We start from the raw sequence: 113,879 nt of genomic DNA on the forward strand, positions 1-113,879 counted from the left end.
CCGCGCACAGATTTCCACATCGGAGTGTAGACTTTGTAGAAACCGCCTGTCTTTGTTTCCACCGTCCAAGGCTCAAACAGCACATGGCCTTTGAAGCTGTCGGCAACGACACCATCCTCTTTCAAAGCAGCCTTGACGGCCATATCCCGTTCTTTACCCGCAGGATCGTACTGACGCGACCAATAGACGGCCCCTCCCCCGGTTTCCTTTATCAGATCACGCAGCACAGTCAGCGCATCGCCACGGCGCAGTATCAGCTTGCTGCCCTTTTCCTCCAGCGACTTTGCCAAATCCTCGACCGAAAGACCCAACCGCATCTTGGGTGCCGCCCCAAGGCTTTCGGTCAGCTCATCGTGTATGAAAACCGGGATCACAGGGCGATACGCACCGCAAGCAGCGGTCAGCGCCTCGTGATCACCCAAGCGCAGATCGCGCCGGAACCACATCAGAATGGGGGATTTGCTCATCAGACCTCCGCGCAGGGCTACTTCGCCTGCTTATAAAACCTGATCTAGCGCCCCCATCAGCGCGTCAACCTCATCCTTGGTGGTGTAATGCACGAAACTGACGCGCAGGACGCCTTTGGACAGGTCCACACCGACCGCAGACAACGGACGCTGCGCATAGAAATCACCGCCGCCTGCCATGATACCATGAGGTGCAAGTTTGGCCGCCGCTTCCTCTGCATCGGTTTCCAACGCCATTGCAACGGTGGGCGCACGGCGATGAGCGTCCGCAGGACCGATGAGCCGGACCGAGTTCTTGGCCGACACATAATCCAGCAATGGCTGCAAGACTGCGACCTCGTGATCGCGCATCAGATCATGGGATTTGCGTGCAGCAGCAGCGCCCCTGCCACCGCCATGATGCGCAGACATCGCCTCAAAATAATCTGCCATACCGGCACTGGCTGCCACTTGGGCATGATCAGGCCCGGCAGGCGTGAACCGATAATATAGCGTATCACCGTTGAAATGGTGCCCTTGGTTCGGCAGTTCCATACCCCACTCCTCGCGGATCGCCATGATACCTTGGTGGGGGCCGTAGGTCTTGTAGGCGCTGAATAGATAGACATCACAGCCAAGCGCATCGACATCGGGAAAGCCATGCGGCGCATAAGAGACCCCATCCACAACGGTCCGGGCCCCTGCCGCCTGTGCCAGCTTGCAGATGCCCGCGACATCATTGATCGCGCCCACAACATTCGAACAATGCGGAAAGACAACAAGCGCCACGTTCTGTTCCAGCAGCGTCGCCAAGTCCTCAAGGTTTAGCTCACCTGTCTCGGGATCAATCTTCCATTCAACGACGGACACGCCCTCCTCCGCCAACCGGCGCCAAGGTCCACTGTTGGCTTCATGGTCCTGATTGGTCACCACAATGCTCTGCCCCGGCTTGATCCATTTGCGGACGGCCTGCGCCAATACATAGGTATTCTGCGTGGTTGAAGGACCAAAAGACAGCTCATGCGTTTTGACACCCAGCATTTCAGCCAACCTGCGGCGCGCCTCATCCATCTCTTCGCCACCCAACCGTGAGGCGTCGTAAGGTGCATAAGGCTGCACCTTCCGTTCGGTATAAAACCGGTGCAAACGGTCAATCACCGGACGGCAGGTGTAGGACCCGCCTGCGTTTTCAAAAAAGGCCTGACCTTGCAGGTCAGGAACGTCAAAGGCGGTGAATTGGGCGCGCACCCATGCGATATCTAGGTTCATGCAGACATGGATACGAAAAAGGCCCCGATGCGCAAGCACCGGGGCCAATCATTTGTCGGGGCGGTACCGTTATTCGGCTGGAACGCCCTCTTCCGGCACGGTTGATGCGACACCCTCGGCTTCGCGACGGCTGTCGCGCCAGATGCCCTTGATCAGCGAAATGCCCATCAAAACCATCACAACGCTGAACGGCAGTGCACCGATTACCATCGCTGTCTGGATCGCACCCAGACCGCCCGCGATGATCAGACCACCCACAACCAGCGCAAGTGCCGCACCCCAGAACAGGATATGTGGACGCGCCTTTGGACCTTCGTCACCGGCGGCATTGATTGTGTTGATGATCAACACTGCAGAGTCTGCGGAAGTGACCAGATAGGTCAGCAGCAAGATCACGACGATGACCGACATGATCCACGCCAGGGTTGGTTGCAGTATCACGGCCAGCATCGCAAAAAGCTGATCCGACTGACCGGCCCCTGTGATCGCACCGTTCGCGTCACCGTTCAGTTCCAGATCAATGGCCGTGCCACCGACCAGCGCGAACCAGACAAAGCACATGACCGCAGGAATGATCAAAGCGCCCAGCACGTATTCACGCACCGTCCGCCCACGCGAGATACGCGCAAGGAACACACCCACAAACGGTGCAAACGCGATCCACCAAGCCCAGTAGAAAATGGTCCAACCACCCTGCCAGGCGGCTAGCGCATCACCCTGTTCGGTGCCGTCGGCTGCCCATACAGTGAAGATATTGCCGGGAATAGACACAAGGTAGTCCCATATGCCGACAAACAGCGCCGTCAGACCAAAGAGGGTCGATCCGAAGATGATGAAGAACGCGAGGATGAAAAAGCTCAGCCCCATGTTGATGTTCGACAACCACTTGATGCCCTTGCCCACGCCGGACAACGCCGAAAGCGTCGAGGCACCCATGATCACGATCAATGCTACGATGATCGCCATCGTGGATGAGCTCTGCTCACCAGCGGCGTTGGTGCTGTAAAGCCATTCGCCAAAGCCAATGCGATACAGGCCGGAAATGAATTGCTCGACACCAAAGCCAAGCGTTTGCGACACGCCAAGGACGGTCGCCACAACGGCCACAACATCAATCGTATGGCCCAAAGGACCTGACAGCGCCTTACCAAAAAGCGGCGTCAGACCGGACCGGATCGTCAATGGCAGACCACGGCGATATGAGAAATAGCCCAAGGCCAAACCAACGACGGCATATGATGCCCACGCAGCCAGACCCCAGTGCGTAAAGGACCAGATATATGCATCACGGACGTTGCCTGCGGTGCTGCCTGTGGTTTCGCCCATGATCGTCGCTGGGTTCGATGCCCAGTGATACATCGGTTCAGCGGTCGCGAATGTCAGCATGCCGATACCAATACCGGCACCGAACATCATGGAAAACCAAGAGAAATTTGAAAACTCCGGTTTGTCGTCGGGCATACCCAGTTTCAGCCGCCCGGAAGCAGGCCAAAGCGCCAGCCCAAGGCAGAGAATGACAAAGAACGCCATTGCAAAGACGTACCAATAGTTGAACGACGCTAGGATAAACCCGTTGATGCTGCCCAAAACAGAGGCCGCCTGATCGGGAAACGCGACTGCCCAGATGATCAGGGCTCCGACCAATATTTTGGCTGTGATTGTCACATCTTTGGTGAACCCGCGGTAAAACCCGCTTGCCGCTGTTTTGATCGGCAGATCCATAAGTGGTGGCTTAAGTGCCATTGTATAGTCCCCTGTTGGCTATTTTTTATTCATTCAGCGTACACCGAATCATTGCGTTACCAAACCGATAAACGGCGGGAATAGCCCAAAAACGACACCCTCGCCTTTGCCGCAACGCAGCATCTTAGCCCTATTTTAAAGATAAATGCCGCCAGTTCCAATGGAACTAGCGGTACGAATCGCTCGTTTGCGACAAGGCGAATCAGGCGTTCACATCAACGACAACGCGGCCTTTGACCTGACCTTGCAGGATGCCTGCACCCAGCTCCGGCAGGTCCGACAGTGTCGCAGGCTGGATCATCGCCTCCAGCTTATCCATCGGCAGATCCTTGGCAATGCGCGCCCAAGCCCTAACCCGGTTGTCATAGGGTTGCATCACGCTGTCGATGCCGAGCAGATTCACACCGCGCAACAGGAAGGGAATGACTGAAGCAGGCAATCCCGCCCCACCCGCAAGCCCAACCGCAGAGACTGATGCACCATATTTCATCTGGCCCAGCACGCGCGCCAACATCTCGCCACCGACGGCATCAACGCAGCCGCCCCACATTTCCGCCTCAAGCGGGCGGCGCGTGATCTCTTTAAGCTCCTCACGCGGTACGATTTGCGTGGCCCCCAATGACGTCAGATAGTCCGCCGTCTCAGGCCGCCCGGTGACGGCAGCAACCTGATGGCCCAGATTGGCAAGGATCGCGGTTGCAACCGAACCAACGCCACCAGCGGCACCGGTTACCAAAACAGGCCCGTCCTTGATCCCATGATCCTCAAGCGCCATGACAGCCAGCATTGCTGTGAAACCAGCGGTCCCAACAGCCATCGCCTGCCGCGTATCCAACCCATCGGGAAGTGGGACCAACCAATCGGCCTTCACGCGGGCCTTTTGAGAATACCCACCCCAATAGGCCTCGCCCACGCGCCATCCTGTCAGAACGACCTTATCACCGGGCTTGTAGCGTGCATCATCTGATGCCTCGACTGTGCCCGCAAAATCAATGCCCGGTACATGCGGATAGTTACGGACCAAACCGCCACCGGGACCAATGCAAAGCCCGTCTTTGTAGTTCACGGTTGAATAATCAACAGCGACCGTCACATCGCCCGCAGGCAGTTGGTCGAGCGATAGTTCCTGCACCGCAGCACTTGTCTTGCCCTCATCATTCTTCTCAACCACCAAAGCGTTAAACATCGTCTATCCTCTCATTCGGGGCGCCATGCCCCTGCTTTCTTCGTCCAATCAAACTTCCGCCGGAGGCTCCGACGCAACCTCAAGCGCTAAATCCAGAACTCTTCATGCACGGTTGCCTGACGCGGCCCATCCTGCGTCACGACCTCCAGGGTCGTATCCTGATCCCAATGGGTCATCCGCACCATACCGATCGCCACATTGGTTTTGTAGTCCGGCGATTTCGCAGCAGAGGTCACCTGCCCCACGCGCTTGCCCTTGGCCATCAGCGGCCAAACCTGATCGCAGGTTGGAATGTCACCCTCAATCGCGATGGGGCGCACCTGTTGGGTGGGTCCCTCTTTCGCGACACGCAGCAACGCATCGCGTCCCACGCAACCAATGGCTGTCTGGGTTGAGCAAAACCGCCCCAACCCACATTCATGCGGCGTGTTCTCACGGGTCATGTCATTGCCATAAGAAAGCAATCCACCTTCGATCCGTTCAATCAGGTTTGGACATCCGGCATAGACGTCCAGGTCCTTGCCCGCCTCAAACAGCGCATTCCAAAGCGGCATCCCATTCTTGGTACCATCAACGTAGATCTCATAGCCGCCCTGTTTCGAGTATCCCGACCGCGCGACGGCCATGCTGACGCCTTGGAAGTCAAACCAGCCAAAGCGAAAGAATTTAATGCTGCGCACAGCATCACCAAAGACCCGCGCCATCAGGTCTTCGGCCAAGGGGCCTTGCACCGCCAGAGGCGAAACATCAGGCTCATCCACCAGTACGTCCAAACGATACCCGTAGGCCAAGGCTTTGACCCAAAACAACAAATCACTGTCAGCTATGGAAATCCACCAGCGATCCTCCGTCAGCTTCAAAGCAACCGGATCATTCAGCATACCGCCCGTTTCATCAACGATGGGCACATAATAACACTGTCCCGGCAGCATGCCTCGCAGATCGCGCGGTGTCAGCATTTGCATCAGCCGTGCCGCATCAGGTCCACGTAGTTCAACCTGCCGCTCTACCGAGACGTCCCAGACCTGCACGGCAGTTTTCAGATGGTGATAGTCTTCCTCAATGCTGCGAAACACAGTCGGCAACAGCATATGGTTGTAGACTGTATAACCCTTTACGCCCGCCGCCTCGACGCCGTCAGTGAAAGGGGTCCGCCGGATCCGGCGCGAAGGAACAATGACAGCCATCACATATCCTCTGGCATGAAGGGAATGTCGGTATCATTGGGCTTTTGGCCTGCCGCCGTTAGCATGGCGTGGACTTGCCCGCGATGATGGGTCTGGTGGTTGAAGAAATGCACAACGCATTGCCCCAACGGCTTAGAGAACTCACGGCCGTCGATCGCCGCTTGCCACTTCAAATCACCGACCAGATCAATGGCGCTCAGGCTTTCGGCCCATAATGTGATCCGTGCGTCCATGCGAAACCGCTCTGCTGCCCAAACGGCGGGCGTTGGCGTCATTTCCTTGTGATCTTTGGCAGGCACATCGGGTCCGGCACCGCCATCAAAGCGGCTCATCCACAGTGTATCGCCCCACAAAAGATGGTTCAGCGTCGCCCTGATCGACCCAAAGAAAGCGCCACGATCCTTATCCAGTTCCGCAAGCGCCATTGCCGGTACCATGTCGCGCAGGCCTTTGTTCTGCCACGCATTGTACCGCGCCATCGTCCGGCAGTACTCTGGCGTGATCATGGCTTTGGGCCTTTCCAGTCTATCGGGCAAATCTCGGCCGATTTGCCGCCAAAGTCCCAGACACGGCCATAGTCGCGGACCTTCGACTTGGTACCAGCGGCCGCAATGATATCGGGGCCCATCCAATATTTGGAATTGCTGACCATGACGGGATGATCGGCATCTTTGCCAGCCATCATTTCAATCTCGCCTTGGATCTTGCGCCCGATATAGATGCCGCGCTTGGTGCCTTCGCGGACAATCTCGACCTTTTCGCGTTCGGCCCCGATGATCTCGGATACCAGCATGGTGAACAGACCCGTGGTCCCGCCCGCCGCACCGCTAAAGATTTTCAGGATACCGTTATAGGCTTTCTGTGTTGAACGTTCGTCAACATAAGCCGCCACTTTCCAATTCCCTTCGGCCATGCGGCCCGGAATATCGACCAGCAGACCAACGTTCAGACCCGACAGGTCTTCGCCTTCAAAGTGTCCTTCATCAATGGCAATCGCCATCCATGCATGACAATGCCCTTCCGTGGGTGGATGCGCGCCAAGGCTGACGACACAGGGACAAAACACCGTGCACGAGCAATTCAGGAACAACTCGCCTTTGATCGCCCATTCGGTCGGTTTCATCTTGCGGCGCAGCGGATTGCTTTCCATCCGCTGATCAATCCGCTGCGAGATCGGCAACCGATCTGCGGGTGCGCGTTTTTTCTCAGCCATATCTCGTCCCTTTCGTTAGAAAATTGCCAAACCCAAACCGGCAGCGATAAGAACCACGCCCGTTGGCTTGATTACACGATGCCCGATATCGGGCAGTTTTTCGAAGACCATCAACAAAGTCGCCAACCCCATCCAAGCCAGGCTCATCACGCCGCCGACAAAGCCAAGGGCCATAAAGCCCCAACAGCACACGACACAGAAGGCACCAAGTCCTAGCCCCATCCGCAAACCACCGGTAAATCCGGTCTTCCAATGGCCAAGGAAATAGGTCATCGGCGCATGGCACACGCCATGGCAGACTTCTTTCACGCGGCTGAATTGGAAAGCCCCGACAACGATCAGCAAAATAGCTGATAACCACATCGGCGCTATCCCAAGCATATCAATGACACCGCCAAAAAGCAACGCCAGCTGTACGGTCGCGATCACGGCAGCAAAACCCACCCAGACGATGAAATAACCCAGCAAAACGCCTAACCATCCTGCACGCGTCCCATCCGCACTGACCATCAACCGTTCGTAAGTTGTCAGCGTCGGCACCAATGTCGGCAGCATCATCGCCGCCATCATAATGGCCCACATCGCAAACAGCGGACCAAAGCGTGCCATCGGCATATCCATCGGCATGCGCGGGTTCATAGCGGCCATCGCCTGCCCCATCGGCCCGGGACGCCCCAACAGATCAAGGTCCATGTCGATCGCCATCATGTACAAGATCCACCATGACGCCAAGATCACGCCAAAAAAGGCCAGCCAAAGCGATGATCGGATCAAGTGCGACAAGCGGTCCTCCCAAACGGCAAAGTGCGACTCAAGACTTGCGCAATCATATGTCAGACGTTTAATTGTCTGACAAATGAAAATTGATCCCAAAAACCGCGCAGACCTCTCTGCCCAAATCGCCAAGGCGATACGTGATGCCATTATTTCGGGTGCACTGCCTGTGGATGAGCGTCTGCCATCAGAGGCCGAGCTTGCCGATCAGTTCGAGGTGTCCCGCCCAACGGTGCGCGAGGCGCTAAAACGCCTTGCCGCGCAATCCCTGATCCGCACCCAACGCGGCGCGACCGGTGGTGCCTTCGTCAATCGGCTGAAATTCGAGGACGCCTACGGGCAACAGATCACCACCTCAACCCTGCTTTTGTCGATGAATGAGATCAGTTTCGCCACCGCATGTGAGGCACGCTATGCGTTGGAACGTGCCTGCGCACCCCTTTCTGCGGAACGCCGCACGGCTGATCACCTTGCCACCATGCGCGCCGAAACGCACCGCCAGCAGCAGCCCGGTCTGACAGATGAAGCATTCTGCGCCTCTGACGTGGCCTTTCACCGCGCGCTGGTGGACGCGGCTGGAAACCCGGTGTTGTCCTATCAATTGGCTGGTGCTGTCGAGGCGATGCAGCCATTAATGAACATGATTACCTTCAGCGCCCGGTCCCGCGAAAAGATTGTCGCCCTGCACACCAGTATCGCTGACGCGATTGAGGCACAGGACGCCCATGCCGCCGATGCGCATTTGGCGGCTCTTGCGGCCTATACGCAAGAGCTTGCACAGGACGTCATCGCCAAGCGACAGGCCAAGCGCGGATAATCTGCCGACGTCGTGATCTACATCAAAATCCAACAGGGTGAATCAGATAGATTAGGTGCGACAGAAAGGAACACCCTATGCCAGCCGCGACTAACAAATCTGACCTTCGCATCGTAACCGAGAAAGAATTCAATAAGTTATCAGGCATTCTTGAGAATGTGACCGCAGCCCAAGCTGCCGCACCATATGATGAAACCTGCATCAAGGACGTCATCGGACATCGTGCCCACTGGACGCAGCTTTTCTTTGGCTGGTATGCGGATGGACAAGCGGGAAAGCAGGTGTTCTTTCCCGCTGAAGGGTATAAATGGAACGACCTCAAACGCTATAACGCTGACCTGCGTCAATCGCAGGCAAATCTGAATTGGGATGACGTACAGAAGATGCTGCAGGACAGCTATCACGAGTTGATCGCCTTTATCGACGCGCATAGCGACGCCGACCTCTACGGCGGCCCGATGAAAGGTGCGAATAACAAATGGACCCCCGGCCGCTGGGCCGAAGCGGCAGGACCAAGCCATTACCGGTCGGCCGCAAAATATGTACGCGCCACGTTGCGGGCTGCGGCATGATCCACCGGGCGGTCATATCGCTTTGCGTCCTGATCGCGCTGACGCTGTCCAGCTTTGGGCACCGTATCCTTTCGCCACAGGATCAGGCACAAGCGCAGGCCTATGTGCTGGCTGGCGGTGATTGGGCTGACTTATGTGCTGACGGTGGCGCACCGCTGACATCCGCTGCGACATGCATGGCCTGCGTTATTGCACTTGGCTGCGCAGTGCCGCCACCTGCTTTCACTGCTACCACGATACAGGTTGAAGGCGGCATCTATTGGCCTGTTCAAGAAGCCCAGCAACAGACCGCAATACGCTCCTACGCCCACGCTGCGCGCGCACCCCCTTTTCGGCTGATCTGACCACTTTTTCACCCTCTCAGATCACCGCAGACATGCATCTGCGACACCGAAAGCAAACATAATGAAACGTATATCTTTGGCCGTACTGGCCTTTCTCACCTTGTCCGCAACCACAGCCGTCGCTGAAAGCGTGATCACGATCACAGACGCCAAGGCTTTTGAAACCGCACCCTCTGCGATGGCCGGCGGCGGCTTTATGCAGATTACCAACACAGGTACCACGGACGACCGCTTGGTCGGCGTCGAGGCCGATTTCCCGCGCGTTGAAATCCACACAACAGAGTTTACGGATGGGGTCGCCAAAATGATGCATATCGACGGCATCGACGTGCCTGCTGGCGAAACTGTCGTGTTGGAGCCCGGTGCTTTGCATGTGATGTTCATGGGACTTCAGGGCGACCCACTGGAGGAAGGTGAAACCGTGCCCGCCACACTGATTTTTGAACAAGCTGGCGAGGTTGAAGTGCTGTTCAACGTCGTGAAACGCGATATGGCTGCGCACAGCAACTGATACAGAAACGCCCATTTGAAAGGAGACACTTATGAAAGCTGTCATCTTCGGGACCACGACCCTCGCAGCCGCTGCTGCCATCGGCACCTATACGTGGCAGTCCCAGAACGCGATGCCAAATCCTTGTGGCGATACCGCCGTAGCCGGAAGCGCCATCGGTGGTCCGTTTGAGCTGGTGTCAGAGACGGGTGAAACGGTCACAGACACCGACGTAATCACGAAACCCACACTGGTCTACTTTGGCTATACGTTCTGCCCCGACGTCTGTCCGCTGGACAGCGCACGCAATGCGCAGGCCGCTTATATGCTGGAAGAACAAGGGCTTGACCTTGGTACGATTTTTATCTCGGTCGATCCGCAGCGCGATACCGTCGAAGTCGTGCGCGACTTTACGGATAACTTCCACGAAGACATGATCGGGCTGACAGGCACGCCTGAGCAGGTGAAAGCAGCCAGTCAAGCCTACAAGACCTACTATCGCGCACAGGACGACGACCCAGAGTTCTACCTCGTTGATCACTCTACCCAGACCTATTTGATGTTCCCGGAAACAGGTTTCAAAACATTCTTCCGGCGCGACAATACGCCCGAGCAGGTCGCTGAAATCTCGGCCTGTTTTATCAATCAGCTCAGTTGATACACACAAAGAATTCTTGCGCCATTTGATCTGGCGCAAGAAACCCCATGCGGCATTCTGTCAAAACAGATGCATGGAACACCTCGCAAACCTTCGTCGCACGGGCCTTTTTGACGCCCGCGTCCCCCGCTACACCAGTTACCCGCCGGCGACTGCGTTCTCCCCGCAGACAGGTGCGAGTTTTCAGGTCAGTTGCCTCAAAGCACTTGATCCAGCTACGCCTGTGTCGGTCTATATCCATATTCCGTTTTGCGAGCGTCTTTGCTGGTTTTGCGCATGCCGGACGCAAGGGACAACAACGCTCAAGCCGGTCGCGAACTATCTGCGGGTTGTGAAGAACGAACTTGAGCTATTGCGCGCCACGCTACCGACAGGCGTCACGATGGGGCAGATGCATTGGGGCGGTGGCACGCCTACGATCCTGCCACCTGATATGATCCGCGCGTTGGCGCAGGCCGTCAAAGACGTGATCCCGCCTGCCCCCGATTTCAGTTTCTCGGTCGAGATTGATCCAACGTTGGTGGATGACGCCAAAATCGCAGCATTGGCCGAAATGGGGATGACCCGCGCCAGCATCGGCATTCAGGACTTCGCAGTTGATGTGCAAGAGGCCATCGGGCGCAAACAAAGCTTTGCTGAAACGCGTGCCTGCGTCGACAGCCTGCGCGCCGCTGGCATCACTTCCCTGAATGCGGATCTGGTCTATGGCCTACCGCATCAAACGCCTGCCAAGCTGGCCAATACGATCGCGAAAGTACGCGCGCTGGATCCCGACCGCATCGCCCTGTTCGGCTATGCCCATGTGCCCACATTCTCAAAACGGCAGAGACTTATCCGCAATGACGCTTTGCCGGGCGAAGAAGAGCGCTATCACTTGGCCCGTCAGGCCGCCCAGGCCTTTACCGGCAGCGGCTATCACGCCATTGGGATCGACCATTTCGGCAAGCCAGACGACAGCCTGACCATTGCTGCCAAAAACGGCCATCTGCGTCGCAACTTTCAAGGGTACACCGATGACACCTGCCCAACGCTGATCGGCATCGGCGCGTCATCCATTTCGCAATTCGCGCAAGGCTATGTTCAGAATGCATCGGCCACTGCCGCATACATCGAACGGGTTGAGGCCGGGGTTTTGTCAGGCCATCGCGGTTATGAAATGAACGCCGATGACAGGTTACGCGCTGCGGCAATCAACATGCTGATGTGCGACTTTAAGATTGATCTCAAGACGCTGGACACCCATCCCAACGCGCGCTCTTTGGGGCCGATCCACACGGCGATCCTGGAAGACTTTGCAGGCTATGTCGTGGCCACGGGTACGGGGTTGCGGATCACGCATGCTGGGCGCGCCCTGACGCGGATCATTGCGCAACGCTACGACGGGTTCAGCGATATCGCCGCACAGTATTCACAGGCCTCATAAACAGGTCCATTGATCTTCTGCAAGCCCGCGCCATCTAGAGGCAGGCAACCAGAAAGGCCGCCCAATGGACATCATCAACATCATCTTCGCAATCCTCAGCATCGGGCTGGGCTGTTTTGGCTGGCTGGCGCCACGCTATACACTTGGCGCGCTTGATCTACAGATGGGCGACACCACCATGGGCATGTCAGAGGTGCGCGCGTCTGCAGGATGTCTGTTTGTCGGAATGGGAATTGGCGCTCTGATCTTGGGCACGCCGGAGGCCTATGTCATGCTGGGGTTCTGCTGGTCGGGGGCTGCTGCGGGACGATTGACATCAATCATGGTGGATGGGGCCAGCCGCAAGAAGTGGATCTATTTCGTGGTCGAAGCAGCCGTGGGCATTCCGGCAATTCTGCTCAACCTCTAAATCAGGAACGTGAATCGGTAACGAAAAAGGGGCAGCCTGCGCCGCCCCTTTAGCTTATTCAGTGTAAAGGTGTCTACCGCACCCAAACCTCAACCCGGCGGTTCCGTGACCGACCAAAGTCGTTGTCATTGCAGCTCACAGGTGCGGCTTCGCCAAATCCAACCGTTTTCATGTCCAAGCCGCGCAGTGCGCCAGCATCAGGATGGGTCCGCACACGTTGCAGAACCTCGGCCGCACGATTGCGTGAGAGCTGCACGTTGTAGGCATAGTCACCAACAATATCAGCAAATCCGACGAAAATGAACTCACGGTCGGCATTTTCAGGCCGCGCCATATAATCCACCAGACGGTCGATATCGCGGAGTGCTTTGCTATCAAGCGCAAACTCACCCGTGTCAAAACGAATAGTCAAAGACAATCGGTCCGCGCTCACCAGTTCATTTATAATATCGTTGCGGGCGGCTTGACCAATGCGTGCAGGTTGCCCGATCAAAGCCGCATCCATCAGGCGGGCCAGCGCACGATCGTCCTCAACAAGCCCGAGGCTGAAGTACCCCGACTCAGCCACATATTCGTCCGCAGCTGGTGAAATCATGAAATTCACCAACTGGCGCACCTCAGGCTTTGGGTTCTGGTTGTCGATGTAAAGCCGGATGCGACGGCCAAGCAGATACTCTTCTGCCTTGCTTTTGAATGGTGTTGCTTCTGTCACAACGCCACAATCTAGAACAAGGTCAATCGGCTTGGTGTCACCGACGTTATCGCTGATGGAATACCCAATTGCACCAGGGTTGTCCTGAACGAATTCCCGCATATCGCGGCCACGGTCCAGTTCAGCTGTCCCGGGTGATAGGTCACGTTCCGCGCCAAAAGCCCAGTTTTCAAAGTTTCTACGGGCGGAACCCCCGTCGCGCGCGCCGGGCATGATTGCGAGGTTTGGGCCGCCGACTTGCGACCAGTTGGTGATCTGATCCGTGTAGATCCCAACGAGTTCTTGGCGCGAAAGCTCGTCAACGGGGTTGCTTGTATGCACCGTCATCAGAACTGAGTCGACGCCAACAATATACTCTTGCGCCGGATCAAACAGGTCGCCTCGCCCCTGTGCGGCGAGTGCTGCAACCTGGTTTGCGTCAGGCGGCCCAGAGGCCATGGCGATGTCAGCAGTGCCTTCGATCAGCCGGTCAAATCCGATTTCGGAATCGTTCGACTCGACTTCCATGACGAACGGATCGCCACCACCGATGGGCGTGAAAACATACTGTGCAATGTCATCAGGAAACTCAATCGGCTCTGATACGGTTGCGTTCAGAAGCTCTGCAAAGGGCTCCATCACCAGTGGCATCAGATCTTCGCCAACGTTGTCGGATCCGACCATGACCAGGTCGGCAGGAAGACGCGTCGGTGCGGCCTCCGGGCATCCGGGGCCATCGCATGTGACGGTCGATCTGGTGATACGCAATTGACCCATATCAGGGACATTGACGATATAAGCATCATCGCCAGCCGAAATCAGATCACCCGTTATCTCAATGTTGCCATCAGTTGAACGAAGCGTGACTTCTTCTGCCATTGCAGGTGTTGCAAGCATCAGTGCCGCAGCTGATACATTTGTCAGGACACGTCGTGCGGCGCATTTGGTGATTGGAAACATCTGACCCTCATTACTATTTACTTCTGGCAGAACTAACATTGCTCACACGCCCACCGAAACGCAAGCAAATTACGCTGCCGCCACGTAACCGGGTGCTGAGAGATGCCATTTTACAATAATTTTGCTGAGTCAGGTTTTGTTCACCGCAGCAATTTATGGATAATCCCACAAGGATTTTGCCATTGTTTCATTAAGATAACCGATCTTGAATCTGAGTCGCGCTTTACGCGAACTGATCATCCCCTTGCAGGAGTCGAAGATGTTGCTTATGTCTCATTTGTCCTTCGGGACTATGGACATAAACGCGCTCGTAATAAGCGGATCGGACCCGGGGGCGGTACCCGGCGTCTCCACCAAACACCCTTCATTTGGGGGCTATGGGGACGAAATAGGATCGACGAACGTCTAAAGGGGTAAGCTTTGTCTCGGTGAGTTACCACCGTTATCGGTACAAATTGTATAGTTGCAAATGACAACAATGCACCGATGGCAGTCGCAGCGTAAGCTGTGCCTAATATCGAACCTTAACTCCTTGGGTTTTGCGACCTAAGGCGGGGTCCGCAGGTACCTGGCAACAGAAACCTGCACTTTCCCTCATATAAAATGCACATTTGTTAGGCGACCACACGGTTGTGTCTTGCAATGGCAAACCGCTCTGCGCACCATAAGCTGATGATAAGATTTGTGTTTGCTTTCATGGTGTCATTCGCCCCGGTAGCCGCAAGGGCCTGCGATACCGCGTTGATCCTGACAATTGATGTTTCCAACTCCATTGATGTCGCCGAGTATCGCCTGCAAACAGACGGGCTGGCAGATGCGCTGGGCGATCCTGAAATTGTTGAAACGATGGTCGCTGGCGAAAACTACCTGACTGTCGTGCAATGGTCTGGCGTGGACAAGCAAACTGTCTCAATCCCATGGACGCAGATGCGCACGGCGCTGGATGTTCAAGGTTTTGCGCAGAAAGCCCGCCTGATGGAACGTGCCTTTGTTCTATCAGATACCGCCCCGGCCGAGGCGATCTGGTTCTCGCTGGGTTTGTTTGATCAGGTGCCTGACTGCAACCGTCAGGTGATTGATGTTTCGGGCGATGGCACACCGAATGGCGGCACAGACGTACGCGCTGCACGCAATGCCGCTGAACGCGCAGGTGTGACCATCAACGGTATCGCGATTGAATCGATGGGTCTGGCCATAACGAACTTTTATCGTGGTGCGGTCATTACCCGTAACGGGTTTGTTATGACAGCGCGCACCCACCGCGAGTACCCGCAAACCATCCGTGCCAAGATCCTACGCGAGATCAGCCGCATCTTTGGCTAGGCTTGACCCTTGGCCCATAATTTCGCATCAAGACGCATGGGGTCCCGCGAACACCCCGTGAGGCCCCGGCCAAAGCATCGCATCCCCTGACACCTTCAGAAAGGATGCATCATGGCTGCCTTCAACGAAATTTCCCCCGCCATCCTCATGCGATTGATCGGAACGTCGCAATGCCCCGTGATTGTTGATGTTTGTATTGACGATGACTTTGCAGAAGATCCGCATCTCGTTCCAACTGCGTTTCGGCATCCGCACACCGATATGGACAGTCTTATTGCGCGTCTTGACGAAAGAGACGTCGTGATCACCTGTCATCAAGGCCTGAAACTGTCACAAGGTGTGGCAGCACACCTGCGCGCGCGCGGCTTCAACGCGCAAATCGTGACGGGAGGTAATGAGGCATGGAAAGACGCAAAGCTGCCCCGCGTGCCTGCCGAAAAGATCCCTGGCAAGCTTTGGATGACTAGGCATCGCCCCAAGATTGACCGGATCGCCTGCCCATGGCTGATCCGACGATTTATTGATCCTACGGCAGAATTTCTTTTCGTGCCCCCGTCTTCCGTCGTAGGCGTTGCCGACCGTTTCAATGCCACCGCTTTTGACATCGCGGGTGGAACATGGAGCCACGAGGGTGACCTCTGCACCTTTGACAAGATGATAGCGGTCTTCGGGCTTACCCATCCCGCCCTTGATATGCTTGCCACGGTGGTTCGCGCAGCTGACACCAACAGGCATGACCTTGCCCCGCAAGCGGCGGGTCTTTTGGCGGTCTCGGTCGGCCTGTCCCGGATGTTTCGCGATGACACAGAACAGCTAGAGGCGGGCATGCTGATCTATGATGCACTTTATCGTTGGGCGCGCGATGGACAGGACGAAGGCCACGACTGGCCAGCGGGGCGCAAGGAATGACCCGCGAACTGATCCGCGTCTTTGGCCGCATCGGGCTTTTGTCCTTTGGTGGACCTGCGGCCCAGATTGCCCTGATGCATAAGGAACTGGTCGAAAATCGGGACTGGCTGAGTGAAGAACAGTTTTTGCGTGCACTGTCCTTTTGCATGCTGCTGCCCGGCCCCGAGGCCATGCAACTGGCCACATATGCCGGATGGAAACGACAAGGGATCGTCGGTGGACTGATCGGCGGCGGGCTTTTCGTGCTGCCGGGTGCGCTTGTGATCATGGTGCTGGCCTTGGCATATGGTGCTTATGGCAATCTGCCGGTCGTGCAGGCCATGTTTCTGGGCGTCAAAGCAACAGTCGTGATCATCGTCATCGAGGCGTTACTGAAAATCGCCCGACGCGCCCTGATCAAGACACAACACCTTGTCCTTGCGGCGGCGGCGTTCATCGCACTGTTCTTATTCGCACTCCCCTTCCCGCTTGTCATCGCAATCGCCGCCATCATCGGCGCGCTTGGGACACCCGGAGAAGCGAGCACGCCAACCAACCCAACCGGCAGCCTGCGGGGTAGCCTGAGGATCATCGCTGTCGGAGCCTTGATCTGGGCCGCCCCCTTTGGCCTGATCTCACTGACAGGCAATACGTTCCTTCAAGACGTCGGCATCTTCTTTTCGACTCTTGCGGTTGTCACCTTTGGCGGCGCCTATGCGGTGCTGGCCTATATGACGCAAGAGGTCGTCGTATCCTATGAATGGCTGACCACACCCCAAATGATGGACGCACTGGGGCTGGCCGAAACGACGCCGGGGCCGCTGATCCTTGTCACGCAGTTTGTCGCGATGATCGCAGGGCTTGCCGAAGGCGGGGCGCATCTGGCACTGATTGCGGGCGCGCTGACACTATGGGTGACCTTTGTGCCCTGCTTTATATGGATATTTGCCGGCGCCCCTTTGATAGACTGGCTTGACGGTCGCCCCCGTTTACGAGGGGCTTTGGCCGCGATCACTGCCGCTGTCGTGGGGGTCATTGCAAACCTGTCCCTTTGGTTTGCATACCATGTGTTTTTCCAGCAGGTGAACAGTGTTACGCTTGGCCCAATACAGACAATTTGGCCAAACCTTGCGACATTCCAACCACTTGCGATTGGTCTGGCGGTAATCACCGGCATCTTGCTGCTATGGCGACACTGGCCCCTGCCCCTTGTTCTGCTCATTTCGGCAGCACTCAGCCTGTGCGCAGGCCTAGCAACCGGCGCGATCTGACGCGCCCCCTTTTAACCGGCATCGAATCCCTTATGGTGGTTACATGACTTGAGGGGACCTGCACCGTGACCAGCACCATCGACTACGGAAACCTGATGCACCGGGCCATGCGAGGGCTGATCCAAGAGGTTCTGACAGATATCCAGAAAGACGGGCTGCCGGGGCAACACCACTTCTTCATCACATTCGATACGATGCACCCGGATGTCGAAATCGCCGATTGGCTGTCGGACCGTTATCCCGGTGAAATGACTGTCGTCATCCAGCACTGGTTCGATAATCTGGATGTCACAGGCGAAGGGTTCACGATTACCCTGAACTTTGGCGACAATCCCGAGACGCTTTATATCCCTTATGACGCGATCAAGACATTTGTTGATCCATCCGTCGAATTTGGCCTGCGTTTTGAAACGCAGGACGAGGATGAAGAAACAGACGACGATGTCGAAGAAGCGCCGATGGATGAAATGGTCGAACCCGAAGAAGACAAAGACGACGCACCAAAAGAGGCCGAGGTCGTCAGCCTAGACCAGTTCCGCAAGTAGATAGAGTCGCCGCCGGATCCTTTGCGATATTGCGGATCATCCCCCCGCTGCCTATAGGTCAAGGTAACACAGCCGAAGGGGATCATCATGACCGACACACGCACAGAAACTGACAGCTTTGGCCCCCTTGAGGTGCCAAGCGACCGGTATTGGGGCGCACAAACGCAGCGTTCGATCATGAATTTCCCGATCGGTTGGGAAAAGCAACCGGTCGCGATTGTGCGTGGTCTGGGTGTGATCAAACAGGCCTGCGCGATCGCCAACAAAGAGCGCGGCAAGCTGGATGCTGAAAAAGCCGATGCAATCATTGCGGCCGCCGCCGAAGTCGTTGCTGGCAAGCTGGATGATCACTTTCCGCTGGTCGTTTGGCAGACCGGGTCTGGCACCCAATCGAACATGAATGCCAACGAGGTGATATCAAACCGCGCGATTGAAATGCTTGGTGGCACCATTGGGTCAAAGGACCCCGTGCACCCAAATGACCATTGTAATATGGGACAATCCTCAAACGATACATTTCCGACAGCTATGCATATCGCGGTCGCAATGACGGCCCATGATGTACTGTTGCCCGGGCTGGCCAAGCTGCACGCTGTGCTCGAACAAAAGCAGATCGAGTTTGGCGATATCATCAAGATCGGGCGCACTCATACAATGGACGCAACACCGCTGACATTGGGACAGGAGTTTTCCGGCTACACCCATCAGGTCGCGATGGGCATCCGCAGGATCAAAGCCGCCCTGCCGGCAGTTTACGAACTGGCGCAAGGCGGCACGGCGGTCGGGACTGGTTTGAACACACCAAAAGGCTGGGGCGAAACAGTCGCGGCACATATGGCGGAAATCACCGGCCTACCCTTCGTGACAGCACCTAACAAGTTTGAGGCGCTGGCCGCCCATGACGCATTGGTCGAAATGTCCGGTGCGCTGAAAACGGTTGCCGCCAGCCTTTATAAAATCGCCGCTGACGTGCGCATGTTGGGCTCTGGCCCGCGTTGCGGTCTGGGCGAGCTGATGTTGCCCGAAAATGAACCCGGTTCCTCCATCATGCCCGGCAAAGTTAACCCCACGCAGGTTGAAGCACTGACGCAGGTTTGCGCGCATGTCATGGGCAATGACGCCGCCGTCGGTTTTGCAGGGTCACAGGGGCATTTTGAGCTGAACGTTATGAAACCAATGATGGCCTATAACGTGCTGCAATCTATGCAACTTTTGGGTGATGCCTCTGTCACCTTCACCGACAACTGCGTTGTCGGCATCCAAGCCGATCGTACCCGGATCGAAAAGCTGATGCGGGAATCGCTTATGCTCGTGACGGCACTCGCGCCCACAATCGGCTATGACAACGCAACGACCGTTGCCAAGACAGCGCATAAGAACGGCACGACGCTGAAGGAAGAAGCGATCAAGCTGGGCTTTGTGGATGAGGCAACATTCGACAAGGTCGTGCGGCCAGAGGACATGATCGGTCCCAAATGAAGCCGACTAACCTGAACCAAGCGCGAAAGGCCCGCACACGCGCCGAAGCGAAAGCCAAAGCGGATGAAAATGCCATCCGCTTTGGTCGCACAAAGGCCGAAAAGGTGCTTGATGCCGCCCGCAACGCCCAAGCCAGCGACCGGCTGTCACAACTGAAATTCGAAGACGACTGATGGCACACCGCCGCCCTGTCAAACGATCGCTAACCCTGCGCGGTCACCGCACCAGCGTGTCTCTTGAAGATGTTTTTTGGGATGCGTTTCGCAATATCGCAGAAGCGGAGGGGCAAACCATCAACGGGCTTGCCGCCAAAATAGATGAAGCCCGAGGTGATCTCGGGCTTGCGTCAGCGATTAGGATTTATGTGCTAGAGCATACGCTCGCGCAAAATCAGTCGTCAGCGTAAAGAGCGCCGCGCAAGTTCGACAGTTGCGCGCTCGCGTTCTTTTCGGTTTCGCTTAGCTTTGCTGGCCGAATTGGTTTCGTAGTTCGTGCCTTTTTATCAAAAAGCTTCGCGACCTGTGTGCCGTCCAATTGCTTTTTCGCAGTTGGCCTTGCCGACGTCGTGGACTTTTTACGCTTAAAGAGACCTGTAAGGCCTTTTCCTGATGAACCTGGAAGCGAAATGGTCATTTGAACTTAGGCCTCCCCTATCGAGCCGATCAACTTGTTAATGTTGGTATGGCACAATGTGGGCGCCCCCGCAATTGTGCCTTTTTTAAAAAACAATACAAAACCTGCCTTAAGCCTATATTTTTCAATAACTTGCAAGAATCCGCTCACAAAATTGGCATCAAATACGTCGCGGCAACCCGTTTCAACTTGTCCAAAAATAAGTCCGAATCGCCCAGTCTGTGAGCAGATTGGAAACAAATCAGCCCTTTCGGGGGCCGATTCGCAGCCAGATCCCTGCCTTTGCGCGCACCGTGAGATGCGCCACAGGCACCGGTTCGCGCCCTGCAACCACCTTGAATTCGTAGGCGCGCAGCAATCGCGCCAGTACAACCACCCCTTCGATCAAGGCAAACCCCGCGCCAGAGCAGATGCGCGGCCCCGCAGAAAACGGCAGATACGCATCACGCGCACAGGCTTTGCCATTTTCGGTGTCCCACCGCCCCGGATCAAAGCCGTCTGGATTGTCCCACAGTCGCGTGTGGCGATGCAGATGCCAGGGTGAGACAACCACCTGAGCGCCGGGTTTGAGGTGACGCCCTCGAAACACCTCTGGTTTCACCGTTTCGCGCACCATCATCGGCACGGCAGGATAAAGCCTGAGCGTTTCGCGAAATACATCCCGGGTCTGCTTGAGCTGGGACAGATCGGCGAAGTCCCCACTGAAAGTCGCGGCTTCTTTTGCCAACTTGTCTTGCCAGTCTGGGTAAAGCGCCAGCAGATAAAGCGCCCATGATAGCGCAGCCGCACTAGTTTCATGCCCTGCCAGAAAGAAGATCGCGACCTGATCAACCATCTCCTCCACAGTGAAGGTCTCGCCTGTGTCAGGGTCCTTTGTTGTCATGATTTTCGTGGCCAGATCATCGGGCGCATCACCTGCTGCAATCAGCGCCAAACGCTCTTCTGTCAGCTTGGTGATCAATGCACGGATCTTTTTTGCTGTGGCCCGCGTCTCGGACCGGAAAAAGCGTGGCATCCACGCAGGACCACGCACAAAAGCGGCAAGGTTCAGGATCGGCTGTGTGCGCTGATAGGCCCGAAATGCCTCAAACACCTCCTGTGCGGTTTCATCCTCAATCGGGATCGAAAATAACGTGCGAAATATCACGTCAGCCGCGATATGGCTGGTGATCGCCTCGATCTCTTGCGGCACGCCACCGGTGCCTGAGCTAAGCCTCGCCACACCTGCATCAGCGGCATCGCGGATACCGGGATAGGTATCGCGCAGGCGCCCGCCTTCAAACGCAGGATCAATGATGCGCCGCTGACGCTTCCATGTCTCGCCATTGGTCAGGAACACGCTGTCACCCAGCAAGGGCCGCAACCCAGCGCCGATCCGGTCGGACTTTGGAAAGGCGTCAGGGTTCGTTATCAGCACTTGTTTGATCAGATCAGGGTCATTGATCAGGTAGCTTTGAAAGAAAGGCGTGCGAAACTCAGCCATCCACGCACGGTAGAGTTTGGCTGGCTGCGCAGAGAGGATATCGGCGCGAAACAGGTGCATATAGCGCCAAAGCGATACTTTTTCGGGCCGCGATGCTGGCTTAGGCGGCAGCGGCGTCATGGCATGAGCGACGTGTAGTTGGATACAGGAATGTCGATCCGCGACCCTGATGGCTTACGCCCCGCATAACGATCCGCAAGCAAAACCGGCCCGGCGGTGATCTGAAAGTAATCATAGTCCTTTGGCTGATCGAATGCGCAAAGATACTGAAAATGCAGCCGGAAAAACCGCCAACGCAGTGCCTTCCAGCGCGCTGGTGACAGGCTTTGGGTAAAGGCCGCCGAAATCACCAGTGGCCACTGTTTTCCAGGCGGCGTCACGCCGGTCACCGCGACTGGATCGCAAAGCGCAAAGCAACACCCATCGCCGGGGGCTGACACGTCCACCCATGTCAGCCGCCTCTGCGTGGCCAGAAACGCCAGATCGCTGCGCAGACGCCTTGCACGCGGCAGGAAAGACACCATCGGAACAACCTGCCCCAACGACAAAAACGCCAGCTGCGGACCATCGGCGCGCATGTGCCCTGCGCGGATCACGTCAGCAATGATCGACACCGCAAGATGTGCGCCAGATGAATGGCCAACGACAAGTACCTCATCCACATCCTCTGCCAGAGCGCCTGCAATAATGTCCGCGAAGACCGCCATCCGTTGCTCAAGCTCTGGCGGGTTTTCTCCACGCAGTTGGGCCGAATAGGCGTAGTCATGCATCAGGTAGTAGGCAAAAAGCTTGTTGTCGCGCGCCTTGAACCAGCGCAGCAAGAAAATGGTGATGCCAATCAATAAGGCCCATTTGATACCCCAAGCGATCCATGCAATCGCTTGAAAAACAGCGCCCTCTGTTACGCCGACCAAGCCTACCGCGCCCAATAGCAGGCGCTCAACAAGACCACCCAAGAATGCGCCAAGCAGGATCGCCCCGATCAACTGGGCCAGCAGCATCACAACCGGATACAGGGCCGCGATGACCGGGCCTTTGCGCATCCACATCAGACGCCGCAGTGTCCCGGTCCTGATATAGAGCCACGATGTCTGCAAAAGCTGCCAATAGGTCGCGGGGATCGACTGTGCCATGCTGCTGCGCACGATGTCGGACCAGACAAGAACGTCGACTTGGCTAAGCACCGGTTGGCCATCAATCCGGGCGCCCACAGACCACCGAAAGGAATCGTCCGAGGTTTCCGCCTTCAACGCAATTTCATACCCGCTGATCTGCGCTTGTGCCGCAGCTTCCGTGCGGTAGAGTTCCCGATACCGGCGGGGGTGCATTGGGTCATAGCCGGGAATATGAAAAACCCGCCGTCTGCTGACCTGCCTTGATTGCGCGTTCATCGCCGTCCCTTGCTGATGCCTCGGGCGCAGATTAGCCGATTAATGCCAGCGCTGGGAACCTTTCAAGCAGCCAATAGCTGAATGCCGCAAATTGGCCAGTCATCATCATCAAACCCACGGTCCACAAAAGCAGACCCGAGACTTTTTCAATCCGGTCCATGTGCCGTTTCATCCAATTCATGACACCTTTCAAACGCGGAAAGAAGGCAGCGACAAGCAGAAACGGAATGCCCAAACCCAGCGCATAGACCGCCAACAGAATGGTGCCGCGCGACACATCCGCCTCGGATGCGGCGAGGCTGAGGATCGCACCAAGGATTGGGCCCAGGCAGGGCGTCCATCCGAAAGCGAAAGCAAGACCCAGAAGGTAGGCACCGAAGGCCGATCCGCCTTTATCGCCGGCGTCCACCCGCAATTCTCGGTCCAGAAATCCGATCCGAAAGACGCCCACGAAATGCGCGCCAAGGACCATGATCAGCGCGCCGGCAACGACCACGAACCAGTCCTGCACCTGCAACAGCATCCGGCCCATCGTCGAAAACGCGAGGCCGAGCAAAAGGAAAATCGTTGACAGCCCGAGAACAAAGAAAACAGCCGAAACAAACACACGGCGGCGCGCGGTCTTGGTTTCTTCCATCTCGCTGACGGACACGCCGCCCATGTAAGCAAGGTATGGCGGAACAACAGGCAAAACACAGGGGCTCAGGAACGACAGAATCCCCGCCAACATCGCAATCAGCATTGCGGGCAGCAAAGCGGCATCAAAAATCAGGGCGGTGTCGAGCATAAGGGTCTTCCTTCGCACCCTACCTATGTCAGCACGCGCAATAGGTCACGGTCCAAGATGTCACAACTTGGTGGACAAAATGAAACATCGCCCCTACCTCGGTGTTATGACTTATGACGCTGATCTTGATGCAAAAGGGCTGCTTTGTCCCCTGCCCGTTCTGAAGGCACGCAAACGCTTGCAGGCGCTGACCTCTGGTCAGGTTTTGCGGGTCTTGGCGGATGATCCGGCTGCAATTGTCGATGTCCCACACTTCTGCGCGGAATCGGGGCATGAACTGATCGGAACTGATGAAGTGGCCAGCGGCCAACTTTATTTCATCAAAAAAGCCTGATCGAGGATCTCGTCAAAGCTGGCATCCCCTACAAACCCAAGTGATTGTGCAAGGCGCGTATCGAACAACGTCGGCCACGTCCCAACGATATCAATGATCCGCTGATCCGGCGTCATCTCGATGAGATCTGCCGTGCCGTCACCGGCGCGCGCACGTAATGCTGCGATCATGCTCAGAACCTGCACACGCAGGCCGGGAACGTTTACCGCCCCAAAACTGGGCCAATCAGCCTGCTGGACAGATGGCGCATGCAAAAGAGCGGCAACAGCGGCATCCGGTGAAGCCACCCAAAGCGCCATTTCAGGATCAACCGGGCAAATCGCAGGTACACCGGCAAGCGGTTCGCGGATAATGGAGGATGCAAACGACGATGCCGCCGCATTGGGTTTACCGGGGCGCACGGTTACTGTGGGCAAGCGCAGCGTGCGGGCATCAGCCCAGCCGCGCCTGCGGTAATCTGCCATCACCAGTTCGGCCATCGCCTTGGTCACGCCATAGGTATTTTGTGGCTGGATTTGTGTGGCTTCTGTCAGGGGCTCGACCGGGTTGCAGCCATAGACAGCCAACGACGACGTACCGATCACAAGAACACCCGGCTGCTTTGCACGCGCCGCCTCTAGCACCGCGTTGGTGCCGCCCAAGTTGACGCGCATCCCCAGATCATAGTCCGCCTCGGCCTGCCCGCTGACGACGGCAGCGAGATGATAGATCAAAGCCACATCCTCTGGCATGGCTTCAAGGACCGCGTCATTATCTGCAATGTTGATCGCATTGAACGTCGTGCCGGGCAGAACCGGTACGCGCGCATTCGGCTGATCCCAAAGATGTATTTGCGGATCGGTCAGACGCTGCCCACCCAGCAGCGTCACGCCATTTTCAGATATCCGTTTGGCCAGCGCCGCGCCAAGAAAACCGCAGCCCCCGGTAATAACAACGCTGCCGGACATTAGCGGCCCAGCGACCACCATCCCTTGCGCTTGGGCTTGTCCGCAACTGGTTCAGCCTGAGCAACGGGTTCGGGTGCAGGGGCTGGTTCGGCCACAGGCGCAGGTTCTGGTGTCACCGGAGTCTCAACCACAGGCTCGGCTGCCGCCTCAACAAGCGCAGTTTCGGCCTTTGGCTTAGCACGGCTGCGCCGCTTGGGCTTTGGTTTTTCCTCAGCTGCAGCAGCGTCCTTGTCAGCTTCTACCGCCGTTGCTTCAGCCACTGGTGCCTCTGCAACCGGCTCTGCTTTCTTACGACGGGTACGCTTTTTTGGCGCAGGCTTTTCGTCCGCAACCTCGTCGGCGGGCTTCTCTTCCGCAACAACAGTCTCAGCGGCGTCTTCGGCCACAGGCTCCGCCTTTTTACGACGGGTACGCGTCCGCTTGGGTTTTTCTTCAGGTGCCGGAGCGTTCTCGGTTACTTCAGCAACTGGTGCATCTGCCGCAGCCTCCTGTGGCACAGCTTCGGCTTCACCATCCGCAGCATCTGACTGTTGGTTCTGGTTTTCACCGTTATTGTTCGCACCACCCCGACGACGCCGACGACGACGGCGCTTGCGCTTGGGACGGTCTTCGTCCTCTGCCGCTTCGACGGGTGCGTCTTCGCTCACATCCTCGTCTACGATGACGCCGGCGTTGTCATCTTCGTCGTCATCCATGCCGATGGCTGAACTGACGAATGGCGCTGCATCTGGCACAATGCGGGTCGCTGTCTTGAATTTCTCAATCGCAAAGTCAGGTGAAACCAACGTCGGATCGCATTCGATCCGCACAGACATGCCGTAGCGCGCTTCGATATCCGCGATATGTTCGCGCTTGCCGTTCATCAGGAAGTTGGCAATCGAAATCGGCGCTTTGACCAGCACTTCTTTGGACCGACCGCGCACACCCTCTTCTTCCAAGGCGCGCAGGATCGAAAGTGCGACGTTATCATCAGAGCGCAACAGACCGGTCCCGTGACAGTGCGAACACATCTGGGTTGTGGCCTCCAACATACCAGGACGCAGACGCTGACGCGACATTTCCATCAGGCCAAAACCCGAAATACGGCCCACCTGGATTCGGGCGCGATCTGTCTTGAGCTTGTCTTTAAAACGCTTCTCAACGGCGGCATTATTGCGACGCTCGTCCATATCAATGAAGTCGATGACAATCAGACCTGCAAGGTCACGCAAGCGCAGCTGACGGGCCACCTCATCGGCGGCTTCAAGGTTGGTTTTCGTCGCCGTTTGCTCAATCGACCCTTCCTTGGTCGCCCGGCCAGAGTTCACGTCGATGGCGACCAATGCCTCGGTGATCCCAATGACGATGTAGCCGCCAGAGGGCAGTTGCACGGTCGGATTGAACATGCCGTTCAGATAGCCTTCAACCTGAAAACGGGCATAAAGCGGCAGCTGTTCGGTATAGAACTTCACGTTTTTGGCGTGGGACGGCATGATCATCTTCATGAAGTCTTTCGCGGTGCGATAACCCGCCTCGCCTGCCACGATCACCTCGTCGATCTCTTTGGAATAAAGATCGCGGATCGACCGTTTGATCAGGTCACCCTCTTCGTAGATTTTCGCAGGTGCGGTCGATTTCAACGTCAACTCGCGAATCTGTTCCCACATACGTTGCAAGTATTCGTAGTCGCGCTTGATCTCGGCCTTTGTGCGCTGCGATCCGGCGGTGCGAATGATCAGACCTGCACCTTCTGGCACGGTCATGGAATTGGCGATTTCTTTCAGCTTCTTGCGGTCAGCAGCGTTCGTGATCTTGCGGCTGATCCCGCCACCGCGTGCGGTGTTGGGCATCAAAACACAGTAGCGACCAGCAAGCGAAAGGTAAGTCGTCAGCGCAGCACCTTTGTTGCCGCGCTCTTCCTTCACAACTTGGATCAAGAGAATCTGGCGAACCTTGACGACTTCCTGAATCTTATAGCGTTTCGGGCGCGGCTTGCGCACGGGGCGCACGTCATCGGTGTCGTCTTCTTCAGCGACACTTTCGATGGTTTCGTCCTTGGACTTCGGATCAGCTTTTGGCTGTTCCTCATCGTCGTCATCATCATCATCTTCTTCACCGGCGGCAGGCGTTTCCACGGGCGTCTCAGCAACCAGCTCCATGGGCGAGCTGCCCTCTTCGCTGTCGTCAAGATCAATGGTTTCCATACCCGCGATGTCGCCAGAGGTTTCTTCCTCAGGCGTCTCAACCTCGCCTGTGATGACAGCATCATCGGTCGCGACATCAGCGGCTTTCGCGCGGCGGCGACGGCGTTTTGGTTTGGGCTTTTCTTCCTCGGCGTCGGCCTCAGCCTTCAGGCTTTCGGCATAGGCCTTTTCCTCAGCGATCAGCGCTTCGCGGTCAGCAACCGGGATCTGATAGTAGTCAGGGTGGATTTCCGAGAAGGCAAGGAAGCCATGACGATTGCCGCCATAGTCCACAAACGCTGCCTGCAGCGATGGTTCAACCCGTGTTACCTTGGCGAGGTAGATGTTGCCGGCAAGCTGGCGCTTGAACTGGCTTTCAAAATCAAATTCTTCGACTTTGTTTCCGTCGACCACAACAACGCGGGTTTCTTCCGCATGTGTGGCATCTATTAGCATTTTCTTTGGCATTTTGTCCGTTCGCACATAACCGCGAGGGCGCCCCGGGAGGCGCTGTTGTCCGTGTTACATGTCTGATGTTGGCGATTTGCGCGCGGGCTGTGCCAGCACCCCTTGGGGCGGCTGCATCGTGCCTCATGTTTTGCGCGCTTTGCATCGCGTTTCTCTCCGGCCCCCGCTATGGCGACCCATTCATGGCCCGGTCGGCGTTTTCCGCGCGACCAAGGGCGTTCTTCTGACCCATAAGGATCAAATCAGCTGCGACGCTTTGATAGATGACCAAATACATCGCAGAGAATCTCATCGGATGGCACCGCGCAACCAACGCGCGGACATCCGTGTCTCATACATAGTAGAGGAAGGGTCGGTTTTACAATGGCAATTGTGCAAACTATCCACACACGGCAAAGTTGTGGGTCTCTAGAACACCTCACCGATAGCCCTGTTGCGGAACCGACCACCGTCAATCGCGAAGAGCATGACCCCTGCGGATAAGCCAATCGCAGCACCCAGCCATGCCGTACCTTGGTAATCGGTGAACCCCGCGGCGGCGGCGAATACGCCCGCCGCAAAAATCGAACCGCCAAAATGCGACACAGACACCAGCGATGATCCAGCACCCGGCCGTTCTGCAACCAAGTCTTGCACATAACCCACCGTGACCGACAACAAGATACCGGCACCGATCCCGGCGGGAATGATCATCCACCACGCCGCACCCATGTCGGGCAATGCCGCAAACCCCGCCAGAAAGCCGCAGTACACAACGCAGCCAACCAGAATTGCGGCACTTCGCGTCACGTGGCGCAGTGCCATGGCGGCCAGCAGCATCACTGGCACCTCAGTCAAGGCGACACCGCCTGCGAACCAACCCACATCGGCCGCTGCACCGCCAAGGTTGTTAAGGACCAGCAGGCCAAGCAGGATGTTATAAAGCCCATTCACCCCAACGATAACTGCGATCAGCAGAAGGCGGATCAGCACACCTGGGCTGGATAGTTCTTTCAGCGCCACAAAGAATCCAATACCAGAAGTCTGGTTGAGCGATGTCGTCTCAACCGGCCATGTCCGTATGATCAAGGTGAGTACGACTGCATTCATAAATGCCGAAAAGCCGTAGACGGCGGTCAACTCCATCCCACCGGCAACAGCGATTGCAATCAAAGGCGGTGTCAGCCCAAAGGCCCCCGCAAAGGCCGCGCGCACCATCGACAGGCTGACGTCCTTGTCCAGCTTTGCATTATTGCTCGCCGCCAGACTTGCCATCGCGAAATACTGGGTGAATGTTGTTGCCGCGATAGGAAACAGAAAGACATGGGCCAAGACAAATGTGGCCTTGGACGGCAGGACAAACACGCAAGCTGCAGCGACCAGACCAACGACATTGCAAACGATCAGCACGCTCCGGTATCGGCCCGATTGGTCGGTGTAGATCCCCACCATGACAGAGGCGGTAACGCTGAACAGCGCACCAACTGTCGTGATCAATGCATAGGCACCACGCGAAAACCCAAGCTGTTCAATCCCAATGACGGATTGGAACGGCGTGATGGCCGCCACCGCGACACCCATCAGGGTGATCGACAGAAACGCCAACCGTAAAAGACGGTCATTCCAGGAAGCAGCGATTGCTTGCAGCATGAGCCGGGCCTTTAGCAAATGGAGAGGTCATCCACACCAATGCAAAGGCGGGATAGGCCCCGCGCGGTCCGGGGCCGTCCCTGCTTTATCTAAAGGTAGTCAGACCGTTGCAAGCCATACTTCGCCATCTTCTCGTTCAGGGTCCGGCGCGGCAGGCAGAGTTCTTCCATTACGGACACGATCGAGCCCTTGTGGCGGCGCATGGTGTTGTCGATCAGCATACGCTCAAACGCTTCAACGAATTCCTTGAGCGGTTTGCCTTCAGTCGTCATTGCAGGCTTCATTTCTTCAGTGTCGGCCATCAAGAGCGACGCAATAGAGCCTGTGCCACGACGGTTCTGCAACACGGCCCGCTCAGCCACATTGATCAACTGCCGCACGTTACCCGGCCACGGCGCTTGCAGCAGTTGTGCCGCCTCTTGCGCGCTGACCTCTGGTGCATCGCAGCCGTATTCTTCGGCAAACTGCTCACCCAGTCGCGTGAAGAGCGTCAGGATATCTTCGCCACGTTGACGCAGGGGCGGGACCGTGATCCGCAGTGCTGCAAGGCGGTAAAACAGATCAGGGCGCAGCACGCTTTCGCAGGTTTGATCCTGTTCTTGGAGATTACAGATGGCCACGATCCGGGTTTCAGCAGGTGTGCCCTGGTCATTGATCGCCGTCAGCAAACGCGCCTGCAACGAGTGGCTCAGCGCTTCGATATCTTCCAACACCAGCGTGCCGCCACGCGCCTCTTCAATCGCGGGGATCGGCTCATCATCATTGGCGGGGCCAAAGATAATGCGGCCCAGCGTTTCCTCGTCATAGGCAGAACAGCTCAGCAACACGAATTTCTTATTGGAACGCGCACCCACGGCATGCAGGGCGTGGGCCACAAGTGTCTTGCCGGTGCCGGTTTCACCCTCGACGAGCACATGACCATCGGCCTGCCCAAGATCAAGAATGTCTTCTTTCAACCGTTCCATCGGCGGCGACTGACCGATCAGTTTCTTGATCAGAGCAGAGCCATCGGACAGTTCCTTGCGCAACGCGCGATTGTCCAACGTCAAACGGCGCGCAGACGTGGCCTTTTTGGCCAATTCTGTCATGCGATCCGGGTTAAATGGCTTTTCAAGGAAATCGAACGCACCAACGCGCATCGCCTCTACTGCCATAGGAACATCGCCGTGACCGGTGATCATAATGACCGGCAATGAGCTATCAACGCCCTTCAGCTTTTTAAGAAACTGCATCCCGTCCATGCCGGGCATCTTGATGTCGCTGACCACGATACCGGGATAGTCATTGCCCAGCCCTTTCAGCGCATCCTCGGCGGATGCAAAGGTTTCCGTGTCGAAACCCGAAAGGGCCAACCATTGTGAAATTGACTGACGCATATCTTTTTCGTCATCGACAATCGCAATCTTCATGACCTTGTTCATGCTCTTTTCCTTATTCTGCCGCGGCAACATCCTGCCTTATTGTTGGCAGTTGCACCTCGAATATAGCCCCGCCATCAACTGCATTACGTGCAGTGAGACGCCCACCTAAATCGTTCACGATGCCCGAAGAGATAGCAAGCCCAAGACCAACCCCATCACCAGGTTGTTTGGTCGTGTAAAACGGTTCGAACAATTCATCGAGGTTTTCGATCCCCTCGCCGTTGTCCCTTATCTGAATGCTGACAGTATCGCCAGCGGCCAGCAAAATCTCAACCGTTGGGTTGGCGGCCGATTTGGTCGCGTCCAATGCGTTGCGCAGCAGGTTGATGATCACCTGCTCCAAACGCAACCTGTCCCCCATGATCATCACAGGTTCATCGGGCAGTGTACGGATGATATTGACGGCCCGCGTCTTTAACTGCGGTTCCATCAATGCAAGTGCCGTCGACACCGCAGCCCTTGTATCTACGGGCTCAAACGCCTCTGTCCCTTTGCGTGCATATGATTTCAGCTGCCGCGTAATCGCGCCCATGCGCTCCAGCAAATCATCAATGCGCTGAAAGGACGACAGCGCCTCGTCGGGGCGTTCGCGTTGCAGCAAAAGCCGTGCACCCGCGAGGTAGGTTTTCATCGCGGCAAGCGGTTGGTTCAGCTCATGACTGACAGCCGCTGACATCTCGCCCAAGGCGGCCAGTTTCGATGACTGGGCGATGGTCTGTTCGGCCACTTCAAGGGTCTTTTCGACCTTCTCACGTTCGGCAATTTCCCGCTGGAGCCTTCGGTTCAATGCGCGAAGCTCTGCTGACTCGCGTTGAAAGAACACCAGCCGTGACGCCGTGCGCCGCGAGGTCGACCAAAAGAGCAGCGCCAACAGGATTGCGAATCCCATGACTTCAAGAGCAAGGATGCCATTCACCCGTTCACGCACAGACGTGTAGGTCGTAAAACTGACCATGCGCCAGCCTTGGTGCGGTACCCGCATTTCGCGGCGCAACACCGCCTCGCCCCGCAAATACGCGTCAGCAGGCAAAGCCGCCCAACCTTGGGTGGCGCGAATGGCACGCTCAATCGCGGATGGTGCGGATTGTCGCGCCAACGCGTCCTCTTCCAGCAGGCCACGCCAGCGCGGCTCTGTGGCCATAATGATCGTACCTTCGCTATCCATCACAAGAACAGCATCTGAAACGCCTGCCCAACCGGTCTCTAGCCGTTGACCGTCCACCTCAACCATGATGACGCCCAGCAACTCACCGGCAGCTTCGATCTGGCGCGAATAAATATAAGCGTAGGCGCCTTCGGTATTCAAATAAGTTGTATAGACGGTTTGGTTGTTGCGCAGCGCGTCAACGAAATAGGGGGTATTGCGATGATCAACACCGATCTGATTGCGATTTGTGGCCGCAACGGCGCGCCCGTCACGATCCAGCAAGGTCAGTGATGCAGCACCAATTTCATCCACAAAGGACAAAAGCCGCGCAGTAGACCGTGAATAGTTCTTATTTTCCAGAGCGTTGATTAATTCCGGGTCGCGCGACAACAGCTGCGGAACGACCGAATTTCGCTGGAGCTCATTCATCAAGTTGGTGACATAAAGCGCCAAACGCACCTCAGACCGATTGCTGATCGTCTCGGTAAAGCGCTGCGTCAGCAGTTGATTGGATACATAGATGACAATGACGGCGAACAGGCTAAGCACAAGCACAGCAAGCCGCAGATACCATCTGCCGCGCCCTTTTACGCCCGCCGTCTTATTGAACCCCAACATGGACCGCAGTCTAGGGTGCCGCCGCAGCCGCAGCAAGCCAGCAGATTACGCCTGCGCAAATTGCCCCAAAAGCCCGCGGAAAAGCGCCTGCCCGTCTGTGCCGCCATGCCCGGTATCCACGGCGCGCTCAGGATGGGGCATCATACCAAGAACACGACGGTTTTCAGACAACACGCCAGCGATATCAGCGACCGACCCGTTTGGATTGTCAACATAGCTGAAGGCAATCCGGTCTTCGGATCGCAGCGCTGCAAGTGTCTCATCATCAACGGTGTAGTTGCCATCGTGGTGCGCGACGGGATAACCCACCGTGTCGCCCGCATTATAGCCTTCTGTGAACGCAGATGCAGATGTTTCCACTTTCAAATCAACGGTTTTGCAGATGAACTTCAGGTTCGCATTGCGCATCAAGGCGCCCGGCAACAACCCCGTTTCGGTCAGAACCTGAAAACCATTGCAGACACCCAAGACGTAGCCACCACGATCGGCGTGATTAACAACGGCCTTGCAAATCGGGGATCGCGCAGCAATCGCGCCGCAGCGCAGGTAATCGCCAAAGGAAAACCCACCTGGAACGGCCACCAGATCAATGCCATCTGGCAGGTTCGCATCCTTGTGCCAGACCATGCTGACGTCAGCACCTGCCGCCTTTAGGGCGACAGCCATGTCCCGATCACAGTTGGAACCGGGGAAAACGATGACAGCGGCGCGCATCACAGTACCTCGACACTGTAGCTTTCGATCACCGTGTTCGCGAGCAGTTTTTCACACATCTCGCCAATCGTCGCCTCAGAGGTTCCGTCGGCCAGATCAAGCTCGATCACCTTGCCCTGACGCACGCCCTCGACACCATCAAAGCCAAGGCTGCCAAGTGCGTGGCGCACGGCCTCACCCTGTGGGTCCAGCACACCATTCTTCAACATCACATGTACGCGGGCTTTCATGGGTTTGTCGTCCTCTTAGTTGATCAAGGTTGGCTTGGTCGGGGCGTGGGTGACATTGGTAGGCATAACCCCAAGACGTCTGGCCACTTCGGTATAGGCGTCAGTGAGATTGCCCAGATCGCGGCGAAACACGTCCTTGTCGAGCTTCTGACCCGTCTCGATATCCCACAAACGGCAGCTATCCGGGCTGATCTCATCGGCGAGGATCAGACGGGGGAATTCGTTGTCCCAGACGCGGCCAATCTCAATCTTGAAATCCACCAGCTTGATGCCCACACCAAACATCACGCCCGACATCCAGTCGTTCACGCGCAAGGCAAGACTGACGATATCGTCCATTTCCTGCTGCGATGCCCAGCCAAAGGCGATGATATATTCCTCTGGCACGAGTGGGTCACCAAGACTGTCATCTTTGTAAGAGAATTCAACAATCGGGCGCGGCAGTGCTGTACCCTCTTCCATACCCATGCGCTTTGCCATCGTACCGGCTGCAAAGTTGCGTACGATCACTTCAAGCGGAATAATCTCGGCTTGGCGTATCAGCTGCTCGCGCATGTTCAGGCGTTTGATGAAATGCGTCGGGATTCCAATTTGGCCAAGGCCGGTCATGAAATACTCGCTCAGGCGATTGTTTAGCACGCCTTTGCCTTCGATCACTTCCTTCTTTTCGGCATTGAAGGCTGTCGCATCATCCTTAAAATACTGGACGAACGTGCCGGGCTCCGGGCCTTCATATAGAATTTTTGCCTTGCCTTCGTATACCTTTTTCCGGCGCGCCATGCTAACCCCTTACCCCGTGCACGGCCCGCCTTGGGCCATGTCTTATTGGCGTCATAGTGCAAGCCCCCCTTGCGGGCAAGCATCCGTCGCGCCATATCTGAGACAACTTTGTTCCAATCAAGAGGCCAAACCGATGACCACCTTTGACGACCGCGAAAATGCATTCGAAAACAAATTCGCCCACGACGCTGAAATGCAGTTCAAGGCCGAAGCCCGCCGCAACAAATTGCTGGGTCTATGGGCCGCAGGTTTGATGGGCAAAACCGGCGAAGCTGCAGATGAATACGCCAAAGAAGTTATCAAGTCGGACTTTGAAGAAGCGGGGCACGAAGATGTCTATCGCAAGGTATCAGGCGATCTGGGTGATAAGGCCGATGAGGCCACGATCCGCGCCAAAATGGCAGCATTGATGGCCGAAGCCAAAGCGCAACTGATGGACGAAGTCTAAGCGGCGATTGACGCGTTCAGACCTATCCCAAACCGCTGCGCGGTTTTCCCATTTGCTGCATAATAAAGATGCAAGCTATGCATTTGCACTTGCGGTCCGGACGTGTCACCGAACGCTCTAGATATTAGCGGAGCCCGTATTGCCATGACCAACGCACTTTCCAAACTGCTGCAATCGCGCGACTGGTTGATGGCCGATGGGGCCACGGGCACCAACCTGTTTAACATGGGGCTGATGTCCGGCGATGCGCCTGAGATGTGGAATATCGAAGAAAGCGCAAAGATCACGGCGCTTTACAAAGGGGCCGCCGACGCAGGCAGCGATATCTTCCTGACCAACAGCTTTGGCGCAAACGCATCGCGGCTGAAACTGCACGGGGCTGAAGGACGTGTGCATGAGTTGAATAAAGTGGCCGCCGAACTGGGCCGTGAGGTGGCCGATGCCTCTGGTCGCACAATCGTGGTCGCAGGCTCAGTCGGACCTACGGGCGAGATCATGGCCCCAATGGGCAGCCTTACCCATGAAACAGCGGTTGAGATGTTCCACGAACAAGCCGAAGGTCTGAAGGCGGGGGGCGCAGATGTGCTTTGGGTCGAAACGATTAGTGCGCCCGAGGAATTCGCCGCCGCGTCCCAGGCCTTTGCACTGGCCGATATGCCATGGTGCGGCACGATGAGTTTTGACACCGCAGGCCGCACGATGATGGGTCTGACATCCGCCGATATGGTCAAGAAGGTGGGCAAGCTGGCGCATCAACCGCTTGGGTTTGGCGCCAATTGCGGTGTTGGTGCGTCGGATCTGCTGCGCACAGTTCTTGGGTTCTCCGCCGCAGGTCCCACACTTCCCATCATTGCCAAAGGCAACGCGGGTATCCCCAAGTATCACGATGGTCACATTCACTACGACGGCACGCCTGACCTGATGGCAGATTATGCTGTGCTGGCCCGCGATTGTGGTGCCACTATTATTGGCGGCTGCTGCGGCACAACGCCAGACCATTTACGGGCGATGCGCGAGGCCCTGGAAGCACGACCCAAAGGGGCGGCGCCGACTTTGGATGCGATTACACAAGCACTTGGTGGATTTTCTTCAGCGTCAGACGGCACTGACGGCGCAGGACCTGCCGCATCACCGCGTCGTGGACGGCGTCGGCGCCCATAAAACGCGCAGAAGGGGCGCTGCCCCCGCCTTCGGCTCCCCCGAGGTATTTTCAAACATGAGAAGATGTGTTCAGCAATTCTTAACCATGCTCCGGCAATTTGGTATTGCGGTACAGGCTGAGGAGCCGATGACCGCAACGTGAGAAGCCCCGCTTGATCTTAGGATTGATGCGGGGTTTCCTTTGCACGCCGCTTGAACTTCTCATGTTCGAAAATACCTCCGCCGGAGGCTCCAACAGTTTCAGCCTGCGCGGTGCTCAGAAAAGTGAGAGCTGATCCCCCGTTTGAGCTGGCCGCACAAACAAGTCTGTGCGCAGAGGCGGCAAACTCCGATCCAGCCCCAGCTTGCGGGTCATCAGTTTAACCCTTTGCCGCATCATCGCAGCCCACTCCCCCTGCCCGGTCATCCGCTTACCAAACGCGGGATCATAGTCTTTGCCGCCATGCAATTCACGCACACGGCCCATCACGCGTGTTGCACGATCGGGATAGTGTTCGGCCAGCCAGTCGCGAAACAGCGTGGCAACCTCGCGCGGCAGACGCAGCATGATAGAGGACGCGGCAACCGCACCTGCATCCTTGGCGGCTTGCAAAATCGCCTCGACCTCATGATCGGTCAGCGCTGGAATGACCGGTGATACCATGACGCGCACGGGAACCCCCGCATCTGTCAGTTTGCGTATGGTGCGCAGGCGCGCCGCGGGCATCGGCACACGCGGCTCCATCGCGCGGGATGTTTTGGGATCAAGCGTTGTGATTGAAATACCAACACGAGCCAGACCTTTTGCGGCCATCGGGGCCAGAATGTCAGCATCTCTTTCGATCAACGTCCCTTTCGTGACGATGCCAACCGGATGATTGAAATCGCTGAGAACCTGCAGCACATCGCGCATAATGCGCCGTTTCTTTTCAATCGGCTGGTATGGATCGGTGTTCGTCCCAATCGCAAGCATCTTGGGCACGTAGCGCAGGTTGGACAGTTCTTTGCGTAACTGATCGGCGGCGTTAGGCCGCGCGATCAGTTTGGTTTCGAAATCAAGCCCCGGAGACAACCCCAGAAACGCATGGCTGGGGCGGGCAAAACAATAGATGCACCCATGTTCGCATCCGCGATACGGGTTGATTGACCGATCAAATGACAGATCAGGCGAGGTATTGCGCGATATCACGGAACGCGCGATCTCATCAGTGACTTCGGTCCGTAGAACGGGCAACGTGTCTTCCGCGCTCCAACCATCATCAACCGCTTCGGACCGCAAACGGTCAAACCGTACATCGGGGTTTGATCCCGCCGCACGCCCCGGTGTGCGATGTCGTTTCTGAAGCGGCAAATCATCCATAATGTTTATTAGAACAATTCATGAACACAAGCAACGACAGGTCGGTCATGTTCATGGACAGGTCGGAAATCAGCAGGTAGTTTCGCACGATCAAGCGCACAAACGTGTAGAGACACATTTATAAGGGCCAACCCATGTCCGACCAAGAAGACGACATCATCCTGTCCGAACTGACTGACGAAGACCTCGTCGCACAGATGTTCGATGACCTTTATGACGGCATGAAGGAAGAGATCGAGGAAGGGGTGAACATCCTTCTTGAGCGCGGGTGGGCGCCTTACCGCATTCTGACCGAAGCACTGGTGGGTGGAATGACCATTGTTGGTCACGACTTCCGCGATGGTATTCTCTTTGTGCCCGAGGTTCTGTTGGCGGCGAATGCCATGAAAGGCGGCATGTTTATCCTCAAACCGCTGCTGGCCGAAACTGGTGCACCGCGTGTTGGCAAGATGGTGATTGGGACGGTGAAGGGCGACATCCACGACATCGGCAAAAACCTTGTGTCGATGATGATGGAGGGTGCGGGCTTTGAGGTCGTTGATCTGGGTATCAACAACGCGGTTGAATCTTATCTTGAGGCGCTGGAAACCGAGAAGCCTGATATCCTTGGCATGTCTGCCTTGCTTACCACAACGATGCCTTACATGAAGGTTGTGATCGACACGATGGTCGAAAAGGGCCTGCGCGATGATTATGTCGTGCTTGTCGGTGGTGCGCCTTTGAACGAGGAATTTGGCAAAGCCATCGGTGCTGACGCTTATTGCCGCGATGCCGCCGTAGCGGTTGAAACCGCCAAGACATTCATGGCCCGCAAGCACAACCAAGGTGCTCCAGCCGCTTGATCTTCACTTATGGGCATGTCGTTCTTATCTATCTGACATAGGAGAATAACATGCCCATTGATCGTCTCGTTCTTATTGTTGTTTTGGTGATTGCAGCCGCGGCGGCGACCGTTGCCGGTGCTTTGATGCTGATCGGCAGGCTGGATATCGATTCAATGCTAGGCATCGCGGGTTTGAGCGTGATCGCCCTTTGCGCGTCATTTGCATTGCGCAAATTCACTGACCGCAAGCGCGATGACATCTGACACCACCCTTATAACCGCCGGTCTGGCGCCCCAGGGAGAAGGCCGTGTATTACTGATTGCCTGCGGCGCCTTGGCCCGTGAAATTCTTGCCATTAAGGCGACCAACGCGCTTGATCATCTGGACCTGCAGTGTTTGCCCGCCATTCTGCACAACCACCCTGAGCGTATTGTGCCTGCCGTGCGCGAAGCCGTCGCCAGATATGGTGGGGCCTACGAACAGCTATTCGTGGTCTACGCCGACTGCGGTACAGGTGGACAGCTGCAAGCCGCCTGCGCCGACATGGGGGTTGAGATGGTCGCGGGCCCGCATTGCTATTCCTTCTTTGAGGGCAACGAAGCCTTCGTCGCCCGCGATGAAATAACCGCCTTTTATCTGACCGACTTCCTGGTCCGCCAATTCGAGGCTTTTGTGTGGAAACCCTTAGGCTTGGACCGTCATCCTGATCTGCGGGACATGTACTTTGGCAACTACGAAAAGCTGGTGTATCAGGCGCAAACGGATGACCCGGCCTTGACCCAGAAAGCCAAGGATTACGCTGGGAAATTAGGCCTCGCATTTGAACGCCGGTTCACCGGCTATGGCGATCTGACGCCAGCGCTCACAGCAATTTCTTAGACCGCCGCTGCCGCGGTTTCACGAATGCGGTCCACCATCGCGCGCAACCCGTTTGAGCGTTGCGCAGACAAATGATCATTCAGGCCCAACCGTCCCAGTTCTGCCACCGCATCAATCTTGGTGATCTCACTGACTGGCCGGTTGTTATAAAGCGCAATCAGCACCGCAATCAGACCCCGCACGATCATCGCATCGCTTTCGCCCCGAAAGGTAAAGGTGTCACCGTCGATCTTGGGCACCAACCATACCTGACTGGCACAGCCGTCGACCTTGGTCGCAGGCACGCGCAACGCGTCTTCCAAAGGGTCCATCGCCTTGCCCATGTCAATCACATGGCGATAGCGATCTTCCCAATCATCAAGGAATTCAAAGGTTTCAACAAGGTCTTCAAAATCAGGATTAGCCATTTGCGCCCTTTGGGTTCAGTGCCTGTTAGGGATGTAGGTCCCCTACCCCGAAACGTCCAGATCAAAGCGCGACGGTGACAACCTTCTGGCCTTTCACGGCTAACCCAACCTGACCTTCGCAAAGTTGCAATGCATCATTACCAAACACCTCACGCCGCCAGCCTTTCAAGGCCACAACATCACGTTGCCCCGCAGCCAGCGCATCCAGATCAGCGGAACTGGCGATCAGCTTGGGTGCGACCTCGGCATCGTCAGTCTTTGCCTTGAGCAACACACGCAGCATATCGGCCAATGCTGGGTTCACCTGCAATTTTGCCCGATTATTATCAACCTGCGGCATATCATCAGGTTTCACGGCCTGACCTGCCTTGACCGCCGCCAGAATACCTTCTGCGATGTCACCCTTGCGCGCTTCGCGCAGCAACAATCGAGACCGGCTCAAATCCTTTTCGGATTGCGGCTTGGTCGAGGCCAATTCAACCAATGCATCGTCCTTGAACACACGGTTACGTGGCACATTACGCTCTTGGGCATAGGTCTCGCGGAAACGTGCCAACTCGCGCACGATCGCCAAAAACTTGCCGGACTGCGTGCGTGTTTTTACACGTTTCCACGCATTGTCCGGGTCGGCCTGATAGGTGGCAGGATCTTCCAAAACGGCCATCTCTTCGGTCACCCATTTGCTGCGGCCGGACTTTGCCAGACGCGCCGACAAATACTCGTAGATGTCACGCAGGTGCGTCACGTCAGCCAAGGCATATTTTGCCTGCGCATCGGTCAGTGGACGGCGCGACCAATCAGTGAAACGGGATGATTTATCGAGGTCTGATTTTGTGATCTTACGGACCAGCGTTTCATATCCCGCCTGTTCACCGAACCCGCAGACCATAGCGGCGACCTGTGTGTCAAAAAGCGGTTCCGGGATGACACCTGCATCGACATAAAAGATCTCAAGATCCTGCCGGGCCGCGTGAAAGACTTTCACAACCCCGTGGTCCTTGAACAGATCATAAAGCGGCTCCAACGACAGTCCGTCGGCCAGTGGATCAAGCAATACGGCATCCGCGCCACTGTCATCTTGGTAGGCCAGCTGCACCAGACAGAGCTTTGAATAATAGGTTCGTTCACGTAAAAACTCAGTATCGACAGTGACATAGGCGCGCTTTGCGGCCTCGTGGCAGAACGCGGCCAAATCTTGGGTCGTTGTGATTGTCTTCATGTCAGTCCGTCAATGCAAAGGCTTTTCAGACTGATAGGCGATTGCACCGCCGATGGAAAGCGCGGGCTTATCCTTGCAAGGTAACCGGGGTGCGATCACCCGCTGCAAAGCGGCGCAGGACAGCCGGGTAAAGGGCATGTTCGAGCGGTAGCAAGCGCGCCGCAAGTGTCTGAGGTGTATCATCTGCTTGCATAGACATGCGGGCCTGCCCCAGGATCGGCCCGTCATCCAAGGCAGCCGTGACTTCATGCACAGTGCAGCCATGTTCCGTATCGCCCGCTTCCAATGCGCGGGCATGCGTATGAAGCCCCTTGTATTTGGGCAAAAGCGATGGATGGATATTCAACATGCGCCCTTCCCATTTCGCCATGAACTCTGCCGTCAAAATGCGCATGAAACCGGCAAGGCAAATGATGTCAGGCCGGGCTGTTTGCAAGGCTTTGTGCAACGCGGCCTCAAACCCGGACCGATCCTTGCCGTAAGGTTTGTGATCAATCGCCAGTGTCGGAATATGCAGGCTGCGCGCTTTGGCCAACCCGCCGGCCTGCGGATCATTCGACATGACCAACACGGGCCTTGCAGGATGATCACCGCGCATCGACTGCGCCAGAGCGACCATGTTGGACCCGCCGCCAGAAATCAGGATCGCAACCCGTTTGGTCACAAAAGGGTGCCTGTGTAGGTCACACCTTCACCTTGCGTCACAGTGCCCAGCCGGTGCACCGTTTCACCCTCATCGGTCAGCAGCTTGGTCAAGGTATCTGCCTTGCTCTGATCCACCGCAAGAACCATGCCAATGCCAGCATTGAAGGTCTTGAGCAACTCAGCCTCAGCCATGCCCCCGGTTTCTGCCAGCCATCCGAAGACAGGCGGCAGGTCCCAAGCGCCCAAATCAATCTGTGCGCCCATGCTATCGGGCAAAACACGCGGCAGGTTTTCGGTCAGGCCCCCGCCGGTAATATGGGCCAGCGCATGCACGCCACCTGCGCGCACCGCAGTAAGCGCTTGTTTTACATAAAGACGCGTCGGCGCCAGCAAGGCCGCCCCCAATGTCGCATCTGTGAACGGAGCATTGTCCGCCCATGCAAGGCCGGATGTATCGACAATGCGGCGCACCAGCGAATACCCGTTGGAGTGCACACCGTCTGATGCCAGACCCAGCAGCACGTCGCCTTCGCGGACACCGGCAGGCAATTCGGCACCGCGTTCCATCGCGCCAACGGCAAAGCCGGCCAGATCGAAATCGCCTTCGTGATACATCCCCGGCATCTCGGCTGTCTCACCACCAATCAAAGCACAGCCAGAGGCTTCGCAGCCCGCAGCAATACCTTCGATGATGCGGGTCGCCTCATCGAGTTCCAGCTTACCGGTTGCAAAATAATCAAGGAAAAACAACGGCTCCGCGCCTTGGCAAACCAGATCGTTTACACACATTGCGACCAGATCTATGCCTATTGTATCGACATTTCCGGTGTCTATCGCGATCCGCAGCTTGGTGCCAACGCCATCGGTCGCAGCCACTAGAACCGGGTCGGAATACCCTGCCCCTTTTAGATCAAACAGCGCACCAAAACCGCCTAAACCGGCCATCACACCCGGGCGCGCCGTGCGCTTGGCCGCTGGCTTGATCCGCTCCACCAGCGCGTTGCCCGCATCAATATCGACCCCTGCATCAGCATAGGTCAGGCCATTTTTCTTGGTCATGGGGCAGCTCCTGTCGTGTTTGGGGTTCGTTACCGTATCGTTTGCTCAAAGGGAACAGGAATTGGCACGCGTCGTCATTCCTGTCTTGACGCAACCGACCGGTCTGGTAGTCCGAAACTCACAAGGGGGCCTGTAGCTCAATTGGTTAGAGCAGAGCGCTCATAACGCTTTGGTTGCGGGTTCAAGTCCTGCCGGGCCTACCATCCCCATCCCTGACGCTAGGCAACCGCCGTCGTTTGTTGGCGCAAATATGTGCGGACCGCGTCAAGTTCCATTGGTTTGGAATAAAGATAACCCTGACCGATTTGCGCGCCCTTTTCAGCAACAATCGCGGCTTGCTGTGGTGTTTCAATTCCCTCTACCACAACCGTGCTACCCAGCCCGGTTGCCATTTCAACGATGCTTTCAAACAGGAACAACGTTTCGTCATCCTCGCTGATATCGGTGATGAACTCTCGGTCGATCTTAATCTCTTCAAAACCAAAGAGGCGCAGATAGCTCAGCGATGAATAGCCCGTGCCAAAGTCATCAAGGGATATCCGAACACCGTGCCGCCGTAATGCCGTCAGCACATCTTTGACCGCTGCCCAGTTTTCAACAGCCGTGCTTTCGGTAACCTCGATAGTCAGACGTTGGGCCGGTAATCTGGTCTCGGTCAGGATGTCCAGAACCGCCTCTGTCAATCCGCCCAGGCGAAAATTCTGGGCCGAGATGTTGGTGCTTAGTCCGATCTGCAACCCGGACGTGGCCTCTATATCGGCCACAAATGATGCCGCCGTCCGCAGAACCTCAAGGTCGAGCAGCCGGATCAGGCCGATTTCCTCGGCGATGGGGATGAATTCCGCCGGCCCTATTTCCTCATCACCCATTTTCCAGCGCGCCAAAGCCTCAAAGCCAAAAAGCCGCCCCTCACTCAGGCAAACCTTGGGCTGCAAAGCCACGCGAATCTGATGATTTGCAATTGCGCCTGGCAACTCGGCCGCGATCTTAGTGCGGCGACCGGCCGATATACGTATCTTTTCGTCATAAATCTGAAACAGATTCCGACCTGCCGCCTTCGCGGCATAAAGTGCGGCATCTGCTGCTTTCAACAGTTCGGTCGGTGAGGCCTGTTCGATATCGTCAACCAAAGCCACGCCAATAGAGCATTGGGGCTGAATCGCATTACCTTCAAAAAGCACCGTCTCTTCGAAGGCGGCCAAAACGCACCGACCAACCTCTGCTGGCGACATGAAAACGTCGTTCTGGCGCAAGACCAGCGCGAACTCATCACCGCCCAATCGCGACACTAAACCATCGGCTGTATCTGCAAGTCGAGTCAGCCGTTGTGCGACCGCCACCAGCAAAGCATCACCAGCGGCATGGCCCAGCGTGTCATTGATCGCCTTGAACTCATCCATATCGACAAGCGCGATCATGACCCCAGAGCCCAGCTGTTCATTCAACGTCTGCTGTACGTGGTCACGGAACATGCTGCGGTTTGCAAGACCTGTCAAAGCGTCATGCGACATCAGGAATTTCGCCTGTGCCTCGGCTGCGGTCTTTTGCTGTTCGAGGCGCACACGGGCGCGCAGGCCGTTCAAAACATTGCTCATGCGATTGCGTTCACGACTTGCCAACGCGCGAAAGACAAAAAATGCAGCGATGAATGCGGCGATGGCATAGTATCCCTGTCGTGTCGTGATCGCGGTCAAATCACTCTCAACCACATAAGCCCCCATCACATCGCCAATCTGATAGGTCCCCTCGCCGAACCTGGCATTGTGGCAAGTCACGCAGCTTTCTTGGTAGGCAATTGATGGGTAAATTGTACGGCCAATCAATCGACCGTTTTCGATGCGATGCTCATGCAATTGCGACAATTCAGCATTATTCACAAAGCCTTGTATGATACGACGCAGTCGCGGGTCTTGCTCGCGGGTCTGCATTTCCAGTCCCGGAAGGCCCGGCATTCTGACTGTAGTCCCGATAACACTGCTTTCATCTGTCTTTGATGCTGTGAAATGTTCGATGCCCATCCTGCGAAACGTCGCTGGCACAGGCGCGCCGTCGCCACGTGCATCAGTAAACGTGGATACAAAACTATCCGTCATTTTGATTAACTGTAATCGCTGCGCTGTTTCCGCCCTGTTCGTTTCCCATGTGGAGATAGCAAAATAGCCCAACGCGATCATTATGGCACCAACGGCAGTAAATGCGGTTGATGTCCTCCGAGATTGGTACCTTCTTATGTTCGACAAACGTTGGTCCATTCGCACCCCGGTTCAATGAGACCCCGCAATAAAGCCTAAAGCTGAATTATGTGTTGTCAGAGGTGTCATTGGACCGCGACGCGTGGTTTGGGCGGCAGGCCAATGTCACAGGTCAGTTCCGGTCGTTTTGGTGTACAAATGCATACTGTCTTTTCCAAAGCGATGAGATGCGCTATGGCAAGCCAAACCCACGAAAGCGGAGCAAAAACATGTCAAAAATCAAGGTCGAAAATCCTATTGTCGAACTCGACGGTGATGAAATGACCCGCATCATGTGGGACTTCATCAAGCAAAAGCTGATCCTGCCTTATCTGGACATTGACCTGCTTTACTATGATCTGGCGATGGAGGTACGTGACGAAACCAACGACCAGATTACGATTGATGCCGCCGAAAAGATCAAGGAAATCGGCGTTGGCGTGAAGTGTGCCACGATCACACCGGATGAGGCCCGGGTCGAGGAATTCAACCTCAAAGAGATGTGGCGCTCGCCCAATGGGACGATCCGTAATATCCTTGGCGGGGTTGTGTTCCGTGCACCGATCATCTGCAAGAACGTGCCGCGTCTGGTGCCGGGTTGGACCGACCCGATTGTCATCGGACGCCACGCCTTTGGCGACCAGTACAAGGCGACAGACTTCTTGATGCCTGGACCCGGCAAGCTGACGATGAAATTTGTGGGCGAAGATGGCACGGTGATCGAGAAAGAGGTGTTCGACAGCCCCTCCGCCGGTGTCGCGATGGGCATGTATAACCTGGACGCGTCGATCTTTGATTTCGCGCGCGCGTCATTCAACTATGGTCTGAACCTTGGCTGGCCGGTTTATCTGTCCACCAAGAACACGATCCTCAAGGTCTATGACGGACGATTCAAAGACATCTTTCAAGAGGTCTATGACACGGAATTCAAGGATCAGTTCGAAGAGGCCGGGATCGAATACCAACACCGACTGATTGACGACATGGTTGCATCAGCAATGAAGTGGTCGGGTAAATTCGTCTGGGCCTGCAAAAACTACGATGGCGATGTGCAGTCCGATACGGTTGCGCAGGGGTTCGGCTCGCTCGGCCTGATGACCAGCCAGTTGATGACGCCCGATGGCAAAATTGTTGAGGCCGAGGCCGCGCATGGCACGGTCACCCGTCACTACCGGCAGCACCAAGAAGGGCAAGCAACGTCCACCAACTCTATCGCGTCTATTTTTGCTTGGACGGGCGGATTGAAGCACCGGGCAAAACTGGATGACAACGCGCAACTGATGGCATTCGCGGACACCCTTGAAAAGGTGATCGTCGATACCGTCGAAAGCGGGTTCATGACCAAGGACCTTGCCTTGCTGGTCGGCCCTGATCAAGGTTGGTTGACCACGATTGGGTTCTTGGAAAAGATAGACGAAAATTTGAACGCCGCGATGTAGGCCGCGCGACATAGATCGACAAACATAGGGCAATAATCCCAGTGATCCTTGCTCATCTTAGACAGGAATGCCGCATTCTATGAACACTGCGGCACAACACGCCTGCATGTGACTTTAGGGGCTAGCTTTTGCTGCAATTGCACGGTATCCGCCCGACAACTCCAGACAAAGGCAGACTTATGGATATCCGCAATATCGCGATCATCGCGCACGTTGACCACGGCAAGACGACCCTTGTTGATGAACTCCTCAAGCAATCCGGTATCTACCGGGAAAATGAGGCGACCCAAGAACGCGCGATGGACAGCAACGATATCGAACGCGAGCGCGGGATCACCATTCTTGCGAAATGTACGTCCGTCGAATGGAAAGGTACTCGTATCAACATCGTCGACACCCCCGGCCACGCCGACTTTGGTGGCGAGGTTGAGCGTATCCTGTCGATGGTTGATGGCGTCGTTCTGCTAGTGGACGCCGCCGAAGGGCCGATGCCACAGACGAAATTTGTGACCTCCAAGGCGCTGGCTCTTGGTCTGCGTCCGATCGTTGTGGTCAACAAGGTCGATAAGGCCGACGGCGAACCTGACAGGGCCGTTGACGATTGCTTTGATTTGTTTGCCGCTTTGGAAGCAAACGATGATCAGCTTGATTTCCCAACCATGTTTGCCTCTGGCCGCGCTGGGTGGTGTGATGAGACACTGGACGGGCCGCGCGAGAACCTAGATGCGCTGTTCGACTTGATCGTCAAACACGTCCCCTCGCCTGCACAAATCGCGCACAAAGACGAACCGTTCCGCATGTTGGCGACCACATTGTCCGCTGATCCCTTCATCGGTCGTATCCTGACAGGCCGCGTTGAGTCTGGCACATTGAAAGCCGGTGAAACCGTCAAGGCGCTGTCGCGCGACGGGACCAAGATCGAACAGTTCCGCGTGTCCAAGGTACTCGCCTTCCGTGGCCTGTCCCAAACCGCCATCGACGCGGCTGAGGCAGGCGACATCGTCACCCTTGCCGGTATGACCAAAGCGACCGTGGCTGACACGATCTGCGATCTATCCGTAGATGACGCGATCCCGGCCCAACCGATTGACCCGCCCACCATCACAGTCACTTTCGGCATCAATGACAGCCCATTGGCTGGCAAAGACGGCAAGAAAGTACAATCGCGCGTCATCCGTGACCGTCTGATGAAAGAAGCCGAAGTCAACGTCGCGATCAAAATCGCCGACACACCGGGCGGTGATGCCTTCGAAGTGTCCGGCCGTGGCGAATTGCAAATGGGCGTCTTGATCGAAAACATGCGCCGCGAAGGGTTTGAGCTGTCCATTTCGCGCCCACAGGTGATTTTTACCGAAGTTGACGGCGTCCGCCATGAACCCGTCGAAGAAGTGACCATTGACGTGGATGATGAATACACCGGTTCCGTCGTTGAAAAGCTGACCGGTCCCCGCAAAGGCGAACTGACCGAGATGAAGCCCGCAGGTGCTGGCAAAACACGCATTATCGCCCATGTGCCGTCGCGCGGGTTAATCGGCTATCACGGTGAATTCCTGACCGACACGCGCGGCTCTGGCGTGTTGAACCGCTTGTTCCACGGCACCACACCTTACAAAGGCAAGATCGAAGGCCGTCGTCAGGGGGTTCTGATTTCGATGGAAAACGGCGCGTCCGTGGCCTTTGCCCTGTGGAACCTCGAAGACCGCGGCAAGATGTTTATCGGCGCGCAGGAAGCGATCTACACCGGCATGATCATCGGCGAACACAGCCGTGAGAATGACCTGGAAGTGAACCCGCTGAAAGGCAAAAAGCTGACCAACGTGCGTGCCTCTGGCACCGACGAAGCGGTCCGCCTGACCACACCTGTCATCATGTCGCTGGAGCAGGCGATTGCTTACATCGACGATGATGAACTTGTCGAGGTTACGCCAAACGCGATCCGGCTGCGCAAGCGCTATCTGGACCCACACGAGCGCAAGCGGCAGTCACGTTCAGCCTAAGCTGGTGTGACGACATCACCCACATTGATAACACCGGGCGTGGCGACACTGGCATACCAGCCGCCATGCCCGCGCATCGCGTTATAGCCGCCCGGCCCCAGTTCGTTTTCCATACGACTGCACGGCGGGCATGGGCCGTGGATTTCGAGCACGGCATCGCCGATGCGCAGAAATCCCTTTCGCAAGGCGAGCAGGTTTAGCCCCGATACAACAAGGTTGCGGCGCAAAACTTCTGGCATGATCTTTTCATTGTCTGAGAACGCCGCAATAACCGGCAAATGCTCGGCTTGGATCAGCGTCACCGCGCGCTGGCCCGCACGACCGTGATCACCAACCAGTCCGGTCTCGGTCACGTTAGCGGTTTCAACAATATCCAAGGGCGCGTAGCGTTCAGCGCGCAGCCCGACCCAATCCAGTCGCCCCGCTTTCGCATGGCGGGCCATCATCTCACCAAGCTGGCCTTTCAAGCGATCTCTTCGACGATGCTCAATTCGCGCTGGCTGGCCCCTTTGGCAAAGCTGAGTGCCTCTTGATAAGCATCTGAATAATAGCAATCATGGGCCGCCTGCAGGCTGGGAAACCGCGCCACGACATTGCGGGGGCGATCAGGCCCTTCTAGCTGCTCATAAGCGCCACCGCGCGCCAGAAAGACACCGCCATGATCAGCGATCGCACCCGTCGCACGCTTGGCGTATTCGCCATAAGCCACCTCGTCCGTCACGGTTACGTGGGCAATCCAAAGTGCGCTCATTTCAATCCCTCCAAAATAGCTTTTGCCGCTGCAATCGCCGCATCGGCATTCTCAACCGACGCACCACCGCCCTGTGCCATGTCGGGGCGACCACCGCCGCCTTTACCGCCCAATTTCGGTGTGACAGCACGCAGAATATCCACGGCAGAGACACGATCAGTCAGGTCCTTTGTAACCCCTGCTGCCACGGCAGCTTTGCCACCGGTATCGGCGATCAGAACCACGACGCCGGTACCGATCCTGTCCTTGAACTGATCGACCAAAGACGGCAGGTCCTTGCCTGAAACGCCAGATAGCACCTGACCCATAAAGCAGATGCCATTGACGTCGACCTGATCTGGGCTGGCGTCAGAACTGCCTCCCATCGCAAGTTCGCGGCGCAATTGCGCCACCTCATTGGCCAGCGCTTTGCGTTCCTCAAGCAAGGCCTTGACCCGGTCCGCGACTTCGCTTGGCGGAGCCTTAAGCGCAGCGGCAGCCAGACCCAAACGCGCATCCTGACCGCGCAAATAGTCCAAGGCGGCCTGCCCGGTTAACGCCTCGATCCGACGCACGCCTGCGCTTGATGCGCTGTCACCCAATGTGACAAAAGCACCGATTTCGCCTAACTGCTTGACGTGCGTGCCGCCACACAGCTCCAAAGAATAGGTATCGCCGCCAGAGCCCTTGCCAGAGCCCACTTTGCGGCCCATCGACACGACGCGCACCTCATCACCGTATTTTTCACCAAAAAGCGCCTGCGCACCCATCGCGCGGGCGTCATCGGGGGTCATGATCCGGGTCTCAACCGCGGTATTTTGGCGAATTATGGCGTTCACATCCCGTTCGACCTGCGCCAATTCATCGTCAGACAAAGCCTTGGTATGGCTAAAGTCAAAGCGTAAACGATCCGGCGCGTTCAGCGAACCGCGCTGTGCAATATGATCACCCAGCACCTCGCGCAGTGCCTCGTTCAGCAGGTGCGTGGCAGAGTGATTGGCCTGAATGGCTCCGCGCCGGGCGGCGTCCACCACAAGTTCCGCACCTTGCCCTTTGGAAAGGCTGCCTTCGACCACTTTGGCAAAATGCACATAAAGCCCGGTCACTTTCTTGGTGTCCGTGATCTCTGCCTTGCCGGTCTCAGTCACCAGCAGACCAGCGTCACCAACCTGACCGCCCGCTTCGGCATAAAACGGGGTTTGATTCAGCACGATCTGTACCGTTCCATCCGCCTGATCTGCGGTTGCACCATCAACGACCAAAGCCGCGATCTGGCCTTCTGCGGTTAGCGTATCGTAACCCAGAAAATCCGTTGTGCCGCTTTCATCCGCGATATCAAACCAAATGGCACTATCGGCTGCTTCGCCCGTCCCCGACCAAGCCGCGCGCGCTTTGGCCTTTTGCGCGGCCATTGCCGCATCAAACCCGGCGGTATCGACCTCGCGGCCTTTTTCGCGCAGCGCATCCTGCGTTAGATCAAGTGGAAAACCGTATGTATCATAAAGCTTGAACGCCGCCTCGCCCGGCAATGCGGCATCTTCGGCCAAACCGCTCAACGCGTCATCCAGCAGCTTGAGGCCGCGATCCAGCGTCTGCTTAAACCGCACTTCTTCGTTCAAAAGCGTCTCTTCGATCAACCGCTGACCTTGGCCCAGTTCCGGATAAGCCGCACCCATCTGCTGCACCAAAGCAGGCACCAATCGGTGCATCACCGGATCCTTGCCACCCAGCTGATGCGCGTGCCGCATGGCGCGCCGCATGATGCGGCGCAGCACATACCCACGCCCTTCGTTCGACGGCAGCACGCCCTCCGCAATCAAAAATGAGGTCGAACGCAAATGGTCGGCAATCACCCGGTGATGTGTATTGCCAGGACCATCAGGATCAGTCGATGTCGCATCCGCAGACGCTTCGATCAACGCGCGCATCAGGTCAGTGTCATAGTTGTCGTGTTTGCCTTGCAGCAGGGCGCCAATCCGCTCCAACCCCATGCCGGTGTCGATCGACTGCATTTGCAGCGGCTTCATCGTGCCATCTTCGAACTGTTCGTTCTGCATGAACACGATGTTCCAGATCTCGATAAAGCGATCGCCATCCTCGTCCGGTGATCCCGGAGGGCCACCCCAAATGTGGTCGCCATGATCATAGAAAATCTCGGTGCAGGGGCCGCAAGGGCCCGTGGGCCCCATCCGCCAGAAATTGTCGTCAGTCGGGATACGGATGATCCGGTCGTCAGGCAGGCCCGCGACCTTCTTCCAAATCTCCGCGGCCTCATCATCGGTATGATAGACCGTGACCAGCAAACGGTTCTTGTCGATGCCAAAGTCCTTGGTCAGCAATTCCCAAGCAAAGGCAATCGCTTCGGCCTTGAAATAATCGCCAAAACTGAAATTCCCCAGCATCTCAAAGAACGTATGATGGCGCGCCGTATAGCCCACATTATCGAGGTCATTGTGCTTGCCGCCCGCACGCACACATTTCTGGCTGGTGGTTGCGCGGGTGTAGTCGCGCGTCTCTACACCAGTAAAAAGGTTCTTGAACTGCACCATGCCTGAATTCGCAAACATCAGCGTTGGGTCATTGCGTGGGACAAGCGGGCTGGACGCCACGATCTCGTGCCCTTGTTTGCCAAAGTAGTTCAGGAAGGTCGAACGAATGTCAGCAAGACTTGTCATGGTGCGCTTTCGGGCAATGAATACTGTTGAAACGCAGAAATAGCCCCGCACCTGCACGCTGTCCACCGACAATGATCTAATGACTTTCTTCGTCCAATCAGACTTCCCCCGAAAGCATCGAGAAAATGAAAAAGGGCGCCGCATTCTACGGCACCCTTTCCCAGAGTATTCTCCACCATCATTTCATGGTGTGGGCGTTTGGGCAGTCGCCGTCTGCAACCTTAGACTTCGACTAAATCGTCGTCACCCGCATCAGAACTGCCCTCTGGTAGATCAAAATCCAACCCATGTGCCGCACGAATCTTGTCTTCGATTTCTAACGCAATGCTTGTATTTTCCTTCAGGAATATCTTGGAGTTTTCGCGCCCCTGGCCAATCCGCTCATCACCATAGCTGAACCATGCGCCCGATTTCTCAACGATGCCGGCCTTTACGCCCAGATCAAGCAATTCGCCAGTCTTGGAAATGCCTTCGCCATACATGATGTCGAATTCCACCTGCTTGAAAGGCGGGGCCACCTTGTTCTTGACCACCTTCACGCGAGTTGCGTTGCCAACAACCTCATCACGGTCCTTGATTGCACCAATGCGGCGGATATCCAGGCGGACAGAGGCATAGAACTTCAACGCATTCCCACCGGTTGTCGTTTCAGGTGAGCCGAACATTACACCAATCTTCATCCGGATCTGGTTGATGAAAATCACCATACAGCCAGAACGATTGATGGAACCTGTCAACTTACGCATCGCCTGAGACATCAAACGCGCATGCACACCAACAGAGCTGTCGCCCATGTCGCCTTCCAACTCGGATTTCGGCGTCAATGCGGCAACCGAGTCGACAATCACCATGCTCACCGCACCGGAACGCACCAGCGTATCGACGATCTCCAGGGCTTGTTCACCCGTATCAGGTTGCGAGATCAGCAACTCATCCAGGTTCACGCCCAATTTCTTGGCATATTGCGGATCAAGCGCATGTTCCGCATCGACAAAGGCGCAAACCCCGCCTTTTTTCTGCTCTTCCGCAATCGCGTGCAGGGTCAGCGTCGTCTTACCCGACGATTCAGGGCCATAAATTTCGATCACGCGGCCCTTGGGCAGGCCGCCAATGCCAAGTGCTATATCCAAACCCAGCGAACCGGTCGATGTCGCCTCGATATCGGCCATCTGATTCTGGCCGCCAAGCTTCATGATCGAGCCCTTGCCGAACTGCCGTTCGATCTGTGCCAGCGCGCTTTCCAGCGCCTTTTCCTTATCCGCGGTCTTCTTATCTGTCATTTTGAGGAGTTCTGCCGTTGCCATGTGTCCTGTCCTTATTTCACGCCACCCTTGGGGCAGCAATCACTGCTTTTGTTCTCTTTGTGTTCTCATTATTAATGAGATCAAAAGCAGAACATTGCAACATAAATTTTCACCACTCACCCTCATCGAAAGGTGGTTAAGGAATAGTTTATGGCCTAGCATTGGTCAGGAAATGGACGAAAGACAGCGATAAATGCTTGTTTTCTGGAAAGAAAATCTGGTGCTGATGGCGGTGCCCAAGACGGGATCGACCGCGTTAGAGGGGGCATTGGCCCCGCGCGCATCACTGGTGTTGCGCGATCCGCCTGAACTGAAACATGCGCCCTGCTATCGCTATAAACGATTCCTTAAGCCGCTGTTCAAACAGGTTGGCGGGCAAAACCCTGAACTGATGGCCATCGTGCGCAACCCGATCGACTGGCTGGGCAGTTGGTATCGCTATCGCACCCGCGAAGACCTGATCGGCCATGAGAACAGCACGCGGGATATCAGTTTTGATGACTTTGTGCTGGAGTATTGCAAGGGGTCGCCTGCCTCTTTTGCCAACGTGGGCTCCCAAAACAAGTTTTTGCGGATCAACGATGGTGAGCTGGGCGCACAGCATCTGTTTCAATACGAGCAATGGGATAAGGTGATTGACTATCTGGAAGAACGGCTGGATGTGACGATTACGCTGAAGCAGAAGAATGTCTCGCCCAAGATGGAGTTGCATCTGTCTGCTGAGGTGGAAGCAAAACTACGCGAGAAACGCGTGGCGGAGTTTGAGGTTTGGGAAATAAGTCACCGCGCCCCTTAATCCGCACTCAAAGTCCTTCGCACCGCATCCTGCCAACCAGCATAGCGTCGCTCCCGTGTCGCATCATCCATATGCGGCTCAAATCGCTGATCCAGCGCCCAATTGGCGGCAAACCCGTCCTGATCGGGATAGACCCCGGCGCGCATCCCCGCCAGCCATGCCACGCCCAAGGCCGTCGTTTCCAACACCGTCGGCCGATCCACCGGCGCGCCGATAATGTCGGACAGGAATTGCATCGACCAATCGGAGGCGCTCATGCCGCCATCAACCCGTAAGACGCCATCTGTATCAGAGGCCTGCCAGTCGCTTTTCATCGCCTCCAACAGATCACGCGTCTGGAAACCTACGCTTTCCAGCGCCGCGCGCGCGAACTCTGCCGGGCCGGAATTTCGGGTCAGGCCATAGATCGCACCGCGTGCGTCTGCGTCCCAATATGGCGCCCCAAGGCCGGTGAAAGCGGGCACCATGTATAGTTCTTGCCCCGCATCCGCCGTTTCGGCCAGTGGCTGCGTTTCTTTCGCGTCTCGAATGATCTTCAAGCCATCGCGCAACCATTGCACCACGGCGCCTGCAATAAAGATCGACCCTTCCAGCGCATAGGTCGGTTTACCATCAAACTGATACGCAATCGTGCCCAACAACCGCTTCTTGCTTTCCACAAGCGTGTCGCCCGTGTTCAGCAGCGCAAAACACCCTGTGCCATAGGTCGATTTCAGCATCCCCGGCGCAAAACACGCCTGCCCGATGGTCGCGGCCTGCTGATCACCAGCGACACCAAGGATCGGTAGCTCTTTGCCAAAGAGATCAGCGCGCGTCATGCCAAAGTCAGCGGCACAGTCCAACACCTCGGGCAGCATCTGCATCGGGATACCAAAACGATCACAGATCGTGGTGCTCCAACGTCCCTTGCGGATATCATAAAGCATTGTTCTGGCTGCATTTGTCGCATCCGTCACATGCCGCTTGCCGCCTGTCAGCTTCCAGATCAGATAGCAATCGACGGTGCCAAACAGCAACTCACCTGCCTCGGCCCGCGCACGTGATCCTTCAACCTTATCAAGGATATAGTTAACCTTTGTGCCCGAAAAATACGGATCTGCGAGCAGGCCGGTCTTCTGCGTGATTGTCGGCTCAAAGCCCTCTTTGCGCAATTCTTCGCAGAACGGTGCTGTCCGCCGGTCCTGCCAGACGATCGCATTGTGGATCGGCTCGCCTGTGGTCTTGTCCCAGATCAGCGTCGTCTCACGTTGGTTCGTGATCCCGATAGCCGCGACGTCGGCAGCCGTGATCCCGGCCTTCTCAATTGCACCCCGGCAAGTTGAGGCAACCGAAGACCAGATATCAGACGGGTCATGTTCCACCCAACCGGATTGCGGGAAATGTTGTGTGAACTCTTCCTGTGCGGTCGCTTTGATCCGCATCTCAGCGTCAAAGATGATCGCGCGGCTGGATGTCGTGCCTTGGTCGATGGCCAGAATATAGCTCATGGTGTCCCCCCTTTTTGTCTTTTTGTTTCAAGCCGCCATGAAAGCGTCAAGGGCCGCGATCTGATGCTGTGTCAGGCGCAATCCCAACTTGGAGCGCCGCCAGACAACATCCTCGGCTGTGCGCGCGTATTCGCGTGACATCAGCCATTTGACCTCAGCACCCGTCAGTGTCGCGCCAAAATCTTGCCCCAAGTCCTTGATTGTCTTGGCATCCCCCAGAATAACGCGTGCTTCGGTCCCGTAGCCCTTAATCAGACGCAGCGCCCATTTTTGATCAAGGAAAGGATAATCTGCCCGTAGATCAGCAACCAGTTGATCGCGATCCTTCACCTGAAAGTCCCCCCCCGGCAATGCCGCGTCATGGGTCCAAGGGTGCGTGCCACCCAAAAGCGGGGTCAGTTTTTTCAACGCATTTTCTGCCAGCTTGCGATAGGTTGTGATCTTGCCGCCAAAGATGTTCAGCAACGGCGCGCCGTTTTCATCGAGCGACAGCACATAATCGCGCGTCGCGGCGGTAGCCGACTTTGCGCCATCATCATAAAGCGGCCGCACACCGGAATAGGTCCAGACCACATCATCGCGCGTGACCGGCTTTTCAAAGTATTGGGACGCAAAGGCGCAAAGATAATCCTGCTCTTCGTCCGTCGCATAAGGCTTTTCTGACAGGTTCTCATGCTCGGCATCCGTCGTGCCAATCAGCGTGAAATCGGTCTCATAGGGAATGGCAAAGATGATCCGACCATCTTCGCCTTGAAAGAAATAGCTTTTGTCATGATCAAACAGCTTTTTGGTCACGATGTGGCTGCCACGCACCAGCCGCACGCCTTCAGACGTGTTCAACCGTGCCACATCACGCACGATGTTTTCGACCCACGGACCACCAGCGTTGACCAGCGCACGCGCCGTGTAGGTTTGCTGCACACCATCATGTTCCGTCACAATCTCCCAAACCCCATCAACGCGGGCCGCACTGATCACCTTGGTGCGCGTCATGATCTTCGCACCGCGTTCTTCGGCATCGCGGGCGTTCAGCACCACAAGGCGCGAATCTTCAACCCAGCAATCAGAGTATTCATAGGCGGTCTTGAACTTATCCTTCAGCGGCGTGCCGGTTTCACGTTTGGTCAGATCAACCACATGGGTTCCCGGCAGAATTTTACGCCCGCCCAGATTATCATACATGAACAGGCCCAACCGGATCAGCCACGCGGGCCGCCTGCCCTTCATCCAAGGCATTACGGTTGAGAGAAGCTTGGAAGTTGGTGTGTCATTCTCAAACCGCATATCGGCGTGGTATGGCAGGACAAAACGCATCGGCCAGCTGATGTGCGGCATGTTTTTCAGCAGAACTTCCCGTTCAACCAACGCCTTTTTGACCAAACCAAACTCAAAGAATTCCAGATAACGCAGACCGCCATGGAACAGTTTGGTGGACGCCGATGAGGTCGCAGACCCCAGGTCATTCATCTCGGCCAAGCCAACCTTCAATCCACGCCCCGCCGCATCGCGCGCGATGCCACAGCCGTTGATGCCACCGCCAATGATAAAGACGTCAAAATCCGCGTTCATGTCATGCCTCATGTGTTTGCACGCGGTTTAAGCTGTTGGCGCAAGGGCGCAAGTCACATTGGTCTGATTGTTCGGGCCGACTTAAGCGAATAGGATACGAATGCCATATTTATTATATTTTGATCAGATTTGCTCTTATTCAGGTTCGCTTTTTATCATAAACGAACATATGGATACCCAAACACGCCACGCGCTGATCAGAAGTAAAGCGCAAACAGATGGTAAAGTCATGGCAACCGATCTGGCCGCTGGTCTTGGCGTTGCAGTGCAGACAGTCCGCCGCGACCTGCGCCAGCTGTGCGCGGCGGGGCTGCTAGAGCGTGTGCATGGTGGTGCTGTCTTGCCCTCTGGCGTCAGCAATATCGGCTATGGCGACAGGCGCGCGCTGAACCGCGATATCAAGATCAGGATCGCGCGGCGCGCGGCGCAACTGATACCCGACAATGCGTCGCTTTTCCTCAACATCGGCACCACCACCGAGGCCGTGGCCCACGCCTTGCACGCCCACCGCAACCTGATGGTTGTGACCAATAACCTGAACGTCGCCAACATTCTGGCGCAAAACCCCAGTTGCGATGTGGTGGTGGCAGGCGGCAGCCTGCGGCGGTCAGACGGCGGGCTGGTGGGCGACCTGGCAGCGCTGGCCATCGACCGGTTCAAGGTAGATTTCGCCGTGATCGGTGCTTCGGCCATCGACATCAGCGGCGACCTGCTGGATTTCGACCCAGAGGAAGTGCGCGTTAGTCAACAGGTCATCAAAGCCGCCCGTGCGACGATCCTAGTCGCCGACAGCACGAAGTTTACGCGCAAAGCCCCAGTCAAGATCGCGTCACTGGCGCAGGTAGATCACTTTGTAACGGACCGGGTCTCGTCAGAGGCATTGGTGAACAAATGTGCGGACTGGAACACGCAAATTACCTGGGTTTGATTGCAGACAAAACCGGCAACATAAACCTGCACAATCTGCGAAGTGACGTTACGACCGGGGAACACCCGGACTTTATTCCCATGGATCGCATGTGTGGCTGCGGGTTAGTTATTTGACAGACGTACAATCAGGATAACCGTTATGAATAGTGACGCCCCTCTTATCGCAAGCCTTGGAAGCTCTCTTATCGGCGCATCGGCGATGGCATTGGTTACACTCACTCTTGGGTTTGGCCCTTTGATCTGCGCAGTCGCCTACAGTCTTGGCGGATCAGCGATACTGATCTTGTCCGCCACATCCATGGCGTTGCGTGCGGAGCAAAAGGGATGAGCAAAGACAAGATCACCTTGGGATTACCTGATCAAACGCGTTGCGAGACCCTTTTGCCTATAGATTTCGACTTGATTGACCGGCTGGCTCAGAAGGCGGGAGTCTGTGGCGACGATCGGGCCACGTCAGCGCCCGGTCAAACCAAAGGCTGCAGACTCTCAGCCAACTGAGTTGGGTAGGCGAAGCGGCAGGTCTCGCTGCCGGTCATCACGATTGTCCAAACAAACCAATTCAGACTAAAACCCACCGAAACTCCCATGAAGAATGGCAGCAAGCCCTGCGACGATTCCAAGTTTCTTTTCCGCCTCCAAGACGAGACATTGGTCATCTAACACTATGTCAGTAGTAGATAAGTCAGTCGTACAACCCATCGGCCAAGCACTAGCTGCAATGTCATCAAGCTGAGCGGCCAATCGACGTTCCTCCGAGAAGCCAATGCTACGTATCTGCCGAACACTATCACTTGAAGGTAAAAGCTCAGCTATTCCGTCAGAAAGCCCGTTCATTGTCTCAACGCGCAGGGTTTCGCAAGGACCCTCTGTTCTTTGCCAAATTATGGTGCTTTCAATCCTTTGCGGGCGACATGATGGGACGTTTTGCGCAACGCAGTCTCTTGCAAGAAGACGGCCGACCCACCGAAGGCAGTTTATATCTCCCGACGTACAATGAGAATAGTGTTCATCGTTTCGTAGCCGATCAATCAACTCATTCGCAGAACAAGAAGTAGCATGACCTTGCGAAAAGACGAGCGCCGGGACGGAAATCGTCAATAAAGTACAGCACGCAACAAAAGCAAACTTTGTCGACCTCATAGTCAACTCCCTTTAAACCCCGTCGCTACCACAAATTTCTCGGAACTATCAGACCGCGACGCGGGCGGCTTCACATTCGCCACCTTCGTGAACCGCGCCTTCAGCAGTTTCTGCAGATCACCTTCTGCCCCGCCAGCCAGCACCTTGGCAACAAATGTGCCGCCCTCTTCCAGTACATCAAAGGCAAAATAGGCCGCCGCTTCGCAGAGCGCGATGATCCGCAAATGATCGGTCTGTTTGTGGCCAGAGGCGGAGGCCGCCATATCCGACATCACCACATCAGCCTTGCCGCCCAGCCAGTCCTTTACCTTGAGATCGGCATCATCTTCCATGAAATCCAACTGATGGATTTCAGCCCCTGCAACAGGCTCGACTTCTTGCAGGTCAACGCCCAGCACGTAGCCTTGCGCTTTGCTTGTCCGCTCGCCCAGCGTGTTGGCGCGTTTCACCGCCACTTGCAGCCATCCACCGGGCGCGCAGCCCAGATCGACGATCCGCGCACCGGGCACAAGAAAGCGGTATTTGTCGTCCAGTTCCAATATCTTATAGGCCGCCCTGCCCCGATAACCATCAGCCTGCGCACGTTTGACGTAAGGATCGTTCAACTGCCGCTGCAACCAATTGGTCGAGCTGATCTTGCGCCCTTTCGCGGTTTTCACTTTGACCGTCAGGTCACGATACCCGCGCCCAGAGGAATTCTTTGTTGGTTTTTTAGCCATGACAGCGCTCTACCCCTAAAACGGCGTATCTTCCAAGACCCCATGTGCGGACATCTGCGCATAAAGCAGTCCTTCTCGCAGGCCACGGTCGGCCACAGACAGACGATCGGTCGGCCAAAGCCGCATCAAGGCCTGCAAAATAGCCGATCCCGACATGATCAACGCCTGCCGGTCCTTGCCGATACGTGGGTCAGCACGGCGACCGGCAGGCCCGAGTGACAGGTAATCACGGATAACGGTATCAATCTGATCGGTGCTCATCCGTAACCCGTCCACCTTGGTACGATCATAGCGCTTCAGGCCCAAATGGCTGGCGGCCACAGTCGTCACAGTGCCGCTGGTCCCGATAATCTGAAACCCTTCGCGGGCTTGGGCGGCGGCATAGGGCGAAAACTCTTCAAGGTTTTCCTCAAAGAACCAAGACATCAACGCAAAGCGGGCCGCGTCATCTTCGACGTCGGAGAATTGATCGCGCAACGTCGCCACGCCCAGTGGTACCGAAATCCAATCCACAACCTTGGCCGCCGCAAATGGGCCCGGATCAGACTTGAACCCTGCATGCAGCCGCATAATCGCACGCGGACGCTCACGTTTTGGCACATGGGTCAGGTCGATCCAAACAAGTTCGGTCGAACCACCTCCGATATCGACAACCAACAACTGTTCCGTATTCACACTGACCAACGGCGCACAGGAAATCACGGCAAGGCGGGCCTCTTCCTCGGGCTTGATAATCTCAAGGTTCAACCCGGTTTCGCGACGGACCTGCGACACGAAGTTGTCACCGTTCAGCGCACGCCGACAGGCCTCGGTCGCGACAAGACGCATATTCTCGACCCCGTGGCGTGTGAGTTTTTCACGACAAATGCGCATAGCTGAAATTGTGCGGTTCATCGACGCGCGCGATAACCGACCTGTGCTTTCAAGACCCGCGCCCAATTGCACAGATTTTGAAAAACTATCCACCACATGAAATTGACTGCCCTTGGGTTGGGCAATCAACATCCGGCAACTGTTTGTGCCCAAATCCAATGCGGCATAAAGCTCCGCCGGATCAGGCGATTTTGGCGCGGGGGTATCAACCGCTTTGGGGAACGCGCCCGCACCTTTGGGACGCTTGGGCGCCATAACTTACGCCCTCCATTTTCGAGTTGTCCTCAAGCTAGGCGCGGAAACGGCTTTGCACAAGCCTTGTGATGCATCTCAATGTCGGCACTCATAACCTTCATGCAGAATATGACAGCACCTGCGGCTGGTTGTACGCCAGAACAATGGTTAGCTTTCGCGCAGTCGCTGGCTGCATCCGTGATGTCGAAAACCGACATTGAGCGCGGCACGGCAGTGATAAAACGAAAGCAAGAGGAACAAGGGGAATCACTCATGGCCGACGTCACAATCGTCTATTGGCGCGATATGCCAGCCCAGGTCATCGTGGGCCGTGGCCGCCGTGGCGTGAAACTGCCCCTGCCTGAACGGTTTGAGCAGGCCATTGACCGCGCCGCCATGAAATCGGGCGCCGCCGAGTCAGACGAGTATATGGCAGGCTTTCGCAAAGCCGACCCGATCCCCGTTGATGGCGACGACAGAGAGGCCGCCGAAGCCACCGTCGCCAAGATCGACACGGACTACGATCTCGAACGTATCAAAACGCTCATCGCCAATGATGGTTGGGCTTGAAGACCCCGCCCCCTACTCCACGCAGCCTTGGGAGGTCACTTATGGCCCTGCTTTCATTCCGCAAAAACAAAGACGTCACTGAGACCACCGTGAACCCTCAGCTAGAGGCTTTCCTGCAGGATTACTCGATCGAGGTGATGCCACGCACCGCCGAAAAGGTCGAAGACTTCCGCGAATTGCTGCCCGCAGGGACCCGCGTCTACATCGCCCATATCGAAGGTACGCCAATCGAGGACATGGTTTCGACCGCCAAACGCCTTACGGCTGATGGCTACAAGGCGATGCCGCATTTCCCGGCGCGGATCATCAAAGATGAGGCCATGCTGGCCGACTGGATCGCCCGGTACCAAGGCGAAGCAGGCGTTGATCAGGCGCTGCTGCTGGCGGGTGGTGTGACTGAGCCACATGGGGACTACCACTCTTCCATGCAGCTTTTGGAAAGCGGGCAGTTCGACAAGGCGGGTTTCAAACGCCTGCACGTCGCAGGTCACCCCGAGGGCAACCGCGACATTGACAAAGACGGGTCTGACACGCTGGTGATGGAGGCGTTGCGCTGGAAACAGCGCTTCAACGACACCACAGATGCAGAGATGGCGATGGCCACCCAATTCGCCTTTGAAGCCAAGCCGATCATCGCATGGGCTGACGCCATCAAGGACGCGGAGATCACGCTGCCCATCCACATTGGCATTGCAGGCCCGGCCAAGCTGCAAACCATGATCAAATTCGCTATCGCCTGCGGCGTCGGCCCGTCGCTGAAAGTGCTACAAAAACGTGCCAAGGATGTCACCAAGCTGTTGCTACCGTTTGAGCCAACGGACGTGCTGACCGAACTAGCCGCACACAAGGCTGCACACCCTGATTTCAATATCACGAACGTTCATTTCTTCCCACTTGGCGGCATCAAGACCAACGCCAACTGGGCCATCGCAAATGGCGGCACCTCTGCCGTCCCTGCTTCTCAATCTTAAGGACCACTCATGACACGCACGATTGTCGAATCCAAAACCAAGACGGCCATCATCGGGTTCGACCAGCCCTTTTGCGTGATCGGAGAACGGATCAACCCCACAGGTCGCAAGATACTGGCCGAAGAGCTGGAGCGCGGCGATTTTTCCCGCGTCGAAGCTGACGCGATTGCGCAGGTGGCTGCGGGGGCGAATATCCTCGATATCAACTCTGGCGCTGTTTTCTCCAACAAAATGGCAGAAGACCCGCGCTATGCCGACAACAACTTTGTTGAGCCGCCATTGATGAAGGAAATGGTCGAACGTGTGCAGGCCATCGTCGACGTGCCTTTGTGCATCGACAGTTCTGTTCCGGGCGCGCTGGAAAACGGCCTGGCTGCTGCTGAGGGTCGCCCGCTATTGAACTCTGTGACCGGCGAAGAAGAGCGTCTGGAACTGGTTCTACCGCTGGTCAAGAAATACAACGTACCAGTCGTGGCAATTTCCAACGATGACACGGGGATCAGCGAAGACCCTGACGTGCGCTTCGCCGTCGCCAAGAAGATCGTCGAACGCGCGGCAGATTTCGGCATCCCAGCCCATGATATCGTGGTTGACCCGCTCGTTATGCCCATCGGCGCAATGGGCACGGCTGGCTTGCAGGTCTTTACCCTTGTGCGCCGTCTGCGCGAAGAACTGGGCGTCAACACCACCTGTGGCGCATCCAACATCAGCTTTGGCCTGCCCAATCGTCACGGCATCAACAATGCGTTCCTGCCGATGGCGATGACGGCTGGTATGACGTCCGCGATCATGAACCCGGTGGCGTTGCCAGTTGGCCCCAAGAAAATCGCAGAAAAGATGGCTGAAATCGAAGCCGCTGGAATCATTCTGCCTGCAGGCATGGACGATGAGACTTTCGTGACGCTGTTTGGCATGGGGTCCACCAAGCCGCGCGCAGGCAAGGAAATGGAAGCAATCCGTGCAGCAAACTTTCTAACCGATAATGATGCGTCAGGCAGCGAGTGGATCAAGTTTAACCGCGTGGCCCCCAAAGAGGGCGAAGGCCGCGCACGCACGGGCCGCCGCCGTCGCGGTTAAGCCTTGGCGCGCTTTGCCAATCCGCGCAAAGCACCGTTCAGCACAGCCATATCACCACCCACGCCGAGGAAGGTCACGCCTTTCTCGGCGTATTCTTTGAAACGGCTCTCATCAAAGGTAATGATGCCCGCGATCTTACCCGCAGCAACCGTGCGCGCGATCAGGTGATCAATGGCTTTTTCCACCTCAGGATGATCCGGCTGGCCGGGATAGCCCATGTCGGCAGACAAATCCGCTGGGCCCACAAAGACGCCATCTACGCCATCTGTGGCCGCAATTGCATCAATGTTCTCAACCGCTTGCGCACTTTCAGCCTGTACCAACAGACACACCTGATCGTTTGCAGTGTGCGGATAGTCTGAGACCGATCCCCAACCGGTTGCCCGCGCCAACACAGCGCCCATCCCGCGATTGCCATCAGGTGGATAGCGCATCGCACGCGCCATCGCATTAGCCGTCGCAGCATCATCTACCATCGGCACCAGCACCGTCTGACAACCCAAATCAAGCGCTTGTTTGACCATCCAGGCTTCGGCATTGGCGATCCTGATCACTGGCTGCGTGCGACTGATCGCCAGCGCTTGCAACTGCGGCAGCATTTCAGACACCGTGTTTGGCCCATGTTCGCCATCAATCAAACACCAGTCAAAGCCTGCTTTGCCTGCAAGCTCCGCCAGAACACCCGTACCAGAGGTCAGCCAAATGCCATGCTGCACCAGCCCTGCTTGCAGTGCCTTTTTCAGTGTGTTTTCCGGCGTTTGCATCTTGGCCCCCTGACAAAAGAAATCGCGCCGATGCGAACACATCGGCGCGATACAAGCAACTCGTTAAGCTCGGGAGGAACCCCTTAACGGTAATAAAGCGATTGGCCGTTGTGGAAAATCTGGACCTTCTCTGGTGCCGCTGCCATGCGAACGGATTTTCCACGCAGATCAGCATGAATGCCCGGCAGCTTGCCAATGATGGCGTCATTGTCGCCGACTTTGTCGAAATAGAGCAGTGTCACTTCACCAAGTGCCTCGGTGATGTTGACCTTGCCTTCAAACGCATAATCATCACCGCTGGTCTCGATCATGTCCTCTGGACGGATACCGATGTTCACCTTCAGACCCATATCGGACGCTTCCGTTGGCACAGCAGACTTTGCCAAACCACCTGCTGTCAGCTTGACGGTTGTCTGCGCACCAGTCTCAACAATCTCACCCGACAACAGGTTCATCGCAGGCGAGCCAATAAACTGTGCAACGAATTCATTCTCTGGACGCTCATAAAGCTGCAACGGCGATCCAACCTGTGCGATTCCTTTGTTGGCCAAAACCACAATACGAGTGGCAAGCGTCATCGCCTCAACCTGGTCGTGGGTCACATAAATCATCGTGCTTTCAGGCATCGATTCCTTAAGTTGCGAAATCTCGATCCGGGTCGCAACACGCAAGGCCGCATCAAGGTTGGAAAGTGGCTCATCAAAAAGGTAGACTTTAGGGTCCCGCACAATCGAACGGCCGATTGCCACGCGCTGACGCTGGCCACCGGACAAAGCCTTTGGCAGACGATCAAGATATTCATCCAGTTGCAAAATCTTGGCGGCACGGTTCACGGCTTCGTCAATTTCAGCAGGTGTTTTCTTGGCGATTTTCAATGCGAAAGACATGTTATCGCGGACTGTCATATGTGGATAAAGCGCGTAAGACTGGAACACCATCGCAATGCCGCGTTGCGCGGGTGGCACATCATTCACGACCTGCCCGTCGATCTGCAACTCGCCGCCGGTGATTTTTTCCAAACCCGCAATCATCCGCAGCAAGGTTGATTTACCGCAGCCCGATGGGCCCACAAACACGATGAGCTCGCCCTGTTTGATATCGAGGTTGATGTTCTTGAGTACATCAACAGTGCCGCCGTAGGTTTTGGCAACGTCCGTTAGTTTCAGATCAGCCATGTCTCACTCCCCTTAGAATTCAAGTCTTAAGCGCAAGGCAAACCTGCCACGGCCCAAGGTGCAGTCTCCCGTCTGCGGATGTATGTGCGCTGCCCAACTCGGCACCGATTGGTGTCCAGCTCCCCTCGGGCAGATCGAAATCAGATGGTGTTTCGCTCACGTTGAAGGCACAGAAGATCGTCTGTGCGCCGTGCGTTCGGGTGAAATGAACGACATCGCCTGTGGCCCTTACCTTATCATGCGACCCGACGGTGAGCGCAGCATGGGTGCGGCGAAACGCGATAGCCTTACGGTAGTGATGCAAAAGCGCGCCGGGCTCGTCCTCTTGGGCTGCGGCAGACATATGCAAATGCTCTGTCGCGACAGGCAACCACGGCTTATTCGTGGTGAAACCGCCGTTCTGATTGCTCTGCTCCCAGACCATCGGGGTGCGACAGCCATCACGGCCTTTGAATTCCGGCCAAAACTCGATGCCATAAGGGTCTTGCAGGTCCTCAAAAGCGACATCGGCCTCTGGCAGACCCAGCTCTTCGCCTTGGTACAGGCAGACCGAGCCGCGCAAGCACATGATCAGCGTCGCAAACATACGCTGGGCAGCTGGCGGTAAATCCCAGCGCGTCGCATGCCGCATCACGTCATGATTGGAAAACGCCCAACAGGCCCAACCGTCAGCGGCCACTTCATCCACCTTATCCATCACCTCAACAATGCGGGTGGCGGTCGGTTGATTGGCGGCCAGAAATTCAAACGCGTAGCACATCTGCATCAGATCATCGCCAGCGGTGTACTGACCCATAATCTCTAGACCCAGTTGGGCATCGCCCACCTCGCCTACTGCGGCAGCACCAAAAGGTTCCATGACGGCACGCAGCTTGCGCAGGAATTCCAGGTTCTCTGGCTGGTTCTTGTCGTAAAGATGCTCTTGGTAATTATAGGGGTTCACCGACGGGGCAATCGTGGCGTTCCGCTGCTCGGGCTTCAGCGGTGGATTGTCCCGTAGCTGCGCATCATGGGTGTAGAAATTGATCGTATCCAGACGAAAGCCATCGCACCCCCGGTTCAGCCAGAAACGGGCCACATCCAGCAAAGCGTCTTGCACGGCAGGTTCGTGGAAATTCAGATCAGGCTGCGACACAAGGAAGTTATGCAAATAATACTGCTCGCGCCGCGCATCCCATTGCCAGCCAGAGCCACCAAAGATCGACAGCCAGTTGTTGGGTGGGTTGCCATCGGGCTTGGGGTCGGCCCAGACATACCAGTTGGCTTTATCATTGTCGCGGCTGGCCCGGCTTTCACCAAACCATGCATGCTGGTCGCTGGTGTGGCTCAGCACCAGATCAATCATCACACGAATGCCAAAGCGGTGTGCGGTTTCTACCACCGCATCAAAATCAGCCAGTGAGCCGAACATCGGATCAACGTCGCAATAGTCGCTGACATCATAGCCGAAATCCTTCATCGGCGACATGAAGAACGGCGAAATCCAGATCGCATCAACACCAAGCGACGCGATATAAGGCAAGCGCTGCACGATCCCCAATAGGTCGCCAATGCCATCACCATTGCTATCCTGAAAGCTGCGCGGATAGATCTGATAGATCACCGCACCACGCCACCAATCCTTATCAATGGCCATATCAGGTTTTGTGGCAAGCGCCGTTGTCATAGTCGTTAATCCTAAGCTGATTGCAGCCCCAAGGTCGCGCCTTGGAGCTGTGATTGTCTATTTTACAGAACCGGCCAACAAGCCGCGCACCAGATACTTTTGCATGGCAAAGAACACTGCCAGCGGGACGGCGATCGACACAAAGGCCGAGGTGGCAAGGATTTCCCAGTCACCGCCGCGCGTTCCCAGCAATTCCACGATCTGCTTGGTCATCACGGTGGTCTGCCCGGACGCATCAATCAGGAACACCAACGCCACCAGCAGATCATTCCACGTCCAAAGGAACTGGAAGATCGCAAAGGACGCGAGTGCGGGGAAGCTGAGCGGCAGAATGATCTTGGTAAAGATCTGGAAATCTGTCGCGCCATCGACCTTGGCGTTTTCGATAATGTCACGCGGCAAGCCCACCATGTAGTTGCGTAACAGATAAATCGCGAGCGGTAGGCCAAAGCCGGTATGGGCAAGCCAAACCCCCAGATAGCCCTTTCCGATCCCGATCGCATTGTGCAGCGACAACAACGGGATGAGAGCCAATTGCAGCGGAACCACCAGCAAGCCAACGATCACAGCGATCAAAATCGCCCGACCGGGAAAGTCCATCCATGCCAGCGCATAGGCCGCAAAAGCAGCGATAAGGATTGGAATGATCGTCGCCGGGATCACAACGGTCAGCGTATTAAAGAACGCCTTCGCCATACCTTCAGAGTTGTTTTCATCAAAAAGCACGAAACTGTAGTTCTCAAGCGTGAAGTCGGGTGGCGTGACAACATCAAGGAACACACGCTGCGCGCGGCCACTGATCTGATCGTCATCCCCTTCCCAAACGTAAGAGCCATCTGCCTCCACCGTCAGGGTCTCTCCATCGCCCAAATCAGCGGTTACCCCGGTTTCGAACTCTCCCAGCCTGCGGCTGGAGGTGCCCCAGGCATTCAATTCGCCTTCGAAATCCGCACCTTCAAAGATATTGCCTTCAACCATGAACCGGCCATTGCCCAGATCAACCCGGTTGTCATCGGGGTCCGCCACACGAATTTGCATCGTCTGCTCAGCAGGGAACAGTGATGACCACCAACCCGACGCGGTGATCTGATCACCCGTTCGGAAGGACGAGATCAGCAAACCAAGTGTCGGGAACAGCCAGAGGGCCACCAACAGAACCACGGAAATGTTCAGTGCCCAAACGACTGCGGGCTTTCTTCCTGCCATCGCATCCATCACTGCATCTCCTTACGGGCGTTGTAGACGTTCCACACCAGGATCGGCGTCACCATCAGCATGATGATCATGGCCGAGGCTGACCCCATGCCCCAGTCGTTCGCACGGAACAGTTTGTCGTACATATAGTTGGCCAAGACCTGCGTTTCCCACTGGCCGTTGGTCATCGCGAACACGATGTCAAAGACCTTAAGGGTCGCAATCGTGATCGTTGTCCAAACCACCACGATCGTGGACATGATCTGCGGGATTTTGATCTTGAAGAAAATCTGGAACGGATTGGCGCCATCAATGATGGCCGCTTCAACCGTTTCTTCGGGGATACCGCGCAAGGCGGCAGAAAGGATCACCATCGCGAAACCGGTCTGAATCCAGATCAACACCGCCATCAGGAAGAAACTATTCCAAAACGGGATTTGTAGCCATTGCTGCGGCTCAGCACCGCCAAAGGTCAGGTAAAGGTGGTTGAGGATGCCAATCTGAGCCACGTCTTCGGGGCGGGCTTCATAGATCAGCTTAAAGATCACAGCTGCACCAACGAAGGAAATCGCCATTGGCATAAAGATAATCGACTTGGCGATATTGCCCCACCTAAGGCGGTCGGTCAGTTGGGCAGCCAGCAAACCAAATCCGGTCGCGGCAGCAGGCACGATGACCAGCCAAAGGACATTGTTGCGCAGAGCTTCCATGAACTTGGGCTCTGCAAACATCTGGGTGTAGTTGTCGAAACCGACGAAGGCGTATTGATTGCCAGGAAGCCGCTCAAGAAAGCTCAGTCGCAGTGTCGCAAAGACGGGATAGGCCAGATAAATACCCAGCGCCAAGAGGGCTGGCATCAGGAACAACCACGGCCTTATCTGGTTGGCACGGTTAATGTTGCGCCCTGCATTCGGCCCTTCGGCCCTGAACAACACTTTATCGAGAAACAGGTTCGCTCCGTAAAAGTAGCCGACGCAGCCACCTACCCCGATAATAATTGTAATCAATCCTTGAAGTGCCGGATTCATAGCGCCCTCCCTTCGCGATGCATCTCTTGCGGCTGCGTGTTGCGCCGCATGCTGGTTCGGACGATACCCCGTCCGAACCGTTTTTATATGAGACTAAGCTCTTATAGCCGCAGCTTACTTCAGCGCGTCCCAGCTGTTCTGGATCTGACCGGTGACATCTTCAGCGGATGCACCGCCAACGTAGTCCACCATACCTGTCCAGAACGTACCGGCACCAACCGCACCCGGCATCAGGTCAGATGCGTCAAAGCGGAAGGTTGTGGCGTTCAGCAGGATTTCACCCTGACCACGCAGGATCTCATCACCATAAGCTTCGAGGTTCACACCGGAATGTGGTGTCAGGAAGCCGGTTTGCGCCATCATCACTTCGTGTGCGATTGGCTGCTGCAGGAACTCCATAAAGGCCATTGTGGCATCAGACGCTTCGGTCACGGCCATCAAAGTACCACCGCCCAGAACCGGATTGCCGAGGTCTTTTTCAGCAAAGGATGGGAAGTAGAAGAAGTCCGCATCTTCACCCGGCACAACATCATCCGGGAAGAATGCTGTCGCAAAGGACGCCTGACGGTGCATGTAGCACTGTGGTGGCGAAGAGAAGAGACCGGTCGGGCTGTCGCGGAAATCGGTAGAGCCGACAGCAGCGGACCCACCAGCAACCATATCGTCATTCTTAGCAAACATGCCGAATGTCTCAACGGCTTCAATCACGCGCGGGTCGTTGAACGGGATGTCGTTGGTCACCCAGCCGTCATAGACCTCAGGCGCTTGTGTGCGCAGCATGATGTCTTCAACCCAGTCTGTCGCAGGCCAACCTGTCGCCGCACCAGACCCCAGACCAATGCACCAAGGTGTTTCACCGTCTTCGATAATCTGCTCGGACAAAGCGATCAGATCTTCCATGGTTTCCGGCACCTCGTAGCCAGCATCTTCGAAGTTCTCAGGTGAATACCACACCAGCGACTTAACGTTCACGTTATAGAAGAAGCCATAGAACTGGTCGTCGCCGCTTGCGTCTGCATAGGTGCCCAGATCAACCCAGGACTGGCCCGCTGCATAGTTGTCAGCAACCCACGAACCCATGTCGTCACCAAGTGGCGTCAAAAGACCCTGTGCCGCCATTGTTGAGGCCAGACCAGGTTGCGGGAACACGGCGATGTTTGGCGCAGAACCGGCCTCAGCGTCGATCACGATTTGCTGCTCAAAACCATCAGAACCGGTATATGTGACGTTCGCGCCGGTGGCTTCGGTGAAATAGGCAATCATGGAACGGAAGATGTCATCTTCTGGGGCCAGCCACGGGCCAAAGATGGTGACGTCCTGACCGGACAGATCCGGCGCGCTTTCAGCCCATGCGTTGTATTCATCCCAGCTAAAGTCACCCTCGCCCGGCGTGAACGGAAGATGGCCGCCTGCATTCACCGCACCTGCAGTCAACGCAACCGCTGCCACACTGGCATACAGTTTCATTTTCATTGATTTTCCTCCCAATCGCACCGCAACGGCGCGTGTCTTAATCTGCACCTGGGTGCTTTATTCCCTCCGACGCGAAGGAATCATCTTCCCAAAGCGCTTTGGATTTCACTACAGTCAGCCAAGTTAACCTCTCTGTCAACACAACAGTGCACGGTGGAAAAAACACTTGGAATCTCATGAATTCATGTTACTGAAACGATTACGAAGCTTGCAGTCAAACGCCGCAACGCAGCATTTATTGAAATTTGATAGCGCTTTGGATTGGCCGCCGACCCTATGAACCTTAAAGAACTCTCACAAAGTCTGGGCCTCAGCCAAACAACGGTCAGCCGTGCGCTGAACGGCTACCCAGAGGTCAGCCCCGCAACGCGCCGCCGCGTCGAAGAAGCGGCAAACGCTTTCAATTATCACCCATCGACCCGCGCCAAAGGATTGGCGACCGGTCAGGCGCTGGCCATCGGCCATGTGATCCCGCTGTCCAGCAAACATGAGATGGTAAACCCGATTTTTGGTGATTTCATTGCAGGTGCCGGCGAAACTTATTCGCGGCACGGCTATGAAATGATCCTTTCGATTGTCGCAGACGCGGATGAGCGGCAGATTTATCAAGGCCTGAAATCACGGCGTGCGGTCGATGGAGTTATCGTGCACGGCCCCCGCATGGATGACCCGCGCATCGGCCTGCTAAACAATCTTGGGCTACCCTTTGCGGTTCACGGGCGCGCAAGTGGCTATGATCAGCCTTACGCGTGGCTTGACGTGAATAATCGCAGTGCGTTCCAGCGCGCAACCGATTTTCTGTTTGACCTCGGGCACGTAAGAATCGCGCTGATCAACGGGCTGGAAGTCATGGATTTCGCCCACAGACGACGCGAGGGGTATTCAGCATCTTTGTTGGCGCATAACACGCCGGTTGACCCTGCACTCATGCGCTCGGGCGAAATGACAGAAGTTTTCGGCTACCACAGCACCCGCGATATGCTTGAAAGCAATAATGCACCAACCGCAATTCTATGTTCTTCCCTGATCAGCGCGCTTGGCGTGCGCCGCGCCATTGAAGAAAAAGGGTTGGTGATGGGCAAGGATGTCTCTGTCGTGACCCATGACGACGCGCTGTCCTACCTTCAAAATGGCGGCGATGTGCCGATCTTTACCGCAACCAGGTCATCTGTGCGCGACGCTGGTCGCAAGCTGGCCGAGATGTTACTGGCCGCAATCGCCGACCCCACATTGCCGCCGCAGCAGCATTTGCTTGAGGCTGAATTGATGGTGGGCTTTTCAACCGGCCCCGCCCCCCGAAAGGACTGAAATGGATTTCAAACGCGCAGACTTCCCCGAAGGTTTTCTCTTTGGGGCGGCCACCGCCGCCTATCAGATCGAAGGGCATCAATTCGGCGGTGCAGGCCCCACGCATTGGGACACCTTCGCGGCGGGTCCGGGCAATGTGGTGCGCGGCGAAGACGGATCCTTGGCCTGCGATCATTACCACCGCTACGCCGAGGACCTTGATCTGCTCAAAGATGCCGGCATGGACGCCTATCGGTTTTCGACGTCCTGGGCACGGGTTATGCCGGACGGGCGCACCCCCAATCCTGAAGGACTGGATTTCTACGACCGTCTGGTCGATGCGATGCTCGAACGCGGGCTCAAGCCCTTTCAGACGCTCTATCACTGGGAATTACCTGCGGCTTTGGCCGATAAGGGCGGCTGGATGAACCGCGATACCTGCAACTATTTTGGTGATTTCACCGATGTCATCACGGACCGGATCGGAGACCGGGTTCAGGCGATTGCGACCATCAATGAACCTTGGTGCATTGCCTATCTGTCTCACTTCCTTGGACATCATGCACCCGGCCTGCAAGACATTCGCGCCGCGGCCCGCGCCATGCACCACATCAACCTGGCCCATGGCATCGCCATGACGCGACTGCGCAGCAGAGGCATGAAAAACTGCGGCATCGTCTTGAACTTCGACCACACGGAACCGCAAGACAGCAGCAAAGAAGCCGCCGGCGCGACTGCGACATGGGACGCGATCATGAACCGCTGGTTCATTGAGGCGGTAACCAAAGGCAGCTACCCCGCCGAGGCCATGGAGGGGTTTGCCCGGCACATGCCCGACAACTGGGAAGACGACATGCCCCAGATCAGCCAGCCAATAGATTTTCTTGGTGTGAACTATTACACCCGACACAAGGTGACGGCAGATGCCGAAGCGGTCTGGCCGCATATCGCTTCAAAAGAGGGCCCCGGCGACAAAACCCAGATGGGATGGGAGATATATCCTGCCGGGCTGCAATCCTTTCTGACCCGTCTGTCGCGCGACTATGTCGGTGATATGCCGATCTATGTGACCGAAAATGGTATGGCCTGGGATGACATCGTAGAAAACGGTGCAGTCTTTGACCCCGAACGCACAAGATTTATCTCGGATCACATGCAGGCGACGCTTGCCGCCATCGCAGCAGGCGTAAATGTGCAGGGCTTTTTCTATTGGTCTTTGCTGGACAACTACGAATGGGCCTTTGGCTATGAAAAACGGTTCGGCATGATCCATGTTGATTTTGAGACCTTGAAGCGTACGCCCAAAGCGTCTTATCACGCGCTGAAAGCCGCGATCGCGCGTTAGGAAAGTAATGGCACACCCCAAAGACACCTATTCTCTGGTCGCCGACATCGGTGGCACCAATACACGTGTGGCTTTGGCCGACGGGCGTGCCATCGTTGAGGGGACAATCAGACGCTATCGCAATACTGAGTTTCCGGGGCTCGAGTCGGTGTTGCGGCGCTATATCGACGACGAAAGCGGCGTTGACCCGATTGCAGCCTGCGTTGCAGTGGCGGGCCCCGTGCGCGATGGCCGAGCCACAATGACCAATCTGGACTGGGCCATCGACAAAGACACGCTGGCACGGGCGACGAGGGCGGAAACTGTTGCCATTCTCAATGACTTGCAAGCGCAAGGGCATGCTTTGGGGCATATTGATGCGGGCAACATTCGCAACATCCTGCCCGGACCAGCCGATAACCCCAATGCGGCGAAGCTGGTCGTGGGCATTGGCACCGGATTTAACGCAGCACCGGTTTTTGATTTGCCACACGGGCGGATCGTCACCCCATCGGAAAGTGGGCACGCCAACCTGCCCATCCGCAACGAAATGGAGCTGCGGCTGTGCCAATTCGTTTCCACCGCGCATGGATTTCCAGCCGTTGAAGATGTTTTGTCGGGCCGTGGTCTGGAACGGGTTTATGCGTTTTTGGGGCAGGAAGCCGACGACCCGCGCGAATGTTCCGCAAAGGATATCATGACCGCCTGTGCCGACGGGTCAGACGCTCGGGCGGTTGAAGCCGCACGACTGTTCACCCGGATTCTGGGCACCGTTTGCGGTAATCTGTCGCTGATCCAACTGCCTTTTGGTGGGCTCTACCTTGTTGGGGGCGTCGCGCGCGCATTTGCACCGCATCTGACTCAGTTCGGCTTTGGTGATGCCTTCCGCGACAAAGGGCGCTTCGCCGGATTCATGAGCAATTTTGCAGTGCATGTGATCGAAGATGACTATGCAGCACTCACAGGCTCAGCCGCGCATCTGGTCGCATTGGGCGCAAACGCCTGAGATGCAGCGTTAGAACTATGATTTAGGCCGTTTTTGTCGCTGTAAGTAATTGATTCTGCACTGTTTCCGTCAAAGACTGCAATGAAAAGGGCTTGGGCAAAAACACTGCACCCAGTATCTCAGGCTCACCATCATCAAAGGCGTCTTCAGGATAACCCGAGACAAACACCACTTTTGTATCTGGTCGCTTTTTCAATGCCTTACGCACCCAAGTTGGACCATCAAGCCCCGGCATAATCACATCGGTGACAAAAATATCCACATGCAGATCATTGTCCTCAAGCATCTCAAGTGCTGCTTCTGCGCAGTCCGCTTCTAAAACCGTATAACCCCGCAAGCGCAGCGCGCGCGACGCAAAGGCCCGCACCGGCGCTTCATCCTCAACCAACAAAACAACGCCATCAGCACTGGTTTTTACAGGTTGGGCTGTTGGAACTTCGGGCATTCGCTTGTCTTCGCTCTTGTTCATATGGCTTGGGAAATAAAGTGAGAAAGTCGCGCCATTGCCGACTTCGGTATCGACAAAGATATAGCCGCCGGTTTGTTTCACGATGCCATAAGCGGTCGAAAGGCCCAAGCCGGTCCCCTCCCCGATGCGTTTGGTGGTAAAGAACGGCTCGAATATCTTGCCAATTTTGTCGGGCGCGATACCTTTGCCTTCATCAATGACCTTGACCAAAACATAGTCGCCCGCGGGCACCGTTGCCCGGTCACGGTGAAGTGCCGTATCAAGTTTCACATTCTCAGTGACCACTTGAATTGCACCTGATCCATCCATCGCATCGCGGGCATTCACCACAAGGTTCATCAAGACCTGTTCAAGTTGGCGTTTGTCGGCCTGAATGCGCGCCAGTTTCGCATCATGGTCCAGCGTCAGCGACACTTTTTCGCCCACCAAACGGTTCAGAAGATGGGTCAAATCCGATAGCGTATCGCGCAGGTCAATCGTTTCGGGTTGCAGGTTCTGCTTGCGCGAAAACGCCAGAAGCTGGCCAACAAGACTGGCCGCGCGGTTCGTGTTTTGATGGATCTGGATCAGATCACCATAGTTTTGATCATGCTCATCATTGTTGCACAACAAAAGCTCACAATGCCCCGAAATCGCCGTGAGCAGATTGTTGAAGTCATGGGCCACACCGCCCGCAAGCTGACCAATCGCCTGCATTTTCTGGCTTTGCACAAATTTCGCTTCAAGCGTTTTAAGCTCAGTCACATCGTTCAAAACACCGATCAAATGCTGATCATCTGCCGTGCCTGCGGTGTTCAATGTCACCTGCACAACCGTGTCCTGCGTTGCACCGCGCCCATGCAAGAACTGCGACACATGCGCGCCATAGTCCGTCAACGCTTCTGTCAGCCAGTCATTGATCGGGCGGCCCGGATCACGCAGCAAATCAGATAGGCTTCGCCCTTCGGTTGATGTGACATTCAACAATTGTCGCGCTTCGCGGTTGGACCCCAACAGCGCGCCATCCTTTGCAATTTTCAGCAAAGGCACCGGCAAATCCTCAAGTGCATCCCATCCCGCCTCAAGTTGCGGCGGCTTTTGAGCTGGAATCACACCGGGCAGCAGATAAATGTCGCGGGTATCATCCTTGCCTTCGATAATGGCCACCATCGTATCCATGCGTCCTTGCAGGCCGCGCAACCCATGCACCTGACCTGACCGCAAAGGCAATTCAGCAAAAACATCTTCGATGTTTTGCAAGGATGTACCTACCAGCCTACGAAAGCCGTCGTTCATCCGGGTGATGTGCCCATCCGGATCAACCGTAAGCATCGGAAATACGGGCTGTTTGAGGTGTGTATCACCGCGCTGGCCGGCCGCTGTCAGGTCATCCAGCCACCAAAGCTGGCAATCCTCGCGCATGATCAGCAAACGCAGCCGGAAATGACCACCGCGCGTGACGATATCTTCGGTTTGCGCACCCTCGGGGCCTGCTTGCGCGATAAGCTGCGACAGGATCGTTTGGGGATTTGCGAGCATCATCCCGAAAACATCCGCAAGCGAAGTGTCTTGGGTGTCCCCGAACTGATCCACGGCAGGCGCATTCGCAAAGGTAACCTTGCCGTCACCATCGGTCACAAAACCGATGCTCAGGTCATGCGCAATCATGCGGCGGGCGGTTTGGCGCAGGGTTTTGCCGGTCCGTCGCGACACTTGTTTTGCAACACCAATCAAACCCGCCAGGCAGATTAATATGCCGCCGCAAATGCCAAACGCATAGCGTAACGGCGTTACGGGCACCGCAACAGCGATACCCACGCAGACAAGACCCGCCAAGAACAGATGTGGCGCAGGGGGTATACCGGACGCTACAGTTACTGTGCGCATCTCATACGATTGATCAAACGGCAAACAACACACCTCACACTACGCCACCCCCTTCAAAATCGTAAAACGATTAAGGAACCCTTAACCCTGATAGCCGCAATAGCGTTGCACTTCTAGGTTGTATTATTGGTGCATAAGGACGCAGTGGAAAAAGCCGTCTCCATCGCCGTCTGGCAGGCGTTGGTTTTGCTGCGTCACCTGCCACCGGGGATGCACATTGCAAAACGCCGCAACTGTATCTGCATTCTCATCCGCCAGAACCGAGCAGGTCGCATAGACCAGCACCCCACCTGGCGCCACCAAACCCGACGCGTTTTCCAAAACGTCGCGCTGTGTTTGCATCAATCCCGAAAGCCGGTCCGGCGTCAAACGCCACTTGGCATCTGGCGTACGGCGCCATGTGCCACTGCCGCTGCAGGGTGCATCGCAAAACACGACATCCCATTTGTCCTGTGAGGGCAAATCATCGGTATGAACAATCGCGATATCCACACCTGCCCGCGCAGCACGTCCGGGCAAATCGCGCATCCGCTGCGGAGCGATGTCATGGGCGGATACGTCCGCGTCGTAGCGATCCGCAAACGCCAGCGCCTTACCTCCACCACCTGCACAAAAATCCAGCACGCGCGCGCCATCAAGAACGGGCGTTTCCTGTACGGCCCATTGCGACGACGCATCTTGCAGCTCAATCAAACCATCCAGATAGGCGGCGGTTGTTTTGACACGTCTGGGGTTGGCGAGCACCCGCAAACATCCCGGAACGCTTTCATGGTCTATGACGGTCACACCATCGGCGGCCAATGCCTGAGCTGCCTTTGCAGGGCTGCCGCGCCGCGTGTTCACCCGCAAAAACACATCAGCACGCTCTTGCTGCGCCAAAGCCGCAGGCATGGCCTGATCACCTAGACTGTTTTGCCACGCGGGCCAAAGCCACTCAGGCACATCACAGCGTGCCGCATTCCAAAGCTGCAATGGCGTCTCAAGTGCTGTTTGCTCGGCCGCTGTCAATGCGGCTGGTGCATGGCCTTCGCCCGAAAACAGCGCCGCGACATCCAAGCTATCCCGCACTGCCAGCCGCTGCATCAGGTTGCGTCCCGCGCCATCGCCCAAAGACCGCTTCGCACGCAGCACATCAAAGACATGATCACGCACCGCCGCCCGATCCTTGGACCCTGCATAGCGACTGCCCCGTGCCCAAGCTGTCAGCGCCTGCTCGGCGGGTGTGCCCGCATTGATCTGATCAAGCACCGCAATTGCGGCTGCGACACGCGCGCCAGGGGTCATCGTCTAGCCAACCCGGTAGTTCGGGCTTTCACGGGTGATCTGCACATCATGGACATGGCTTTCTTTCAGACCCGCGCCAGTGATCTTCACGAAGGTGCAGTTCTTGCGCATCTCATCAACGGTCGCACAACCGGTGTAACCCATCGCTGCGCGCAGACCGCCAACCAACTGGTGCACGACCGCGTGGGCAGACCCCTTGTAGGGCACCTGCCCTTCGATCCCCTCTGGTACCAGCTTATCGCTGGCCGCTTCTTTCTGGAAATAGCGATCAGCCGAACCACTGGCCATCGCCCCAAGGCTGCCCATACCGCGGTAGGACTTGAAAGAGCGACCCTGATACAGGATCACCTCGCCGGGGCTTTCATCCGTGCCCGCAATCATCGAGCCCACCATCGCGCAAGAGGCGCCCGCCGCAATTGCCTTGGCGAAATCACCCGAGAATTTGATACCACCATCGGCGATCACCGGCACATCGCCTGCACCAGCCGCACAATCCATAATGGCCGTCAGCTGCGGTACACCAACGCCAGCCACCATGCGCGTGGTACAAATTGATCCCGGCCCGATACCCACCTTCACCGCATCAGCGCCCGCGCCAATCAGCGCCTTCGCGGCCTCGCCGGTGGCGATGTTGCCTGCAACAATCTGGACTTCGTTGGATAACTTCTTGGCTCGCTCCACAGCCTGCGCCACGCCTTCGGAATGGCCGTGTGCTGTATCAATGACAATCATATCGACACCGGCATCGACCAACGCCTGATACCGTTCAAACCCGGCATCACCGACGCCAGAGGCGGCGGCGACACGCAAACGCCCCAAAGCATCCTTGCACGCCATCGGGTTCAGCACCGCTTGCTCACTGTCTTTGAGCGTCAGCAGACCTGTCAACTTGCCCTGCCCATCCGTGATCAACAGCTTTTCAATGCGACGTGCCTGCATCAATGACCGCGCCTCGTCCAAATCCGCAGGCTCGCGCAGCATGGCAAGGTTATCTGTGGTCATCATCACACTGACGGGTGTTTTGTCATCTTGGGCAAAGCGCATATCGCGGTTGGTGACGATGCCCACAACCTTGCCTTCGGGACTCACCACGGGAAAACCGGTAATGCGGTAGCGCTCCATCAGCGCCTTGGCGTCTGCCAAGGTCTGATCGGGGCGCAAGGTCACCGGGTTGTAGACGGTGCCGGACACAAACCGCTTCACCCGGCGAATTTCCTTGGCTTGCTCTTCGATATTGAGGTTCTTGTGCACCACACCAATGCCGCCCGCTTGGGCCATGGCAATCGCCATGCGGCCTTCGGTCACGGTGTCCATCGCGCTGGATAATAGCGGGATGTTCATCGAGATGGATTTCGTCACACGGGTGCTTGTATCTGCGGTCGACGGCAGCACGCTGGATGCCCCCGGCACCAGTAAAACATCATCAAAAGTGAGTGCCTCGCGAATGTCCATCAACCAGTCTCCTTGGGTGGTATCGTTGGCACGTCGCTATCGCATGGAAATGTGATGACCGAAAGGGCAAATTGGCGTGAAACCAGACTTGTGAGTGGGCAGGAATGCGCCCAAAGTGCCCCATGGCGCATGAGATACATCACCAACACAGCAAGACAGGCCGCTTTATACGCATCGCGATCAGGCTGACGCTGATTTTGGGGCTGGTTTATCTGGCAAAGCTGGGCATTGATCTGCTGATGGCCAAGATCGCGCTGTTCGAAACCGATGCAGCCGCTCGGGCAATGACCGGACTGATCATCACTGTCATGGTGGGCTACGCGATCCTGCTTGCCATCCCGTTTATACCGGGGGTCGAAATCGGCATCGCCATCTTGGTGGTTGAAGGTGCGACTGCGGCACCGATGGTCTATGTCGCCACGATTGCCGGGTTGCTTTTGGCCTTTTGCGTTGGGCAATACGCGCCGATGTCGCGGCTTATCCAGCTTTGTGAGGACCTGCGCCTGTTTCGGATCGGGCGGCTGCTGGAAAACATTGACAAAACACCGCGCAATGACCGTTTAGATGCGATGCACAATCGTCTGCCACACTGGCTGGCCGCGATTTTGTGCAACTACCGCTATGTGACATTGGCCATCGCAATCAACCTGCCCGGAAACATCGCACTGGGGGGTGGTGGAGGTATTATGATGGCAGGCGGGCTGAGCCGTTTGTTCCAAACGCGCTTTGTCATTCTCACAATCGTTCTGGCCACCTTGCCGATACCTTTGTCCGTGTGGCTGATGGGATCAGAAATCCTGCAATAACATGCCGCTGCTCATAGTTATTATGACGGATACGGGCCTTTCTATTAGCCGCGCAAAAGATACATTCATGGCAAGACAAAACAGGCGCGCATCATGTCCAACGATCCTCTCGTCATTTTCACTCCGTCCGGGAAACGCGGCACCTTCCCTGTTGGCACACCTGTCCTGACAGCCGCCCGGCAATTGGGCGTTGATCTGGACAGCGTCTGCGGTGGGCGTGGCATCTGTTCCAAATGCCAGATCACGCCGTCCTATGGCGAGTTTTCCAAACATGGCGTAACGGTCGCCGACACGGCGCTGTCCGAATGGAACAGCGTCGAGGCGCGTTATGACGAAAAACGCGGCCTGAAAGAAGGCCGCCGCCTTGGCTGCCAAGCCACTATTCAAAGCGATATCGTCATCGACGTGCCCGCCGAAAGCCAGGTGCACAAACAGGTCGTGCGCAAACGGGCCGAGGCGCGCGATATCGTGATGAACCCCTCGACCAAGCTTTACTACGTCGAAGTGGCCGAACCTGATATGCATGACCCATCAGGCGATCTGGAACGGCTGGTCGCAGCCCTGCGCCGCGATTGGGACCTGCCTGAACTTGAGGCCGATCTTGGCGTGTTAAAAACCATGCAAAGTGCCCTGCGCAAAGGCGAATGGAAAGTCACTGTCGCTGTGCATTTGGGCGATGCCGTCTTTAGCCCGCGTATCATCCACATCTGGCCGGGTTTTTATGAAGGCACGCTTTACGGCCTCGCCGTCGACCTCGGCTCCACCACCATCGCGGCGCACCTGTGCGATCTGCAATCGGGCGAAGTTGTCGCCTCTTCCGGCATTATGAACCCGCAAATCCGTTTTGGCGAAGACCTGATGAGCCGCGTGAGTTACGGTATGATGAACCCCACAGGGTCCGTTGAGATGACCAAAGCGGTACGCGAAGGTATGAACGCGCTTTTCGTTCAAATCGCATCCGAAGCCGAGATTGATCGCAACCTGATCGTAGACGCAGTCTTTGTCTGCAACCCGGTCATGCACCACCTGTTCCTAGGGATCGACGCCTATGAGTTGGGTCAGGCACCCTTCGCGCTGGCCACATCCGAGGCCATCTCGCTGCGTGCATCCGAGCTGGACCTCAACCTGCATCCCGCATCCCGTGTCTACCTTCTGCCCTGCATCGCCGGACACGTCGGCGCGGATGCAGCGGCGGTTGCCCTCTCGGAAGCACCAGATAAATCCGAAGACCTCGTGCTGGTGGTCGATGTCGGAACCAACGCGGAAATCCTGTTGGGCAACAAGGAAAAAGTGCTCGCCTGCTCGTCTCCCACGGGCCCGGCATTCGAGGGTGCACAAATCACTAGCGGCCAGCGTGCGGCACCGGGTGCGATTGAACACGTCGAAATCGACCCGGTCACCAAACTGCCGCGCTTTCAAGTGATCGGCTCCGAACTCTGGTCCGACGAAGAAGGTTTCGACGCCGCCATCGCGCAAACCGGCATCACAGGTATCTGCGGCTCTGGCATTATCGAAGTCATCGCCGAAATGCGTATGGCCGGTATCGTTGATGGTCCCGGCCTGATCGGATCAGCCGAACAAACCGGATCGCCCAACTGCTTTCAAGATGGGCGCACGAATTCCTACCAGCTTTATGATGGCACGGAAAACGGCGGCCCCAAGATCACCGTGACGAACACGGATATCCGGCAAATCCAGATGGCCAAGGCGGCACTCTATTCCGGGGCGCGCCTTCTGATGGATAAGTTCGGCGTCGACAAAGTGGACCGTATCGTGCTGGCCGGGGCCTTCGGCGCACATATCAGCCCCAAACACGCGATGGTGCTGGGCATGATCCCTGACGCACCGCTGGACAAGGTGACCAGCGCAGGCAACGCGGCAGGCACAGGCGCGCGGATTGCGCTGCTGAATACCGACGCGCGGCGCGAAATCGAAGAGACGGTGCACAACATCCATAAAATCGAAACCGCGATTGAACCACGGTTCCAAGAGCATTTCGTGAACGCCTCCAACATCCCCAACGCGGTCGAACCCTTCCCGATCCTCGAAAGCATCGTCACAATCCCGAAGGTCAATCACAACACCGGCGGCGGCGATGGGACACGCAGGCGGCGGCGCACAGGGGCCCGACCGTGACATCCGATGATGCCCCCTACGATCCGGCCCGCGAGGGCGCGCAAATGCACTTTGACGGGCGCATGTCATATACCGACTATCTGCAACTTGATCTGGTGCTTGGCGCGCAAAAACCGCTGACCGATACCCATGATGAATTACTTTTCATCATACAGCACCAGACCTCGGAACTCTGGATGACACTGGCGCTTCATGAGATCAACGCCGCACGCGACGCCATCAGCCAGGATGCGCTTCAACCGGCGTTCAAGATGCTGGCGCGGGTAGCGCGGATATTCGAGCAACTCAACAACGCATGGGATGTCCTGCGCACAATGACCCCAAGCGATTACACCGCATTCCGCGATGAATTAGGTCAGTCTTCCGGGTTCCAGTCATGGCAGTACCGGCTGATCGAATTCAGCCTCGGCAACCGAAACACCGCGCTTTTGCAGCCGCATGCACATCGCCCCGACATCACGGCAAAGCTGACATCTGAACTGGCCCGCCCCACGCTTTACGATGTTGCATTGCGGGCGCTGGCGCGGGGCGGGCTGCCCGTGCCCTCATTCGTTCTGGATCGCGACATCTCTCGCCCGCACGTTTGCGATGATGACCTCGTACATGTTTGGGAACAAATCTACCGCGACCCGCAGAAGTATTGGTCCTTTTACGAACTGGCCGAGACACTTGTGGACATCGAAGACTACTTCCGCCGCTGGCGTTTCAACCACGTCACCACGGTCGAACGTGTGATCGGTTTCAAGCGCGGCACCGGCGGCACTGGCGGTGTGGATTATCTGCGCCGCATGCTTGCGGTCGAGCTTTTCCCCGAGTTGTGGCGAGTGCGCACGGTGCTTTGATCCAAGGCTCTATTTGCACCGTTGACGAACGTTGGGACGCGGCGTATCCACATCGGACGCGCGGGTATGGTGAAAAGGTATCACGAAAGCTTCCCAAGCTTCAGTTACGGGTTCGATTCCCGTTACCCGCTCCAGAACATATTACAGCCAGAACATGCCCGTTAGCCCGGCCACCCCGATGGAAAAGCTCAAGGGTAGAACGGCATTTGCCATCAGGTGCCATGAGCTGTTTTCCGACCCAAACGCCTTGCGGATTTGGACAAAAATGAACGAACTGATGAAGAATACCAGAAAAAATATGATCGCCGCATAGCCCGCTTTCGAAAACGGAACGAACAACGCGACCCCTGTCATCAGTTTCACCGCACCCGCGCCAGAACCCCCGATTGCAAACATGATGAGCCCAAAGACAAACACACCCGTGGCAAGTCCGATCTGCCAGTAAAGCGGCGTTCGATCTTCGCTCACGAACAAAAGCACCGCAAACAAGACAAACGGCAAGATCGTTAGCCAGTTCGGGATACGTCCTGTCTTGATCTCAAGCAGCATCGCCAAAACTATGACAGCAGCCACGGCCAGCGGTATCATTTCAACGGTCATTGCGTCGTCCTTCGTGCGTTTCCGCCCGCTTATGGCAAAGCCCGCTGTCTAAGACACCCCATGATTTTGCAAAAAATCAACAAGTGCGGCAGTTGAGCCATCTTTGCTGTCGGCGCTTTCCTTGCCTTCCACAACCGGCTGCAAGGCCGTGGCAAGTTCCTTGCCCAGTTCCACACCCCATTGGTCAAAGGAGTTGATGCCCAAGATTGCACCCTCAACAAAGACACGGTGTTCATAAAGGGCGACGATCTGGCCCAGCACCTCGGGTGTCATTTGCGGATAGACAATGGTCACTGACGGGCGATTGCCTGTGAAAACGCGGTGACGGGCCTGACGCTCCAACTCCTTGCCGTCAAACTTATCGGCGACCTTACTGCGCGCCTCGCTCAGATCACGACCGCGCATCAGCGCCTCTGACTGCGCCAGACAGTTTGCAACAAGCAGCTGGTGCTGATGATGCAGATCATCCTCATGACCACGCGCAGCCACCAGAAATTCGCATGGGATGACGCGGGTGCCTTGGTGGATCAGTTGATAGAATGCATGCTGACCGTTTGTCCCAGGCTCCCCCCAGACAACAGGGCCACTGGGCACGTCCAGATCTGCGCCATCCATGCTGACGCCCTTGCCGTTACTTTCCATCTCCAACTGTTGAAGATAGGCCGGTAAACGACTGAGAAGGTTATCATAAGGTAGCACAGCACGCGTCGCATGACCGCAAATCTGGTTATGCCAAATGCCCACCAAAGCCAGCATCGCAGGCAGGTTATACTGCCACTCTGCCGCCCGAAAATGCCGGTCCATGGATTGCGCCCCGCGCAGGAAAGCGCGGAACGCCTCCGGTCCAATCGCGATCATCAGCGACAGGCCAATCGGCCCCCATATTGAGTAACGGCCACCAACCCAATCCTCAAAACCAAAGACACGTGACGGGTCGATACCAAAGGCGGCGGTTTTGTCTTCTGCTGTCGAAAGGGCCGCAAATTGCGCACCGGTGTCGGTCACGCTTTGGCGTATCCACGCTTGCGCCGTGCGCGCATTGGTCATGGTTTCAATCGTGGTGAACGTCTTAGACGCCACGATCACAAGCGTCGTCGTGGGGTCGCAACTGCGCAGCACGCCCGCAATATCGGCCGGATCAACATTGCTGACAAAATGGCAGCGCGGTCCGTCGTGATACGGGGCCAGCGCCTGCACCGCCATCGCTGGACCCAGATCAGAGCCCCCTATCCCAATGTTCACCACATCGGTGATCTTGCCACCCTGCCCTGCGAAATCGCCCAAACGCACATCATCGGCAAAGCGTTCCATCCGCGACAGCGTGTCCAACACACCCGGCATCACATCAACGCCATCCACCAGAACAGGATCACCATCCAGATTGCGCAAGGCCGTGTGCAGCACAGCGCGCCCCTCGGTTTCATTGATCGGCTCGCCCGCAAACATCGCGTCACGTTTGGCCGCAACGCCCGCTTCCTCAAGCAGATCAATCAGTAGGGCACGACCTTCGGTGTCGATATTCGTCTTGGCATAATCCAGACGCACATCGCCGGTTTGCGCAACAAAGTCAGCCGCGCGGTCCACGTCCACAAGTGTTTCAAACCGACGATCAGCTACACGCGCATGATGATCCCGCAACTTCTGCCACATGACCTAACGCTCCGCCCAATGAACGATGGTGCCGTTCAGGATCGCCGCGACCGGTGCCTGTTCAGGTGGTAAGTGACGGGCCTTTTCCAACGCCTCGCGCTTTTCACCGCCAACGATAACCAAATGACGGCTCATCGCTGATTTTAGGACCTTCGCAGACAATGTGATACGCGGCTCAGGTGCGCCGGGGGCACGCATGGCCACAAGATTGTCGTCGCCATGCAAGGCGTGATCCAACTGATCCGCCCCGGGGAAAATAGAGGCGGTGTGCATATCTGTCCCCATTCCCAGCAACATCACTGAAATCGGCAATTCCGGCTCAAGCGCGGCCGCCAGATCGGACAGTTTTTCTTCGGGTGTCTGCGCATCGGCGTAAAGCGGTACGTAGGGTGCTGCCGCCGCGCGGTCGATCAACAAACGTTCGCGCAGCAGACGGGTGTTGGACCGTTCAGAGGTTTCAGGAACCCAGCGTTCATCGGTCAGCATCACATGCACACGGGACCAATCCAGATCAACAGCGCAGAGACTGTCAAAGATCGGCCCCGGCGTTGTTCCACCGGGTACCGCAAAAGAAGCATGCTCATGGACCAGCAGGCAATTCTTAAGCTCGCTGGCCAGCGTGTCCGCCAAATCCATCATCATCATTTCAGCGTCTGGATAATCAACGATCTTCATTTTACCGGTCCTTTATCTCTGCTACGCAGTTCAGCCTTTGATCTCGCGCCATTTGCGCCCATCACGGTGCAGCAGCATCATCGCATCTTCTGGCCCGGCTGATCCTGCATCATAGTGCTTGGGTACATCATTGCGCGCCTCCCAACTATGGATCAACGGATCGGTCCATGCCCAAGCGGCCTCGACCTCGTCCCCGCGCATAAAGAGCGTCTGGTTCCCCCGGATCACATCCATGATCAGGCGCTCATAGGCATCTGTGACGTCTTCTGCATCGTCGCCCAAAGCTTCGGCAAAGGTCATGTCCAAAGGCACATCAATCAGGCGCATCCCGCCCGGTCCCGGCTCTTTGATCGTCACCTGCAAATCCATGCCTTCGTTCGGCTGCAAGCGGATCGACAGAATGTTGCGATGGCGCGCCTCGTCGCCTTCGAAAATCGTATGCCCGAGATCCTTAAAAACAACGGCAATCTCGGAAGACCGCGCCTTCATCCGCTTGCCTGTGCGCAGATAAAACGGCACACCAGCCCATCGCCAATTGGCGATATGGCAGCGCATCGCGATAAAGCTTTCGGTAAAGCTGCGCGGGTTTTCCGCGTCTTCACGGTAGCTGGGGCCGTCCGGCCCAGCGTCATACTGACCACGGACAATATGATGATGATCAATGGGCTGTAATGCATTGATTACTTTTAGTTTTTCGTCACGCACGGCATCAGATTCAAACTGGCCTGGGGGTTCCATCGCGATCAGGCACAAAAGCTGCATGAGGTGGTTTTGCACCATGTCGCGCATCGCACCGGATTTGTCATAATACGCGCCGCGTCCACCGACGCCGACCGTTTCAGCCACTGTGATCTGGATGTGGTCGACGTAATGGTTGTTCCAAAGTGGTTCGAACAGGACGTTCCCGAAACGGACAGCCATCAGGTTTTGAACCGTCTCTTTGCCCAGATAGTGATCAATCCGGTAAATCTGACTTTCGTCGAAGTGGGCCGCCAGTGTTTCGTTCAACGCGCGCGCGCTTTCCAGATCGCGACCAAAGGGCTTTTCAACCACAATCCGGCTTTTCTTGTTGGCAATCATATTGGTGTGTAGCCGCTCGGCCAGATCACCAAAAAGCGACGGGGCCACCGAAAAGTAGAAGGCTTGCACAACGTCCTGGCGCACGATCTTGGCAAGTGCGGCCCATCCGCCTTCGCCCTTCGCGTCAATGGCGACATATTCAAGCTGTTGAAGAAAGGCCCGTAAGCCTTTCGTACTACGCGCTTCTTCACCGCCAAACTCAGCCACGGCATCCGCGATCATCGCGCGGTAACCGTCAGCGTCCATTTCCGAGCGTGCTGCGCCAATAATCCGCGACCCGGCAGGCATTTGCCCCGACAGGAAGCGCCGAAACAAGCCGGGCAGAATTTTGCGCCGGGCCAAATCGCCGGTGCCGCCAAAAATCACAAGATCGAACTCTTCGACCGGAATGACGCGAGAGACCATAAGCAAACTCCCCTATGGATATGAGCGTTAGCGCTAACGAAAACTCACTACCCTGACGCGGCGTCTAAGTCTAGGCTTCGAGTTCAGCATCCCAGTAAAGGAAATCCAGCCAGCTATCATGCAGGTGGTTTGGTGGAAATTTCCTGCCGACGTTATGCAACTGCTCTGGCACCGGCCTGCGCGGCGGCTTTTGCAAGCTCATCCCGCATTGTTTGAGCGACCGCGCCCCCTTGCGCAGGTTACAAGGCGAACAGGCCGCCACAACATTTTCCCAGCTGGTGATCCCGCCGCTGGCACGTGGCACAACATGGTCAAACGTCAGATCGCCACGCGCGCCACAGTATTGGCAACAGAATTCATCCCGCAAAAACAGGTTAAAGCGGGTAAAAGCCACCATCTTTTGTGGCCTCACATAGTCTTTCAGTACAACCACGGAAGGGATTTTGATCACTGTCGACGGGCTGCGCACGACCTCATCGTATTCGCTGACGATATCAACACGGTCGAGCCAAGCGGCCTTGACCGCTTCCTGCCAGGGCCACAGTGACAATGGATAATATGACAGTGGGCGGTAGTCCGCATTCAGCACCAACGCCGGATAGTGTTTGAGCGCACCAGGCGCGCGCACAAAGTCAGTTCTGAATTCCGTCTGCGTCATTAGTCACACCCCAGATAGGCTGTGCGGGAGCAGTCAAAGCGGCAGTCCCGCATTCTTCTTAACGAAGACTATATATCGCGTCAGAAATGTGACAACCCCCAGAATATGCGGCAAAAAGTCGAAAAATCGCGCAGGCTTTACGCCGCTAACTTCCCATCGGACATCATCACTTGCGCACGCCCTCGTGCCTTGGCGCGCAAAAGTGCGGCCTCGGCCTGTTGCATTAGGACGGCAAGTGCAGTTTGCCCATCCGCCATGGCCACACCAACGGACACGGTCACCTCAAAACGCGTGGTTCCCGTTGTGACCTGAATACCCTGCGCCAAACGCTCTGCCACGCTGCGCCCGGCATCAAGCGTGGTCCCCGGCAGGTAGACGGCAATTGTCGCCCCGTCGATACGGCCGACGACATCGGTCGCGCGCGTTACTTCGCGTAGCCGGATAGCCAACGCCATCAAACATAGATCACCAGCGTGATGGTCGTGTTTGGCGTTGATCTGCCCTAACCCGTCGATGTCCAGCATCATCAAGACGCCGGTTTGCTGCAGCTTACGCTCGGTCCGTTTGATAAATGGCAGCCGTTGCAAAAGTCCAGTCATCTGATCGGTTTCGCTGGCTTCGATCAATTGCACCCGCAACCGGCCCATATCGGCCATAATCCCGGTCACCACCGCATAAAGCGGCAGGCCAATCATCACCATGGCACCAATGTAGTCGCGTGTGACACCGTGAAAGGCGTTATCCTGCAACACATCATGCGCGAAAACTGTGCCGATAACACCCAGTGCCAAAATGGCATAACGGATGGCCCAGCCTAGCCGGTTCTTTGGGCCCAAAAGTGAAACAATAGGGCTATGCATTATGCAACCTGCATTGACTGAAAGCACCGACCGCCCTCGGGTCGATTAACACATGCAAATTGTAAGGAACACTTAACAGAAGACAACAATCTACCCTCCGATTAGCTGAGCCCCAATCTATCGCGCATGAACGCCAGGGCAACGGAAAGGCCGTCTGGCGCAATGCCGTGGCCGGTACCCTTCATTATATGAGCATAGACCTCTTTCCAACCTGCATCTTGCAAAGCTTCCGCAGCGGCAGGCAAGGACTGTGGCGGCACGACATCATCCGCGTCACCGTGGATCAGCAAAACCGGCGGGCGGCTTTGGGTTTCTTCGGCCAGCAATTCAGGCTCTAGCAGACGCCCGGAAAAGGCGACAATACCTGCGATCGGATCTTCGCGCCGCGGCACCACATGCAGCGCCATCATCGTGCCTTGCGAAAATCCAAGCACCATCACTTGTTCCGGCAGCAAATCCTCATCGACCATAATCCCATCCAGAAACGCATCCAGATCAGCAGCCGCGCGTTCCAGCCCAAGCTTGCTTTCCTCTTCGCTGGACCCGTCAATCCACGGGATCGGAAACCATTGGCGGCCCATTGGCGCGCCCGCGCATTCCTCCGGCGCATCAGGCGAGATGAACAGCGTATCAGGCATATGTTCACCCAACGGATCGGCGAGACTGATCAAGTCGGCAGCATTCGCCCCATATCCATGTAGAAATATCACGCAGGATCGTATCTCACCCGATACCGGTTCGCGCCGCTCGGCGTCCAAAGCTCGTGTCATCTGATGCCTTCCCGTTGTTTGTGCTGCTTGTAGTAGGCCCACATGATCCGGGCCGCAACCGATCGCCACGGCGACCAGTCTTCGGCCATCGCGCGCAGCTCTTTTTCTTTGGGGCGTTCGGGCAGATCAAAGATCAGCTTGGCCGTTTCCTGCAACGCCAAATCACCCGGCGCAAAGACATCCGCCCGGCCCAGTGAAAACATCGCGTAAATCTCAGCCGTCCAAGCGCCGATCCCCTGCACGGCGGTCAGTTCCTTGATCACCTGCGTCGCGGGCAATCCCCGCAACCCCTCGTAGTCAATCCCGGCAGCCGCAAGCGCATGGGCATAGCGTGCCTTTTGCCGGCTCAGCCCCAGATCACGCAGCGCATCATCACTGGCGGTCGCAACATTTGCCGGATCGGTCATGCCCGCCGCCTGCAACCGCCCCCAGATCGCATTGGCCGAGGCCACGCTGACCTGCTGGCTGACAATGGCGCTTAACAGTTCTGCAAAACCATCGGGCTTCAAACGCAACGGGAGTGGCGGTAACCCTTTCATGGCCTGTGCAAAGCGGGGCTCAGACTGACACAACCAAACGGCACCTTCAGCGACACATGCGTCCCCAATAATCACACGCTCTTTCACAGGGCACGCACCCAATCCAACGCCGCCTCAACTGTGTCTACGACAGGCCAATCCCCTTGTGCGGGCCGCTTTATCATCAATACCGGAATACCCAGCTGACGCGCTGCGGTCAGCTTGGTCCGACTTGGCGCCCCTCCGGCGTTCTTGACCACCAGACAGTCCACACCAAGCTGTCGAAACAACGCCACTTCGTCTTCGACTGAAAACGGCGGGCGCCCCACAAGAAACCGACCACCCGCAAAGGGAAAATCATCGGTCGGCGGGTCGATTTGGCGACAAATCACTTCGCGCCCGACCAGATTGGCAAAGCGGCCCAGGGTCTGCCGGCCAGTGCCAAGAAAGACCACCGCATTTGTCGGTATATGATGGGCGGCCTCTGTCTCATCTAGAATTTGGGTCCAGTTGTCCCCGGGTTCAGCCACCCACGCGGGCCGCAGGAATTGCACATATGGAACCTTCAGGGACCGGCAAATCCGTGCGGTGCGTTCGGTAATCTTGTGAGCAAACGGGTGTGTCGCATCCAGAACAGCCGTGATCCCGGCGTCCTGTAGATAACGCTCAAAGCCATCAGCCCCGCCAAACCCGCCAACCCGGGTGGGCAACGGCTGCGTTTCAGGATTTCGTGTGGCACCGGCCAATGAAATGACAGCATCGGTCCCGCGCAAATGCGCCGCAATCTGACGGGCCTCGCCCGTGCCCCCCAGCAGCAACAGCGTCACCCGCCCGCCCTCGCGATGATCGCACCTTTGCGATCAATGATGATGATATCGAAGGTTATCTGCGGTGACGCAAAGCGGCTTTGCACCTGCGCCAATGCGGCTTGCGCTAAGGTCGCTGCCAGCGGCGGTCCGGCAATCTGGTACGCCTCTAACGCGGTATTGGCTTGCGCCACGCGCGGATCGTTGACCCTCTGCGCGAGGTCCGCAAAATCCACCTGACTGCGCCCCGAGTGCAGATCAATCGCGCCTTGTGCAAGCTTGGTGATCTTGCCGATCCCGCCGCCAATCGTCACGCGCCCCACAGGATGGGTCATCAGGTACTTCAACATGCCGCCCGCAAAATCGCCCATATCCAGCATCGCGTGGTCCGGCAGATCATAAAGCGCCTGCACCGCAGCCTCGGATGTGGCACCGGTGCATCCGGCAACATGGCTCAGACCTGCCGCACGCGCCACATCAATCCCACGATGAATAGAGGCAATCCATGCCGCACAACTAAAGGGCCGGACAACCCCCGTTGTGCCGAGGATCGACAAACCGCCTTCGATCCCCAGCCGCGGATTCCAGGTCTTCAAGGCAAGCTCTTGGCCGCCGGGCACGGACACTTCGATTGTCACAGCAGGTGTTTGACCAAACTGCGCAGCCATTTCCGTGACCACCTCTGTCATCATCCGCCGCGGCACCGGATTGATTGCAGGTTCGCCCACTCCAATCGGCAGGCCGGCTTTGGTGACAGTGCCAACACCATCACCTGCGGCAAACACAATACCGTCCGGAGAGGCGGAAACAGTCACAACGATCAAAGCCCCATGGGTCACATCAGGATCGTCACCCGCGTCCTTGGTGATCCCGACACGCGCCCAGTCCTGACCGGCCTCAGCCAGGGCAAGTGGAAAAACAGGGGTTTCACCCTTGGGCAAGGTAATCCCGACCTCATGCGGAAACGCCCCACCCCACAGCCGCATCAACGCCGCTTTTGTCGCCGCTGTCGCGCACGCCCCCGTGGTCCAACCCCGGCGCAGTTCTGTCTTGGCCTTATCCTTCATTAGCGTGACGATAGGCAGGCGCGCGCATGACGGCAATCAACAATACGAGGTCGTTTGTCACCTTTCCAAATCGAGCGTTCAGCGGCATAAAGCAACTATGACGACAGACATCCCCCTTCCCGCCCATTCATGGCCCGTGCTGGAACCCGGCTGGGTCTGGCTGTGTGGGGCCGGTCCGGGCGATCCGGGGTTACTGACACTGCATGCGGTCAATGCACTGCGGCAGGCGGATGTGGTGATTTATGACGCGCTGGTGCAGGAACACATCCTGACTTGGGCGCCGCAGGCCGAACACATCTACGCAGGCAAACGCGGCGGCAAACCGTCCGCCAAGCAACGCGATATTTCTTTGCGGTTGGTTGATCTGGCGCGCGCGGGAAAGCGTGTGCTCAGGCTCAAGGGTGGCGATCCCTTCGTCTTTGGACGCGGCGGTGAAGAGGCCCAAACGCTGGTCCAACATGGCATACCCATAAGGATCATCCCCGGCATATCGGCTGGTATCGGCGGGCTGGCTTATGCGGGCATCCCCGTGACCCACCGTGACGTCAATCAATCGGTCACATTCGTGACAGGGCATGACCAATCAGGCAACACGCCAAGCTCGCTTGACTGGGTCAGCATTTCAAAAGGCAGCCAAGTCATCGTGATCTATATGGGCATGAAACACATCGCCCAAATTGCAGGACAACTAATGGATGCGGGCCGCAGTCCGCATGAACCGGTAGCCGTCGTCACAACGGCCACAACAGAAGACCAACAGGTGCTGGAAACAACGCTTGGCACAATCGTAGACGACATCGCCAAAGCAGAGCTCGCACCACCAGCGATCATTTGTGTCGGCCAATCCGTGCTGATGCGACAAGTCCTTGATTGGCAAAGCATGGCGGCAGGGCAAGCGCCGCGCAACCTCGACCCACTCGGCCGGGGTCGACCTGCCGAGTCCGCCTAAAACAATGCCTACTCACCCCTTTCTTCGTCCAATCAAACTTCCGCCGGAGGCATCCCTTCGCCTCGGAAGACGATGAGCTTCATTATCGCCGCACCCTCCTCCGGCAGTGGCAAAACGACACTCACCCTGGGACTGCTGCGCGCACTAAAACGACGCGAAGTGCCCGTACACGCCGCCAAGTCGGGACCCGACTATATCGACCCGCGCTTTCATGAGGCCGCCTGCGGTCATCCTTGCCTCAACCTTGATGCATGGGCGATGACCCCCGCCCGGATCGCAGCGCTCAGCGCAGGCGCGCTCCCGCTGATCATAGAAGGGGCAATGGGGCTCTTTGATGGCGCACCACCCAACGGCAAAGGGGCGACCGCAGACCTTGGACGCATTCTGCAGCTCCCTGTCATTCTGGTGATCGACGCAGGCAAAATGGCAGGGTCAATCGCACCGCTTGCAAAAGGGTTCATGCAACATGACCCAGAGGTCCAAATCGCAGGTGTGATCCTGAACAACATCGGCTCTGCACGTCACGAAACCATGTTACGGCGCGCGCTTGGTGACATTCCGGTTTTCGGAGCCATTCCGCGTAACGCGAAACTGACGCAGCCCTCAAGACATCTTGGGCTTGTTCAGGCGCAAGAACGCCCCGATCTCGAAACCTATCTCGATGGCGCAGCAGACCTGATATCGGCACATTGCGATATGACTGCGTTGCAAGCGATGCTCAAACCCTTAGCGGCATCAGCGACACACACAAAACGCCCGCCACCGGCTCAAACCATCGCCATCGCCCAGGACGCAGCCTTCGCATTCAGCTACCCCCACCTGCTGCAAGACTGGCAAAATGCAGGGGCCAGCCTGTATTTCTTTTCACCTCTCGCGGATGATCCCGCACCTGATGCCGACATGATTTACCTGCCCGGAGGCTACCCCGAACTTCATGCAGGCAAGTTGGCTGCCAATAGGACATTCCTGTCGTCCCTGCAAAACAGCAAGGCGCAGATTTACGGCGAATGCGGCGGCTATATGACCCTTGGCGAAACGCTGACGGACAAGGATGGCAACACACATAAAATGGCCGGACTGTTGCCGTTGGATACCTCATTCGCCACCCGCAAACTGCATCTTGGCTATCGCAACCTGACGGCAAACAAAGGCGCTTTCGCGGGCACCTGGAAAGGCCACGAATTCCACTTTGCCACCACATTGCGCGCCACAGGTACCCCGCTTTTCCAAGTAACCGATGCAGAAGACACGACCCTGCCGCCGATGGGCTTGATCCAGAACAATGTGAGTGGGAGCTTTGCCCATATTATCGACGCAAGCTAAGCAGTCCTTGCACCCAACACAGACCGGGCGTACCGATACAACATGACTTACGTTGACGATACACGGGCCAAACGCAATGTGGCCGTATTGGTGCTGGCCCAAGCGATCCTCGGTGCCCAACTGCCTATGATTTTCGTGGTCGGCGGGCTTGCCGGCGGACAGCTTGCGTCCAACCCCTGCCTGGCCACGCTGCCGATTTCATTCATCGTCTTCGGGTCCATGACAACAGCGCCGTGGATCAGCCCACTGATGCAGCGCAATGGCAGACGCTTTGGGTTTTTTCTGGGTGCTTTTGCGGGGGCGGTCGGGGCCGCCGTATCAGCCTATGGGCTTTACATCAGTTCATTCCCGATCCTTTTGGCCGGATCATACCTGACCGGTATCTATATGTCGGCGCAGGGTTTTTACCGGTTCGCTGCCACAGACACAGCATCCGAAGCCTTTCGGCCCAAGGCGATTTCATACGTCATGGCCGGGGGGTTGTTGTCGGCAATTGTCGGGCCGCAGTTGAACAAACTGGTGTCAGATGCCTTCGTCATTCCATTCCTGGGTACGTATCTCGCAATCATCTTGCTGAACCTGGTTGGTATGTTCCTCTTCCTTTGGCTGGACCTGCCCAAAGGATCGCGGTCAGAGCCGCAAACACAGTCCGTCAAAGGACGCACACGGATGGAACTGCTGCGCGACCCACGCATCCTGGTCGCGATCATTTGCGCGATGGTGTCTTATTCGCTGATGAACCTCGTGATGACCTCGACGCCGCTGGCCGTCGTTGGCTGCGGATTCACCACAGACAACGCCAACGACATCGTCTCTGCCCATGTTCTTGCGATGTTTGCACCTTCCTTCTTCACCGGTCACCTGATCGCCCGCTTCGGGGTCGAGCGGATCGTCTCACTCGGTTTGGTGATCCTCGCCCTCGCTGGCGGCGTGGCACTCTCCGGCGTGGAATTGGGCAACTTCTACCTCGCCCTGATCCTGCTTGGCCTTGGCTGGAATTTCGGCTTTATCGGCGCGACCACGATGCTCGCTGGCGCACACCGCCCTGAAGAGCGCGGGTCTGTGCAAGGCATGAATGACATGATCGTCTTTGGGATGGTAACGGTCGCATCATTGGCATCGGGCGGATTGATGAACTGCTCGGGCGGGTCACCCGTCGAAGGCTGGAATGCTGTGAACCTCGCAATGGTGCCGTTCCTGGTGCTTGCGGGCGGATCGCTGATTTGGTTGGTTCGTCAGCCCAAAATGGCGGTCTAGAGAGCAAGATTTTTCTGCGAAAATCTTGGGGCTCCGAACAATTTTCGTCGAAAATTGTTCACCGCCACCAGCCGCGCAGTGAGACGTTCAAAAACCGCAGGCTATCACGTGCCGGATTGCTGTCCAAAGCATCCGCAATAACGCGCTCTGCCGCATCCCGCACCATTTGCAGCACCGGGCGCGCATGATACCCCGCGACCAAGGCGGGACCAGAGGCTTTCGACACTGTTCTGCGCGCGCCACGCGCCTTACCAAGCCGGTCCAATCCCTGCCCAGCCAAACGCGAAATCGCTTCGTTTGAACAATCAATCAACGGCACGCGCGTTTGCGCCTGCAACGCAGGAACCGCCTGAAAGATATTTGCTACCCCGACACCATAAGCAAAATCACGCACAGTCGTTTCCTCTGCCGCCCCCAACAAACGCGCCGCTGTCCACATCAGGTGACCGGAGGTTGCATTGATATAGGCATCAAAATGCGCCTGATCCTCAAACGGGTCCTTGTATACATCCCACCGGCGCGCCGCGACGAGCCCATCCAAGCATTGCGCCCCTTCCCGATCCAAACAACTCGCCAAGGCATCAACAACCTCGTGACGACGCGGGGTTTTGCCTTCGGCGATCTCTTCCAACGCATCGCGCCACCATTGCAACCGCATTTCGGCGATTATCGCCTCTTGCGTCACCCAAGGCGCGCGGGCGACCTCTACATTGAACGCATAAAGCGGAAACAGGGTTCGGCGCGCCGCGACCGGTGCGGCCATCGCCACGCGAAACCGCAAGGGATCGGCCTTCTCCACCAGCGCAGCACAGGCCTCAAAGCTCATGCTTCCGCCTTTGCCCCGTCGCGGATCAGCTTCCAGTTGATCGCGTCAATCAAAGCATCAAAAGATGCATCCACGATGTTCGCGCTGACCCCGACCGTGGACCAGCGTCGGCCCTTGCCGTCTTCGCTGTCGATGATGACGCGGGTCACCGCCTCGGTCCCGCCATTGGTAATACGGACCTTGAAGTCGACCAGTTGCATGTCGTCGATGATATCCTGATAGGGGCCAAGGTCCTTGGACAGCGCGCGGCTAAGCGCGTTGACAGGACCCTGATCTGACCCATCCGGTCCCTGACTTTCACTGACGTTCAGCATCTTCTTGCCGTGGACCTTCGTCACGACCACCGCCTCTGAAATCGAGACCATACGATTGCGCTTGTCCTTGCGCCGCTCAACCGTCACCCGATAGCGTTTCACCTCAAAGAAACGGGGCAAAGTACCGAGTTCCTCGCGCGCCAACAGCTCAAAACTGGCCTGCGCGGTATCGTAGGAATATCCCTCTGCCTCGCGCTCCTTGATCCGCTCGACAATGCGGGGCAAGGCCGGATCATCCGCCGCGACCTCCAGCCCCGCATCCAGCAAGCGGGCGCGCAGGTTGGATTGCCCTGCCTGGTTCGACATCGGCACGATGCGGCTGTTGCCGACGGCTGCCGGATCAATGTGTTCATACGTGCTGGGGTCTTTGGCAATGGCACTCGCGTGCAATCCCGATTTATGGGCGAAAGCCGAAGCCCCCACATAAGGCGCCTGTTTGGCAGGCACACGGTTGAGGATATCGTCCAGCAGGCGCGAAGCACGCCGCAAACCCTTGAGCGCCTCCAGCGATACGCCCGTCTGGAACATGCTGGCGTAGGGTTCTTTCAACAGCAGTGTTGGGATCAGCGTCGTCAGGTTGGCATTGCCACAGCGTTCGCCCAGCCCGTTCAGCGTGCCTTGCACCTGCCGCGCACCGGCCAGCACAGCGGCCAGCGTGTTGGCCACAGCATTTTCCGTGTCGTTGTGCGTGTGGATCGCCAGATGATCGCCGGGAATGCCGCTTGCGATTACAGCGGTTACAATATCCGACACCTCATGCGGCAGCGTGCCGCCGTTGGTATCGCATAGCACGATCCAGCGTGCACCGGCGTCATAGGCGGCATGAATCGCCTGCAGGGCATAGTCCGGGTTCGCCTTGTAGCCGTCAAAGAAATGTTCCGCATCAAACAGCCCTTCCCGGCCCTGCGCCTTGATATGGGCAAAGCTGGCAGAGAGGTTTTCGAGGTTGTCCTCAAGGCTGATCCCCAGCGCGGTCGTGACGTGAAAATCATGCGCCTTGCCGACCAGACAGACTGCAGGCGTACCCGCGTTCATGACCGCTGCCAGCACATCGTCATTTTCGGCAGAGCGGCCATTGCGTTTGGTCATGCCAAAGGCGGTGAAGGTCGCACGCGTCTTGGGTGGGCTGGCAAAAAAGTCGGTATCGGTGGGGTTAGCCCCGGGCCAGCCGCCTTCGATGTAGTCCAATCCGAGGCCGTCCAGCACCGCCGCGATCTGGTGCTTTTCATCAGCCGAAAACTGCACACCTTGGGTCTGTGCGCCATCGCGCAGGGTGGTGTCGAAGAGGTAAAGGCGCTCTTTCGTCATCAGAGCCCCTCCAGCTTGGCCGCGTCAAAGTCAGGCCCCGGCGTCCATGTCGCCTGTCCGCCTACGTCCGTCACCTGCACGCCAGCGGCATTGAGGATATCGCGCACCTCATCCGCACGCGCCCAATCCTTGGCCGCACGTGCCGCTGCACGATCAGCGAGCAAGGCATCAACACGCTCGGCCACCGCAGGTGCGACACCATCGCCTGCCTCGCCCCCGTCAAACTGCGGGATCGCAGACCAGTCATTGACCAACCCGAGCATTTGCATGCCGTAGGCAAAGCCCGCCAAAGCGACCGGCGTTTTACCCTTCGCCAAGACATGCAGGCGCGCCAAAGCGCCTGATGTGTTCAGGTCATTGGCCAGCACGCCGATAAACTCGGCGTCTGGTTGCCATTTACCTTCGGCCTGCAACGCGGCAATCAACTCTGGCCCAAAGCCATGGCCATGCAGGATACCATACCATTTGCGCAATGTGCCTTCGGCCTCGGCCCGCCGCGCCTCTGTCCAGTCCATCGTCTTGCTGTAATGCGTGCCCAGCATCACCAAGCGGATCACCTCACCCGGCACGCCCTGATCCAGCAGGTCGCGGATCGTAAAGAAGTTGCCCAAGGACTTGGACATCTTCTTGCCCTCGACCTGCAACATCTCATTATGGACCCAATAGCGCGCAAATTCCCCGGTCGGATGCGCGCAGGCGGATTGCGCGATCTCGTTTTCGTGGTGCGGGAATTGCAAATCGTTGCCGCCGCCGTGAATGTCAAAGCTGGTCCCCAGCAATTCATGGCTCATGGCCGAGCATTCGATGTGCCAGCCCGGACGGCCATAGCCCCAAGGGCTGTCCCACCCCGGCACACCATCGCCCGAAGGTTTCCACAGCACGAAATCCATCGGATTGCGTTTGTAAGGGGCAACCTCAACGCGGGCACCGGCGATCATATCGTCGATGGAACGGCCCGACAGCGCGCCATAGTCGGCGTAGCTATCGACCGCGAAAAGCACATGGCCCTCGGCGGCATAGGCGTGATCCTTGGCGATCAAATCCGCGATCATGGCAATCATTTGCGGGATATGGGCGGTTGCGCGCGGCTCATGCGTTGGGCGTTGCAGGCCCACTGCATCCAGATCATCGTGATACCACTGGATCGTCTCTGCCGTGATGTCGCCAATCGCACGGCCCGTTTCAGCCGCCCGCGCGTTGATCTTGTCATCCACGTCGGTGAAATTGCGCACATAGGTGACGTGATCCGCCCCATAAACCTCTTTCAGCAAACGAAACAGCACGTCAAACACGAGCGACGGACGCAAATTGCCCAGATGCGCGCGGTCATAGACCGTTGGGCCGCAGAGGTACAAACGCACATTCTGCGGATCAATCGGAACAAAGTCCTCGCGCTTGCGGGTCTTTGTGTTGTTCAGGCGGATGGTCGTCATGGATGCCTCGCGCAGGGTTACGCCGCGGGCTTACCAAGTTCAGTTCTGATGTGAAACGTGAAAGAGCAACCCGCGACAGATGTCAGCAGATAATAATGCAGCAGGTAATGATGCAGATGCTCTTCATGAGCGTGAGATAGCAGGTTGCTCCGCATTCGTCCAGCGCGCGGTTGGCACGGCGTTATCTGGTCGCGCGTCTGTGACCGACAATGGCCTATTTTCTTATTGCTTTGCATAACCCATTGCTTCAGCCTTTGGGCGCACCATCTAGCGAGTAAAACAAGCTCTACACCCAAGAGCTCACCGACCACGAAAACAGTTATGCGTAACAAAGCTTTCACCCTTGTTATATGCCTTGCCGCAAGCGGCGCAGTACCTGCTGCGGCGGAGAACATTCGGTTTCAATCACCGTCGGGTAACATCACCTGCGGGCTGACTGAGTTTGCGGCGTTCTGCACGATCGAGGAATACACTCCCAGCTTCACGCAATCGCCCCGCGCGTGTGGCGGTGACTGGGGTAGTCAGTTTTTTGTGCTGTCTTCGGGCGATGGGGCGTTGGGGTGCGTGAACATGAACACAACCGCACCCGCGATTGTACTGCCCTATGGAACAAGCACATCGTTGTCGAACATCCGGTGCAGTTCCGAGACGACCGGGATCACCTGCACCAATCGTGACGGCGGCGGGTTCTCAATCCGGCGAGCGCGGCAGCGGATTTTCTGAGTTTAGATTGGGTGCGCTGGTTTTGGTGGTAGGGCTACCAAATGACCGTCACCTGTAGACAAACCGAACCAGCGTCAGTCACTAGGTAAACCATGAATAATATGCAGATTGCGGTCTGAGATCACGCGATCCTCTTTCACTGCGCCGGCCTAATCAAACCTCACAGATTTATCAAATGGACCCTATTTCGCGGCATTCCGACGGCCTTATTGTAGGCGGATTGCGGACAGTTCTATATTTAGGTCAGGATTGTTCACTTTTTTAAATCTGCAATAAGGCGTACGGTTTTCCTGCATCATTTTTATGCACACGACCAATTTTACGATTACTATTTTTGGAGGACGACCTGATGAGTATGTCATCACATTCTATTGATCACGTTACTGTTCCACGTTCAAAGCATTTCAAAGGCCCATTTGGCCGCATGTTCCGCAACGCAGATATATGGAAACCACAAGACACGGACGATGCCGCCGCTACGGCCGCAATCAGCGCCTTTGCAAGCAACGCGATGGCAGAACCGCCCGGCGCGCCAGAGCGTGAAAACCCCAACCTTCCCGCAGGCTACACCTACTTCGGCCAATTTGTGGATCACGATATTACCTTTGACCCCACATCGTCTCTGCAACGTGCCAATGATCCCAACAAGCTGCACAACTTTCGCACGCCGCGTCTTGATCTGGACTGCGTTTACGGTGAAGGACCGGCAGACGAGCCGTTCATGTATGACAAGGACCGGCCCGGGATGTTCCTGATTGGTCGTGTCGGTGACACCAATGAACCCGATCTGCCCCGCAACGTCAAAGGGACCGCTCTCATCGGTGATATGCGCAATGACGAAAACCGTATCGTATCGCAATTTCAGCTGTCTGTCTTGCGGCTGCACAACGCGGTCTACGGTCAGTTGATCAATCAGGATCCAGAGGCGCTGGATGCCACTTTCCACATGGACAAAGAGGCGTTTGACGAGGCGCAGCGCATTGTTCGCTGGTTCTATCAATACATCGTGTGGAACGACTACGTGAAACGCCTCGTCAAGGACGATATCTGGTCCAGCGTGCTGTCGCTGGTGGATGGTAAAATGATCTATGGAGGCCGTTTCTATAAGTGGGAATATCAGCCGTTCATTCCGATTGAATTTGCCGTATCTGCATATCGCTTTGGTCATACGCTGGTCCGACCTGGCTATCAGGTGAACCTAAACAACGACGTGGGTCTTGGATTTGGCGTCGAGCTGCCAATCTTTGCGGCACCAGGATCGGGAAACCAAGATCTGTCAGGTTTCCGGTTCATGCCACCCCGCGAGACGGTGCAGTGGGACTGGTTCTTTCAGATGAAATCATCTAGCGGTCCGTTTCCACAGCCATCCCGCCGGATCGACCCGGAACTGTCATCGGCAGTATCCCACATTCCCGATGATCAGGGTGGCACCAACTTGCTTGCATTTCTGAACCTGATGCGCAGCTGGCGCATGGACATGCCAAAGGGTACCGCCGTGGCCCAATCCATGGGCTTTACGCCTCATGCGATTGATGATCACCACGAGGATATTCTGTGGCACTACATCCTGAAAGAGGCCATCAATCTGCCCGGGGCCAACGAAGGCAAAATGCTTGGCAACGTGGGCGGCACAATTGTCGCCGAGGTGTTTGGCGGTCTGTTGCATGGCGATCCCAGCGGCTACGTCAAGAACGCCCCGTCTTGGACCCCCGCCTCAGAGCCTGCATTAACCACCTTGCTCCCTGACGGCCCCGAAAACGGGGGCGACTGGGAAGTGGCGGATATCCTGCGTGCGGCAGGTGCACCTGCCAATGATACTGATGTGGCCAATACGATCAGTACGGGTCATAACTAACAACTCATGTGGGGCCGTGAGTCACGCGGCCCCATACCTTGTCAGCGGAGACCGCTTCGGCCATTCTGCCCTCATGTCACGCCAGATAGTTGATAAGCTTTGTGCCGCACACCCCGGTGCAACCGCCTCTGATCCCACAACCGAGCTTGATAGCTGGAAGGTTGGCGGCAAGATGTTTGCCTGTTTTGGCGACCGCATTGACGGGGTTTGCGTTAAGACGGACAGTGTTGAAACGGCCCAGATGCTGATTGACGCAGGTGCCGGGACCAAGGCGCCCTATTTTCACAAAAGCTGGATTCTGATCGGGTTTGACAGTGACGCAGATGAACTGCGTCACCGGATTGCCGTGTCCTACGACATCGTTTTCAAAAGCCTGACCAAGAAGGCGCAGAAGGCCATTACTGGTAGCTGATCACTTCGATTTCGACGCCATCTGCGTCATGAAAGTAAAAGCGCCTTCCGGGTTCGTAGTCCGCATGACTTGTCGGGACAAACCCCAGTGCCTTCACTTTTGCCTCGGTCGCATCCAGATCGTCGACCACGACACCAATATGGTTCAGCCCACCGCGTGTCTGATAGCTGGCGTCGGCTTTTGGCACGGTCTGCGCCGGGTCAGAGCCTGAATATACAGCGATATAGCTTTGATCAGAGCCCACATGCACGGTGTATCCCAGCCCATCCATTGCAGATCCTTCCCACCGTGTGTGCCACCCGAAAAGGTCGCTTAGCATCGCAGCCGTCTTTTTGGGGTCCGATACGGTAATATTGACGTGTTCGAGTTGTGCCATGGTCATGTTCTCCTTTTGAATGACGTGACGAAGCGGGCAAGCGGGCCTGGGCTGGATGGTGGCGCGGTGTCACGGAAACAACCGCATTCAAGGTCATGCCCCCACCCCAACCCGTCGCGCTTCATTGCGGCCAGCGCTGCGGGATCAGCGCAGTAGCGTTTGGTGGTGCGTGGCGGCATGGTCTTTCTCCTCTGTTCAAGCTTTGTCGAATCTGTTGTAATTTCTCAAGTTAACTTGAGATCAAGAGGTTTCTTCATGACGCAAGGATTGACCATCGGTGATCTGGCCGCGCGCACAGGTCTGGCTGTCTCGGCTATCCGGTTTTATGAGACGCATGACATCGTAAAACCAGTGCGCAATGACGGGGGACATCGCCGGTACGGGCGGTCTGATATCAGGCGATTGTCATTTGTGATGGCGGCCCAAAAACTGGGGTTCTCTTTGTCCGAAATCGCCCCACACCTGCGCCGCCTGCCCGATCACAAGGCCCCGACCAAGGCCGACTGGACCCGGATCGGCAAAACATTTCGACGTGATATCGACGCCCGTATCGCCGCACTCGAAGACCTGCGCGAAAAGCTTGATGGATGCATCGGTTGCGGATGTCTTAGCCTGGACAAATGCGCGCTTTACAATCCCGCGGATATCAAAGGGCAAGAGGGCACCGGGCCACGCAATCTGAAGGGCATGACCTCTTGACTTCGGCCTGCAATGGCCGTTCCCCTGCGCTGCATGAAACTCTCGCATCGCATCACCCATATCACCGGCGGCGGCTCTGACGGCTGGGACGTCTTTTACAAGGCCCGGCGCATGATCGCGGATGGGGTTCCGGTGACGGAACTGACCATCGGCGAGCATGATATCCGCACCCACCTTGATATTTTGAACGCAATGCATGCCGCTGCCGCAGGCGGCCACACAGGCTATGCAATGGTCCCCGGCACCCACGCCCTGCGCAAAAGCGTGGCCGCCCGCATTGCGACCCGTACAGGCGTGCCGACAACCGCAGATAACATCCTGATCACACCGGGCGGGCAAGCAGCCCTTTTCGCAGCACATATGGCGGTTTGCGATCCCGGCGATACCGCCGTTTACATTGACCCCTATTATGCCACCTACCCCGGAACGATCCGCAGCGCCGGCGCTGTTCCAAAGCCGATCGTGACAACACCCGAGACTGCATTTCAGCCGACCGCACAGGCGTTGATTGATGCAACAACGGGCGCGACCTCCCTTTTGATCAACACGCCCAATAACCCGACCGGGGTCGTTTATTCACAAGAAACATTGCAGGCCGTTGCCGATGCCTGCATCGCCAATGATCTTTGGCTGATCTCGGACGAGGTTTACGACACCCAAGTCTGGGAAGGCACCCACATCAGCCCACGCAGCCTGCCCGGCATGGCCGACCGCACGCTTGTGGTGGGCTCAATGTCCAAAAGCCATGCGATGACCGGCAGTCGCGTCGGCTGGATCTGTGGGCCAGAAGATACAATCAGCCAGATCATCAACCTTGCCACCCACACCACCTATGGCGTGGCCGGTTTCATTCAGGACGCCGCGGATTTCGCACTGAACCAAGGCGACAGCCTTGAAGAAGAGGTCGCAGCCCCGTTCCGGCGCAGGCGCGCGCTGACGATGCAGGCGCTTGAAGGGCAAAACGTCGTCCGCGCCGTACCTGCACAGGGTGCAATGTACGTGATGCTGGACATCCGTGCCACGGGGATGGATGGCGAAGCTTTTGCCAACGCGCTGCTGGATGCCGAACATATCGCCGTCATGCCGGGTGAAAGCTTTGGACAAGCGGCGGCAGGCCATGTCCGGGTGGCGATGACAATTGCCGATGCGCAATATGTCGATGCTTTGAACCGCCTGATCGCTTTTGCCAGCGCCAAGGCCGCTGAATAAGCGCCCGATTTCAGGCGGCACGCCAGACAAGAATCAGCTAGAACTGGGTCATGATGTTTGACCTACCTGATGATAACATACTTTATGCAGCCCTTTTGGCACGCGATCCTGCCTATGACGGGCGTGCCTTTGTCGGGGTTTCATCGACGGGTGTCTTTTGCAAGCTGACCTGCCCGGCACGCAAACCAAAGCGTGAAAACTGCAGCTTTTACAATGATGTCAGCGCCTGTCTTCAAGCTGGCTTCCGTCCTTGCAAACGCTGTCATCCGATCAAACCTGCTGCTGAAAGCGATCCCGCCATTGCCGCGCTGATCGCGGCCCTTGATGCCCGCCCGGACTATCGCTGGTCCGAAGGCGATATCAGTCGCATGGGGTTTGACCCGTCGACGATCAGGCGGGCGTTCAAGCGGCAGTTTGGCCTGACATTTCTGGAAATGGCACGCAGCAGGCGTCTTGCGCATGGGTTCACCGCACTCAGCGCGGGCTCTGTGATCGACGCCCAGCTGGATGCCGGTTTCGACAGCCCTTCGGCCTTCCGCGCCGCCTTCGCCAAACTGATGGGTGTCGCACCCGGCAGTCTGACACGCGATGCGTTGCTGCGTGCTGACCATCTTAAGACACCGTTGGGTGATATGATTGCGGTCTGTGACACGCGCGCCTTGCATCTGTTGGAATTTGCAGATCGCAAAGCGCTGCCCACTGAGATGAAACGCCTGCACAAGGCGGCCAAAGGCAGTATCGGGATTGGACGGTTCGAAACTCATGATCAGATCGAGGCAGAACTGACCGCGTTTTTCAACAAGACCAAAGAGACATTCACGACGCCGCTCGCGCTGCACGGCACCCCATTCACCCGTGACGTCTGGAAAACGCTTCAGACAATTCCCGCCGGTGAAACACGCAGCTATAGCGCGGTGGCGGCGGCAATGGGCGCACCACAGGCAATCCGCGCTGTCGCCCGTGCGAATGGCGCGAACCAGATCGCCATCGTGATCCCGTGCCACCGGGTGATCGGCGCAGATGGATCGCTGACCGGATACGGCGGCGGGCTTTGGCGCAAACAACAACTGATCGCCCTTGAAAAACATTACGCAGACAGGAGACAACAATGACCCATATCGCCGAAACCTTTCGCGCCCTCCACGTCAAAGGCGATCCGCTTTTGATGATCAACGTCTGGGACCGGGGGTCCGCCAAAATGATGGCAGCGATGGGTGCCAAGGCATTGGCAACGTCATCGGCAGCACACGCATTCACAATGGGTCGCCCCGACGGCGGAACCGTCACACGCGACGAAGCTCTGGCCCATGCCGCCGAGATTGTCAGTGCGACACCGCTGCCCGTGCAAGGCGATTTTGAAAACGGGTTTGGCGATGATCCCGAGACCTGCGCCGAGACTGTGCGTCTTGCGGCAGAAATCGGTCTGGCAGGTATCTGCATCGAAGACACAGCCTTGCCCGCGCAAACGGCCTATGACTTTGATCTCGCCGTGGAGCGGATCGCCGCTGCATCGGCCGCCGCACGGGCTTTAAGCCATGACTTTGTACTGACCGCACGCGCCGATGGCATTTTGACGGGCGCTTATGACACCGATGAGGCAATCCGCCGTCTGATCGCGTTTGAAAACGCGGGCGCAGATTGCCTTTATGCCCCGCTTCCGCCTGATATGGCAGCACTGGCCCGGATCTGTGATGCGACAACGGCCCCTGTGAATGCGCTGCTTGCTGGTGGGTTTACCAAAGAAAACCACGCCGCATTCGCCAAGATTGGTGTCGCGCGCCTGTCGCTGGGATCAGCGGTTGCACGGGTGACGCACCGAGCGATCCATGATGCGGCGCAGGCCATGATCGGTCAGGGTGACTTTTCAAATCTCGGCAATGGGATCAGCGGCGACGTCATTGACGCAATGCTGCAATAAAAAAGGGGCCTGCCGGTGTCGCGGCAGGCCCCAATAGGCATCCAGTGCAATTGTTTTTGGGGAAGGGACAGTGCGATTGGATGCCTATGTTCTTGGCGTGCTTAGAATTGGAACGACACGCGCGCTGCGACTGTTGTCGCGTCGATATCTTCACCAGAGTCGTTGTAGTCCTCAAACTGGTGCTGCAGCACCTCGCCGCCGACACGAATGGCCGGGCTCAAACGATATTCAAGGCCAAGACCGGCAAAACCGCCTGTATCGTCGCCATCAAATGCGTCGACGCTGGATGAGGTGCGCAACTGGGCGATACCGCCAGTTACATATGGCAGGAAATCCCCTGCATCATAACCCAAACGTAGTTTCGCGCGGGTCACTGTATCAACATCGACATCGTCTTGCGAAATTTCGGTACCATCAAGGTCAAGCTCGCCGCCCAGAACCCAAGACCCAAGGTCATACAGGTAGCCTGCATGCGCACCATAAGTCAGATCTTCAGCATCCTCGGTGAGAGCGTCCGCTTCAACACGGCCATAACCAACCTGGCCACCTGCATAGAAACCGGTCCAGTCGCTGCCCATCATGACGGGCGCAGGTGCTATAGGAACTGGCGCTGGTGCAGGTGCTGCCACAGGCTCGGACAAGCCGCCGGCTGATACCATGCCTGCTGCCAAAGCCAAAGGTGCGGCCAACATGCTCGTGCGGGCGATTTTAAATGTCGTTTTCATTTTTTTCTCCGTTAATCCGGTTTGTCGTGTTCGGCATACGTGACACTTCCTGTCGTACGTTCAACGGGTCTCACGCTGCTGTGAATCTGATCGGCGGGATTGAGCGGAGGAGCACGAAAAACGTCGGCCAATCGCCGCGCACTTTTGAAACAATTTCATAACATGAGCGTGATTGTGCACAATTTGGCGGGTTTTAGCGCGCAATTTGCCTATTTTAAGGCGTGGCCTTGAAAGGCTGCGCGATTTTCCCACCGGTCATCGGACGTGGAACACCGGTGGTTTTGGGGCTTGAAATCGGCAGGCCGCGTGCGACCCTGACGGCCAGATAGGCAAAGGCTTGCGCTTCAAGCATATCACCATCCAGATCAACCGCTTCGACCGGGCTTACATCGCAGGCCAAAATGTCGGCCAAACCTGACATGACTGTTTTGTTATGCCGCCCGCCACCTGTGACCAGCAGTCGGCCGGGCATCGTGGGGCATGCCGCACAAGCATGTGCAACGCTTTGAACCACGGCCTGCGCAAGCGTCGCCAGCGCATCAGCATCATCCAGACCCGCTACAGCTTTGGTCAGACCGTGAAAGGCGTCGCGATCCAGCGACTTGGGCGCTGGATCGGCAAAATAGGGATGCGCCATGAAATCCGTAACTATCGCGGCATCAACGCGCCCAAAGGCGGCCAGCGCCCCATCGGCGTCGTATGACAGATCACGGCGTGCCTGCATCAGGTCATTCATGGGTGCATTTGCGGGTCCGGTATCAAACGCCAGCAGGGCGTCAGGGTCAGTTGCGTCCTCACAACGCGGATCAACCCACGTAATGTTGCCCACACCACCAAGGTTCACAAATGCCACCGGCGCATCGGCCTTGATCCATTTTGCCAAGGCAAAATGATAAAACGGTGCAAGTGGCGCACCCTGCCCGCCTGCGGCCACATCGGCAGTGCGAAAATCCCAAGCGACCAGATACCCCAATGCGTCAGCCAATCGCTGCCCGTCACCGCATTGATGTGTGCCGCGCCCGCCAGGATCATGGGCAAGGGTTTGTCCGTGAAAACCCGCAATATCGACGCCTTCAAAAGGCTGCATGGCCGCGCCATGGGCGTTTTCAACTATCTTCGCCGCCTGCACGCAGTCATCGTCCTGCCAAAGCCCAAGATGCGCTTGCAGAACCGCCTGCTCTTTGGTCGTGTAAGCGCGATAATCTGATGGGCCGAACCCATAGATGCGCGCGCCGTCGGTCTGCAAAACTGCCGCATCCACACCATCAAGCGACGTGCCTGACATCGTGCCCAAGGCCGTCACCACACCTGCCTGCAACATCCGCTTTCCCTAACCCTTCGTCCTGACTATAGAGTGCACCGAGACACTGCCAGGAACAAGCCAATGACCTACCACCCCAAATCCGATTTCATGAACGTCATGATAACGCGCGGCTTTCTGGCCGACTGCACGGATTATCAGGGGTTGGATGAGGCGCTAAGCAAAGGGGTGGTGCCTGCCTATATCGGCTTTGATGCGACGGCAAAATCGCTGCATGTCGGCTCACTGATCCAGATCATGATGCTGCGCTGGCTGCAAAAGACCGGGCACAAGCCGATCACGCTGATGGGTGGTGGCACGACCAAAGTGGGCGATCCGTCTTTCCGCGCGGATGAGCGCCCCTTGCTGGGGCCGGAACAAATTGACGACAATATCGCGGGCATCAAACAGGTGTTTTCGGCCTATTTGACCTATGGCGATGCGCCGACTGACGCGATGATGATCAATAATGCCGAGTGGCTGGACGGTTTGAACTACCTCGACTTTCTGCGCGATATCGGGCGGCATTTTTCGATCAACCGGATGCTGTCGTTTGAAAGCGTGAAGTCGCGGCTGGACCGTGAACAATCGCTGTCGTTCCTTGAATTCAACTACATGATCTTGCAGGCCTATGACTTCCTTGAATTGAACCGCCGTTATGGCTGTCTGCTGCAAATGGGCGGATCGGATCAATGGGGCAATATCGTCAACGGGATTGACCTGACGCGCCGGGTGCTGGATCAGGAAATCTATGGCCTGACCTCGCCCTTGCTGACCACCAGTGACGGCAAAAAGATGGGCAAGTCGCAGTCAGGCGCTGTTTGGCTAAATGCTGACATGTGCGCGCCATATGAGTTCTGGCAGTTCTGGCGCAACACGACCGACGCAGATACCGGGCGTTTCCTCAAGCTTTACACTGAGCTACCCCTTGAGGAATGCGAGCGCTTGGGCGCGCTGGAAGGGTCCGAGATCAACGCGGCCAAGATCATCCTTGCAAATGAGGTCACAACACTGCTGCATGGCGCTCATGCTGCGCAGACGGCCGAGGCAACCGCGCGCGAAGTTTTTGAAAAGGGCGGCGTTGGGGATGATTTGCCAACGCTGACATTGACTGTGGACGAAGTTGGCGATGGCATTTCAATCGTGCAGTTAATCGTAAAGTCCGGCCTTGCGAAAAGCGGCAAAGAGGCCAAGCGGCTGATTTCAGAAAATGGCGCAAAGATGAACGATGCACCCTTGACCGAGGCCGGGTTGATCATTGATGCAGCAGCCCTTGCCACGCCAATCAAGCTAAGCGCGGGCAAGAAACGTCATGCTTTGGTGCAGTTGGGCTAAAGCAATAGCAGATCCACAAACAGGATCGTGACTGCAACAGGAAATGTCATGACCGTCGCGGTCACTGCCGCACCCAAGACCGTGGGTCGTGGTGTGGGTGCGCGGACACCTGATACGGGTTTCGAGAGCTTCTTCATGGGCGCATTAACCGCAGCTTAGGTTTCAAATGGCTTAACGGGGCGATGAAACCTGCGCCCTCTCTGCCTTTGCAACAACACCCGTACTTTGCGGCGGCACTTACGCGACTTGGCCGGACAGTGCGATTTATGCCGGTAGACGGCGCAGCACCCGTTTTATCGGTGCGCCAGTTTGGGCAGTGGATCACCTCGCGCGGTCCAGTTTGGCAGGGCGGGCGCAACGCAGATGCGCTGCGCTGCACGGGTTTACGTTTCATCAACGCGGATATCCCCGATGATGCGCTTTTACGCGCCGCAGGCTATCGCCGTTTGATGACCAATGCGCATGTTGCAGAGCTTGATTTGTCGGGAACGCGGGAAGACCGGCAAAAAGCAATGCAACCCAAGTGGCGTAATGCTTGGCGCGTCGGACAAAAAGCGCGGGTCACGCTGAAGGACGAAAGGTACTGCGCCACGACCCATGAATGGTTGCTTAAGGCCGACCTGGCCCAACAGCGCGCCAAGCGGTTTCGCGGGCTGCCACATGCGTTGATTGGCGCATATGCCGCTACAAGTCCCAAATCCGTCAGGGTCTTAACAGCCCATGACGGTAAGGACCCCATCGCGGGTATGTTGTTTCTTTTGCACAGCCCGGTGGCCACATACCACATCGGCTGGACCAATGCGCGTGGGCGGGTGCTTTGCGCGCACCACCATATGATTGTGGATGCCGCTGATCGTCTTGCACAATTGGGTTTTACCAGATTGGACCTTGGTTTGGTCGATACCGAGAGCGCCCCCGGCCTTGCGCGTTTCAAGATTGGAACGGGGGCAGATGTGCGTCCGTTGGGCGGGACGTGGCTGCGGCTTTCTGGGCGCTGATACTGGCCCATGCGCATCGCGGATGTTACGCTCGACAAGGGCGTAGAAAAAACAGAGGCCACCACATGACCACATACTTTGTCTACGACGTCTTCACCAACACCGCATTTGGGGGCAACCAACTGGCGGTATTCCCAAATGCCGCCTCGCTTCCGCAAGACAAGCTGCAAAGCATCGCCAGCGAGTTTAACTTCTCTGAAGTAACCTTTGTCTATCCGCCGGACGACCCCGCCAATGCGGCCAAGGTCCGTATCTTTACACCAACGATGGAAATCCCCTTTGCAGGCCATCCGACCATCGGCACAGCAATCGCCCTGCGCGACGAAGGACATGACGGCGCAATGACCCTTGAATTGGGTGTCGGGCCGATCTCTTGCCAATTCGACAACGATCAGGCGGCATTTACCATTGCAGCGCCACTTGAACGACTGTCGACGCCGGACCCCGATCTAGTCGCCGCCGCTTTGGGAGTGTCGCAGGACGCGATCAAGGTGGATACACATGCCCCGGTACAAGCCAGCGTGGGGTTGCCCTTCGTTGTCGTGGAACTGCAAAACAAAGACCAACTGAACGCTTGCAACCCGTCGCTGGACCACATCCGCGCAGGCGCCGCAAAATACCCCGCTGGTCTTGATTTTGCGATCTTCGTCTATGTCCGCGCAGGTATTCAGATCGACGCGCGTATGTTTGCCCCGCTTGACAACATCCCCGAAGACCCTGCAACCGGTAGCGCTTCTGCTGTGCTGGCGGCTTTGCTGACAGAGGAGCTGGGCCATAACCTGACCCTCAACATTCTGCAAGGCGAGGCGATGGGACGTCCGTCCTACATCACCGCAACCACCAAACACGCGAACCCGGCTCCGGTGACGATCAGCGGTCAGGCCGTGCGGGTCATGCAAGGCACCCTTCTGCTCTAACCCTCTGGAAACCAGCCGCCTGCCTCGCTATCACGGGCAGCAAGACATGATGAGGCCGGTATGACGACGACCATTCTTGAACGCTGCGAGGCCAACGGGCTGCGCATGACGGACCAGCGGCGCGTGATTGCAGGCGTTTTGCAGGATGCAGATGATCACCCGGATGTCGAAGAACTGTACAACCGTGCCGCAGCCGTGGACCCAAAGATTTCACTCGCAACGGTTTATCGCACCGTGAAGCTGTTCGAAGAAACCGGCATTCTGGAAAAGCACGAATTCGGCGACGGGCGCGCAAGGTATGAGGCCGCCGACCGTGAGCACCATGATCATTTGATTGACGTGCATTCCGGCGAGGTGATCGAATTCGTCGACCCCGAAATCGAGGCGCTGCAAGAACGCATCGCGCAAAAGCTCGGTTATCGTTTGATGGGTCACCGGCTTGAGCTTTATGCCGTGCCTTTGACCAACAAGGACAACTGAGTTTGGACAACATCCGCGGCGCGGCCTTCATGGTCTTTGCGATGTTCTGCTTTGCGGTGGAAGACGGGATCATCAAGCTTTTGGCCGGTGCCATTCCTGCGGGGCAAGTGCTGGGCATCATCTGCTTTGGCGGGTTTGTGGCCTTTCTGATCTGGTCTGCGTCACGAGGCGAGCCGCTTTGGCAGCCTGCCTATGTGAACTCCAAAGTCATCATGCGCAGCTTTTGCGAAGTCATTGGTTCGTGCTTTTTCGTCTCGGCCCTCGCGTTGATCCCGCTGACCACAGCGTCGGCGGTGATCCAGGCGACTCCCTTGGTGGTGGCAATGGGGGCGGCACTGTTTCTTGGCCAAAGCATCGGCTGGCGCCGCTGGATCGCGATCATCGTGGGATTTGCCGGCGTGTTGATCATCATCCGCCCCGGCATGGATGGCTTTGTACCCGCGACCTTGCTGGCGGTTGGCGGGATGTTCGGTCTTGCCGCCCGCGACCTCATCACGCGCAGTCTGACCGTTGAATTGACCGGACCACAACTGGGCATTCATGCCTTCGGCATGGTGACACCTGCGGCATTTCTTTTGGTCATCTTGCAAGGCCAATCCTTTGTCATGCCAACCGCATCGCAATGGGCGCTGCTGGGTGCTGGCATCGCTATCGGGATGCTGGCGTATTTGGCAATCATCACGGCAACGCGCCAAGGTAATGCTGGGATCATCTCATCGTTCCGCTATAGCCGCATGGTTTTCGCGCTGATCGTCGGCTATATCGCATTTACGGAAATCCCTGACATGGCCACCTTGATTGGGGCGGCTATCGTCATTGCCTCTGGCATCTTTACCCTGTGGCGCGAGGCGCGTTTGCGCCGCGCTTCCCTAAACGAAAATCCCGCGCTATAGAGGCGCTGATACCGCTAACACCCCGCTTAAGGAGCATCCCCATGAGCACGATCATCGACATCCACGCCCGCGAAATTCTGGACAGTCGGGGCAACCCGACCGTCGAAGTCGACGTGATCCTGGAAGACGGCACCATGGGCCGCGCGGCCGTGCCATCGGGGGCATCCACGGGTGCGCATGAGGCGGTCGAGAAACGTGATGGTGACAAAAGCCGCTATATGGGCAAAGGCGTGCTAGAGGCCGTCGCCGCCGTGAATGGTGAGATTGCCGAAGCCATCCTTGGCTTTGATGCGACCGAGCAGGTAGCCATCGACATGGCAATGATCGAACTGGACGGGACCCCCAACAAAGGCCGCCTGGGTGCAAACGCGATCTTGGGTGTTTCTATGGCGGTGGCCAAGGCCGCGGCTGATTTCACCGCACAGCCCCTCTTCCGCTACATCGGCGGCACCTCTGCCCGTACCCTGCCCGTTCCGATGATGAACATCATCAACGGTGGCGAACATGCCGATAACCCCATCGACATTCAGGAATTCATGATCATGCCGGTCAGCGCGGAAAACATCCGCGAGGCCGTGCGCATGGGGTCCGAAGTGTTCCATACGCTGAAGAA

Annotated in this window: 111 protein-coding genes, 2 tRNA genes and 1 other RNA gene (2 of these 114 cut by a window edge); 53 read left to right on the forward strand and 61 right to left on the reverse strand. The window is 56.7% G+C overall.

The features are described 5' to 3' along the window. From MWU60_RS03345 to MWU60_RS03380, 8 genes are all read right to left on the reverse strand, one after another. Window positions 1-467, reverse strand: partial view of a deoxyribodipyrimidine photo-lyase gene (locus MWU60_RS03345; RefSeq protein ID WP_281493183.1) — the start only. 952 nt of this gene lie to the left of the window's left edge; only the first 467 of its 1,419 coding nucleotides appear in the window; its start codon is at window positions 465-467; the stop codon falls past the left edge of the window. Between the two features lie 30 nt (window positions 468-497). Continuing rightward, window positions 498-1,715 (reverse strand): aminotransferase class V-fold PLP-dependent enzyme, encoded by a 1,218-nt coding sequence (locus MWU60_RS03350; RefSeq protein WP_247225625.1) that lies wholly within the window; start codon window positions 1,713-1,715, stop codon window positions 498-500. Between the two features lie 69 nt (window positions 1,716-1,784). Then, window positions 1,785-3,458 carry a BCCT family transporter gene (locus tag MWU60_RS03355; protein WP_247225626.1) on the reverse strand — a complete coding sequence of 558 codons (1,674 nt, stop codon included), beginning with the start codon at window positions 3,456-3,458 and terminating at the stop codon, window positions 1,785-1,787. 202 nt (window positions 3,459-3,660) lie between these two features. Next, complete coding sequence (gene acuI, locus MWU60_RS03360) at window positions 3,661-4,644, reverse strand: acryloyl-CoA reductase (RefSeq protein ID WP_247225627.1); 984 nt, start codon at window positions 4,642-4,644, stop codon at window positions 3,661-3,663. 86 nt (window positions 4,645-4,730) lie between these two features. Then, entirely contained in the window at window positions 4,731-5,831 is a 1,101-nt protein-coding gene (locus MWU60_RS03365) for a dimethylsulfoniopropionate demethylase (RefSeq protein ID WP_247225628.1), read from the reverse strand. Beyond that, on the reverse strand, window positions 5,831-6,337 hold the full coding sequence (locus tag MWU60_RS03370) for a DinB family protein (RefSeq protein ID WP_247225629.1): 507 nt from the start codon (window positions 6,335-6,337) through the stop codon (window positions 5,831-5,833). Before MWU60_RS03370 ends, MWU60_RS03365 begins: the two co-directional genes overlap by 1 nt. After that, a complete protein-coding gene (locus MWU60_RS03375) occupies window positions 6,334-7,044 on the reverse strand; it encodes a DUF1326 domain-containing protein (RefSeq protein ID WP_247225630.1) in 711 nt (236 codons plus the stop codon). Before MWU60_RS03375 ends, MWU60_RS03370 begins: the two co-directional genes overlap by 4 nt. Before the next feature lie 15 nt (window positions 7,045-7,059). After that, a complete protein-coding gene (locus tag MWU60_RS03380; RefSeq protein ID WP_247225631.1) occupies window positions 7,060-7,827 on the reverse strand; it encodes a DUF2182 domain-containing protein in 768 nt (255 codons plus the stop codon). Between the two features lie 73 nt (window positions 7,828-7,900). Here MWU60_RS03380 and MWU60_RS03385 point away from each other — a divergent pair, with 73 nt between their 5' ends. The 7 genes from MWU60_RS03385 (at window position 7,901) to MWU60_RS03415 (ending at window position 12,531) form a co-directional block, all read left to right on the forward strand. Next, entirely contained in the window at window positions 7,901-8,635 is a 735-nt protein-coding gene (locus tag MWU60_RS03385) for a GntR family transcriptional regulator (protein ID WP_247225633.1), read from the forward strand. A 77-nt stretch (window positions 8,636-8,712) separates the two neighbouring features. Then, complete coding sequence (locus tag MWU60_RS03390; RefSeq protein ID WP_247225634.1) at window positions 8,713-9,207, forward strand: ClbS/DfsB family four-helix bundle protein; 495 nt, start codon at window positions 8,713-8,715, stop codon at window positions 9,205-9,207. Next, window positions 9,204-9,551, forward strand: a complete 348-nt coding sequence (locus tag MWU60_RS03395; protein ID WP_247225635.1) for a hypothetical protein — start codon at window positions 9,204-9,206, stop codon at window positions 9,549-9,551. Before MWU60_RS03390 ends, MWU60_RS03395 begins: the two co-directional genes overlap by 4 nt. A gap of 61 nt (window positions 9,552-9,612) precedes the next feature. Next, window positions 9,613-10,062, forward strand: coding sequence for a copper chaperone PCu(A)C (locus MWU60_RS03400; RefSeq protein ID WP_247225636.1), 450 nt, complete (start codon window positions 9,613-9,615; stop codon window positions 10,060-10,062). A gap of 31 nt (window positions 10,063-10,093) precedes the next feature. Then, window positions 10,094-10,699: an SCO family protein gene (locus MWU60_RS03405; RefSeq protein WP_247225637.1), complete on the forward strand. Its 606-nt coding sequence runs from the start codon at window positions 10,094-10,096 to the stop codon at window positions 10,697-10,699. A 73-nt stretch (window positions 10,700-10,772) separates the two neighbouring features. Next, window positions 10,773-12,122, forward strand: a complete 1,350-nt coding sequence (gene hemN, locus MWU60_RS03410; RefSeq protein ID WP_247225638.1) for an oxygen-independent coproporphyrinogen III oxidase — start codon at window positions 10,773-10,775, stop codon at window positions 12,120-12,122. Between the two features lie 64 nt (window positions 12,123-12,186). Continuing rightward, window positions 12,187-12,531: a DUF4345 family protein gene (locus MWU60_RS03415; protein WP_247225639.1), complete on the forward strand. Its 345-nt coding sequence runs from the start codon at window positions 12,187-12,189 to the stop codon at window positions 12,529-12,531. A gap of 73 nt (window positions 12,532-12,604) precedes the next feature. On the opposite strand, the gene MWU60_RS03420 is transcribed toward MWU60_RS03415, so the two are convergent. Then, window positions 12,605-14,101, reverse strand: a complete 1,497-nt coding sequence (locus tag MWU60_RS03420; protein WP_247225640.1) for a phosphate ABC transporter substrate-binding/OmpA family protein — start codon at window positions 14,099-14,101, stop codon at window positions 12,605-12,607. A gap of 321 nt (window positions 14,102-14,422) precedes the next feature. On the opposite strand from MWU60_RS03420, the gene ssrA reads away from it, so the two are divergent. The 8 genes from ssrA (at window position 14,423) to MWU60_RS03460 (ending at window position 20,094) form a co-directional block, all read left to right on the forward strand. Then, window positions 14,423-14,771, forward strand: a transfer-messenger RNA (tmRNA) gene (gene ssrA, locus MWU60_RS03425). Window positions 14,772-14,854: 83 nt separating this feature from the next. Beyond that, complete coding sequence (locus MWU60_RS03430) at window positions 14,855-15,505, forward strand: DUF1194 domain-containing protein (protein WP_247225641.1); 651 nt, start codon at window positions 14,855-14,857, stop codon at window positions 15,503-15,505. Window positions 15,506-15,616: 111 nt separating this feature from the next. Then, entirely contained in the window at window positions 15,617-16,414 is a 798-nt protein-coding gene (locus tag MWU60_RS03435) for a sulfurtransferase/chromate resistance protein (protein ID WP_247225642.1), read from the forward strand. Next, window positions 16,411-17,664, forward strand: coding sequence for a chromate efflux transporter (chrA, locus tag MWU60_RS03440; protein ID WP_247225644.1), 1,254 nt, complete (start codon window positions 16,411-16,413; stop codon window positions 17,662-17,664). Before MWU60_RS03435 ends, chrA begins: the two co-directional genes overlap by 4 nt. A 65-nt stretch (window positions 17,665-17,729) precedes the next feature. Continuing rightward, window positions 17,730-18,209 (forward strand): ClpXP protease specificity-enhancing factor SspB, encoded by a 480-nt coding sequence (locus MWU60_RS03445; protein WP_247225645.1) that lies wholly within the window; start codon window positions 17,730-17,732, stop codon window positions 18,207-18,209. 87 nt (window positions 18,210-18,296) lie between these two features. Beyond that, on the forward strand, window positions 18,297-19,688 hold the full coding sequence (gene fumC / locus MWU60_RS03450) for a class II fumarate hydratase (protein WP_247225646.1): 1,392 nt from the start codon (window positions 18,297-18,299) through the stop codon (window positions 19,686-19,688). Continuing rightward, a complete protein-coding gene (locus MWU60_RS03455) occupies window positions 19,685-19,861 on the forward strand; it encodes a DUF4169 family protein (protein WP_247225647.1) in 177 nt (58 codons plus the stop codon). Before fumC ends, MWU60_RS03455 begins: the two co-directional genes overlap by 4 nt. Next, the gene (locus tag MWU60_RS03460) at window positions 19,861-20,094 is read left to right on the forward strand and encodes a ribbon-helix-helix domain-containing protein (RefSeq protein WP_247225648.1); all 234 of its coding nucleotides are present in this window, start codon (window positions 19,861-19,863) and stop codon (window positions 20,092-20,094) included. The genes MWU60_RS03455 and MWU60_RS03460 overlap by 1 nt, the downstream gene beginning before the upstream one ends. A gap of 468 nt (window positions 20,095-20,562) precedes the next feature. Here MWU60_RS03460 and MWU60_RS03465 read toward each other — a convergent pair whose 3' ends face one another. From MWU60_RS03465 to MWU60_RS03475, 3 genes are read right to left on the reverse strand one after another with little or no spacing between them, the layout of a single operon-like run. Then, entirely contained in the window at window positions 20,563-21,924 is a 1,362-nt protein-coding gene (locus MWU60_RS03465) for a cytochrome P450 (protein ID WP_247225649.1), read from the reverse strand. Continuing rightward, on the reverse strand, window positions 21,921-23,195 hold the full coding sequence (locus tag MWU60_RS03470) for a hypothetical protein (RefSeq protein ID WP_247225650.1): 1,275 nt from the start codon (window positions 23,193-23,195) through the stop codon (window positions 21,921-21,923). The genes MWU60_RS03465 and MWU60_RS03470 overlap by 4 nt, the downstream gene beginning before the upstream one ends. Before the next feature lie 31 nt (window positions 23,196-23,226). Then, on the reverse strand, window positions 23,227-23,982 hold the full coding sequence (locus MWU60_RS03475; RefSeq protein WP_247225651.1) for a cytochrome c biogenesis protein CcdA: 756 nt from the start codon (window positions 23,980-23,982) through the stop codon (window positions 23,227-23,229). Between the two features lie 106 nt (window positions 23,983-24,088). Between MWU60_RS03475 and MWU60_RS03480 the strand changes: the two genes are divergently transcribed. Further along, window positions 24,089-24,316, forward strand: a complete 228-nt coding sequence (locus MWU60_RS03480) for a sulfurtransferase TusA family protein (RefSeq protein ID WP_247226165.1) — start codon at window positions 24,089-24,091, stop codon at window positions 24,314-24,316. Here MWU60_RS03480 and denD read toward each other — a convergent pair. The 8 genes from denD to purC form a co-directional block, all read right to left on the reverse strand. Continuing rightward, window positions 24,295-25,263: a D-erythronate dehydrogenase gene (gene denD, locus MWU60_RS03485; protein WP_247225652.1), complete on the reverse strand. Its 969-nt coding sequence runs from the start codon at window positions 25,261-25,263 to the stop codon at window positions 24,295-24,297. The genes MWU60_RS03480 and denD overlap by 22 nt on opposite strands. After that, a complete protein-coding gene (locus MWU60_RS03490) occupies window positions 25,263-27,893 on the reverse strand; it encodes a ribonuclease E/G (RefSeq protein WP_247225653.1) in 2,631 nt (876 codons plus the stop codon). The genes denD and MWU60_RS03490 overlap by 1 nt, the downstream gene beginning before the upstream one ends. A gap of 408 nt (window positions 27,894-28,301) precedes the next feature. After that, a complete protein-coding gene (locus MWU60_RS03495; RefSeq protein ID WP_247225654.1) occupies window positions 28,302-29,522 on the reverse strand; it encodes a hypothetical protein in 1,221 nt (406 codons plus the stop codon). An 89-nt stretch (window positions 29,523-29,611) separates the two neighbouring features. After that, the gene (locus MWU60_RS03500; RefSeq protein WP_247225655.1) at window positions 29,612-30,943 is read right to left on the reverse strand and encodes a sigma-54 dependent transcriptional regulator; all 1,332 of its coding nucleotides are present in this window, start codon (window positions 30,941-30,943) and stop codon (window positions 29,612-29,614) included. A gap of 10 nt (window positions 30,944-30,953) precedes the next feature. Further along, complete coding sequence (locus MWU60_RS03505; protein WP_247225656.1) at window positions 30,954-32,708, reverse strand: ATP-binding protein; 1,755 nt, start codon at window positions 32,706-32,708, stop codon at window positions 30,954-30,956. Window positions 32,709-32,753: 45 nt separating this feature from the next. Further along, window positions 32,754-33,422, reverse strand: a complete 669-nt coding sequence (purQ, locus tag MWU60_RS03510; RefSeq protein WP_247225657.1) for a phosphoribosylformylglycinamidine synthase subunit PurQ — start codon at window positions 33,420-33,422, stop codon at window positions 32,754-32,756. Further along, window positions 33,422-33,652, reverse strand: a complete 231-nt coding sequence (purS, locus tag MWU60_RS03515; RefSeq protein ID WP_247225659.1) for a phosphoribosylformylglycinamidine synthase subunit PurS — start codon at window positions 33,650-33,652, stop codon at window positions 33,422-33,424. The genes purQ and purS overlap by 1 nt, the downstream gene beginning before the upstream one ends. Window positions 33,653-33,667: 15 nt before the next feature. After that, entirely contained in the window at window positions 33,668-34,432 is a 765-nt protein-coding gene (gene purC, locus MWU60_RS03520) for a phosphoribosylaminoimidazolesuccinocarboxamide synthase (RefSeq protein WP_247225660.1), read from the reverse strand. Between the two features lie 133 nt (window positions 34,433-34,565). Here purC and MWU60_RS03525 point away from each other — a divergent pair, with 133 nt between their 5' ends. Together MWU60_RS03525 and bmt are read left to right on the forward strand one after the other, a co-directional pair. After that, a complete protein-coding gene (locus MWU60_RS03525; protein WP_247225661.1) occupies window positions 34,566-34,880 on the forward strand; it encodes a DUF1476 domain-containing protein in 315 nt (104 codons plus the stop codon). Window positions 34,881-35,024: 144 nt separating this feature from the next. Continuing rightward, a complete protein-coding gene (gene bmt, locus MWU60_RS03530) occupies window positions 35,025-36,041 on the forward strand; it encodes a betaine--homocysteine S-methyltransferase (RefSeq protein ID WP_247225662.1) in 1,017 nt (338 codons plus the stop codon). 256 nt (window positions 36,042-36,297) lie between these two features. Here bmt and MWU60_RS03535 read toward each other — a convergent pair whose 3' ends face one another. After that, window positions 36,298-37,380, reverse strand: a complete 1,083-nt coding sequence (locus MWU60_RS03535) for a PA0069 family radical SAM protein (RefSeq protein WP_247225664.1) — start codon at window positions 37,378-37,380, stop codon at window positions 36,298-36,300. Between the two features lie 134 nt (window positions 37,381-37,514). On the opposite strand from MWU60_RS03535, the gene MWU60_RS03540 reads away from it, so the two are divergent. Genes MWU60_RS03540 through MWU60_RS03550 form a run of 3 tightly spaced genes read left to right on the forward strand, consistent with a single transcriptional unit; the run spans window position 37,515 to window position 39,083 of the window. Next, window positions 37,515-38,222: a B12-binding domain-containing protein gene (locus tag MWU60_RS03540; RefSeq protein ID WP_247225665.1), complete on the forward strand. Its 708-nt coding sequence runs from the start codon at window positions 37,515-37,517 to the stop codon at window positions 38,220-38,222. Window positions 38,223-38,272: 50 nt separating this feature from the next. Next, window positions 38,273-38,467: a hypothetical protein gene (locus MWU60_RS03545; RefSeq protein WP_247225666.1), complete on the forward strand. Its 195-nt coding sequence runs from the start codon at window positions 38,273-38,275 to the stop codon at window positions 38,465-38,467. Beyond that, the gene (locus MWU60_RS03550; protein ID WP_247225667.1) at window positions 38,457-39,083 is read left to right on the forward strand and encodes a DUF1638 domain-containing protein; all 627 of its coding nucleotides are present in this window, start codon (window positions 38,457-38,459) and stop codon (window positions 39,081-39,083) included. The genes MWU60_RS03545 and MWU60_RS03550 overlap by 11 nt, the downstream gene beginning before the upstream one ends. On the opposite strand, the gene MWU60_RS03555 is transcribed toward MWU60_RS03550, so the two are convergent. The 4 genes from MWU60_RS03555 to purM all read right to left on the reverse strand — a co-directional run bounded on the left by MWU60_RS03555 (window position 39,080) and on the right by purM (window position 42,413). Next, window positions 39,080-39,490, reverse strand: coding sequence for a SufE family protein (locus MWU60_RS03555; RefSeq protein WP_247225668.1), 411 nt, complete (start codon window positions 39,488-39,490; stop codon window positions 39,080-39,082). The genes MWU60_RS03550 and MWU60_RS03555 overlap by 4 nt on opposite strands. A 61-nt stretch (window positions 39,491-39,551) precedes the next feature. Then, window positions 39,552-40,709 carry a ribonuclease D gene (gene rnd, locus MWU60_RS03560; protein WP_247225669.1) on the reverse strand — a complete coding sequence of 386 codons (1,158 nt, stop codon included), beginning with the start codon at window positions 40,707-40,709 and terminating at the stop codon, window positions 39,552-39,554. A gap of 67 nt (window positions 40,710-40,776) precedes the next feature. Further along, the gene (purN, locus tag MWU60_RS03565; RefSeq protein ID WP_247225670.1) at window positions 40,777-41,373 is read right to left on the reverse strand and encodes a phosphoribosylglycinamide formyltransferase; all 597 of its coding nucleotides are present in this window, start codon (window positions 41,371-41,373) and stop codon (window positions 40,777-40,779) included. Continuing rightward, complete coding sequence (purM, locus tag MWU60_RS03570; protein ID WP_247225671.1) at window positions 41,370-42,413, reverse strand: phosphoribosylformylglycinamidine cyclo-ligase; 1,044 nt, start codon at window positions 42,411-42,413, stop codon at window positions 41,370-41,372. Before purM ends, purN begins: the two co-directional genes overlap by 4 nt. Before the next feature lie 126 nt (window positions 42,414-42,539). Here purM and MWU60_RS03575 point away from each other — a divergent pair. Then, a tRNA-Ile gene (locus tag MWU60_RS03575) sits at window positions 42,540-42,616 on the forward strand. A gap of 15 nt (window positions 42,617-42,631) precedes the next feature. Here MWU60_RS03575 and MWU60_RS03580 read toward each other — a convergent pair. After that, window positions 42,632-44,506 carry an EAL domain-containing protein gene (locus MWU60_RS03580; protein ID WP_247225672.1) on the reverse strand — a complete coding sequence of 625 codons (1,875 nt, stop codon included), beginning with the start codon at window positions 44,504-44,506 and terminating at the stop codon, window positions 42,632-42,634. 368 nt (window positions 44,507-44,874) lie between these two features. On the opposite strand from MWU60_RS03580, the gene MWU60_RS03585 reads away from it, so the two are divergent. Then, entirely contained in the window at window positions 44,875-46,083 is a 1,209-nt protein-coding gene (locus tag MWU60_RS03585; protein ID WP_247225674.1) for an NADP-dependent isocitrate dehydrogenase, read from the forward strand. A gap of 179 nt (window positions 46,084-46,262) precedes the next feature. After that, window positions 46,263-48,080: a translational GTPase TypA gene (gene typA, locus MWU60_RS03590; RefSeq protein ID WP_247225675.1), complete on the forward strand. Its 1,818-nt coding sequence runs from the start codon at window positions 46,263-46,265 to the stop codon at window positions 48,078-48,080. Here typA and MWU60_RS03595 read toward each other — a convergent pair. The 4 genes from MWU60_RS03595 to recA form a co-directional block, all read right to left on the reverse strand. Then, the gene (locus tag MWU60_RS03595) at window positions 48,077-48,547 is read right to left on the reverse strand and encodes an MOSC domain-containing protein (RefSeq protein ID WP_247225676.1); all 471 of its coding nucleotides are present in this window, start codon (window positions 48,545-48,547) and stop codon (window positions 48,077-48,079) included. The genes typA and MWU60_RS03595 overlap by 4 nt on opposite strands. Beyond that, on the reverse strand, window positions 48,544-48,831 hold the full coding sequence (locus MWU60_RS03600; protein ID WP_247225677.1) for a DUF1330 domain-containing protein: 288 nt from the start codon (window positions 48,829-48,831) through the stop codon (window positions 48,544-48,546). The genes MWU60_RS03595 and MWU60_RS03600 overlap by 4 nt, the downstream gene beginning before the upstream one ends. Beyond that, window positions 48,828-51,485, reverse strand: coding sequence for an alanine--tRNA ligase (alaS, locus tag MWU60_RS03605; RefSeq protein ID WP_247225678.1), 2,658 nt, complete (start codon window positions 51,483-51,485; stop codon window positions 48,828-48,830). Before alaS ends, MWU60_RS03600 begins: the two co-directional genes overlap by 4 nt. A 221-nt stretch (window positions 51,486-51,706) precedes the next feature. Continuing rightward, entirely contained in the window at window positions 51,707-52,789 is a 1,083-nt protein-coding gene (gene recA / locus MWU60_RS03610; protein ID WP_281493184.1) for a recombinase RecA, read from the reverse strand. A 193-nt stretch (window positions 52,790-52,982) separates the two neighbouring features. Here recA and MWU60_RS03615 point away from each other — a divergent pair, with 193 nt between their 5' ends. Then, window positions 52,983-53,585 (forward strand): gamma-glutamyl kinase, encoded by a 603-nt coding sequence (locus MWU60_RS03615; RefSeq protein WP_247225679.1) that lies wholly within the window; start codon window positions 52,983-52,985, stop codon window positions 53,583-53,585. Here the strand turns inward: MWU60_RS03615 and glpK are convergent. Both glpK and glpD read right to left on the reverse strand, forming a co-directional pair. Further along, window positions 53,582-55,072, reverse strand: coding sequence for a glycerol kinase GlpK (gene glpK / locus MWU60_RS03620; protein ID WP_247225681.1), 1,491 nt, complete (start codon window positions 55,070-55,072; stop codon window positions 53,582-53,584). The genes MWU60_RS03615 and glpK overlap by 4 nt on opposite strands. A gap of 27 nt (window positions 55,073-55,099) precedes the next feature. Beyond that, window positions 55,100-56,653 carry a glycerol-3-phosphate dehydrogenase gene (glpD, locus tag MWU60_RS03625; protein WP_247225682.1) on the reverse strand — a complete coding sequence of 518 codons (1,554 nt, stop codon included), beginning with the start codon at window positions 56,651-56,653 and terminating at the stop codon, window positions 55,100-55,102. 157 nt (window positions 56,654-56,810) lie between these two features. On the opposite strand from glpD, the gene MWU60_RS03630 reads away from it, so the two are divergent. Together MWU60_RS03630 and MWU60_RS03635 are read left to right on the forward strand one after the other, a co-directional pair. Continuing rightward, on the forward strand, window positions 56,811-57,569 hold the full coding sequence (locus MWU60_RS03630) for a DeoR/GlpR family DNA-binding transcription regulator (RefSeq protein ID WP_247225683.1): 759 nt from the start codon (window positions 56,811-56,813) through the stop codon (window positions 57,567-57,569). Between the two features lie 141 nt (window positions 57,570-57,710). Beyond that, complete coding sequence (locus MWU60_RS03635) at window positions 57,711-57,899, forward strand: hypothetical protein (RefSeq protein ID WP_247225684.1); 189 nt, start codon at window positions 57,711-57,713, stop codon at window positions 57,897-57,899. Between the two features lie 236 nt (window positions 57,900-58,135). Here the strand turns inward: MWU60_RS03635 and MWU60_RS03640 are convergent, their stop codons facing one another. From MWU60_RS03640 to MWU60_RS03650, 3 genes are all read right to left on the reverse strand, one after another. Further along, window positions 58,136-58,405: a hypothetical protein gene (locus tag MWU60_RS03640; RefSeq protein ID WP_247225685.1), complete on the reverse strand. Its 270-nt coding sequence runs from the start codon at window positions 58,403-58,405 to the stop codon at window positions 58,136-58,138. 308 nt (window positions 58,406-58,713) lie between these two features. Beyond that, the gene (locus MWU60_RS03645) at window positions 58,714-59,430 is read right to left on the reverse strand and encodes an RlmE family RNA methyltransferase (protein WP_247225686.1); all 717 of its coding nucleotides are present in this window, start codon (window positions 59,428-59,430) and stop codon (window positions 58,714-58,716) included. A gap of 15 nt (window positions 59,431-59,445) precedes the next feature. Continuing rightward, window positions 59,446-60,558, reverse strand: a complete 1,113-nt coding sequence (locus MWU60_RS03650) for a Ppx/GppA phosphatase family protein (RefSeq protein WP_247225687.1) — start codon at window positions 60,556-60,558, stop codon at window positions 59,446-59,448. Window positions 60,559-60,810: 252 nt separating this feature from the next. Between MWU60_RS03650 and MWU60_RS03655 the strand changes: the two genes are divergently transcribed. Genes MWU60_RS03655 through MWU60_RS03665 form a run of 3 tightly spaced genes read left to right on the forward strand, consistent with a single transcriptional unit; the run spans window position 60,811 to window position 63,155 of the window. Continuing rightward, window positions 60,811-61,107 (forward strand): virulence factor, encoded by a 297-nt coding sequence (locus tag MWU60_RS03655; RefSeq protein WP_247226167.1) that lies wholly within the window; start codon window positions 60,811-60,813, stop codon window positions 61,105-61,107. Between the two features lie 41 nt (window positions 61,108-61,148). After that, window positions 61,149-62,078, forward strand: coding sequence for a methylenetetrahydrofolate reductase (locus MWU60_RS03660; protein ID WP_247225689.1), 930 nt, complete (start codon window positions 61,149-61,151; stop codon window positions 62,076-62,078). Between the two features lie 9 nt (window positions 62,079-62,087). Beyond that, entirely contained in the window at window positions 62,088-63,155 is a 1,068-nt protein-coding gene (locus tag MWU60_RS03665) for a methyltetrahydrofolate cobalamin methyltransferase (RefSeq protein WP_247225691.1), read from the forward strand. Here MWU60_RS03665 and MWU60_RS03670 read toward each other — a convergent pair. From MWU60_RS03670 to MWU60_RS03695, 6 genes are all read right to left on the reverse strand, one after another. Beyond that, window positions 63,152-63,919, reverse strand: a complete 768-nt coding sequence (locus tag MWU60_RS03670; protein WP_247225692.1) for an HpcH/HpaI aldolase/citrate lyase family protein — start codon at window positions 63,917-63,919, stop codon at window positions 63,152-63,154. The two genes, MWU60_RS03665 and MWU60_RS03670, sit on opposite strands and share 4 nt — an antisense overlap. A gap of 83 nt (window positions 63,920-64,002) precedes the next feature. After that, complete coding sequence (gene ugpC, locus MWU60_RS03675) at window positions 64,003-65,094, reverse strand: sn-glycerol-3-phosphate ABC transporter ATP-binding protein UgpC (RefSeq protein WP_247225693.1); 1,092 nt, start codon at window positions 65,092-65,094, stop codon at window positions 64,003-64,005. Window positions 65,095-65,113: 19 nt separating this feature from the next. Next, a complete protein-coding gene (locus MWU60_RS03680; RefSeq protein WP_247226168.1) occupies window positions 65,114-66,730 on the reverse strand; it encodes an alpha-glucosidase in 1,617 nt (538 codons plus the stop codon). An 87-nt stretch (window positions 66,731-66,817) separates the two neighbouring features. Then, window positions 66,818-67,975, reverse strand: a complete 1,158-nt coding sequence (locus tag MWU60_RS03685) for a carbohydrate ABC transporter permease (protein WP_247225694.1) — start codon at window positions 67,973-67,975, stop codon at window positions 66,818-66,820. Beyond that, window positions 67,975-68,982, reverse strand: a complete 1,008-nt coding sequence (locus tag MWU60_RS03690; protein ID WP_247225695.1) for a sugar ABC transporter permease — start codon at window positions 68,980-68,982, stop codon at window positions 67,975-67,977. The genes MWU60_RS03685 and MWU60_RS03690 overlap by 1 nt, the downstream gene beginning before the upstream one ends. A gap of 114 nt (window positions 68,983-69,096) precedes the next feature. Beyond that, complete coding sequence (locus tag MWU60_RS03695; protein ID WP_247225696.1) at window positions 69,097-70,455, reverse strand: ABC transporter substrate-binding protein; 1,359 nt, start codon at window positions 70,453-70,455, stop codon at window positions 69,097-69,099. A 276-nt stretch (window positions 70,456-70,731) separates the two neighbouring features. Here MWU60_RS03695 and MWU60_RS03700 point away from each other — a divergent pair, with 276 nt between their 5' ends. From MWU60_RS03700 to MWU60_RS03710, 3 genes are read left to right on the forward strand one after another with little or no spacing between them, the layout of a single operon-like run. After that, on the forward strand, window positions 70,732-71,763 hold the full coding sequence (locus tag MWU60_RS03700; RefSeq protein ID WP_247225697.1) for a substrate-binding domain-containing protein: 1,032 nt from the start codon (window positions 70,732-70,734) through the stop codon (window positions 71,761-71,763). Between the two features lies 1 nt (window position 71,764). Beyond that, a complete protein-coding gene (locus MWU60_RS03705; protein ID WP_247225698.1) occupies window positions 71,765-73,087 on the forward strand; it encodes a GH1 family beta-glucosidase in 1,323 nt (440 codons plus the stop codon). 7 nt (window positions 73,088-73,094) lie between these two features. After that, complete coding sequence (locus tag MWU60_RS03710) at window positions 73,095-74,072, forward strand: glucokinase (RefSeq protein ID WP_247225699.1); 978 nt, start codon at window positions 73,095-73,097, stop codon at window positions 74,070-74,072. A gap of 22 nt (window positions 74,073-74,094) precedes the next feature. Here the strand turns inward: MWU60_RS03710 and MWU60_RS03715 are convergent, their stop codons facing one another. From MWU60_RS03715 to guaB, 3 genes are all read right to left on the reverse strand, one after another. Then, window positions 74,095-76,338 carry an ATP-binding protein gene (locus MWU60_RS03715; protein WP_247225700.1) on the reverse strand — a complete coding sequence of 748 codons (2,244 nt, stop codon included), beginning with the start codon at window positions 76,336-76,338 and terminating at the stop codon, window positions 74,095-74,097. A 192-nt stretch (window positions 76,339-76,530) separates the two neighbouring features. After that, window positions 76,531-77,691, reverse strand: coding sequence for an RsmB/NOP family class I SAM-dependent RNA methyltransferase (locus MWU60_RS03720; protein ID WP_247225701.1), 1,161 nt, complete (start codon window positions 77,689-77,691; stop codon window positions 76,531-76,533). A 3-nt stretch (window positions 77,692-77,694) separates the two neighbouring features. Then, entirely contained in the window at window positions 77,695-79,143 is a 1,449-nt protein-coding gene (guaB, locus tag MWU60_RS03725) for an IMP dehydrogenase (protein ID WP_247225702.1), read from the reverse strand. Window positions 79,144-79,265: 122 nt separating this feature from the next. Between guaB and MWU60_RS03730 the strand changes: the two genes are divergently transcribed. From MWU60_RS03730 to MWU60_RS03745, 4 genes are all read left to right on the forward strand, one after another. Further along, window positions 79,266-79,949, forward strand: coding sequence for a hypothetical protein (locus MWU60_RS03730; RefSeq protein WP_247225703.1), 684 nt, complete (start codon window positions 79,266-79,268; stop codon window positions 79,947-79,949). 93 nt (window positions 79,950-80,042) lie between these two features. Next, entirely contained in the window at window positions 80,043-82,085 is a 2,043-nt protein-coding gene (locus MWU60_RS03735; RefSeq protein ID WP_247225704.1) for an ASKHA domain-containing protein, read from the forward strand. A 44-nt stretch (window positions 82,086-82,129) separates the two neighbouring features. Continuing rightward, window positions 82,130-82,927 (forward strand): tryptophan 2,3-dioxygenase, encoded by a 798-nt coding sequence (gene kynA / locus MWU60_RS03740; protein ID WP_247226170.1) that lies wholly within the window; start codon window positions 82,130-82,132, stop codon window positions 82,925-82,927. Window positions 82,928-82,987: 60 nt separating this feature from the next. Continuing rightward, window positions 82,988-83,061, forward strand: a tRNA-Gly gene (locus MWU60_RS03745). Window positions 83,062-83,068: 7 nt separating this feature from the next. On the opposite strand, the gene MWU60_RS03750 is transcribed toward MWU60_RS03745, so the two are convergent. The 10 genes from MWU60_RS03750 to MWU60_RS03795 form a co-directional block, all read right to left on the reverse strand. After that, on the reverse strand, window positions 83,069-83,527 hold the full coding sequence (locus tag MWU60_RS03750) for a prepilin peptidase (RefSeq protein ID WP_247225705.1): 459 nt from the start codon (window positions 83,525-83,527) through the stop codon (window positions 83,069-83,071). 48 nt (window positions 83,528-83,575) lie between these two features. Further along, window positions 83,576-85,177 carry a glucose-6-phosphate isomerase gene (gene pgi, locus MWU60_RS03755; protein WP_247225706.1) on the reverse strand — a complete coding sequence of 534 codons (1,602 nt, stop codon included), beginning with the start codon at window positions 85,175-85,177 and terminating at the stop codon, window positions 83,576-83,578. A 3-nt stretch (window positions 85,178-85,180) separates the two neighbouring features. Continuing rightward, window positions 85,181-85,852, reverse strand: a complete 672-nt coding sequence (gene pgl, locus MWU60_RS03760; RefSeq protein ID WP_247225707.1) for a 6-phosphogluconolactonase — start codon at window positions 85,850-85,852, stop codon at window positions 85,181-85,183. Window positions 85,853-85,882: 30 nt separating this feature from the next. Then, complete coding sequence (zwf, locus tag MWU60_RS03765; RefSeq protein ID WP_247225708.1) at window positions 85,883-87,337, reverse strand: glucose-6-phosphate dehydrogenase; 1,455 nt, start codon at window positions 87,335-87,337, stop codon at window positions 85,883-85,885. A 70-nt stretch (window positions 87,338-87,407) separates the two neighbouring features. Next, a complete protein-coding gene (locus MWU60_RS03770; RefSeq protein ID WP_247225709.1) occupies window positions 87,408-87,995 on the reverse strand; it encodes an HNH endonuclease in 588 nt (195 codons plus the stop codon). 137 nt (window positions 87,996-88,132) lie between these two features. Then, window positions 88,133-88,855, reverse strand: a complete 723-nt coding sequence (locus tag MWU60_RS03775) for a GGDEF domain-containing protein (protein ID WP_247225710.1) — start codon at window positions 88,853-88,855, stop codon at window positions 88,133-88,135. 101 nt (window positions 88,856-88,956) lie between these two features. Next, window positions 88,957-89,625 carry a prolyl oligopeptidase family serine peptidase gene (locus MWU60_RS03780; RefSeq protein WP_247225711.1) on the reverse strand — a complete coding sequence of 223 codons (669 nt, stop codon included), beginning with the start codon at window positions 89,623-89,625 and terminating at the stop codon, window positions 88,957-88,959. Next, window positions 89,622-90,251 carry a DNA-3-methyladenine glycosylase 2 family protein gene (locus tag MWU60_RS03785; RefSeq protein WP_247225712.1) on the reverse strand — a complete coding sequence of 210 codons (630 nt, stop codon included), beginning with the start codon at window positions 90,249-90,251 and terminating at the stop codon, window positions 89,622-89,624. Before MWU60_RS03785 ends, MWU60_RS03780 begins: the two co-directional genes overlap by 4 nt. After that, window positions 90,248-90,970, reverse strand: a complete 723-nt coding sequence (locus tag MWU60_RS03790) for a cobalt-precorrin-6A reductase (protein ID WP_247225713.1) — start codon at window positions 90,968-90,970, stop codon at window positions 90,248-90,250. The genes MWU60_RS03785 and MWU60_RS03790 overlap by 4 nt, the downstream gene beginning before the upstream one ends. Beyond that, window positions 90,967-92,016 (reverse strand): cobalt-precorrin-5B (C(1))-methyltransferase, encoded by a 1,050-nt coding sequence (locus MWU60_RS03795; RefSeq protein ID WP_247225714.1) that lies wholly within the window; start codon window positions 92,014-92,016, stop codon window positions 90,967-90,969. The genes MWU60_RS03790 and MWU60_RS03795 overlap by 4 nt, the downstream gene beginning before the upstream one ends. A 97-nt stretch (window positions 92,017-92,113) precedes the next feature. Here MWU60_RS03795 and cobA point away from each other — a divergent pair, with 97 nt between their 5' ends. From cobA to MWU60_RS03810, 3 genes are all read left to right on the forward strand, one after another. After that, the gene (gene cobA / locus MWU60_RS03800; protein WP_247225715.1) at window positions 92,114-92,965 is read left to right on the forward strand and encodes a uroporphyrinogen-III C-methyltransferase; all 852 of its coding nucleotides are present in this window, start codon (window positions 92,114-92,116) and stop codon (window positions 92,963-92,965) included. Window positions 92,966-93,037: 72 nt separating this feature from the next. Further along, on the forward strand, window positions 93,038-94,288 hold the full coding sequence (locus tag MWU60_RS03805) for a cobyrinate a,c-diamide synthase (protein WP_247225716.1): 1,251 nt from the start codon (window positions 93,038-93,040) through the stop codon (window positions 94,286-94,288). Between the two features lie 42 nt (window positions 94,289-94,330). Further along, window positions 94,331-95,545: an MFS transporter gene (locus tag MWU60_RS03810; protein ID WP_247225717.1), complete on the forward strand. Its 1,215-nt coding sequence runs from the start codon at window positions 94,331-94,333 to the stop codon at window positions 95,543-95,545. A 58-nt stretch (window positions 95,546-95,603) separates the two neighbouring features. Here the strand turns inward: MWU60_RS03810 and MWU60_RS03815 are convergent, their stop codons facing one another. Genes MWU60_RS03815 through cysS form a run of 3 tightly spaced genes read right to left on the reverse strand, consistent with a single transcriptional unit; the run spans window position 95,604 to window position 99,426 of the window. After that, entirely contained in the window at window positions 95,604-96,371 is a 768-nt protein-coding gene (locus tag MWU60_RS03815) for a squalene/phytoene synthase family protein (protein ID WP_247225718.1), read from the reverse strand. Further along, window positions 96,368-97,993 carry a citramalate synthase gene (gene cimA / locus MWU60_RS03820; RefSeq protein WP_247225719.1) on the reverse strand — a complete coding sequence of 542 codons (1,626 nt, stop codon included), beginning with the start codon at window positions 97,991-97,993 and terminating at the stop codon, window positions 96,368-96,370. The genes MWU60_RS03815 and cimA overlap by 4 nt, the downstream gene beginning before the upstream one ends. Then, complete coding sequence (gene cysS, locus MWU60_RS03825) at window positions 97,993-99,426, reverse strand: cysteine--tRNA ligase (RefSeq protein ID WP_247225720.1); 1,434 nt, start codon at window positions 99,424-99,426, stop codon at window positions 97,993-97,995. The genes cimA and cysS overlap by 1 nt, the downstream gene beginning before the upstream one ends. Window positions 99,427-99,747: 321 nt before the next feature. On the opposite strand from cysS, the gene MWU60_RS03830 reads away from it, so the two are divergent. The 3 genes from MWU60_RS03830 (at window position 99,748) to MWU60_RS03840 (ending at window position 102,416) form a co-directional block, all read left to right on the forward strand. Beyond that, window positions 99,748-100,149, forward strand: a complete 402-nt coding sequence (locus MWU60_RS03830; RefSeq protein ID WP_247225721.1) for a DUF6636 domain-containing protein — start codon at window positions 99,748-99,750, stop codon at window positions 100,147-100,149. A 349-nt stretch (window positions 100,150-100,498) separates the two neighbouring features. Then, the gene (locus MWU60_RS03835) at window positions 100,499-102,004 is read left to right on the forward strand and encodes a peroxidase family protein (RefSeq protein ID WP_247225722.1); all 1,506 of its coding nucleotides are present in this window, start codon (window positions 100,499-100,501) and stop codon (window positions 102,002-102,004) included. Between the two features lie 73 nt (window positions 102,005-102,077). Then, complete coding sequence (locus MWU60_RS03840) at window positions 102,078-102,416, forward strand: MmcQ/YjbR family DNA-binding protein (RefSeq protein ID WP_247225723.1); 339 nt, start codon at window positions 102,078-102,080, stop codon at window positions 102,414-102,416. On the opposite strand, the gene MWU60_RS03845 is transcribed toward MWU60_RS03840, so the two are convergent. Beyond that, window positions 102,403-102,792 carry a VOC family protein gene (locus MWU60_RS03845; RefSeq protein ID WP_247225724.1) on the reverse strand — a complete coding sequence of 130 codons (390 nt, stop codon included), beginning with the start codon at window positions 102,790-102,792 and terminating at the stop codon, window positions 102,403-102,405. The two genes, MWU60_RS03840 and MWU60_RS03845, sit on opposite strands and share 14 nt — an antisense overlap. Before the next feature lie 255 nt (window positions 102,793-103,047). Between MWU60_RS03845 and soxR the strand changes: the two genes are divergently transcribed. From soxR to MWU60_RS03865, 4 genes are read left to right on the forward strand one after another with little or no spacing between them, the layout of a single operon-like run. Then, complete coding sequence (gene soxR, locus MWU60_RS03850) at window positions 103,048-103,491, forward strand: redox-sensitive transcriptional activator SoxR (protein ID WP_247225725.1); 444 nt, start codon at window positions 103,048-103,050, stop codon at window positions 103,489-103,491. 33 nt (window positions 103,492-103,524) lie between these two features. Next, complete coding sequence (locus MWU60_RS03855; RefSeq protein WP_247225726.1) at window positions 103,525-104,700, forward strand: pyridoxal phosphate-dependent aminotransferase; 1,176 nt, start codon at window positions 103,525-103,527, stop codon at window positions 104,698-104,700. Between the two features lie 50 nt (window positions 104,701-104,750). After that, window positions 104,751-105,812, forward strand: coding sequence for a trifunctional transcriptional activator/DNA repair protein Ada/methylated-DNA--[protein]-cysteine S-methyltransferase (locus MWU60_RS03860; RefSeq protein WP_247225727.1), 1,062 nt, complete (start codon window positions 104,751-104,753; stop codon window positions 105,810-105,812). Beyond that, on the forward strand, window positions 105,809-106,618 hold the full coding sequence (locus MWU60_RS03865) for an isocitrate lyase/phosphoenolpyruvate mutase family protein (protein ID WP_247225728.1): 810 nt from the start codon (window positions 105,809-105,811) through the stop codon (window positions 106,616-106,618). The genes MWU60_RS03860 and MWU60_RS03865 overlap by 4 nt, the downstream gene beginning before the upstream one ends. 101 nt (window positions 106,619-106,719) lie before the next feature. On the opposite strand, the gene MWU60_RS03870 is transcribed toward MWU60_RS03865, so the two are convergent. Together MWU60_RS03870 and MWU60_RS03875 are read right to left on the reverse strand one after the other, a co-directional pair. Beyond that, a complete protein-coding gene (locus MWU60_RS03870; protein ID WP_247225729.1) occupies window positions 106,720-107,343 on the reverse strand; it encodes a porin family protein in 624 nt (207 codons plus the stop codon). A 214-nt stretch (window positions 107,344-107,557) separates the two neighbouring features. Next, complete coding sequence (locus MWU60_RS03875) at window positions 107,558-108,664, reverse strand: anhydro-N-acetylmuramic acid kinase (protein ID WP_247225730.1); 1,107 nt, start codon at window positions 108,662-108,664, stop codon at window positions 107,558-107,560. Window positions 108,665-108,727: 63 nt separating this feature from the next. Here MWU60_RS03875 and tyrS point away from each other — a divergent pair, with 63 nt between their 5' ends. Continuing rightward, complete coding sequence (tyrS, locus tag MWU60_RS03880) at window positions 108,728-109,978, forward strand: tyrosine--tRNA ligase (protein WP_247225731.1); 1,251 nt, start codon at window positions 108,728-108,730, stop codon at window positions 109,976-109,978. On the opposite strand, the gene MWU60_RS03885 is transcribed toward tyrS, so the two are convergent. Beyond that, window positions 109,975-110,115, reverse strand: a complete 141-nt coding sequence (locus MWU60_RS03885) for a hypothetical protein (RefSeq protein WP_247225732.1) — start codon at window positions 110,113-110,115, stop codon at window positions 109,975-109,977. The genes tyrS and MWU60_RS03885 overlap by 4 nt on opposite strands. Window positions 110,116-110,160: 45 nt before the next feature. Between MWU60_RS03885 and MWU60_RS03890 the strand changes: the two genes are divergently transcribed. The 5 genes from MWU60_RS03890 to eno form a co-directional block, all read left to right on the forward strand. Continuing rightward, window positions 110,161-110,976 carry a GNAT family N-acetyltransferase gene (locus MWU60_RS03890; RefSeq protein WP_247225735.1) on the forward strand — a complete coding sequence of 272 codons (816 nt, stop codon included), beginning with the start codon at window positions 110,161-110,163 and terminating at the stop codon, window positions 110,974-110,976. A 65-nt stretch (window positions 110,977-111,041) separates the two neighbouring features. Beyond that, window positions 111,042-111,893, forward strand: coding sequence for a PhzF family phenazine biosynthesis protein (locus tag MWU60_RS03895; protein WP_247225736.1), 852 nt, complete (start codon window positions 111,042-111,044; stop codon window positions 111,891-111,893). Between the two features lie 60 nt (window positions 111,894-111,953). Next, the gene (locus MWU60_RS03900; RefSeq protein WP_247225737.1) at window positions 111,954-112,373 is read left to right on the forward strand and encodes a Fur family transcriptional regulator; all 420 of its coding nucleotides are present in this window, start codon (window positions 111,954-111,956) and stop codon (window positions 112,371-112,373) included. A 2-nt stretch (window positions 112,374-112,375) separates the two neighbouring features. Continuing rightward, the gene (locus tag MWU60_RS03905; protein ID WP_247225738.1) at window positions 112,376-113,266 is read left to right on the forward strand and encodes a DMT family transporter; all 891 of its coding nucleotides are present in this window, start codon (window positions 112,376-112,378) and stop codon (window positions 113,264-113,266) included. Window positions 113,267-113,307: 41 nt separating this feature from the next. Beyond that, a protein-coding gene (gene eno, locus MWU60_RS03910; RefSeq protein WP_247225739.1) for a phosphopyruvate hydratase crosses the window boundary here: on the forward strand, window positions 113,308-113,879 show its 5' portion. 706 nt of this gene lie beyond the right edge of the window; only the first 572 of its 1,278 coding nucleotides appear in the window; it begins with the start codon at window positions 113,308-113,310; the stop codon falls past the right edge of the window.

The organism is Yoonia sp. F2084L (assembly GCF_023015625.1).
Classification (GTDB): domain Bacteria; phylum Pseudomonadota; class Alphaproteobacteria; order Rhodobacterales; family Rhodobacteraceae; genus Yoonia.

What these genes read in the sequence shown, in the direction of transcription:
- MWU60_RS03350 (WP_247225625.1), bottom strand. Translation starts at nt 1,715, where the DNA reads ATGAACCTAGATATCGCATGGGTGCGCGCCCAATTCACCGCCTTTGAC.
- MWU60_RS03355 (WP_247225626.1), bottom strand. Translation starts at nt 3,458, where the DNA reads ATGGCACTTAAGCCACCACTTATGGATCTGCCGATCAAAACAGCGGCA.
- acuI (WP_247225627.1), bottom strand. Translation starts at nt 4,644, where the DNA reads ATGTTTAACGCTTTGGTGGTTGAGAAGAATGATGAGGGCAAGACAAGT.
- MWU60_RS03365 (WP_247225628.1), bottom strand. Translation starts at nt 5,831, where the DNA reads ATGGCTGTCATTGTTCCTTCGCGCCGGATCCGGCGGACCCCTTTCACT.
- MWU60_RS03370 (WP_247225629.1), bottom strand. Translation starts at nt 6,337, where the DNA reads ATGATCACGCCAGAGTACTGCCGGACGATGGCGCGGTACAATGCGTGG.
- MWU60_RS03375 (WP_247225630.1), bottom strand. Translation starts at nt 7,044, where the DNA reads ATGGCTGAGAAAAAACGCGCACCCGCAGATCGGTTGCCGATCTCGCAG.
- MWU60_RS03385 (WP_247225633.1), top strand. Translation starts at nt 7,901, where the DNA reads ATGAAAATTGATCCCAAAAACCGCGCAGACCTCTCTGCCCAAATCGCC.
- MWU60_RS03390 (WP_247225634.1), top strand. Translation starts at nt 8,713, where the DNA reads ATGCCAGCCGCGACTAACAAATCTGACCTTCGCATCGTAACCGAGAAA.
- MWU60_RS03395 (WP_247225635.1), top strand. Translation starts at nt 9,204, where the DNA reads ATGATCCACCGGGCGGTCATATCGCTTTGCGTCCTGATCGCGCTGACG.
- MWU60_RS03400 (WP_247225636.1), top strand. Translation starts at nt 9,613, where the DNA reads ATGAAACGTATATCTTTGGCCGTACTGGCCTTTCTCACCTTGTCCGCA.
- MWU60_RS03405 (WP_247225637.1), top strand. Translation starts at nt 10,094, where the DNA reads ATGAAAGCTGTCATCTTCGGGACCACGACCCTCGCAGCCGCTGCTGCC.
- hemN (WP_247225638.1), top strand. Translation starts at nt 10,773, where the DNA reads ATGGAACACCTCGCAAACCTTCGTCGCACGGGCCTTTTTGACGCCCGC.
- MWU60_RS03415 (WP_247225639.1), top strand. Translation starts at nt 12,187, where the DNA reads ATGGACATCATCAACATCATCTTCGCAATCCTCAGCATCGGGCTGGGC.
- MWU60_RS03420 (WP_247225640.1), bottom strand. Translation starts at nt 14,101, where the DNA reads ATGGCAGAAGAAGTCACGCTTCGTTCAACTGATGGCAACATTGAGATA.
- MWU60_RS03430 (WP_247225641.1), top strand. Translation starts at nt 14,855, where the DNA reads ATGATAAGATTTGTGTTTGCTTTCATGGTGTCATTCGCCCCGGTAGCC.
- MWU60_RS03435 (WP_247225642.1), top strand. Translation starts at nt 15,617, where the DNA reads ATGGCTGCCTTCAACGAAATTTCCCCCGCCATCCTCATGCGATTGATC.
- chrA (WP_247225644.1), top strand. Translation starts at nt 16,411, where the DNA reads ATGACCCGCGAACTGATCCGCGTCTTTGGCCGCATCGGGCTTTTGTCC.
- fumC (WP_247225646.1), top strand. Translation starts at nt 18,297, where the DNA reads ATGACCGACACACGCACAGAAACTGACAGCTTTGGCCCCCTTGAGGTG.
- MWU60_RS03455 (WP_247225647.1), top strand. Translation starts at nt 19,685, where the DNA reads ATGAAGCCGACTAACCTGAACCAAGCGCGAAAGGCCCGCACACGCGCC.
- MWU60_RS03460 (WP_247225648.1), top strand. Translation starts at nt 19,861, where the DNA reads ATGGCACACCGCCGCCCTGTCAAACGATCGCTAACCCTGCGCGGTCAC.
- MWU60_RS03465 (WP_247225649.1), bottom strand. Translation starts at nt 21,924, where the DNA reads ATGACGCCGCTGCCGCCTAAGCCAGCATCGCGGCCCGAAAAAGTATCG.
- MWU60_RS03470 (WP_247225650.1), bottom strand. Translation starts at nt 23,195, where the DNA reads ATGAACGCGCAATCAAGGCAGGTCAGCAGACGGCGGGTTTTTCATATT.
- MWU60_RS03475 (WP_247225651.1), bottom strand. Translation starts at nt 23,982, where the DNA reads ATGCTCGACACCGCCCTGATTTTTGATGCCGCTTTGCTGCCCGCAATG.
- MWU60_RS03480 (WP_247226165.1), top strand. Translation starts at nt 24,089, where the DNA reads ATGACTTATGACGCTGATCTTGATGCAAAAGGGCTGCTTTGTCCCCTG.
- denD (WP_247225652.1), bottom strand. Translation starts at nt 25,263, where the DNA reads ATGTCCGGCAGCGTTGTTATTACCGGGGGCTGCGGTTTTCTTGGCGCG.
- MWU60_RS03490 (WP_247225653.1), bottom strand. Translation starts at nt 27,893, where the DNA reads ATGCCAAAGAAAATGCTAATAGATGCCACACATGCGGAAGAAACCCGC.
- MWU60_RS03495 (WP_247225654.1), bottom strand. Translation starts at nt 29,522, where the DNA reads ATGCTGCAAGCAATCGCTGCTTCCTGGAATGACCGTCTTTTACGGTTG.
- MWU60_RS03500 (WP_247225655.1), bottom strand. Translation starts at nt 30,943, where the DNA reads ATGAACAAGGTCATGAAGATTGCGATTGTCGATGACGAAAAAGATATG.
- MWU60_RS03505 (WP_247225656.1), bottom strand. Translation starts at nt 32,708, where the DNA reads ATGTTGGGGTTCAATAAGACGGCGGGCGTAAAAGGGCGCGGCAGATGG.
- purQ (WP_247225657.1), bottom strand. Translation starts at nt 33,422, where the DNA reads ATGCGCGCCGCTGTCATCGTTTTCCCCGGTTCCAACTGTGATCGGGAC.
- purS (WP_247225659.1), bottom strand. Translation starts at nt 33,652, where the DNA reads ATGAAAGCCCGCGTACATGTGATGTTGAAGAATGGTGTGCTGGACCCA.
- purC (WP_247225660.1), bottom strand. Translation starts at nt 34,432, where the DNA reads ATGGCGCGCCGGAAAAAGGTATACGAAGGCAAGGCAAAAATTCTATAT.
- MWU60_RS03525 (WP_247225661.1), top strand. Translation starts at nt 34,566, where the DNA reads ATGACCACCTTTGACGACCGCGAAAATGCATTCGAAAACAAATTCGCC.
- bmt (WP_247225662.1), top strand. Translation starts at nt 35,025, where the DNA reads ATGACCAACGCACTTTCCAAACTGCTGCAATCGCGCGACTGGTTGATG.
- MWU60_RS03535 (WP_247225664.1), bottom strand. Translation starts at nt 37,380, where the DNA reads ATGGATGATTTGCCGCTTCAGAAACGACATCGCACACCGGGGCGTGCG.
- MWU60_RS03540 (WP_247225665.1), top strand. Translation starts at nt 37,515, where the DNA reads ATGTCCGACCAAGAAGACGACATCATCCTGTCCGAACTGACTGACGAA.
- MWU60_RS03545 (WP_247225666.1), top strand. Translation starts at nt 38,273, where the DNA reads ATGCCCATTGATCGTCTCGTTCTTATTGTTGTTTTGGTGATTGCAGCC.
- MWU60_RS03550 (WP_247225667.1), top strand. Translation starts at nt 38,457, where the DNA reads ATGACATCTGACACCACCCTTATAACCGCCGGTCTGGCGCCCCAGGGA.
- MWU60_RS03555 (WP_247225668.1), bottom strand. Translation starts at nt 39,490, where the DNA reads ATGGCTAATCCTGATTTTGAAGACCTTGTTGAAACCTTTGAATTCCTT.
- rnd (WP_247225669.1), bottom strand. Translation starts at nt 40,709, where the DNA reads ATGAAGACAATCACAACGACCCAAGATTTGGCCGCGTTCTGCCACGAG.
- purM (WP_247225671.1), bottom strand. Translation starts at nt 42,413, where the DNA reads ATGACCAAGAAAAATGGCCTGACCTATGCTGATGCAGGGGTCGATATT.
- MWU60_RS03580 (WP_247225672.1), bottom strand. Translation starts at nt 44,506, where the DNA reads ATGACGGATAGTTTTGTATCCACGTTTACTGATGCACGTGGCGACGGC.
- MWU60_RS03585 (WP_247225674.1), top strand. Translation starts at nt 44,875, where the DNA reads ATGTCAAAAATCAAGGTCGAAAATCCTATTGTCGAACTCGACGGTGAT.
- typA (WP_247225675.1), top strand. Translation starts at nt 46,263, where the DNA reads ATGGATATCCGCAATATCGCGATCATCGCGCACGTTGACCACGGCAAG.
- MWU60_RS03600 (WP_247225677.1), bottom strand. Translation starts at nt 48,831, where the DNA reads ATGAGCGCACTTTGGATTGCCCACGTAACCGTGACGGACGAGGTGGCT.
- alaS (WP_247225678.1), bottom strand. Translation starts at nt 51,485, where the DNA reads ATGACAAGTCTTGCTGACATTCGTTCGACCTTCCTGAACTACTTTGGC.
- recA (WP_281493184.1), bottom strand. Translation starts at nt 52,789, where the DNA reads ATGGCAACGGCAGAACTCCTCAAAATGACAGATAAGAAGACCGCGGAT.
- MWU60_RS03615 (WP_247225679.1), top strand. Translation starts at nt 52,983, where the DNA reads ATGCTTGTTTTCTGGAAAGAAAATCTGGTGCTGATGGCGGTGCCCAAG.
- glpK (WP_247225681.1), bottom strand. Translation starts at nt 55,072, where the DNA reads ATGAGCTATATTCTGGCCATCGACCAAGGCACGACATCCAGCCGCGCG.
- glpD (WP_247225682.1), bottom strand. Translation starts at nt 56,653, where the DNA reads ATGAGGCATGACATGAACGCGGATTTTGACGTCTTTATCATTGGCGGT.
- MWU60_RS03630 (WP_247225683.1), top strand. Translation starts at nt 56,811, where the DNA reads ATGGATACCCAAACACGCCACGCGCTGATCAGAAGTAAAGCGCAAACA.
- MWU60_RS03635 (WP_247225684.1), top strand. Translation starts at nt 57,711, where the DNA reads ATGAATAGTGACGCCCCTCTTATCGCAAGCCTTGGAAGCTCTCTTATC.
- MWU60_RS03640 (WP_247225685.1), bottom strand. Translation starts at nt 58,405, where the DNA reads ATGAACGGGCTTTCTGACGGAATAGCTGAGCTTTTACCTTCAAGTGAT.
- MWU60_RS03645 (WP_247225686.1), bottom strand. Translation starts at nt 59,430, where the DNA reads ATGGCTAAAAAACCAACAAAGAATTCCTCTGGGCGCGGGTATCGTGAC.
- MWU60_RS03650 (WP_247225687.1), bottom strand. Translation starts at nt 60,558, where the DNA reads ATGGCGCCCAAGCGTCCCAAAGGTGCGGGCGCGTTCCCCAAAGCGGTT.
- MWU60_RS03655 (WP_247226167.1), top strand. Translation starts at nt 60,811, where the DNA reads ATGGCCGACGTCACAATCGTCTATTGGCGCGATATGCCAGCCCAGGTC.
- MWU60_RS03660 (WP_247225689.1), top strand. Translation starts at nt 61,149, where the DNA reads ATGGCCCTGCTTTCATTCCGCAAAAACAAAGACGTCACTGAGACCACC.
- MWU60_RS03665 (WP_247225691.1), top strand. Translation starts at nt 62,088, where the DNA reads ATGACACGCACGATTGTCGAATCCAAAACCAAGACGGCCATCATCGGG.
- MWU60_RS03670 (WP_247225692.1), bottom strand. Translation starts at nt 63,919, where the DNA reads ATGCAAACGCCGGAAAACACACTGAAAAAGGCACTGCAAGCAGGGCTG.
- ugpC (WP_247225693.1), bottom strand. Translation starts at nt 65,094, where the DNA reads ATGGCTGATCTGAAACTAACGGACGTTGCCAAAACCTACGGCGGCACT.
- MWU60_RS03680 (WP_247226168.1), bottom strand. Translation starts at nt 66,730, where the DNA reads ATGGCCATTGATAAGGATTGGTGGCGTGGTGCGGTGATCTATCAGATC.
- MWU60_RS03685 (WP_247225694.1), bottom strand. Translation starts at nt 67,975, where the DNA reads ATGGATGCGATGGCAGGAAGAAAGCCCGCAGTCGTTTGGGCACTGAAC.
- MWU60_RS03690 (WP_247225695.1), bottom strand. Translation starts at nt 68,982, where the DNA reads ATGAATCCGGCACTTCAAGGATTGATTACAATTATTATCGGGGTAGGT.
- MWU60_RS03695 (WP_247225696.1), bottom strand. Translation starts at nt 70,455, where the DNA reads ATGAAAATGAAACTGTATGCCAGTGTGGCAGCGGTTGCGTTGACTGCA.
- MWU60_RS03700 (WP_247225697.1), top strand. Translation starts at nt 70,732, where the DNA reads ATGAACCTTAAAGAACTCTCACAAAGTCTGGGCCTCAGCCAAACAACG.
- MWU60_RS03705 (WP_247225698.1), top strand. Translation starts at nt 71,765, where the DNA reads ATGGATTTCAAACGCGCAGACTTCCCCGAAGGTTTTCTCTTTGGGGCG.
- MWU60_RS03710 (WP_247225699.1), top strand. Translation starts at nt 73,095, where the DNA reads ATGGCACACCCCAAAGACACCTATTCTCTGGTCGCCGACATCGGTGGC.
- MWU60_RS03720 (WP_247225701.1), bottom strand. Translation starts at nt 77,691, where the DNA reads ATGACCCCTGGCGCGCGTGTCGCAGCCGCAATTGCGGTGCTTGATCAG.
- guaB (WP_247225702.1), bottom strand. Translation starts at nt 79,143, where the DNA reads ATGGACATTCGCGAGGCACTCACTTTTGATGATGTTTTACTGGTGCCG.
- MWU60_RS03730 (WP_247225703.1), top strand. Translation starts at nt 79,266, where the DNA reads ATGGCGCATGAGATACATCACCAACACAGCAAGACAGGCCGCTTTATA.
- MWU60_RS03735 (WP_247225704.1), top strand. Translation starts at nt 80,043, where the DNA reads ATGTCCAACGATCCTCTCGTCATTTTCACTCCGTCCGGGAAACGCGGC.
- kynA (WP_247226170.1), top strand. Translation starts at nt 82,130, where the DNA reads ATGCACTTTGACGGGCGCATGTCATATACCGACTATCTGCAACTTGAT.
- MWU60_RS03750 (WP_247225705.1), bottom strand. Translation starts at nt 83,527, where the DNA reads ATGACCGTTGAAATGATACCGCTGGCCGTGGCTGCTGTCATAGTTTTG.
- pgi (WP_247225706.1), bottom strand. Translation starts at nt 85,177, where the DNA reads ATGTGGCAGAAGTTGCGGGATCATCATGCGCGTGTAGCTGATCGTCGG.
- pgl (WP_247225707.1), bottom strand. Translation starts at nt 85,852, where the DNA reads ATGAAGATCGTTGATTATCCAGACGCTGAAATGATGATGATGGATTTG.
- zwf (WP_247225708.1), bottom strand. Translation starts at nt 87,337, where the DNA reads ATGGTCTCTCGCGTCATTCCGGTCGAAGAGTTCGATCTTGTGATTTTT.
- MWU60_RS03770 (WP_247225709.1), bottom strand. Translation starts at nt 87,995, where the DNA reads ATGACGCAGACGGAATTCAGAACTGACTTTGTGCGCGCGCCTGGTGCG.
- MWU60_RS03775 (WP_247225710.1), bottom strand. Translation starts at nt 88,855, where the DNA reads ATGCATAGCCCTATTGTTTCACTTTTGGGCCCAAAGAACCGGCTAGGC.
- MWU60_RS03780 (WP_247225711.1), bottom strand. Translation starts at nt 89,625, where the DNA reads ATGACACGAGCTTTGGACGCCGAGCGGCGCGAACCGGTATCGGGTGAG.
- MWU60_RS03795 (WP_247225714.1), bottom strand. Translation starts at nt 92,016, where the DNA reads ATGAAGGATAAGGCCAAGACAGAACTGCGCCGGGGTTGGACCACGGGG.
- cobA (WP_247225715.1), top strand. Translation starts at nt 92,114, where the DNA reads ATGACGACAGACATCCCCCTTCCCGCCCATTCATGGCCCGTGCTGGAA.
- MWU60_RS03805 (WP_247225716.1), top strand. Translation starts at nt 93,038, where the DNA reads ATGAGCTTCATTATCGCCGCACCCTCCTCCGGCAGTGGCAAAACGACA.
- MWU60_RS03810 (WP_247225717.1), top strand. Translation starts at nt 94,331, where the DNA reads ATGACTTACGTTGACGATACACGGGCCAAACGCAATGTGGCCGTATTG.
- MWU60_RS03815 (WP_247225718.1), bottom strand. Translation starts at nt 96,371, where the DNA reads ATGAGCTTTGAGGCCTGTGCTGCGCTGGTGGAGAAGGCCGATCCCTTG.
- cimA (WP_247225719.1), bottom strand. Translation starts at nt 97,993, where the DNA reads ATGACGAAAGAGCGCCTTTACCTCTTCGACACCACCCTGCGCGATGGC.
- cysS (WP_247225720.1), bottom strand. Translation starts at nt 99,426, where the DNA reads ATGACGACCATCCGCCTGAACAACACAAAGACCCGCAAGCGCGAGGAC.
- MWU60_RS03830 (WP_247225721.1), top strand. Translation starts at nt 99,748, where the DNA reads ATGCGTAACAAAGCTTTCACCCTTGTTATATGCCTTGCCGCAAGCGGC.
- MWU60_RS03835 (WP_247225722.1), top strand. Translation starts at nt 100,499, where the DNA reads ATGAGTATGTCATCACATTCTATTGATCACGTTACTGTTCCACGTTCA.
- MWU60_RS03840 (WP_247225723.1), top strand. Translation starts at nt 102,078, where the DNA reads ATGTCACGCCAGATAGTTGATAAGCTTTGTGCCGCACACCCCGGTGCA.
- MWU60_RS03845 (WP_247225724.1), bottom strand. Translation starts at nt 102,792, where the DNA reads ATGGCACAACTCGAACACGTCAATATTACCGTATCGGACCCCAAAAAG.
- soxR (WP_247225725.1), top strand. Translation starts at nt 103,048, where the DNA reads ATGACGCAAGGATTGACCATCGGTGATCTGGCCGCGCGCACAGGTCTG.
- MWU60_RS03855 (WP_247225726.1), top strand. Translation starts at nt 103,525, where the DNA reads ATGAAACTCTCGCATCGCATCACCCATATCACCGGCGGCGGCTCTGAC.
- MWU60_RS03860 (WP_247225727.1), top strand. Translation starts at nt 104,751, where the DNA reads ATGATGTTTGACCTACCTGATGATAACATACTTTATGCAGCCCTTTTG.
- MWU60_RS03865 (WP_247225728.1), top strand. Translation starts at nt 105,809, where the DNA reads ATGACCCATATCGCCGAAACCTTTCGCGCCCTCCACGTCAAAGGCGAT.
- MWU60_RS03870 (WP_247225729.1), bottom strand. Translation starts at nt 107,343, where the DNA reads ATGAAAACGACATTTAAAATCGCCCGCACGAGCATGTTGGCCGCACCT.
- MWU60_RS03875 (WP_247225730.1), bottom strand. Translation starts at nt 108,664, where the DNA reads ATGTTGCAGGCAGGTGTGGTGACGGCCTTGGGCACGATGTCAGGCACG.
- tyrS (WP_247225731.1), top strand. Translation starts at nt 108,728, where the DNA reads ATGACCTACCACCCCAAATCCGATTTCATGAACGTCATGATAACGCGC.
- MWU60_RS03885 (WP_247225732.1), bottom strand. Translation starts at nt 110,115, where the DNA reads ATGAAGAAGCTCTCGAAACCCGTATCAGGTGTCCGCGCACCCACACCA.
- MWU60_RS03890 (WP_247225735.1), top strand. Translation starts at nt 110,161, where the DNA reads ATGAAACCTGCGCCCTCTCTGCCTTTGCAACAACACCCGTACTTTGCG.
- MWU60_RS03895 (WP_247225736.1), top strand. Translation starts at nt 111,042, where the DNA reads ATGACCACATACTTTGTCTACGACGTCTTCACCAACACCGCATTTGGG.
- MWU60_RS03900 (WP_247225737.1), top strand. Translation starts at nt 111,954, where the DNA reads ATGACGACGACCATTCTTGAACGCTGCGAGGCCAACGGGCTGCGCATG.